Below are 112998 nucleotides of genomic sequence, written 5' to 3'. Positions count from 1 at the left end.
GCGTGGCGGCTGCCGCTGGGCGCGGCCGGGCCGGCGCTGCTGATCGCCCTGCTGACCTGGTTCGGCCGCCAGGTCTACCTGTATCCGCCGCCGGGGGCCGGGGCTCCCGAGCCGTGGCCCGACGCGGTCGGGGCGCTCGACCAGGAGGCCTTCTGGGCGACGTCACCGCGCGCGCCCATGCTGAGGGTGTTCCACACGACGGCCGCCACGGCCGTGGTGGTGATGCTGGTCGCGCATCTGACCATCCGTCCGGTGGCCGGGCTGAGGAAGTCGCAGGACTGGGCGGACAACGCCCTGTGGGTGCTCTTCCTCGCCGCCGCGGTCATCGCCCTGGTCTGCGCGGTCCTCACCCTGACCGGCCATCACCCCCGCGCGCCGCAGTGGGATCCGACCGGCCGCGACACCATCGCGATTCCGCCCTGGTGCCTGTGGCAGCGCCGCCTCGCCTGGGCGATGCTCCTGGCGACCGTCGTGATCGCCGCGGTGTTCGGGGCCCATGCCGACCCCCGGGGCGTATCGCGCCGGCCGGTCCATCTGAGCGGCTTCGACTGGGCCTTCGGCGTGCTGTACGCCGGCAGCGCCGTGCTGCTGCTGGTGCTGCTCGGGGCCACCGTTCTGCTGCGTACGACCCTCCCGCCCGCCGACGAGGTCCCGCGGCCCTTCCGCGCCCTGTGGGGAGGGCTGGCCTGTCCGGCGATCGCGGGCTTCGCGGTGCTGCTGGCGACCGGCTTCACCTCGGGCTTGGCGCTGCAGACGGCGCGGCTGCTGGGCCGTCTCGTGGAACCCGCGGAGAGCGCCGGCAGCACAAAGGACCACGCGGTCTCCCTCGTGCTGCCCGATCTCATCCATGTGACCGCGCTGCTGTGGGCCGCCGTGGTCGCGGCGGCGGTGCTGCTGGCCGCGGCCGTGACATGGCGCCGTTTCCGCCCGGAGCTGAGGCTCGACTACACCGCGCGCATCCACCAGGACTACGCCCCCGGGGAACCGGGCAACCGCACCACCGGGCGCATCGCGGGTTCCTGGAGCGGGGCGGCGCTGAAGTACCGGCTCCCGTCGAAGCTGGCCTGGCTGGGCACCGCCGGCTTCCTGGCCGCCGTCGTCCAGGGCGGCCTCGGCTGGTACGCGGTGCTGCCCGGCCCGGACCGGAGCTTCGACTGGATCCAGGACCACCTGTACAGATACCGCTTCTTCGGCGTGGCCGACGACATCGGCGCCTGGGCCCTGACCGGACTCGCCGCCGGGCTGGCGTTCCTGGGCGTCCGCGCCTTCCGCAGCCCGCAGTGGCGGCGCCGCACCGGCATCCTGTGGGACCTGCTGGCCTTCTGGCCGCGCCTGGCGCACCCGATCGTCCCGCCCCCGTACGGCGGCCGCGCGGTGCTGGCGCTCGCCCAGCGGGTCCGCGACAAGGCCCAGGACGGCGGCAAGGTCGTGCTGTCGGGGCACAGCCAGGGCAGCCTGATCTGTGCGGCCACCGCCATGCTGCTGGGGCGGGACACCCCCTCGCCCCTCCCCCGCCTCGCGCTGCTGACGCACGGCTCACAGCTGATGTGGGCGTATCCGAGACTCTTCCCGGCGTACGCAGGACATCGACGGCTCCGTGAGCTCTACGAAGCCGGGCTGGACGGCCGCTGGCGCAACCTGCACCGCTGGACCGACCCCCTCGGCGGCCCCGTCCTGGCCGCGCCCACGACCGGCCCCGTGGGCCCCGTACTGCCGGAGAGCGTCCCGTGGCAGGCCATCGACGGAGCCCAGGTCAACGCCTCCACCCCCGTCGCGGGCGACGGCCACTGGCTGCGCCGGCTCGGCCCGGAGATCCAGCTCCGCGACCCCGCCCAGGTCACCGCCGCCGCGGACACACCCGTGTCGCCGCTGCGCGGGCACAGCTCGTACTACGCGGATCCGGCCTATGACGTCGTGGTGACGGAGCTTCTCGGCCTCATCGCGGACGTGCCGTAGCGACCGCGTAGAAGGCCACGGCGGCCGCCGCGCCGACATTGAGCGAATCGACCCCGTGCGCCATCGGGATCCGTACCCATTCGTCGGCGGCCACCAGCGCCTGCGTGGACAGCCCGTCGCCCTCCGCGCCCAGCATGAGTGCCACCCGGTCCAGCCGGTGCGGGGCGGCCTCGTCGATGTCGGTGGCCTTGTCGTCGGGAGTGAGCGCGAGCAGTTTGAAGCCGGCCTCGCGCACCGTTTCGAGGCCGCGCGGCCAGGTGTCGAGCCGGGCGTAGGGGACGGAGAAGACGGCTCCCATCGAGACCTTCACCGAACGCCGGTAGAGGGGGTCGGCGCAGTCCGGGGAGAGCAGGACGGCGTCCATGCCCAGGGCCGCGGCGCTGCGGAAGATGGCGCCGATGTTGGTGTGGTCGTTGACGGCCTCCATGATCACCACGCGCCGCGCACCGCCCAGCAGTTCGTCGGCGGACGGCAGCGGCCGCCGCTGCATGGACGCCAGCGCGCCCCGGTGCACGTGATAGCCGGTGACGCGCTCGGCGAGCTCCGGGGTGACCGCGTAGACCGGCGCGGGTACCTCGTCGATGACATCGCGCATCAGATCGACCCACTTCGCCGACAGCAGCATCGAGCGCATGCGGTAACCGGCGTGACGGGCGCGCCGGATCACCTTCTCGCCCTCGGCGATGAACAGCCCTTCGGCCGGCTCGCGTCGGCGCCGCAGCTCCACATCGGTCAGCGAGGTGTAGTCGTGCAGACGCGGGTCGTCGGGATCGTCGATCGTGATGAGCTCAGCCACAGGGTGATACTGCCTTGTCCGAAGTACGGTGCCAATGCCGGGGACACCGGAAGTTACCGGCGGTTAGGCCCTGTCTTGTGGATCTCCGTGGGGAAGGAGCGGCCCGCCGCGCCAGCGGCTGATGTCTCTGCGGTGCCTGTGATCGCAAGGCGGAGGAGGGAGGCAACGCGGTGGGGGCACCTCCCAGCGTCTAGCTGGGGGACGTTGTCGACCGACGACAACGCCGCGAGCGCTGGTGCCAGGGCACGCGACGCCACGGAGATCCACAAGACAGGGCCTAAGCCCTAGGGGCCTTGCCCGCGCCGACGGCGACCACTTCGCCGATCACGATCACCGCGGGCGGCCGGATGCCCTCGTCCGCGACCACCTGGGCCACGGTGGCGAGCGTGCCGTCGACCCGGCGCTGGGCGGCGGTCGTACCCTCCTGGATGACCGCGACCGGGGTGCCGGGCGCACGGCCGTGCTCGATCAGGGCGGCCGCGATCGCGCCGATCCGCTCGACCGCCATCAGCAGCACCAGCGTGCCGCGCAGCTTGGCCAGGGCCGTCCAGTCCACCAGCGAACGCGGATCCTCCGGGGCCACGTGCCCGCTGACGACCGTGAACTCATGGGCCACGCCCCGATGGGTCACCGGGATGCCGGCAGCGCCCGGCACACTGATCGAGCTGGAGATACCGGGGACGACGGTGCACGGGATCCCGGCTTCCGCCAGCGCCTCGGCCTCCTCCATGCCACGACCGAACACGAACGGGTCGCCGCCCTTGAGCCGTACGACGGCCTTGCCCGCCTTCGCGTGCTCGATCAGCGCGTTGTTGATGGCCTCCTGCGCCATGGCCCGCCCGTACGGGATCTTGGCCGCGTCGATGACCTCCACGTGGGGGGCGAGCTCGTCCAGCAGGTCGCGGGGCCCGAGGCGGTCCGCGATCACCACGTCCGCCTCCGCCAGCAGCCTGCGGCCCCGCACCGTGATCAGGTCCGGGTCGCCCGGACCGCCCCCGACCAGGGCCACACCGGCGGTGCGGGTGCGGTGGTGGGGGGCGGCGAGCGTACCGTCGCGCAGGCCCTCCACGATCGCGTCCCGGACGGCGGCGGAACGGCGCGGATCCCGGCCGGTCAGCACGGCGACGGTGACGCCCTCGCTGCGGCCGGTCGCCGGGGTCCAGGCGGTGGCCGCGTCCGCGTCGTCGCTGCGCACACACCACACGCGCTGGGCCTCCGCCTCGGCGGAAGCGGCGGCGTTCGCCTGCGCGTCCTTCGTCGCGATCAGTACGTACCAGGCTTCCGCGAGGTCACCCTCGCGGTACGCCCGGCGCTCCCAGCGGAGCTCGCCCGCGTCCGCCATCGCCTCCACGGAGGGGGTGGCCGAGGGCGAGATCACCACGATGTCCGCCCCCGCCGCCACCAGCGGGGGAAGCCGCCGCTGGGCGACCTGGCCGCCGCCCAGGACGACGACGCGCCGTCCGGACAGGCGCAGTCCGACGGGGTACGCGGGCGCGTCGTTACGGTCCATGGCCATGGCTGTGCGGCTCCTTGCGTTCTGCTGGTACGGCAACCATAAGGCGGCCCGACATTGCCCGGGCGGGGTGCGGCCCGTGGCCGGGGTGCGGGTGGCTCTCAGGCCTTTTCGGTGACCCCGGCCGAGTCGAACGTCGCGACCTCGTGCATCGCGCGCGCAGCGCTCTGCACGAGCGGGAGTGCGAGCAACGCCCCCGTACCCTCTCCGAGGCGCAGGTCGAGGTCGACCAGGGGCCGCAGGCCCAGCTTGGTGAGGGCCGCCCGGTGTCCGGGCTCCGCGCTGCGGTGACCGGCGATGCAGGCGGCGAGCACCTCGGGGGCGATGGCCCGGGCCACGAGCGCGGCCGCGCCGGCGCTGACGCCGTCGAGGATGACCGGCGTACGGAGGGAGGCGGCGCCGAGCAGCAGCCCGACCATGGCGGCGTGCTCCAGGCCGCCGATGGCGGCGAGGACCTCGATGGGATCGGCGGGGTCGGGGCGGTGGAGTTCGAGGGCGCGGCGGACGACGTCGACCTTGCGGGCGTGCATCTCGTCATTGATGCCGGTGCCGCGGCCGGTGATCTCGGCCGGGTCGACGCCGGTGTAGACGGAGATCAGGGCAGCGGACACCGTGGTGTTGGCGACGCCCATCTCGCCGGTCAGGAGGGCACGGTTGCCCGCGGCGACGAGGTCGCGGGCGGTCTCGATGCCGACCTCGATGGCGCGCAGGGCGTCCTCGCGGGACATCGCGGGGCCGACGGTGAAGTCGGAGGTGCCGTACCGGACCTTGCGCGGGAGCAGCCCGGGCGTGTTGGGCAGCTCGGCGGCCACGCCGACGTCGACGACGCAGACCTCGGCGCCGACCTGGTTGGCGAAGGCGTTGCAGACCGCCCCACCGCCCAGGAAGTTGGCCACCATCTGGGCGGTGACCTCCTGCGGCCAGGCGGTGACGCCCTGGGCGTGGACACCGTGGTCGCCGGCGAAGATCGCGACGGCGGCGGGCTCGGGGATGGGCGGCGGGCACTGCCGGGACAGACCACTGAGCTGGGCGGAGATGATCTCCAGCATGCCCAGGGCACCGGCGGGCTTGGTCATGCGCTTCTGGCGCTCCCAGGCCTCGCCGAGCGCCTTGGCGTCGAGGGGGCGGATGCCGCGCAAGGTCTCTTCGAGGAGGTCGTGCGGAGCCTCGCCGGGCAGGGCGCGGTTGCCGTACTCCTCCTCGTGGACGACCCAGGCCAGCGGCCGGCGCTTGGACCAGCCCGCCTGGACCAGCTCGGGGTCCTCGGGGAACTCGTCGACGTATCCGACGCAGAGGTAGGCGACGACCTCCAGGTGCTCGGGAAGCCCGAGTTCGCGCACCATCTCGCGCTCGTCGAAGAAGCTCACCCAGCCCACGCCGAGGCCTTCGGCGCGGGCCGCGAGCCACAGGTTCTCGACGGCGAGGGCCGACGAATAGGGCGCCATCTGGGGCTGGGTGTAGCGGCCGAGGGTGTGGCGGCCGCCGCGGGTCGGGTCGGCGGTGACGACGATGTTGACCGGAGTGTCGAGGATGGCCTCGATCTTCAGCTCGCGGAACTGCTTGGCACGGCCCTTCGGGAGCGACTTGGCGTACGCCTCCCGCTGGTGCATGGCGAGTTCGTGCATGCGCTCGCGCGTCTTGGCGGAACGGATGACCACGAAATCCCAGGGCTGGGAATGGCCGACGCTGGGGGCGGTGTGGGCGGCCTCCAGGACCCGGATCAGCACCTCGTGCGGGATCGGGTCGCTGCGGAAGCCGTTGCGGATGTCGCGGCGCTCACGGATGACGCGGTGCACCGCGTCGCGCACGGCGGCGTCGTAGCCCTCGGCAGCGGGGGCCCCGGGGGCAGGGGCGGGGGCGGAAGCCTCCACGGCCTCCTCCACGGCTTCGGCCTCGGCCTCCTCCGCAGCGGCCTCGGCCACCGGCTCCTCGACGGCTTCCAGCTCCGGCTCCGGCTCTGCCACTACCGTCTCGACCTGGACCTGGGGTACTTCGGGGACCACCGCAGCGGGCTCTTCGACCGGCTCGGGTTCCGCTTCCGGTGCCGGTGCCGGCTCCGGCTCCGCCAGAACATCCGCAGCCCCGGACACAGCCACGACCACGGGCTCAGGCTCCGGCTCCGGAGCGGCCTCCACCACAAGCGCGGGCTCGGGCTCCACCACAGGCTCGGGCTCGGGCTCCGCGACGGACTCCTGCGGGGCGTCCGCCGGTTCGAGCCCGAAGGGCAGTGGCGGCACGTCATCCACCGGCGGCTCCACGGCCTCCGCCTCAAGGACCGGCTCCGGCTCCGGCTCCGGCGCCTCGACGGGAACCGGGGCGGGCCACGCGGTACCGGCGACCGGGGTCACCTGCGGGACGGGGTCCGCGGCGGGAACAGGAACGGGAGCGGGCGTGGGAGCAGGCGCCGGCGCGACGGTGGGCACGACGGCAGGTTCGTCACGCGGCACGTCGAGGTATTCGGGACCCGTGGTCGGCGGCCCGGGCTGCCGTAGCGGCACCGGGGTCGCGGGAGTCGCGGGGGTGGGCACCTGAACCGGCACCTGAACCTGCGTCGCGGGGCCGCGGTCGGCGAGCGAGCGCACCACGCCGCCCGTCGCGGGATCGGGCATCGGGGGGCCCATGTGCAGGGGCCGCCGCGCGGGGGCGGGCGTCGGCTGGACAGGCTCCGGGGCCAGGGCACGTACGGCCGCGAAGTCGACCGAACCGGAGTCACGGCCGTCCTCCTCGTGCGCCTCCGGCGCGGCCACGACCTGGACCGGCACCGGGTCCGCTATCGGCGCGGGCTCGACGGGCCGGGCGGCAGCCGGCTCGGCGGCAACGGGCTCGGCGGCGACCGGTTCCGGCGCCAGGGGCTCGGCCACCACCGGCTGGAACGCCACCGGTTCGGCAGGCTCCGGCGCAGCGAGCAGCGGCTGGACCGGCACAGGCTCAGGTACCGGCACATGCTCAGGTACCGGCGCGGCCACAGGCACCTGCACGGGTACCGGCGTCGGCACCGGAACGGACATGGTCGACTGCGTGGGCAGCGGCACCGGCTGCGGGTCGCCCCAGGAGGCCTGGGGGCCCGGCATGATCAGCAGATCCTCGTCCTCGTCGGCACCGATCGGCACCGGTACGGGGCCGCCCGGCTGCTCAAGGAAGGTGTACGCGGGCGGGACCGGCGCGGTCAGCGGATCGGAGTCCCAGGTCGGGGCGCCCATCGGCTGCTGCGGCGCGGCGATGCCCTGGAGTTCGGCGTTGCCTGGGAGGTCGGCGTGGTGCTGCGGGTGCAGAACCGCTTCTTCGCCTGCGTTCCCCGGCAGTCCCTCGCCCGGGACCTGGCCGGTGTCAGTCATGCGTGCCCCTCGCCCATCGGTTTCGCTCCTTCCAACGCCGCACCGCGCGCACTGCCGCCCACAGGAACAACGAGCGTTCCCCGTCAGCGGCACCGTCGGCGAAGGGTGAGAAGCACTGTCCGCACTGACAGCCGCTCAGACCATCCGTCAACACACAACGACCGGCACAACGAGCCGCCAGCCTACCGTGCGCACACGTCCGCGTACTCCCGAGGGGGTGCACCGCAATCCGGACACAACGCCCGGCCGCCACCGCCCCGCAGGGGTCCTACCGGGCTTTCACCTGCGATGACCGCACAGCGCGAAGACCACGGCACGCTCGCGCTCGGCCCAGTCGGAGCCGAGTTCGACGGCCTGCAACAGGACTCGCCCGACCGTGTAACCGCCGTCCTCCAGCGCCTGGCTGACGGCCTCCGCCTCGTCCCGGTTGACCGCGCTGGCCGCGATCCGCTCGGGGCGGCGGGAGACGCAGGCGGCGACCACGTCGGCGCCGCAGCCGCCGCCGAGCCGGACGACGTCCGGTTCCGGAAGGTCCTCCAGGGCCTGGGGGGCGGTGCCGTGCACGATGTGGACGGGGACGCCGAACTTCCGTGCGCTGGCCTCGATCCGGGCGCAGGCGTCCGCGTCCCGGTCGACCGCGATGACGGCGGCCCCGAAGCGCGCGGCCTCGACGGCGGCCGCTCCCCCGGCCGCGCCGGCCCCGACATCCCAGACGAGGTCGCCGGTGCGCGGGCCGAGGTGGGCGAGCTGGAGGGCCCGCAGGGACGCGGAGTCGCCGCCTTCCGGGGCGTCCCGTACGGGGCCCATCGCGTACTCCTCGACGGGCAGCGCCCAGCCGCGTACGGGACCGGGGAATCCGGGGTCGCGGCCGGCGATCCACCCGCTGCGCCCGGCGACGGCCGGTGCGGACGAGGTGATGCCGCCGACGACGAGCACCACGTTGGGGTCGCGCCAGGTGTGGTCGGCGACCTTGTCGGAGGTGAGGACGGTCACCTGCTCCTGCTCGGTGCCCAGCGCCTCGCAGATGACGAAGGTGCGGTGCACTCCGCCGAGCAGCAGGGCCAGTTCGGCCGGTCCGGCGCCGGGTGCGGTGAGGACGGCGACCTTGGGGTAGGCGCGGCAGACGTTGACCGCCCTGCGCAGGGTGCGTTCATGGGCGACGACGACGCGGGCGTCGTCCCAGGCCATTCCGGCGCGTGCGAAAGCCTGAGCGACGGATGAAACACCGGGCACGACCTCGACTTCCAGGCCGTATTCCGGCGCGCGCAGGGCGCGTACGACGCCGAAGAAGCCCGGGTCGCCGTCGGCGAGGACCACGGCGGTGCCCCGGTGGCCGGCGATGCGGCGGGCGGCCAGGTCGATGCTGCCCAGGACGATCCGTTCGGCGTCCTGCGGAACGAAGGGCAGGGCGAGGTGGTGGCGGGTGCCTGCCACGAGGGTGGCCGCGCTCAGGGCGGACCGCGCGGCCTCGGTCGGAGGCGAGCCGTCCCACCCGATCACCGTGACCCGGTCGGCCATCGTGGTCTGCCTCCTGGGCGCGTCGCGTGCGGGCTGTCACCGCACACTACCCCGGCGGGATCTTGGCCATGAGTCCGCCCGAGTACCGGTTCGGTGCCGGTTCCCGGTGCCGGTTCAGTGCCAGTCGGCGAAGGCCGCGTAGTCCGTGCCGTCGGAGGACTGCCCGTCGGGGCCGTCGAGGTCCTCCGGGAGCAGGCTCCACACGATGAGGTCGGTGCGGATCTCGGCCCAGCGTCCGTCCTCGGTCTGGCTGCGGACGATTCCCGCGTTGCGCAGGACGCCTTCGCTGATGCAGCCGATCTTCTGCGCGACCTGCTGCGACGCTGTGTTGTCGGCGGCCGTCCTCAGCTCCAGCCGCTCGAACTTCTGGTCGTCGAAGAGCCACTGGGCGGCGGCCGTCACCGCCTCGGCCGCATAGCCCTCGCCGCGCGCCCAGGGCGCGATCATGTAGCCGACCTCGCTGCTGCGCGTGCGCCAGTCGGTGTTGTCCAGGTGGCAGATGCCGACGAGGCGCTGGGTGAGGAACTCGGTGACGGCGAAGACGATGCCGCGCCCCTCGGTGCGCACGGCGTGCGAGCTCACCGTGGCCCAGTCCCGGGCGATCGCCTCGGAGTAGGGCCAGGGCACCGAGGTCCAGGCCGTCACGAGTTCGTCGTTCATCATCTCGGCGAGCGCGGGGATGTCCGTCTCCTCGAAGGAGCGCAGCACCAGCCGCTCCGTACTGATGGAGATGTCCGGAAAGGAGGTCATTCGCCGCTCCGTAGCCAGGGCACGTGTGCCGGATGGAAGAGCACAGCATGCAACATCGGCCGGGTCATGCGCAGGGCAGGGTCATGGGGGCTCGCCGTGGCCGTCGTTCAAGAGTACGGCCAACCGTTCCTTCACCGTGTGGAGTTGGCGCGCTGTTCCCCGGCTCTTTGCGCAGGTCCGGTACCACTCCTGTCATACGGTCCTGCTACCGTCAGCCCGCGTGACGGTGCACCACGCAGCAGGAGTCGGATATCAGCGGTCCGCGGGTGTGTACGAGCGGTCCCGCCCCTCGTACCCCATGGCGGCGCTCGCCGAACTGGCGGACGCGCTGCCCCTTCAGGCCGGACGCACGGTCGTCGACCTCGGGGCCGGCACGGGCAAGTTCACCCGGCTGCTGGCGCTGACCGGCGCCCACGTCCTCGCGGTGGAACCGGTCGCCGAGATGCGGGCCCGGCTGTCCGAGCTGCTGCCGGGCGTCACGGTCACCGCGGGCACCGCCGAGGCCACCGGGCTGCCGGCCGGCTGCGCGGACGCGGTGGTCGCCGCCCAGTCCTGGCACTGGTTCCAGGAGGCGGACGCGCTCGCCGAGGTCGAGCGGCTGCTGCGGCCCGGCGGCGCGCTGGCGCTGGTGTGGAACACGTACGACACCTCCGTGCCCTGGGTCCGCGACTTCCAGGACATCTACTTCCGGCTCGCCCCCCGCGATCTGCCCAGTCCGCTGGACGACGGCTGGCGCGGGGCCTTCGCGGGACGGCGGGGCTGGTCGCGGATACAGGAGCGGCACTGGGCGAACCCGCACACGACGACGGTCACGGACGTGGTGGAGCGGATGATGTCCTCCAGCCATGTCGCGGTGATGAGCCCGGCGGAGCAGGAGCGCGTGCGAGCCGAGGTCCTCGCGGTCCTCGGCTCGCACGACGCGACCCGGCAGCCGGGCAGCATCGAGATGCCGTACACGACGGACGTGTACTGGGTGCGGCGCGGCTGAGCGCGGTTCACGGTTGAATGGGGCCGTGGACCCCATCGAACTCAAGGCCGCCTGCCTCGGTCTCAACGGCGCCGCCGAGGAATTCCCCTTCGGCCCCGAGACCTCGGTCTTCAAGGTCGGCGGCAAGATCTTCGCGATCAGCGCGCTGGACGGCCTCCCGCTGAAGGTCAGCCTCAAGTGCGACCCCGATCTCGCCGTACGGCTGCGGGCCGAGCACCCGGCGATCGTGCCCGGCTACCACCTGAACAAGCGGCACTGGAACACGGTCACCCTCGACGGTTCGCTGCCCGGCAGCCTGGTCCGCGAGCTGATCGAGGACTCGTACGACCTGATCGTGGCGAGGCTGCCCCGGGCACAGCAGCTCAGGCTGGACTGGCCCGGCACCTCGGCCTCCGTCAGAACGACGGAATGACCGAGCCGTCGTAGGTGTCCTCGATGAACTTGCGCACCGCGTCCGAGGTGAGCAGCTTCTTGAGCTTCAGCACCCGCGGGTCCTTCTCGTTGCCCTTCTTCACGGCGAGGAAGTTGCCGTACGGGTTGTTCGTGGCGGACTCCAGGACCAGCGCGTCCTTGGCCGGCTTGAGGCCGGCGGATATGGCGTAGTTGCCGTTGATGACGGCGGCGTCCACGTCGTCGAGGGAGCGCGGCAGCTGGGCCGCCTCCAGCTCCTTGAACTTCAGGTTCTTGGGGTTGCCGGTGATGTCGGCCGGGGTGGCCTCGCTGCCGACGCCGTCCTTGAGCGTGATCAGGCCGTTGGCGGCGAGCAGCTTGAGGCCGCGGGCCTCGTTGACGGCGTCGTTGGCCAGCGCGATGGTGGCGCCCGTCGTGAGGGCGGCGGCCGTCTTGAGCTTGCTGGAGTACAGGCCGAGCGGCTCCAGGTGCACGGTGACGACGGGCACGATGTGGGTGCCCTTCTTCTTGTTGAAGTCGTCGAGGTAGGGCTGGTTCTGGAAGTAGTTGGCGTCGACGGAGCCGTCCTCGGTGGCGGTGTTCGGCGTGACGTAGTCGCTGAACTCCTTGACCTCCAGGTTCAGGCCGGCCTTCGCGGCCAGGTTCTTCTTGACGAAGTTCAGGATCTCGGCGTGCGGGGTGGGGCTCGCCGCGACGACGAGAGGATCGCTCGCGCTGTCCTTGGAGGAGCCGGAGTCCGAGCCGCAAGCGGTCAGGCCGAGGGTGAGGCCCGCGGCGGCGAGGACGGCAGTCGTGATCTTGACGGTGTTGCGCACGAAAAGTGCCTTTCTTTACGCCTGTACGGCTGTGTGCGGCTGCAGGGGACTACGCGGTGCGGGTGCGGTGGGAGACGGCTCGGGCGGCCAGGTCGCCGATCAGCTGGACGGCGGCGACCAGGACGACGAGCACCGCGATGGTGACGAGCATCAGACCGGTCTCGAAGCGCTGGTAGCCGTAGCGGACGGCCACATCGCCCAGGCCGCCGCCGCCGATCGTGCCGGCCATCGCGGAGTAGCCGATGAGCGCGATCACGGTGGTGGTGAGCCCGGAGATCAGCGAGGGCAGCGCCTCCGGCAGCAGGGCCTTGCGTACGACGGTCCAGGTGCTGCCGCCCATGGACTGGACCGCCTCGACGAGCCCGTGGTCGACCTCGCGGACCGAGGTCTCCACCAGGCGGGCGAAGAAGGGGATGGCGCCCACCGCGAGCGGGACGATCATCGCCTGCGCGCCGATGGTGGTGCCGATGACCCAGCGGGTGAAGGGCAGCAGGGCGATCAGCAGGATCAGGAAGGGCAGTGAGCGGCCGACGTTCACGACCGCGCCGATGACCTTGTTCACCATTGCGTTGCCCAGCAGCCCGCCCTTGTCGGTCAGGACGAGGAGCACACCCAGCGGGAGGCCGCCGAGCACGGCTATCAGCACCGCCCAGCCGACCATCGTCAGCGTGTCCTGACACGCCTGCGTGAGCAGCGGCTGCATCTCGGACCAGGTCACTTGACGGCCTCCTTGACCGGGGTGTCGCCGACGGGGGCCACATCGACCTGCAGGCCCTTTTCGCGCAGGAAGCCGATCGGCACCACGTTGTCCTCGAAGCGGCCGGGCAGTTCGATCCGCATCCGGCCGACCTGCCGGCCGCCGATGGTCTCCAGGGCGGCGCCCAGCACCGAGATGTCGATGTTGTACGTACGCGCCAGTTGAGAGATGACCGGCTCGGTGGCGGACTCCCCGTGGAAGGTGACGTCGACCACCGTGCTGCCCTCGCCCGAGGGGTGGCCGCCGACCGGGAACAGCTCGTGGGCGAGCTCGGAGCCGGGGGTGGCGAGCAGTTCGGTGACCCTGCCGGACTCCACGATGCGGCCGTCCTTCATCAGGGCCGCGGAGTCGCAGACCGCCTTGACGACCTCCATCTCGTGGGTGATGAGCAGGACGGTGAGCCCCAGCTGCTGATTGAGGTCGCGCAGCAGCTGCAGGATGGACCGGGTGGTCTCGGGGTCCAGGGCGGAGGTGGCCTCGTCGGACAGCAGCACCTTCGGGTCGCCCGCCAGCGCCCGGGCGATGCCCACACGCTGCTTCTGGCCGCCGGACAGCTGCGCCGGATAGGCCTTGCCCCGGTCGCTCAGGCCGACCAGGTCCAGCAGTTCCAGCGCCTTGCGGGAGCGCTCCTTGCCGGAGACGCCGAGGATCTCCAACGGCAGCTCGACATTGGCCTGGACGGTGCGCGCGGACAGCAGGTTGAAGTGCTGGAACACCATGCCGATCCGGCTGCGCGCGGCGCGCAGCGACGAGCCCGGCAGGCTGGTGAGCTCCTCGCCCGCCACCTCGACGGTTCCCGAGGTGGGGCGCTCCAGGAGGTTGACGCAGCGGATCAGCGTGCTCTTGCCGGCGCCGCTGCGCCCGACGACGCCGTACACCTCGCCCTCACGGACGTGCAGATCGACGCCGTCCAGGGCAGCCGTGTCGCGGCCACGCGAACGGTAGACCTTGGTCAGGCCCGTTGTGGTGATCACTGGAAATCAGTCCGTCACTGTCGAGTGCACGGCAGGCTTCAGCCGGGCACGAGGTCTTGTGGGCAACATGAGCAGCGCGGCATGACTCGGACCCGGCAATGGGGCGGGAAGGTCAGCGGCGGCGGGAGGCTCTACGGAGCCTCAGCGTGCGCACATTCGACACATACAACGAACACCGGGCGTCATCATCGCCTCGGTCGCGCGGTGGCGGCTGTTCGTCGTGGTCATGCAGACCAGTAAAGCAGACCGGACCCGGGCGTCCCATAATCCGGTCACCCGGTCCGCATTCCGGACGCCCTCCCGCGCGCTTCGGAGGCTCCCGCCCGTATTAGAGTCGCCGCATGCTCGACGCGCTCACCCTCACCGTCTCGGTAGCGGCGCTGCTGCTGGCCGCCTGGTGCGGTTTCGCCGCCTTCCGGGACCAGTCCACCAAGGACTGGCACTTCATCGGCATGGCGGTCGTGTCGGTTCTGGCCCTGGTCCAGCTGGTGGTCGGCGTGGTCAAGCTCGCGGGCGGCGAGAAGCCGGACGACGGGACTGTGATCTTCGTCGCGTATCTGCTAGGGGCGGTCTGCACGATCCCGGCGGCGGGCTTCATGTCGCTGACCGAGCGCACCCGCTGGGGCTCGGCGATCGTCGCGGCGGGCGGCGTGATCCTGGCCGTACTGGAAGTGCGGCTGTACGACATCTGGGGAGGCATCAGTGTCTGACACTCGCTCTGACACGGGCATCGGCCGGGGGCCCGGGCGGCTGCTGCTGTCGCTCTACGGGGTGTTCACGGTGGCGGCACTGTCGCGGGCGATCGTGCAGATCAGCATGCAGTTCGACGAGGCGCCGCTGGCGTACGTCCTGTCGCTGCTGGCGGGAATCCTCTACACCGTGATCACGGTCGCCCTGTGGCGCGGGGGCGAGACCGCGCGCAGGGTCGCGCTGGTGAGCTGCACGGTGGAGCTGATCGGCGTACTGGCCGTCGGGACGATGACCGTCCTGGACTCCGCCGCCTTCCCCGACCAGACGGTGTGGTCGGACTACGGGATCGGCTATCTGTTCCTGCCGGTGATCGTCCCGGTCACCGGCCTGCTGTGGCTGCGCCGGTCGGCGCAGCCACAGCAGGAGCCGCAGCAGAAGGAAGCGTGAACGTCACGCGCTGGCGGCGTAGGTCTCCGCTATCGCGGGCTTTTCCATGTGGACCAGGCTCAGCCGGCGGGTGACCTGCTCGGTGGCGCCGATCTGCGCGTAGCCGAGCTTGCGGTAGAGCCGCAGGTTGAACTCGCTGCGGTGGCCGGTGAAGAGCCGGTAGCGCTTGGCCTCGCAGCCCGCGGCGAGGCGCTCCTCGATCGCGCGCAGCAGACGGCCGCCGAGGCCGTGCCGCTGCATGCGCGGGTGGACGATGAGTTTCGCGATCCGCGCGGTGCCGTCTTCGTCGACGACGCCGCGTACGGAGCCGACGACCTCCGCGCCCAGCCTGGCCACCAGGACCGTGCCCTCGGCGAGCTCCGCACGCAGCGCGTCAAGGGTCTGGGTGAGCGGCTCAATGCTGTAGTCCCCGTACAGCTCCGCCTCGCTCTGGTAGGCGAGATACTGGAGTTTGAGGATGTTCTCGGCGTCGCCGTCGACCGCCGTAGAGATGGTCACGCTCATGCCCATGTGCGCAGGCCTCCCCTTCGAGTCCGCCCGGACGCGGGAGGGTGAGGGTTGCGCCCGGAACGTGTGCCCTGAATGAAGCCGGCGCGGGTGCGCGCCGCCTCCGTGGCGCCGGTTGTTTACGGTGCCTTACCCGTGCCCGCACTGCTTCGAACCCGGGTGTTCAGGATCGTACGCAGGCAGCCCAGGCAGCGGGAACGGAGCGGGCCCAGGCTTCCCTGTGAGATACCCAACTCGCGGGCGATCTCCGGATAGGTGGGATCGGCCCGGGAGATGAGGGCGGACACCAGCTCGGGGCAACGGCCCGGCAGCCGGGCCACGGCGGCGCGCAGAGCGCGGCGCTGCTCGGCGTCGATCAGCTGCTGCTCGGCGGTCGGCGCGGCATGCGCAGGAAGCGTATGCGTCTCGCGGCGCAGCCTGCGCAGGGCGGGCCGCGCCTCGGCCCGGACCGCGCTGCGCAGCCAGCGCGCGGGATCGGCCGGGGGCTCGGGCAGCTCCAGAAGCCGCAGCCAGACGCCCTGTTCGAGGTCGGCGGCATCGATGCCGCCGGGAACGGCTTCGGCGGCGGCCTCGGCGGCGAGGAGCGGGCGCAGGCGGGCGAGGGCGAGTTCGGGCGTCATGCCGTACGGGACACGGCCGCCGCGCCGGGTGGTTGCCCTGCGGCGCGGCAACCACCCGGACGCGGGGTGCCGTCATCCCCCGTTGACGAAGTCCTCGCGGGCGAGGAGGGCGGTGTCGGCGTTGTCGGAGAAGATGCCGTCGATGCCCTGCTCGAAGTAGACCTTGAAGGCCCCGAAGGCGTCGCCGTAGGCGTTGGGGTCGGTGCCGGTGCGGAAGTCCGCGGGCAGGAACTGGTTCTCATTGCGCATGGTGTACGGGTGCAGGACCAGCCCGGCGGCGTGCGCGTCGGCCACCAGGGTGGTGGGCGTGGTGAGCTTGCCATTCGCGTCGCGCGGGATGATCAGCAGCAGCGTCGGGCCGATGCCCTGGGCGAAGCCCGCGATCCACTTCAGGCCGGCCGGGGTGACGAGGTCGGCGACCGTGCGGGGATCGCCGGCCGCCACGAAGTCGTACGGACGGGTGGTCGCCGCGTCCAGCAGGGCGATCTTGGGCGCGGCCACGCCGAGCTTCCCCAGCCGCTGCAGGCTGCTGGGCTCGAAGGACTGCAGGAACTGCGGGGCGTGCGCGGTGTGGCGGCCGTACTTGCGCAGCAGCTTGTACAGCCGCTCCTCCAGGCCGAGGCCGAGGGAGCGGAAGTAGGTGGGGTGCTTGGTCTCGGTGTGCAGCCAGACGGCCTTGCCTCGCTTGCGGCCCTGCTCGTCGGCCCACTTGAGGACCTCTTCGAAGGTGGGGATCTCCCAGCGGCCGTCGTAGATCGTGTTGCGCTGCCGGACGGCGGGGAGCCGCTCCACCGCGCGCAGCGTCTTCAGCTCGGCGAGGGTGAAGTCCTCGGTGAACCAGCCGGTGGTGGCGATGCCGTCGATGGTCTTGGTGGTCCTGCGGCCCGCGAACTCCGGGTGACTCGCGACATCTGTCGTGCCGCCGATCTCCGGCTCGTGGCGGACGACCAGATGCCCGTCCTTCGTCGGGACGAGGTCCTGCTCGACGACATCCGCGCCGATGTCCAGCGCGTACTGGTATGAGCCAAACGTGTGCTCCGGGCGGTAGCCGCTGGAGCCCCGGTGGCCGATGACGGCCGGCACGGGAAGCTTGCGTACGGGCACGGAGCCGTGGCGGCTGTCGGCGCTCGCGGTGCCCGGCAGCGCGACCACGCCGAGGGCGGCCGCGCCCGCGACGAAGCTTCTGCGGCCCGGGCCCTGACGGCGGTCCTGCTGCTGATCCTGCGTCATGAAGCGGCTCCCTCGGTGTTCCCATGGCCCTGACAAGCGACGGGCGCATCGTAGGCTCGCGGCTCTTTCCTACGGGAGGCATCGGTTGGAACATGGCGGAAACGCACGTCAACAATGCGTACCGGTCGCGTGAACCCGGTGTGCGTTCAACCCCTCGGCGGAAGTATCGTCGACAAGGCAGCTCTACGTTTCACGACCGGAGGACCCGTTGTCCCGCATCATCCTCAAGGCGATTCTCGGGCTCGTCATGCGCGTCCTGTTCCGCCCACAGGTCGAGGGAGCGGAGCACATCCCCGGCGACGGCCCGGTGATCCTCGCCGGGAACCACGTCACCTTCATCGACTCGATGTTCCTCGGCCTCGTGGTGAAGCGGCAGGTCTACTTCATCGGCAAGGACGAGTACGTCACCACCCCCGGCATCAAGGGCTGGTTCATGGCCAAGTGGTTCACCGCCATGGGCATGATCCCCGTCGACCGCGACGGCGGCCACGGCGGCGTCGCCGCGCTCATGACCGGCCGCCGCCTCCTCGACGAGGGCAAGGTCTTCGGCATCTACCCCGAAGGCACCCGCTCCCCCGACGGCCGCCTCTACCGCGGCCGCACCGGCGTCTCCCGCCTCGCCCTCATGACCGGCGCACCCGTCGTCCCCTTCGCCATGGTCGGCACCGACAAGGTCCAGCCGGGCGGCGCGGGCGTGCCGCGCGTGCACCGCTTCACGGTGCGCTTCGGTGAGGCGCTGGAGTTCTCGCGCTACGAGGGCATGGACCGCGACCGCTATGTACTGCGCGCCGTGACCGACGAGATCATGAGCGACGTCATGCGGCTGTCCGGTCAGGAGTACGTCGACATGTACGCCACCAAGGCCAAGGCCGCCGGCGCCGGGCACGCGAAGGCCGCGTAGCAGCAGCCCGCCGGACAGCCCCTAGAGCCTCTGCCCGCGCAGGAATCGCCAGGCCACCGCCGCGCCGCAGAGCAGCACGACCGCACCGACCGCCGATGCCGCGCGCAGGCCGGCGGTGAAGTCGTGGCCGCCCATGATGATCGACCCCAGTACGGCGATGCCGAGCGCCGCGCCCAGCTCGTACGCGGTCTCGGAGACCGCAGAGGCCGCGCCGGCCCGGGCGCGCGGGACGCTGGAGAGGATGACGTCCGCGGTGACCGTGAAGGAGAAGCCCGCACCGGCGCCCACGACGAACAGCGAGGCGCCCAGCAGCGTGTAGCCGGAGTCGGGGCGCAGGGTGGCGAGGGCGCCGAGGGCGAGGGCGGTGGCGGCGAGGCCGCCGGAGACGACGGTGCGGACGGAGAGGCGGCGGGCGGTGGCGCCGGCTATGAGGCCGGTGCCGACGGCGCCGAGGGTGGCGGGGAGTTCGGCGAGGGCGGCCTCCAGCGGCGAGCGGTGCTGGACGAGCTGGAGGAACTGGGAGAGGAAGAAGACCATCCCGGCCAGGCCGAAGACCGTCATGAGGTCGGCCAGTACGGAGGCGGAGAAGCCGCGGTTGCGGAAGAGCCGCATGTCGAGCAGCGGCACGGGCAGCGTGAGCTGGCGGCGTACGAAACCGGCCAGGCACAGCGCGCCCGTCGCGCCGGCCGCCAGGGCCGCCGGGCGGAACCCGTGTGCGGCGAGGTCCTTGATCGCGTAGACGACACCGCCCATGCCGGCCAGGGAGAGCAGGACGCTGGCGGGATCCCACGGGCCGCGGGCCGGGTCGCGGGACTCGGGGAGCAGCCTGGCGCCGACGACGATCAGGACCGCCATCACGGGGAGGTTGATCAGAAAGACCGACCCCCACCAGAAATGCTCCAGAAGGATGCCGCCGACCACCGGGCCGAGGGCGGCGCCGGCTGTGGACACCGCGCCCCAGACGCCGATGGCGAAGCTGCGCTCGCGCGGGTCGGTGAAGAGATTGCGTATCAGGGCGAGCGTGGAGGGCATCAGGGTCGCGCCGGCGACGCCCATGAGTGCGCGGGCGGCGATGAGCATGCCGGGACTGGTGGCGTAGGCGGCGAGCAGCGAGAGCGCGCCGAAGGCGGCGGCGCCGGTGAGGAGGAGCTTCTTGCGGCCGACTCGGTCGCCGAGGCTGCCCATGGAGACGAGGAGACCGGCGATGACGAAGGAGTAGGCGTCGCCGATCCACAGCAGCTGGGTGGAGGAGGGGCGCAGGTCGGCGGTGAGGAAGGGGATCGCCAGGCCGAGCACGGTGGCGTCGACGGTGACCACGAGCAGGGCGAGGGTGAGCACGCCGAGCGCGAGCCAGCGGGCCGGGTGGCCGGAGGGCGTGACCGTGGGCGCGGGCGTGGTGGCCGTGGTGGTCGTGGCGGTGCCGCTGCTCATGACGTGCTCCGCAGCATCCCGCCGAGCAGCAGCTCGGACACCATCCGCCCGGCGTCGCGCGCGGCGATCCGGCCGTCCTGGACGGACCAGCCGGACGCGGCGATCAGCGCGTAGAGGGCCTCGCCGAGCCAGGCGGGGCTGAGGTCGTAGCGGAAGAGGCCCTGCTCCTGGCCCCGGGAGAAGAGCTCGTCGACGCGGGCGCCGATGCGGGTCCAGCCGACTTCGGTCTCGGGCAGGTCGTACAGCTGGTTCTCGCCGTAGAGGAAGCCGAGGAAGGCGGCCACGGGCATCGCCTCGTCGATCAGGCGGCGTACGGCGGCGACCGGGTCGCCCTCCTCGATTCGGGCGGCGTTCAGGCACTCCTCGACCTGCTCGATGCCGAGCGCGCCGAGCGCCCTGACCAGGACATCCCGCCCGGGGAAGTGCCGGTGCAGGGTGGCGCGGCTGACGCCGGCCGCTTTGGCGATCTCGTCCATGGACGCGGTGGCCCGCCGGGCGAGGAGGGCCGCCGCGTCCCGGAGCACCTGCTCACGATCGAAGCTCATGAGACAAGGCTAGCTCATGTGAGACATCATTGTCTCATTCTCAGGCCCAGGGGGCCACGGCGGCGAAGGAACTGTCGGCGCGGAACAGGTCGGTGTTGGCGTCGAGGTCCAGGCGCAGTGCGTAGTTGTAGTGCCGGAGGTAGTAGCCCGGGTAGTTGTAGGACTCCAGGCGGACCGCGCCGCTGGTGGGGCTGGTGCGGGCGACGAAGGTGGCGTCCTTGGCGAAGGTGGTCGTGCCGTCGTTGGCGTCGAAGCGGCCGACGTAGTTGTAGTGGCGCAGGTAGTTGCCGGCCGAGTCGCGGAAGGAGTAGCCGTTGGAATCCGCCAGGCCCGCCACGACGGTGAAGGTGGCGGCGGTTTTGGCGGCGCTGGTGCTGGAGGAGGTGATGACCGAGAGGTTGACCGCGCCGGTCGCCTCGCTCCAGTAGCGGGTCGGGTAGTTGGCCGACCGGAAGGAGCGGGTGATGCCGGTGGTGAGGCTCGCACCGCCGGAGACCGTCTCCTTGACCGCCGTGAAGTGGCGGGCGGTGCCGGAGATGCCGGGCAGTTCCTTGGGGGTGGTCCAGGTGGCGAAGGTGTCGTAGCTGTCGCTGAAGAGGTACGTCCCCGCGCCGTAACCGTCGAAGAACAGCCGCCAGCCGCCGTTGTCGAGCTGGACGAGTGCCGGGCCCTCGCGGTAGCTGCCCCAGCCGGCCCAGTCGCCGGTCTTCTGGATGGTCCAGGTGCCGGTGAGGCTGGAGGCAGTGGCGTACTCGATGTACTTCGTCGTCTCGTTCTTGGTGAACGCGTGGTACGTGCTGCCGATCTTGACGATGAAGGTGTCGATGTGGTTGCTGCCGATGCCGGAGAGCGCGGTGGGGGCGGTCCAGGCGGTCAGCGCGGTGTTGGTGGCGGTGAGGACGTACGGGGTGAAGATCCACTCGTCGTCGGTGGTCGAGCAGGAGACGATGACGTTGACGCTGCCGTTGCTGTCGATGAACCACTCCGGCGCCCAGGCGCGGGAGAGGTTGGAGATCGGGACCGTGTAGTCGTACAGGAAGGTCCAGTTGACGCGGTCGGAGCTGCGGGCGAAGCCGATGGTGGTGCTGGTGTCCTCCCAGGTGTGCGTGGTGTAGGTCAGGTAGTAGTAGCCGTTGGTGTGCTTGAAGACGCTCGCGTCCCGGATGCGATTGCTGGGCGGGGTGTACGCGGAGGCCTGGAGGAGGGTGAAGGCCGTCGCGTCCTCGGCCTGGTAGACGTTGACGGTGTAGTCGCTGCTGTTGGTGAACGCGACGATCGTGTACCGGTCGGCGTAACCGGTGGCCGGGGCGGCGGCCTCGGCGGAGCCGAGCAGGCCGGGCAGCCTGGTCAGCGCCAGGGCGGAGAGGGGGAGCGCGGCGGCGGCACGGAGGAGGCCGCGGCGCGAGAAGGCACGGGGGAAGGCATGGGGGAAGTCATGGGGGAACTGCTCGCTCATCAGAGACGCTCCGGCTGCTTTGGCGGATCGACGTTGGGGAGTGTTTGCGCGAACATGTCAGGCTGGGCGGAAGTGTCATGCCACCAACTCATCTGAGTCAAGAGGTTGTTACATATTCCGAAACAAAGGTGGGCCGTGCCGAAACGCGTTTGAAATGGTGATTGTTCGACCCGTCGCACGTTAGAGTGTTTGCGTCAACACGAGTGAGGGGGGCTCACCGCCATGACCACTGCCCGGATCCGGCCGCCGTCCCAGGCGGACGTGGCGGCCCTGGCCGGTGTCTCCACCCAGACGGTGTCGCGCGTGGCCAACGAACGGCCGAACGTCGACCGCGAGACCCGCGACCGGGTCATCTCCGCCATGCGCATCCTCGGCTACCAGCGCAACAGCGCCGCGCGCGCCCTGGCCACCGGCCACTTCCACATGCTCGGCGTCATCACCTTCGACCTCAGCGCCCACGGCAACGCGCGGACCCTCGAAGCCATCTCCCGGGCCGCCTCCGCCGCCGGCTACTCCGTCAACGTGGCCAGCGCCCAGGCACAGACCGAGGGCGCCGTCCGCCAGGCCTTCTCCCAGCTCACCGGCCAGGCCGTCGACGGCATCGTCCTCATCGAGGCCCAGATCCTCGACCGCCCCGGCCTCCACCCGCCGCCCGGCGTCCCCGTCGTGATCGCCGACGGCGACCCCGAGCAGCGCTTCGCCTCCGTCGACAACAACCAGGCGGCGGGCGCCCGAGCCGCGACCGAGCATCTGCTCGAGCTGGGCCATGGCACGGTCTGGCATGTCGCCGGCCCCCAGGACTCCTACTCCGCCCGGCGGCGCGCGATGGCCTGGCACGCCACGCTCAAGGAGGCCGGCGCCGTCGTCCCGCCGCTGCGGATCGGCGACTGGACGGCCACCTCCGGCTACCGGCTCGGGCAGGAACTGGCCCTGCGCGACGACGTGACGGCCGTTTTCGCCGCCAACGACCATATGGCGCTCGGGCTGTTGCGCGCCCTGCACGAGGCGGGCCGGTCCGTTCCCGGTGACGTGAGCGTCGTCGGCTTCGACGACGTCGCCGAAGCCGCCTGCTTCTGGCCGCCGCTCACCACGGTCCAGCAGGACTTCGAGGAGGTGGGGCGGCAGTGCGTCGCGCTGCTGCTCGACCAGATCGCCACCGGCCGCAGCGCGGCGGGCACGGCTTCGCTGGTCCCGCCGCGGCTCGTACGGCGGTCCAGCACGGGGCCGCTGCGCGGGGCCTCCGTCTGACGGGGTTGTGCCAGGGGGCAAGCCCCCTGGACCCCCCGAACGCCCTTCGGGTCCGTCCTCACACGCCGGACGGGCTGAAACCTCCAGCCGTGGCCCAGGCCAGCTGGACCGCGAGGTTGTCCTTGATCTCGGCGAGCTGGACGGCGACGGCCGAGGGGGCGGTGCCGCCGCGGCCGTTGCGCGAAGCGAGCGCGCCCTTGACGTTGAGGACGCCGCGGACGTCCGGCGTGAGGTCGGCGGAGATCTTGGCGAACTGGTCGTCGGTGAGCTGGTCGAGCTCGATGCCGTCGGCCTCGCAGACCTTGACGCACTCGCCGGCGACCTCGTGGGCGACGCGGAAGGGGACACCCTGCTTGACGAGCCACTCGGCGATGTCCGTGGCGAGGGAGAAGCCGGCCGGGGCCAGCTCTTCCATGCGCTCGCGGTTGACCGTCAGCGTGGCCATCATGCCGGTGAAGGCCGGCAGCAGGACTTCGAGGGTGTCGCAGGAGTCGAAGACCGGCTCCTTGTCCTCCTGGAGGTCGCGGTTGTACGCGAGCGGGAGGGCTTTGAGGGTCGCCAGCAGGCCGGTCAGATTGCCGATGAGGCGGCCGGACTTGCCCCGGGCGAGCTCGGCGATGTCGGGGTTCTTCTTCTGCGGCATGATCGACGAACCCGTCGAGAACGCGTCGTGGAGGGTGACGAAGGAGAACTCCTTCGTGTTCCAGATGATGATCTCCTCGGCGATACGGGAGAGGTCGATGCCGATCATCGCGGTGATGAAGGCGAACTCGGCGACGAAGTCCCGCGAGGCCGTGCCGTCGATGGAGTTGGCGACCGAGCCGTGCTCGAAGCCGAGGTCCTTGGCGACGGCCTCCGGGTCGAGCCCGAGCGAGGAACCGGCCAGCGCGCCGGAGCCGTACGGCGAGACGGCGGTGCGGGTGTCCCACTGACGAAGCCGCTCCGCGTCCCGGGACAGGGCCTGGACATGGGCGAGGACATGGTGGGCGAAGAGCACGGGCTGGGCGTGCTGGAGGTGCGTACGGCCGGGCATCGCCACGTCCGGGTGGGCTTCGGCGAGGCCGACGAGGGCCTGCTGGAGTTCGGCGACGAGGCCGCCGACGATGCGGGCGTGGTCGCGCAGGTACATACGGAAGAGCGTCGCGACCTGGTCGTTGCGGGACCGGCCGGCGCGCAGCTTGCCGCCGAGGTCGGGGCCCAGGCGCTCCAGGAGGCCGCGTTCGAGGGCCGTGTGGACGTCCTCGTCGGCGATGGTGCCCACGAAGGTGCCCGCCGTCACGTCCGCTTCGAGCTGGTCGAGGCCGGCCAGCATGCGGTCGAGCTCGTCGGCGGTGAGCAGGCCCGCGCCGTGCAGGACCCGGGCGTGGGCGCGGGAGCCGGCGATGTCATACGGGGCGAGGCGCCAGTCGAAGTGCACGGATGCGCTGAGCTTGGCGAGGGCCTCGGACGGGCCGTCGGCGAAGCGGCCGCCCCACAGGCGTACGTTGTTGCTGGTCACGGGGCCGGTCCTCCGGTGGTCGTTGCGGTTTCGTCGGCGGCTGTCCGCCGGTGGCCTGATTGCGGGCAGGCGGAAAGTGTCTCAGCCCTGCTGGAGGTCGCGCTTCGCGGCGATCTTGCTCGACATGCCGAAGATCTCGATGAAGCCCTTCGACAGGGACTGGTCGAAGGTGTCACCAGTGTCGTACGTCGCCAGGTTGAAGTCGTACAGCGACTCGTCCGAGCGGCGGCCGTTGACCACGGCGCGGCCGCCGTGCAGGACCATGCGGATGTCGCCGGAGACGTGCTCGTTGGCCTCGTTGATGAAGCCGTCGAGGGCTCGCTTGAGCGGGGAGAACCAGAGGCCGTCGTAGACGAGCTCGGCCCAGCGCTGCTCGACCTGCCGCTTGTAGCGGGCGAGTTCGCGCTCGACGGTGACGTTCTCCAGCTCCTGGTGGGCGGTGATCAGGGCGATCGCGCCGGGGGCTTCGTAGATCTCGCGGGACTTGATGCCGACGAGGCGGTCCTCGACCATGTCGAGCCGGCCGACACCCTGGGCGCCGGCGCGCTCGTTGAGCTGCTGGATGGCCTGGAGGACGGTGACGGGCTTGCCGTCGATGGCGACCGGGACGCCCTGCTTGAAGGTGATGATCAGCTCATCTGCCTCGCGCGGGGTGGCGGGGTTCTGGGTGTACTCGTAGACGTCCTCGATGGGAGCGTTCCAGATGTCCTCCAGGAAGCCGGTCTCCACGGCCCGCCCGAAGACGTTCTGGTCGATGGAGTACGGGGACTTCTTGGTGGTGGCGATCGGGAGGTTCTTCTCCTCGCAGAAGGCGATCGCCTTGTCGCGGGTCATCGCGTAGTCGCGGACCGGGGCGATGCACTTCAGGCCGGGCGCGAGGGAGGAGATGCCGGCCTCGAAGCGGACCTGGTCGTTGCCCTTGCCGGTGCAGCCGTGGGCGACGATGCCGGCGCCGTGCTTCTTGGCGGCGGCGACGAGGTGCTTGACGATGGCCGGCCGGGAGAGGGCGGAGACCAGCGGGTAGCGGTCCATGTAGAGGGCGTTGGCCTTGATGGCGGGAAGGCAGTACTCGTCCGCGAACTCGTCGCTCGCATCGGCGACCTCGGCCTCGACCGCGCCGCAGGCGAGCGCCCGCTTGCGGATGACGTCCAGGTCCTCGCCGCCCTGGCCCACGTCCACCGCGACCGCGATGACCTCGGCGCCGGTCTCCTCGGCGATCCAGCCGATGGCGACGGAGGTGTCAAGACCGCCGGAATAGGCGAGTACGACGCGCTCGGTCACGGGCCTCTCCTCTGGTGCGGTAACGCATACGCTGGTGAGCATAAGTATGCACTCCTTCGTATGTTTCGTCAATTTGCCCCGGCCGGGACCCCGGGATCCCCGGGTCCCCTGGCCTCCTGGCATGGATGGATCAACAGCACTGAACCTGCTGGCTCTCTTCGTGTCCGCCGGCGCCCTGGCGACGTCGTTCGGCGTATCGCTCAGGCAGCTGCGGCTGGCGGACAACTCCAATGTGCTGCCGGTCATCATCGACATGTTCAAGGAGACCCGCAGCCCCGAGTTCCTGCGGTCCGTCGAGTACATCCGCGCGGAGCTGCCGGAGGAGCCCAGGGAGCAGTCGCTGAGCCCCTACATCTACAACGAGCGCGCCGAGCACGACACCCTGACCATGCCCTACTTCGAGGATCTCGCCGCCCGGGCGAGGGCGACGTCCGGCGCGGCGATACACGCCCAGCTCGGGCTACGCCGGCTCCGACCACCTGCGTAGCCGCACCGTGAACGCGGTCGCCCCGGGGCGGCTGTCCAGCTCCACGGTGCCGCCGTGCGCGTCGATGACGGCGGCGACGATGGCCAGCCCGAGGCCGGCGCCGCTGCCGGCGCCGGGGCGGCGGCGGTCCGCGTGGGTGAAGCGTTCGAAGACGGTGGACCGTACGTCGTCGGGGACGCCGGGGCCGTCGTCGGCGACCCGCAGCGCGATCGTGCCGGGCTCTTCCTCGAGGCTTACGGAGACCTTGGTGCCGGCCGGGGTGTGCAGCCGGGCGTTGGCGAGCAGGTTGGCGACGACCTGCTGGAGGCGGTGGGCGTCGCCGGACACGGTGACCGGCTCCTCGGGCAGGTCGAGGGTCCAGCGATGACCGGGCCCGGCGGCGCGGGCGTCGTCGACCCCGTCCAGGACGAGCCGGGTGAGGTCGACGGGCTCGCTCTCCAGCGGGCGGCCCGCGTCCAGGCGGGCGAGCAGCAGCAGGTCGTCGACCATCTCGCCCATCCGCCCGGACTCGGCGGCGACCCGCTCCAGGGCCCGGGCGACCTCGGGCGGCACCGGGCCGGGGTGCCGCATGGCCAGTTCGGCGTGGCCCCGGATCGTGGCGACGGGCGTGCGCAGTTCGTGGCTGGCGTCGGCGGCGAAGCTGCGCAGGCGCTGCTCGCTGCGGTGGCGCTTGGACAGCGCGTCCTCGACGTGGCCGAGCATGAGGTTGAGCGCGGCGGCGACCTGGCCGACCTCGCCGCGTGGGTCGGTCGCCGGGGCACGGGCGGAAAGCGCCACCTCGCCGCTGTCGAGCGGCACCTCGGTGACGGCCACCGCGACGGCGGCCACCTCCCGCAGCGGCCGCAGCGACCAGCGCACCCACAGCGCCCCGGCCACACCCACCACGAGCAGGGCGCCGCCGAAGACGGCCACGAGGACGAGTTCCAGCTCGTGGACGGTCTGCTCGACCCCTTCCATCGGAAGGCCGGTGATCAGGACGTCGCCGTCCTTGCCCTTGCAGGACATGGCACGGTAGTCGCCGAGCGCAGACAGTTCGATGTCGCGCGGGCGGTTGTCGACCGGCAGCGCGGCCAGTGCCCGCCTGTCGGCAGCGGTCAGCACCACCGTCGTGTCGGTGCCCGAGCGCACCACGGCCTGGTCGGTGACCGTGCCGTTCTTCAGCCGCGCGCCGAAGGTGCCGGTGGCCTGGCTGCGGGTGTCGGCGTACTCGTCGCCGTCGTGGTCGTCATGGCCGTCGAACACGGCCGTGCCGCGCTCAAGGCTGATCGGGAAGCGGCTGCCGGCCTCGCCGATCTGCTGGTCGACGCGGTCGGTGAGGAAGCCGCGCAGTGCGATCACCGCCGCCACGCCGACCGCCGCGCAGCTCACCGCGAGCAGCACGACGAGCCCCAGGGTCAGCCGGGAACGCAGGGTGTGCGGGCGCAGCGTGTGCGGGCGCAGCCCGGCGGCGGCGCGGCGGATCACGGGACGGGCACCGGCTTGAGGATGTAGCCCGCGCCGCGCACGGTGTGGATCATCGGCTGTCGCCCGGCGTCGATCTTCTTGCGCAGGTAGCTGATGTAGAGCTCGACGACATGCGCCTGCCCGCCGAAGTCGTACGACCAGACGCGGTCGAGGATCTGCACCTTGCTGAGCACCCGGCGCGGATTGCGCATGAGGAAGCGCAGCAGCTCGAACTCGGTCGGCGACAGGTCGATGACATCGCCGCCCCGGGTGACCTCGCGGGCCTCCTCGTCCATGGCCAGGTCGCCGACGGTCAGCAGCGAGTCGTCGGAGACCTCCCGGCTCATACCCGCCCTGCGCAGGAGGCCCCGCAGCCGGGCGAGCACCTCCTCCAGGCTGAAGGGCTTGGTGACGTAGTCGTCACCGCCCGCCGTGATCCCGGCGATGCGGTCCTCGACGGAGTCGCGGGCGGTGAGAAAGAGCACACAGACGTGCGGGCGCTCGGCGCGCAGCTTGCGCAGGACGGTCAGGCCGTCGAAGTCCGGGAGCATGACATCGAGGATCACCGCGTCGGGCTCGAAGTCGCGGGCGGCGGCGACGGCGGACGCGCCGTCGGTCGCGCCGCAGACCAGCCAGCCCTCGTACCGGAGCGTGCCGCACAGCACCTCGGTGAGGTCCGGCTCGTCGTCCACGACAAGGATCCGGACGGGGGTGCCGTCCGGACGGGTGAGCGCGGGGAGGATGCGGGCGGAGGCCGCTCGTCGGATTTCCATGGTCAGTACAGGGTCTATCAGATTTCTCTGAGTTCGCTCTGAATGGGGTCGGATTATTTCGGTCTGAGAGCAACCTCAGAGGTTGCGTGTCCACAGTGGGGCGGAAGGAACACCGGAAGGACACACCTTGGCCACCGTCCACGAACCCCCTCGGACCCGGCACCGCGCCGCCCCCGCGCCGATGCGGCCCCGGCGCTCGCCCGCTCCCGTCGTGCTCGCCCTGATCTGGGCCGGGGCCGCCGCCGTGCTCGCCCTCTGGTGGCAGGGCACGCCCTCGGTCGTGACCCAGGCGGACTGGCTGACCGACGGCGGCCGGATCGCCGGGCTGCTCAGCGGCTACGCATGCGCGGTGCTGGTCGCCCTGATGGCCCGCGTGCCCGCCCTGGAGCGCGGGGTCGGCAGTGACCGGGTGGCGCGCTGGCATGCCATGGCCGGCCGCTGGACGGTCTGCCTGCTCGTCGCGCATGTCGTGCTCATCGTGTGGGGTTACGCGGTCCAGGGCCACGCCTCGGTGTGGGAGGAGACGGTGAGCATCGTCTTCGACTACCCGGACATGCTCAAGGCCACCATCGGCACCCTGATCCTCTTCGCCGTCGGCATCGTCTCCGCGCGCGCCGTGCGCAGGCGGGTTCGCCACGAGACCTGGTACTACCTGCATCTGCTCACGTACGCGGCGCTCTTCCTCGCCTTCTTCCACCAGCTCTCCCTGGGCAACGAGTTCATCGGAAACACGCTTGCGCAGGCCGCCTGGTACGCGCTGTATCTCGGCGTCGCCGCCCTGGTGCTGTGGTTCCGGGTGCTCGCTCCCGTACGTCTCAACCTCCGGCACCGCCTGCGCGTGGCGGCCGTGATCCCGGAGGCGCCCGGGGTCTTCTCGGTGGTCGTGCACGGTGAGCGGCTGGGCGAGCTGGCCGCCGAGCCGGGGCAGTTCCTGCGCTGGCGGTTCCTGGCCCCGGGGCTGTACTGGACCTCCTCGCCGTACTCCCTGTCGGCGGCGCCCCGGCCGGACTCCCTGCGCATCACGGTCAAGGCACTCGGCGGCCACAGCGCCGCCGTCTCCACGCTGCGCCCCGGCACGCGCGTGTGGGCCGAGGGGCCCTACGGCGCGCTGACCGCCGGGCGGCGCAGCAGGGCCAAGGTGCTGCTGCTGGCGGGCGGCGTCGGTATCACGCCGCTGCGCGCGCTGTTCGAGTCGCTGCCGGCCGCGCCCGGCGACCTGACGCTGCTGTACCGGGCCCGCACCGCACAGGACCTGGCCCTGCGCACCGAGCTGGAGACGATAGCGGCGGCGCGCGGCGCCCGGCTGTTCTACGCGGTCAACGGCCCGGGCGGCGCCCGGGTCCCGATCACGGCGGCCGGGCTGCGGGACGTACTGCCGGACATCGCCGCGCACGACGTGTATCTGTGCGGGCCGTCCGGGATGGCCGAGGCGGCGTACGACGCGCTGATCGCGGCCGGGGTACCGGCCCGTCACATCCACCACGAGTCCTTCGAGCTGTGAGCCGCCTGTCATGAAGCCCGCGATGAATCCCTTCCGTACCCGTCCGCTGCGCCGCGTCCTGCTCGGCACCGTCGCGACCGTGTCGGGTGTGTCGGCGCTGCTGGCGCTGAAGCCGCACACCCAGACGACGGTGACGACGCAGGCGGCCGCGCAGTCGGCGACGCCGTCGGCCACGCCCAGCGCGACCGAGCCGTCCTCCTCGGCCTCTTCCTCCGCCTCGGCTTCTGCTTCTGCTTCTGCTTCGTCCGGCGCGGCGTCCACCACGAAGAAGATCACCGGTGACGCGATCCAGACCCGCTACGGCCCGGTGCAGGTCCAGATCACCCTGACCGGGGGCAAGCTGACCGCCGTCGACGTGCTCCAGGTCCCCGAGGACAACCCCAAGGATCAGCAGATCAACGACTACGCGGTGCCCGTCCTGACGCAGGAGACGCTGACCGCGCAGAGCGCGAGCATCGACAGCGTCTCCGGTGCGACCTACACCAGCGAGGGCTATATCACGTCACTGCAGAGCGCATTGGATAAATCGGGGAATTGAGTCGCCCCGGCATCGCGCGCGTAAGCACGGGTGCCGGAGAGGCGCTCCGGGCAGCTGTGCGGGAAGGGGATCAGGCCGTTGACGATGATTCAGAACAGCCGGGCCGGCCGGCGGCTCGCGATGCGCCGGATCCGTCCGCAGCGCTCGCCCGCTGTGCCGCTGGTCGCGCTGGCCTGGGCCGGCGCGGCGGTGGTGCTGTGGATGTGGTGGGAGAACACTCCCAACGTCGTCGGCACCGCCAACCAGCTGATCGCCGCCGGCCGGATCACCGGGCTGCTCGGGGCGTACACGATCGCGCTGGTCGTCGCCCAGATGGCCCGCGTACCCGCCCTGGAGAAACGTGTCGGCTCCGACCGGGTCGCGCGCTGGCACGCGATGAGCGGCCGGTACGCGATCAGCCTGGTCGTCGCCCACGTCGTACTGACCATCTATGGCTACTCGGAGCTGGCGAACGCCGGTGTCGTGTCCGAGGCCGTGACCGTGGTCACCGACTACCCGGACATGATCAAGGCGTTCGCGGGCACCCTGATGCTGCTGCTGGTCGGCTTCGTCTCGGCGAACGCCGCGCGCAGAAGAATGCGCTACGAGACCTGGTACTACATCCATCTCCTCACCTACGCGGCGGTCTTCCTCACCTTCTGGCACCAGCTGTCCACCGGCGCGGAGTTCGCCGGTGGCACCGTCGCGCGCACCGCCTGGTACGCGCTCTACCTCACGGTCACGGCGCTGGTGGTCTGGTACCGCGTCCTCACCCCGGTCCGGCTGAACCTCCGGCACCGGATGAAGGTCGTCGTGACGGTCGAGGAGGCGCCCGGCATCGTGTCCGTACTCATCGGCGGCCGCAAACTGCACCGGCTCGGCGCCGAGGCCGGGCAGTTCTTCCGGTGGCGGTTCCTCACCCCGGGGCTGCGCTGGAGCGCGAATCCGTACTCCCTGTCGGCCCCGCCCCGGCCCGGTCTGATGCGGATCACGGTGAAGGCGGTCGGTGGGCACAGCGCGGCGCTGGCGAGCCTGAAGCCGGGCACCAGGGTGTGGGCGGAGGGCCCGTACGGCGCCCTGACCGCCGCCCGCCGCACCCGGGGCAAGGTGCTGCTGCTGGCCGCCGGCGCGGGCATCACCCCGATGCGGGCGCTGTTCGAGACGCTGCCGGCGGCCCCCGGCGACCTGACGCTGCTGTACCGGGCGAAGTCGACGGACGACCTGGCGCTGTGGGGCGAGCTGAAGGGCATCGCCAAGGACCGCGGGGCGCGGCTGATGTACGCCGTCAACGGCCCGGACGGCTCCCGGCCGGAGTTCACCGCGGAGGGGCTCAAGGCGCGGCTGCCGGACCTCGACCGGCACGACGTCTTCCTGTGCGGCCCTCCGGGGCTGACGACGGAGTGGTTCCACACGCTCCGCGAGGCCGGGGTCCCGGAACGCCGTATCCACCACGAGTCCTTCGAGTTCTGAAGCCGTGAACGCCCGTTGAAGCCGTCAAAGCTGTGAAAGCAACCTCACGAGGTGAGAGTCAGTGAAGAAGAAGCACCCGCTGCGCCGGATCCTGCTCAGCACAGCGGCCACCGTCTCCGGCGTCGTCCTGCTGCTGGCCCTCAAGCAGCCGGCCGACAGCTCGGCCACCGCCGCCGCGCAGGCCCCGGCGGGCACCGGGGCACCGTCGGCGACGGCCTCGCAGAACGCCCAGGACGCCCAGGGCAGCGAGGGCGCCCAGCAGGACGAGCCGTCCTCGGGTCCCCTGCCGACGAAGTCCGTCGCCGGGTCTTCCGGGTCCACCGCCGCCGCGAGTCCGGGCGGTGGCGCGGCCGCCACGAAGTCCGTCACCGGAGACTCCGTCGACGCCCAGTACGGCGCCGTCCAGGTGAAGCTCACGGTCAGCGGCGGCAAGATCACCAAGGCGGAAACCCTGCAGGCACCCACCACCGGTCCGGGCGGCGACGCCGTTCCCAAACTCAACCAGGAGGTGGTGACCGCGCAGAGCGCGAACGTCGACGCCGTCTCCGGGGCGAGCTACACCAGCGAGGCCTACAAGAAGTCCTTGCAGAGCGCGATCGACAAGGCGGGACTCTGACGTCATGGCTCAGAAATCCAGCACCTCCACCTCCACCTCCGCCCCCGAGGACACCCGGCTCCGCCACGTCGAGCACGCCATGGGCACGGTGTTCTCCTTCGACGTGCGCGGGGCCGGGTCCGGCGCCGGTGCGGCCAGGACCCGGGCGGCACTCGACGCCGCCGTGTGCTGGCTGCACCGGGTGGACGAGGTGTTCTCCACCTTCCTCCCCGACAGCCAGATCAGCCGGCTGGCCCGCGACGAGCTCGCGCTGTCACGCTGCGACCCGGACGTGTGGGAGGTGCTGCGGCTGTGCGAGGACGCCGAGCGGCTCAGCGACGGCTGGTTCAGCGCGCGCTACGACATGGAGAACGACGGCGGCAGCGCCTTCGACCCGACCGGCCTGGTGAAGGGCTGGGCGGTGGAGCGGGCGGCCCGGATGCTGGTGTCGGCGGGCGCGGAGTCGGTCTGCCTCAACGGCGGCGGCGACATCCAGCTGCACGGCGGCCCCTGGCGGATCGGCATCTCCGACCCGCACCACCCCGGCGGGCTGGCCGCCATCGTCCAGGCCCATGACGAGCTGGCCGTGGCCACCTCCGGCCCCGCCGAGCGCGGCTGCCACATCCTCGACCCCAACACCGGCGAGCCCCCGGTCACCGACCTGGCCTCGGTCACCGTCGTCTGCCCCGGCCTCACCGACGCGGACGCGTGGGCCACGGCCGCGTACGCGATGGGCGGCGACCGCGCCCGCGCCTGGCTGGAGCAACTGCCCGACGCGGAGGGCTTCGCGGTCACCTCGGACGGCGGCACCTGGCAGACGAGCGGATTCGGGCGGTATACGGCTTAGCGCGGCGTAGTTTGCAAAGCTTGACGTACGGCACCCGCTGACCGCGAGAATGCCGCTTATGGATCTGGAACTCAACGACAAGGTCGTTCTGGTCACCGGAGGCTCGGACGGCCTCGGCGCTGCCCTGGTGCGGCGGCTGGCCGCCGAGGGTGCCCGTGTCGCGCTGTGCGGACGCGACCCGGAGCGCGTCGGCCGGCTGGTCAAGGAACTGGGCGAGAACGGCGCCGACGTGCTCGGCGTCCCCGCGGATGTCACCCGCCAGGAGGACCTGGAGCGCTTCCTGTCGGCGGCGGAGGGCCGCTGGGGGCACGTGGACGCCGTGGTCAACAACGCCGGCCGCAGTGCGCCCGGTCTCTTCGAGGCGCACGACGACTCCGCCTGGGAGGAGGACCTGCAGCTCAAGCTGCACGCCGCAGTCCGCCTGACCCGCCTGGCACTCCCCCACCTGCGGGCCGCCGGCGGCGGCAGTGTCGTCAACACCCTCGCCATCGCCGCCAAGGCCCCCGGCGCCGGCTCCATGCCCAGCTCCGTCTCCCGCGCCGCCGGGCTGGCCCTGACCAAGGGCCTGTCCAAGGAACTGGGCCCCGACAACATCCGGGTCAACGCGGTCCTCGTCGGCCTGGTCGAGAGCGGCCAGTGGGTCCGCCAGTCCGCCGGACTCGGCGTCCCCGTCGAGGACTTCTACACCTCACTGGCCGCCAACTCCGACATCCCGCTCGGCCGGGTCGGCCTGGCGGAGGAGTTCGCCGACCTGGTGGTCTTCCTGCTGTCCGCCCGGGCCGCGTACATCACCGGCACCGGCATCAACTTCGACGGCGGGCTGAGCCCGGTGGTGTGAGCCCTGAGGTCAGCGCTCGCCCGCCGCCAGCCGCAGCAGGTGGTCGGCGAGGGCCTGGCCGCCGCTGGGGCTGCGGCTGATGAGCATGACGGTGTCGTCGCCGGCGATCGTGCCGAGGATGTCGTAGACCTCGGCCTGGTCGATCGCCGAGGCGAAGAACTGGGCGGCGCCGGGCGGGGTGCGTACGACGACCAGATTCGCCGAGGCCTCGGCGGAGATGAGCAGTTCGCCGGCCAGCCTGCTCATCCGCTCCTCCTTGACGGACTCGCCGAGCGGAGCCTGCGGGGTGCGGTAACCGCCCTCGCTGGGCACGGCGTAGATCAGCTCGCCGTTGTTGGTGCGGATCTTGACCGCGCCCAGCTCGTCGAGGTCGCGGGAGAGCGTCGCCTGGGTGACGCTCAGCCCGTCGTCGGCGAGCAGTCTGGCGAGCTGGCTCTGCGACCGCACGGCCTGCCGGTTGAGGATGTCCACGATCCGGCGGTGGCGGGCCGTGCGGGTCTGCGGTACGGACTGGCCGCCCCCGCCGCTTTGCTGCGCCTGGGCCTCGCTCATCGTCGTGTCATTCTCCGGCTCGCTCTTCACTGTGTACATCGTATACAGAATCCAGAATACCGGGCAGCGCCTGGAGGAACGCATCCGTCTCCGCGTCCCCGACGATCAGCGGAGGCGCGAGCCGCACCACGCTCGGCACGGCGGCGTTCACCAGAAGCCCGGCTTCCTGAGCCGCCTGCTGCACCTGGGGCGAGAGGGGCTCGGTGAGCACGATACCCAGCAACAGGCCCGCACCGCGCACATGATCGACCAACGGGTGGTCCAGCAGTTCGATCCCCTCGCGCAGCTTCTCGCCCTGGTGCTTGACGTTGTCCAGGATCCCGTCGGCCGCGATGGTGTCCAGGACCGCGAGCGCGGCTGCGCACGCGACCGGGTTGCCGCCGAAGGTCGTACCGTGCCTGCCCGGCGTCAGCAGCTCCGCCGCGTCGCCGAAGGCGAGGGCCGCGCCGATCGGCAGCCCGCCGCCCAGCCCCTTGGCCAGCGTGACGACGTCGGGCTCGACGCCCTGCGCCTGGTGCTCGAACCAGTGGCCGGTCCGGCCGATGCCGGTCTGCACCTCGTCCATCACCAGCAGGGTGCCGGTCGCCCGGGTGATCTCGCGGGCCTCCCGCAGATAGCCGGTGGGGGGCACGACCACGCCGTTCTCGCCCTGGATCGGCTCGATGATGACCATGGCCGTCTGCTCGGTGACCGCCGCCCGCAGCGCCTCGGCGTCCCCGAAGGGCACATGCGTGACATCGCCGGGCAGCGGGTGGAAGCCGTCCTGCTTGCCGGGCTGGCCGGTCAGGGCGAGGGAGCCCATGGTCCGACCGTGGAAGGCGCCGGTGGTGGCGACCATGTGCGTACGGCCGGTGAGCCGGCCGATCTTGAAGGCGGCCTCGTTGGCCTCGGCGCCGGAGTTGCAGAACAGTACGCGGCCGGGCCGGCCGGCGAGCTGGAGCAGCCGCTCGGCCACCGCGAGGGTGGGCTCGGCGATGAAGAAGTTGGAGACATGGCCCAGCGTCCCGATCTGCCGGGTGACCGCCTCCACGACCGCCGGGTGCCCGGTGCCCAGCGCGTTGACCGCGATGCCGCCCAGGAAGTCCAGGTACTCCTTGCCGTCGGCGTCCCAGAACCTGGCGCCTTCGCCGCGCACGAGGGGCAGCCGCGGGGTGCCGTAGTTGTTCATCAGCGAGCCCTGCCACCGCTGTGCGAACTCCTGGTTGGTCATGACCGTCCCCCTTCGGTTCCGTTCGGCTCGTCGTTCGGCTGGTCGGGCACGACCATCGTGCCGATGCCGTCATTCGTGAAGATCTCAAGAAGGATCGAGTGCGCGACCCGGCCGTCGATGACGCGGGCGGTGTTGACCCCGTTGCGCACGGCGTGGAGGCAGCCCTCCATCTTCGGGACCATGCCGCTGGACAGCTCGGGCAGCAGCTTCTCCAGCTCGGCGGCGGTGAGCCGGCTGATCACCTCGTCGCTGTTGGGCCAGTCCTCGTAGAGGCCCTCGACATCGGTGAGGACCATCAGCGTCTCGGCGCCCAGCGCGGCGGCCAGCGCGGCGGCGGCGGTGTCGGCGTTGACGTTGTAGACGTGGTTGTCCTCGGCGCTGCGGGCGATCGAGGAGACGACCGGGATCCGGCCGTTCTCCAGCAGCGCCTCGATCGCGCCGGTGTCGATCGCGGTGATCTCGCCGACCCGGCCGATGTCCACGGACTCCCCGTCGATCTGCGGGAAGTGCTGTGTCGCGGTGATCGTGTGGGCGTCCTCGCCGGTCATGCCGACCGCGAGCGGCCCGTGCTGGTTGAGCAGCCCGACCAGCTCGCGCTGCACCTGCCCGGCCAGCACCATCCTTACGACGTCCATCGCCTCGGGCGTGGTGACCCGCAGGCCGGCCTTGAACTCGCTGACCAGGCCGTGCCGGTCGAGCTGGGCGTTGATCTGCGGGCCGCCGCCATGGACGACGACCGGCTTGAGACCGGCCTGCCGCAGGAAGACCACGTCCTGCGCGAACGCGGCCTTCAGCTCCTCGTCGATCATGGCGTTGCCGCCGAACTTGATGACGACGATCTTGCCGTTGTGGCGGGTGAGCCAGGGCAGCGCTTCGATGAGGATCTCGGCCTTGGGCAGGGCGGTGTGCTTGCGAGTAGTGCTCATGACGAGTACGCGCTGTTCTCGTGGACGTACTCCGCCGTCAGGTCGTTGGTCCAGATGGTGGCGGTCTGATCGCCCGCCGCCAGGTCGGCGGTGATGTGCACCTCGCGGAAGCGCATGTCGACCAGGTCGCGGTCCTCGCCGACCGAGCCGTTCTTGCACACCCACACCCCGTTGATGGCCACGTTCAGCCGGTCGGGCTCGAAGGCGGCGGCGGTCGTGCCGATCGCGGACAGCACCCGGCCCCAGTTGGGGTCCTCGCCGTGGAGGGCGCACTTGAGGAGGTTGTTGCGGGCGATGGAACGGCCGACCTCGACCGCGTCGTCCTCGCTCGCCGCGCCCACGACCTCGATCTTGATGTCCTTGGACGCACCCTCGGCGTCGCCGATCAGCTGGCGGGCCAGGTCCGCGCAGACCTTCTCGACGGCGGCGGCGAAGTCGTCGTAGGCGGGGGTGACCTCGGACGCGCCGGAGGCGAGCAGCAGCACGGTGTCGTTGGTCGACATGCAGCCGTCGGAGTCGGCCCGGTCGAAGGTCGTACGGGTCGCGGCGCGCAGCGCCTTGTCCAGGGTGGCGGCGTCCAGGTCGGCGTCCGTGGTGAGGACGACCAGCATGGTGGCCAGGCCGGGGGCGAGCATGCCCGCGCCCTTGGCCATGCCGCCGACGGTCCAGCCCGCGCCCTCGGCGACGGCGGTCTTGTGGACGGAGTCGGTGGTCTTGATGGCGATGGCGGCCTTCTCACCGCCGTACGGGGAGAGTTCGGCGGCGGCCTTGTGGATCCCCGGCAGCAGCTTGTCCATCGGGAGCCGGATGCCGATCAGCCCGGTGGAGGCAACGGCGACCTCGGCGGCACTGCCGCCGGTCACCTCGGCGACCTCCTCGGCCGTGGCGTGGGTGTCCTGGAAGCCCAGCGGGCCGGTGCAGGCGTTGGCGCCGCCGGAGTTGAGGACGACCGCGCTCACGACGCCGCCCTTGACGACCTGCTCGGACCACACGACCGGCGCGGCCTTGACGCGGTTGGAGGTGAAGACACCGGCGGCGGCCAGGCGCGGCCCGTTGTTGACCACGAGGGCCAGGTCCGGGTTGCCGCCACTCCCACTGATGAAAGGGGCCTTGATCCCGGCGGCGATTCCTGCCGCCGTGAATCCCTTGGCTGCGGTGACGCTCACGCGCGTGTCTCCTTCTTCGTCTTCGCTGCGTTGGGGGTGTCGCAGGGCGTGGCCCTGACCAGAAGCGTGGCGATCGCCCGCCGCGCGCTCAGCCGTGGACGGGACCTCGGCCTCGGCCCCGGCGGCCGGACCAGCCGCAGCCCGCTCACGGCGCCACCCCGCTGGTGGTCAGCCCCAGCTCCTCCGGGAGCCCGAGGGCGATGTTCATGCTCTGGATCGCGCCGCCGGCCGTGCCCTTGGTGAGGTTGTCGATCGCGCTGATCGCGATGATCCGCCCGGCCGCCTCGTCGTACGCGACCTGGATCAGCGCCGCGTTCGAGCCGTACACCGCCGACGTGGCAGGCCACTGCCCCTCGGGCAGCAGATGCGTGAACGGCTCGTCGGACAGCGCCTTCTCGTACGCCGCCCGTACGGTCTCCGCCGTCACGCCCGGCTTCGCCTTGGCGCTGCACGTGGCGAGGATGCCGCGGGACATCGGGGCCAGCGTCGGCGTGAAGGACACCGAGACCCGCTCCCCCGCCGCCGCCGACAGGTTCTGGATCATCTCGGGCGTGTGCCGGTGCCCGCCGCCCACCCCGTACGGGCTCATGCTGCCCATGACCTCGCTGCCCAGCAGGTGCGTCTTGGCGGCCTTGCCCGCGCCCGACGTCCCGGACGCCGCCACCACGACCGCCTCCGGCTCCGCCAGCCCCGCCGCGTACGCCGGGAACAGCGCGAGCGAGACCGCCGTCGGATAGCAGCCGGGCACCGCGATGCGCTTGGACCCCTCCAGCGCGGCGCGGGCGCCCGGCAGTTCGGGGAGACCGTAGGGCCAGGTGCCGGCGTGCGGGGAGCCGTAGAAGGCCTCCCAGTCGGCGGCGTCCTTGAGCCGGAAGTCGGCCCCGCAGTCCACGATCAGCGCGGTGTCGCCGAGCTGCTCGGCCACGGCGGCCGACTGTCCGTGCGGCAGCGCGAGGAAGACCACGTCATGGCCCGAGAGCGCCTCGGTGGTGGTCGCCTCCAGCACCCGGCCGGCCAGCGGCAGCAGGTGCGGCTGGAGTCCGCCGAGGCGCTGACCGGCGTTGGAGTTGCCCGTCAGTGCGCCGATCTCGATCTCCGGGTGGTTCAGCAGCAGACGCAGGACCTCTCCGCCCGCGTATCCGCTCGCTCCCGCCACCGCTGCCCGCAACACCATGTCATCCTCCAGAACCCGATGGCATGACTATACGGTGCCCGGAAGCTTTATGCAAAGATCTGGCGTCCCGGATGTGCCGGCAGCCAGGGCATGACGCCCTACTGTCGTCGACATGACCGAGCCAGTGGCACAGGCGCACCCACAGGAGAACGACCCGGGCACATCGCGCCTGATCTTTCTGTCCGACGGCATCTACGCCATCGCGATGACGCTGCTCGTCATCAACGTCACGATCCCCGCGCACCTGGACGACGCCGCGTTCCACAAGGCCCTGGCCGACGCGCTTCCCAACGTGGGCGCCTTCGCCCTCAGCTTCGCCCTCATCGCCGGATTCTGGCGTGACCACCGCCGCATCCTCACCGCATTGCCCACCGAGACAGCCATAGTCACCCGCCTGATCCTCCTCGGCCTCGGCCTGGTCGCCCTGCTGCCCTTCCCCACCACGCTCCTGGCCGAGTACGCCTCTCAGCCCGAGACCGTCGCCCTCTACGCGGGCGCCATGGCCGCGATCCATGCGGTGCACGCAACCCTGCTGCTGCTCACGCAACGCCAGGTGCACCCCTCGCCCGCATCGTCCGCCGCCGCGGCCCGCCGCCGCTTCACCGCCCAACTCGGTGCCAGCGTGCTGATCTTCGGCCTCTCCGTTCCCCTGGCCTTCGTCAACACGGCAGCAGCCATGTGGTTCTGGCTCACGCTCATCCCCGCCCAGTACTTCCTCGGCCGCCACCCCCGGTAGCCCAGGAGCACCTCGCGCAGTGCGGGCGTACTCCCTCCAGCGGACACACCGCACCGGGAGCGAGTGTTATGCCGTATTTCTTCGCATTGATCCATACATAGTGCAGCATGACCCGTACTCGTACAGTGCTGCTCTGTGCCGCCGCCCTGATCGCCGCCGTCCTGCCGACCGGCGCTGCCGCCGTTCCGGCCGACGGCCCCGGCAGGGCGCACGGCTGTGTCAACTCCCCGGGGCCGGTGCAGGGCCAGGCCCGCCGGATCCTCGACATCGCGCGGCAGGCCAAGCGGGAGCTCGACCTGAACTCGGTGATCCTGCGAGTGAACTCCGGCAGCCGGGTGGTCGTGACCCGCGCCCTCGGCCAGTCCATGACCGGGGTGCCCGCCGAGCCCGACATGCACTTCCGCTCCGGTTCCGTGGGCATCGTCTACATGGCCACGGTGCTGCTCCAGCTCGCCGAGGAGGGCAAGGTCCGGCTCGACGACCCGGTCTCGCGCTGGCTGCCGAAACTGCCGCACGCCGACCGGATCACGCTGCGCATGCTCGGCAGCACGACCTCGGGCCTCCACGACTACGTCACCGACCCGAAGTTCCTCAGCGCCCTCGAAGCCGCCCCCTTCCGCCACTGGACCGCGAAGGAGGTCATCGGCATCTCAACCGCCCACCCGCTCTGGTACGCGCCGGGCACCGACTGGAGCTACTCGCACGCGAACTTCCAGATCCTCGGCGCCGCCCTGGAGAAGATCACCGGCATGCGGCTCGACCGGCTCCTGGAGGAGCGCGTCATGAGCCCCCTCGGGCTGCGGGAGACCAGCAACAGCTACACCCCCGCAATTCCGGCGCCCGCCCTGCACGCCTTCACGTCCGAACGCGGCCACTACGAGGAATCCACCTACTGGAACCCCTCCTGGACCACCGCTCCCGGCGCCGTCCTCACCAGCGACATCTGCGACCTGGCCCGGTCGGCCCAGGCCATCGGTACCGGCGAGCTGCTCTCCCGCCGCTCCTTCCGTACCCAGCTCGACCCGGGGACGGTGGGTCTGGGCGGAGGGACGGCCGGCTGCCCGGCGACGGTCTGCCTGAAGAACACCGAGGCTCATCACTTCGGATTCGGCGTGATCGTCGTCAACGGCTGGATCCTGTCGAACCCGTCGTTCTCCGGCTACGCCGCCATCCAGGCCTATCTCCCCGCTCAGCGGCTGTCCATCGCCGTGGCCACCACCAAGGGCCACCACACCCCCGACGGGAACACCGCCCAGACCGTGGCCGAACACATCGCGGCCGCCCTCGCCCCCGGCCACCCGCTGGCCGCCGGCTGAAGGCCCGGTTACGACCGGCGGCGGGGCTTGCCGCGCTTGCCGCCCTTGGATCCGCCGGAACCCTTGGATCCGCCGGAGCTACCGGAGCCCCCGGAGCCGGTCCGGGGGTTCCGGGCGGCGGCCGACTTGTCGGCTGCGGGGCGCTTGCTCTTGGGCTGGGGCGGCGTCGGGGGGCGGCCGCGTGTGCTGTTGACGGTGCGCCCGCGCACGATGCCGATGAACTCCTCCACCAGCTCGGTGGTCGCGTCCTCCGGCCAGGACAGCGCGACGCGCGACTCGGGGGCGTCGGAGACCGGCCGGTAGGTGAGGTCCCTGCGGTGGTGCAGGCGGGCGAGTGACTGCGGGACGACGAGCAGCCCCACTCCCGCCGCGACCAGTTCGACGGCGTCCTCGGTCGTGGCGGGGCGCTCGTTGGCGGGCCGTCCCGGCGGGCGCTCCCAGTCGAGGGTGTCGTCGAGGGGATGCAGGAGGATGTCGTCGGCCAGATCGGCGGCGGAGACCTCGTCGACCGCCGTCACGATGTGGTCCTTGGGGACCACGACCACCGTCGTCTCCGTGTAGAGCGGGATCGCGCTCAGGCCCGTCCGGTCGATCGGCAGCCGTACGAACGCCGCGTCGACGGCGCCGCTGCGCAGCAGGTCGACGGCCTCATCGGCGGACACCGGGACGAGCATCAGCGTGACCCCAGGAAGCCGCTCGTGCCAGATCCGTGCCCACTTGCTGGGCGTCACCCCCCGGACGTACGCGAGCCGGAACGACGGGGGTGCTTCCGAGACTGTCACGGGCCCAGGCTACCGGCCGTGGTCAGCGGTAGCGCACGCGCTCGATACCCTTGACACCATGACGTCGCAGCAGACCACCCAGACAATGAAGCCCGCGACAGCGGCGAAGAAGCTGGGTGTGTACCTTGAGGCCACCCCCGCCGAGTTCCAGGAGGGTGTCGTCTCGCGCACCGAGCTGAGTGCCCTACAGGCCGATCCGCCCGAGTGGCTGCAGGAACTGCGACGCAACGGCCCGCACCCGCGGCCGGTGGTCGCGGCGAAGCTCGGCGTCTCCATCGCGGGCCTCGCGCGCGGCGGAGTCGCGGACGCCCTCACCACCGAGCAGATCGACGCGCTGAAGCAGGACCTCCCCGAGTGGCTCCAGAAGGAACGCGCCACCCAGGCCGAGGTCCGCAAGGAAGCACTGCGCATCAAGGAGAAGAACGCCAGCCGGGACGACCGGTCCCGCTGACGCCGTGTTCCGAGCACGAAATCGCCCCGGCCGGTGGAATCCGGCCGGGGCGGTCGCGTACGCGGGTCAGCCCAGGGTCGCGATGGCCTGGTTGAAGGTCTCGGACGGACGCATGACGGCCGAGGCCTTGGCCGGGTCGGGCTGGTAGTAGCCGCCGATGTCGGCCGGGGAGCCCTGGACGGCGATCAGCTCGGCGACGATGGTCTGCTCCTGCTCGCCGAGCGTCTTGGCGAGGGCGGCGAAGGCTCCGGCGAGCTGGGCGTCGTCGGTCTGCGCGGCCAGCTCCTGGGCCCAGTACAGGGACAGGTAGAAGTGGCTGCCGCGGTTGTCGATGCCGCCGAGGCGGCGGCTGGGCGACTTGTCCTCGGTGAGGAAGGTGGCGGTGGCGCGGTCCAGGGTGTCGGCGAGGACCTGGGCGCGGGCGTTGCCGGTGGTCTGCGCGAGGTGCTCGAAGCTCACGGCGAGGGCGAGGAACTCGCCCAGGCTGTCCCAGCGCAGGTAGTTCTCCTTGACGAGCTGCTGCACGTGCTTGGGGGCCGAGCCGCCCGCGCCGGTCTCGAAGAGGCCGCCGCCGTTCATGAGCGGGACGACGGAGAGCATCTTGGCGCTCGTGCCCAGCTCAAGGATCGGGAAGAGGTCGGTGAGGTAGTCGCGCAGCACGTTGCCGGTGACGGAGATGGTGTCCTCGCCGCGGCGGATGCGCTCCAGGGAGAAGGCGGTGGCCTCGACCGGGGACAGGATCTTGATGTCCAGGCCCTCGGTGTCGTGCTCGGCCAGGTACGTCCTGACCTTGGCGATGAGCGTGGCGTCGTGCGCGCGGCCCTCGTCGAGCCAGAAGACCGCCGGGTTGCCGGTCGCGCGGGCGCGGGAGACGGCGAGCTTGACCCAGTCCTGGATGGGCAGGTCCTTGGTCTGGCACATACGGAAGATGTCGCCGGCGGCCACGGCCTGCTCAAGGACGACGTTGCCCGCGGTGTCCACGACCCGGACCGTGCCGGGGGCGGCGATCTCGAAGGTCTTGTCGTGGCTGCCGTACTCCTCGGCCTTCTGCGCCATCAGGCCGACGTTGGGCACCGAGCCCATCGTGGCCGGGTCGAAGGCGCCGTTGGCGCGGCAGTCGTCGATGACCACCTGGTAGACGCCGGAGTAGCTGCTGTCCGGGAGGACGGCGAGGGTGTCGGCCTCCTGGCCGTCCGGGCCCCACATGTGGCCGGAGGTGCGGATCATGGCCGGCATGGAGGCGTCGACGATGACATCGCTCGGCACGTGCAGGTTGGTGATGCCCTTGTCGGAGTCCACCATCGCCAGCGCCGGGCCCTCGGCGACCTCGGCCTCGAAGGACGCCTTGATGGCGTCACCGTCGGGCAGGGCCTCCAGGCCCTTGAGAATGCCGCCGAGGCCGTCGTTCGGGGTCAGGCCGGCGGCGGCGAGGGTCTCGCCGTACGTGGCGAAGGTCTTCGGGAAGAAGGTCCGCACGACGTGGCCGAAGATGATCGGGTCGGAGACCTTCATCATCGTGGCCTTCAGGTGGACCGAGAACAGCACGCCCTCGGCCTTGGCGCGCGCGACCTGCGCGGCGAGGAACTCGTTCAGCGCGGCGACGCGCAGCACGGACGCGTCCACGACCTCGTCCTTCAGGACGGGTACGGACTCGCGCAGGACGGTGGTGGTGCCGTCCGCCCCGGCGAGCTCGATGCGCAGGGAGCCGGGCTCGGCGATGACGGCGGACTTCTCGGTGGAGCGGAAGTCGTCGGCGCCCATGGTGGCGACGTTCGTCTTCGACTCGGACGTCCAGGCGCCCATGCGGTGCGGGTTCGTCTTGGCGTAGTTCTTGACCGAGGCCGGCGCGCGGCGGTCGGAGTTGCCCTCGCGCAGGACCGGGTTGACCGCGCTGCCCTTGATCTTGTCGTAGCGCGCGCGGACGTCCTTGTCCTCGTCGGACTTCGGGTCGTCCGGGTAGTCCGGCAGCGCGTAGCCCTGGCCCTGGAGCTCGGCGATCGCGGCCTTCAGCTGCGGGATCGAGGCCGAGACGTTGGGCAGCTTGATGATGTTGGCCCCGGGGGTCTTGGCCAGCTCACCGAGCTCGTGCAGCGCGTCCTCGATGCGCTGCCCCTCCTCGAGGAACTCGGGGAAGACGGCGATGATCCGGCCCGCCAGGGAGATGTCACGGCTCTCCACGGTGACCCCGGCCGTCGAGGCGTACGCCTGGATGACCGGCAGGAACGAGTACGTCGCCAGGGCAGGCGCCTCGTCGGTGTGCGTATAGATGATGGTCGAGTCAGTCACCGGGTGCTCCGCTCCACGTCTGCAACATTGCTCGACATCAAGATATCTCCTGCCCGGCCCGGTCGAACAACGCGCCCGCCGAAAGCGTTGACAGGATCGGGCGGCGGGCGAAGACTCCTCCCTAGTCAAATATTCAATGAACGATAGTTCACTATGCGAACGCGAACGCGCGGGACCGCGAGCACGAGCAAAGGACTGCCGGACATGACCATCAACCGTGACCTCTTCATCGCCGGTAAGGACGTGCCCGCCGTGTCGGGCCGCACCACCGAGGACGTCAACCCCTACACCGGCGAGGTGTACGCCACCCTCGCCGCGGGCGGGGCCGAGGACGTCACCCTCGCCGTGGACGCCGCCCAGGCCGCTTTCGAGGACTGGGCCGCCGTCAGCCCCTTCGCGCGCCGGGCGATCTTCCTCAAGGCCGCCGACATCCTGGAGTCGCGCGGCGAGCAGGCCGCCGACCTCATGGCCGGCGAGGCGGGCGGCACCCGGCCGTGGGCGTACTTCAACGTCGCCCTGGCCGCCAACATGCTCCGCGAGGCCGCCGCCGCGATCACCGCGCCCAGGGGCGAGGTGCTCACCTCGCAGGAGGAGGGCGCGCTGGGCCTGGCGGTGCGCGAGCCGGTCGGGGTCGTGGCGGCCTTCGCGCCGTGGAACGCGCCGGTGATCCTGGGCGTACGGGCCGTGGCCGCGCCGCTCGCGGCCGGCAACACGGTCGTCGTCAAGCCGAGCGAGGACGCGCCCCTGGCATGCGGGCTGTTCGTCGCGGATGTCCTCAGGGAAGCCGGGCTGCCGGACGGCGTGCTCAATGTCGTCACCAATGCCCCGGAGGACGCGGCCGAGGTCGCCGAGGCACTGGTCAGCGACTCGCGAGTGCGGGCCGTCAACTTCACCGGCTCCACGAACATCGGCCGGATCATCGGCACCCACGCGGCCAGGCACCTCAAGCCGGCCGTCCTCGAACTCGGCGGCAAGAACGCCATCCTGGTGCTGGCCGACGCCGACGTGGACTACGCCGTCGACGCCGTCACCTTCGGCGTCTTCATGAACGCCGGCCAGATCTGCATGTCCGGCGACCGGATCCTGGTCCACGAGTCGCTGGCCGAGGAGTTCACCGCCAAGTTCACGGCCAAGGTCGCCGGGCTGCCCTCCGGTAACCCCGCCGAGCCCACCACCGTCATCGGCCCGCTGGTCAGCGCCGCCGCCGCGCAACGGGTCGCCCGCCTGGTCGCCGACGCCACCGCCAAGGGCGCCACGCTGCTGCTCGGCGGCGGCGAGCCCGAGGGTGCGGTGCACCCCGCGACCGTGCTGAGCGGGGTCCCCAAGGACGCCGAGCTCTTCCACGGCGAGGCCTTCGGCCCGGTCTGCGTCGTCGAGACCTTCGCGACCGACGACGAGGCGATCGCGCTGGCCAACGACACGGAGAACGGCCTCACCGCCGGCATCATCACCGAGAACGGCACCCACGGCCTCGCCGTCGCCCGGCGCCTGAAGACCGGCATCGTCCACATCGGCGACCAGTCGGTGGCGGACGAGCCGCAGGCCCCCTTCGGCGGCTTCAAGGCCTCGGGCTACGGACGCTTCGGCGGCCGCTGGGGCATCGACGCCTTCAGCAACACCCGCTGGGTGACGCTGGCGACCCAGCACGCGCACTTCCCGTTCTAGACGGCTAGGCCCTGTCCGGCTTCTACGCCGCCTGCAGAGGGTTTCCGTCCAGCTGCCACGCCGGGTCGACGGCGATCCCGAGGCGGTGCAGCACGGTGGGCGCGATGTCCACCAGCCGTGGTTCCTGCAGAGGCTCGCCGAGCTGCCGGTCCAGCTCGGCGAGCACCACGAACACCTCACGCTCGGCATGCGTGACGCCGCCGTGGCCGCCCTCGTCCAGATGCCCGTGGTCCGTCGTGACCAGGACCGTCCACCGCTCCCCCGGAAAGGTGCGCCGCGCCCGGATCGCGTCGAGCAGCCGTCCGAGGTAGCCGTCCTGGCGCAGCAGCGCCTCGTCGTAGTCGGCGCCGAGCGGCCCGGCCTCGTGGGCGGCCTCGTCGGTGCCCCCGAAGTACACGAACAGCGCGTCAGGGTCGTGTTCCGCCAGCCACCGCTCGGCGGTCTCCGCGACGGCGCGGTCGCAGCCGTCGTATCCGTCGCCGTCCCCGTCGAAGTGCGCCCGCAGGTCGATGTCCGGGCCGATCGTGCCGTGCGTCGCCAGGTGCCCCCAGGACACCACGGCGGCGGTGACCAGGTTCGGACGGGCCGCCTTGGCCCGGGTGAGGAAGTCCGGGTAGCGGCCGTAGTCGGGCGCGGCGAAGCCGTTGTCCATCACGCCGTGCTTGTCGGGCCACACCCCGGTCACGACCGTCGACCAGCCCGGACCCGAGTCGGTGTAGGCGATGCCCTCCACCCCGTCGGCGTCGCCCGGCACGCCGTACGGCAGCAGGCTCGTGCCGTACGAGCCGCTCGCCATCAGGCCGTGCAGCACGGGCGCGCCCGACTCCGACCTGGTCAGCCGGTCGAAGCGGAGCCCGTCCATGCCGACGACCAGCATCTTCGGCTCTGTCATGTCAGTCCTGCTCTGCCGGCACCGCGACGACGGCGTCGACCTCGATGAGCAGCTCCGGCAGATAGAGCCCGGCCACCCGCACCAGCGAGCTCGCCGGGTTCGGACGGTCGCCGAGCGCGGGCCGGATCAGCTCGTCCCGTACGTCCCGCACCGCCTGGATGTCGGTCACATCCGTCACGTACCAGTTGAAGCGGACGACATCCGGCCAGTCAGCACCGAGCGAGCGCACCACCCGGTGCAGATTGCCCAGCGCCTGCCGTGTCTGGGCCGCCATGTCGCCGCCGACGGGCCTGCCCCCGCTGTCGACCGCCACCTGGCCGGAGACGAAGGCCAGCCGTCCGGATGCGGTCACCGCGTGGGCGTAGCCGGGGTTGCCGGCGAGGTCGGCGACGGCGGTGAGGTGATCGTGGATCGGCACGGGGCATCCTCCTGCGGACGGACTTCGCGGAAACGGAAACGTACCTCGCACCGCAGCCGCCCCCGGAGGCGGGACCGGCCGGGCTCGCGCGTCAGCGGGCGAGCCGATCGGAAAGCCCCGGCAATTCCCGTGCCACGGAGGCCTGTTGACGCGTACGGTCTCCGATCATGGACGATCCGATCCGCGCCGCGCGCACCCTGGTCGGGGAGCTGTTCCCCGATGCCCTCGCCGCCATCCTCGGCGGTTCCACGGCCCACGGGAAGGGCACCCCGACCTCGGACCTGGACATCGTGGTGGTGCTGGACGGGCCTGCCGAGATTCGGGCCGAGTCGCTGCTCTGGCGGTCCTGGCCGGTCGAGGTCTTCGTCCAGACGTACGAGTCGGCGCTGGCCTTCATGAAATGGGACCGGGGGCGCGGGACGGCCACGCTCGCCTTCATGTGCGGGCGGGGCGTCATCCTGCTCGACCGCGACGGCAGCGCCGCGCGGCTGCGCTCCACGGCGGAGCGGATCATCGGCGAGGGCCGCCCGGCCGCCTCCGGGGCGGACCTGGACCGGCTGCGCTACACGGTCACCGATCTGCGGGACGACCTCACCGGCGCCCCGGACGGCGAGGAGACCGCGGACGAGCTGCTGGCCATTGCCGCCGCCCTGCTCAACGACACGGCCGCGCTGCTGTTCGCCGCGCTCCCGCACTGGGGCGGCGGCGGCAAGTGGCTGCCGCGCCGGCTGCGCGAGGCCGACCCCGAGCTGGCGGAGCCACTGCTGGCGGGCTACCGCACGCTGGTGCGCGGCGGCCCCCGCGAGCCCTTCGCGGAAGCGGTCGGCGCCGTGCTCGACCGGTGCGGCGGGCCGCTGTGGGCGGGTTTCACGCGCACCCTGGACGCCCGGATGCGGGCCGAGCTGGGGCTGGTGGACTGACTCCGGTCCCGGCCCCGGGCCGACAGGGTGCGGACCTGGCCGCCGACCCTAGACTGGAGGCGCAGGATTCAGACCGCGCCGGATGCAGGAGGTCGGATCGGATGCACGCGAATGTTGGTGACACGCTGAAGCAGCACGGCCGGGTCGTCGGGCAGCACGACCGGGACGCGCAGATCGTCGAGGTCATGGGACAGGGCGGAGAGCCGCCGTACCGGGTGCGCTACGAGGACGGCCACGAGTGCGTGCTGTCCCCGGGCCCGGACTCGGTCGTGGTGCACAAGCCCGGGCTCTAGTGGACGGGCTGAATTCAGCCCGTCCGGCGATCGAGGACGGAACCGGGACCCGGACAGACCCGCTGGACCATTCCGGTCACCGCGCTAGCGAGGAGGCTCGGCCCTGGTGCGGTAGTGGTCGGCGACGACCTGGCTCATCGCGCCGATCGGATCGTCCGCGACATCGCGCGCGGCGAAGAAGACATTGCCGCTCACCTGCGGATAGTCCGCGACGAAATCGAGATGGCGGGACAGCTCGGCGGGGTCCTGCCACGCGGCGGGCTGGCCGGACGCGCTCGCCTTGTACAGGGCCTCGCCGATGTAGAGGCGTACGCGGGTACCGGTGACGGCCTCGGCCCACCAGGGCACGATCTTGGCGTAGTCGGCGGCGGCGAAGCCGAGGTTCCAGTACACCTGCGGAACGATGTAGTCGACCCACTCCTTGCGCACCCAGCCCCGGGTGTCCGCGTGCAGGTCGTCATAGGTCTGAACGCCCGCCCGGGTGTCGGAGCCGCGCGAGTCGGTGGTCGCGTTGCGCCAGACCGCGAAGGGACTGACGCCGAGGCGCGTGCCGGGGCGGATCTGCTTGATGCGGGCGGCCGTCTCGAGCACGAGGGAGTCGATGTTGTCGCGGCGCCAGGCCGCGCGGTCGAGGAAGTCCGCGCCGTAGCGGACGTACGCCTCGTCGTCGTCGAAGGACTGGCCGGCCACCGGATACGGGTAGAAGTAGTCGTCCCAGTGGACGGCGTCCACTGGGTAGCGCTCGACCGCGTCCAGCATCGCGTCCTGCACGAAGCGCCGGACCTGCGGGAGCCCGGGGTTGTAGTAGAGCTTGCCGCCGTAGGGGACCACCCAGTCCGGGTGCACGCGGGCGGGGTGGCGGGCGGCCAGCCGCGAGGGGTCCGTGTGGGTGGCGATCCGGTAGGGGTTGAACCACGCGTGCAGCTCCAGCCCGCGCCGGTGCGCCTCGCTGACGGCGGTGCCCAGCGGGTCCCAGCCGGGGTCGCGGCCCTGGGTCCCGGTGAGGTACTCGGACCAGGGCTCGTAGTCGGACGGCCACATCGCGTCGGCGGTCGGCCGGACCTGGAACATCACCGCGTTCAGGCGGCGGTCGACCGCGACGTCGAGCAGGTCGAGCAGTTCCTGCCGCTGCTGTTCCGCGGACAGCCCGCGCGCGGAAGGCCAGTCGCGGTTGGCGACGCTCGCGATCCACATGCCGCGCAGCTCCGCACGCGGCGCGCCGGCGGCCGCGGCGGCAGCCCCGTCGCCGGTCGCCAGCGCCAGTGAGACCGCCCCGGCCGCGCCCGCCGCGAACGCCCTGCGGGTGATGCGGTTACCCATTCCTACCCCCTGATAGTCCGTCACGTCCCGCTCGATGATCCGTCGCCCGGGTCCCCCGGGCAACGCACCGCGCCGTTCAGAAAGCCCTTTCGCACCCTCTTCTCGCCCGACCTGTCCACCGCTACCATCGGCATGCCATCCGGCATGGGAGCGCTCCCAAACAAGGTTCCGTTCACACACCGCCCGCACCGCGGCTGTACGGAGAGGGGATCCCCCCATGCCACGAAGAGCGCTCGGATCACTGCTGGCCGCACTGGCCCTCATCGGCGGATTACTGACCGCCATGGCGGTGGCCGCCCGCACGGCCACCGCTGCCGCCACCGCCGAGACGTACACCTGGAAGAACGCCCGCATAGACGGCGGCGGATTCGTCCCCGGCATCATCTTCAACCGCTCCGAGAAGAACCTCGCGTACGCCCGAACCGACATCGGCGGGGCCTACCGCTGGGTGCAGAGCAGCAAGTCGTGGACCCCGCTGCTCGATTCCGTGGACTGGGACCACTGGGGCTACACCGGCGTGGTGAGCCTCGCCAGCGACGCCGTGAACCCGGACAAGGTCTACGCGGCCGTGGGCACGTACACCAACTCCTGGGACCCGAACAACGGCGCCGTGCTCCGCTCGTCCGACCGGGGCGCGACCTGGACCGCCTCCGCCCTCCCCTTCAAGCTGGGCGGCAACATGCCGGGCCGGGGCATGGGCGAGCGGCTCGCGATCGACCCGAACAAGAACAGCGTGCTGTACCTGGGCGCGCCGAGCGGCAACGGCCTGTGGCGGAGCACCGATTCGGGCGTGACATGGGCGAAGGTGACGGCCTTCCCTAATGTCGGCAACTACGCGCCGGACCCGACGGACACGAGCGGCTACCAGAGCGACAACGAGGGCGTCGTCTGGGTCACCTTCGACGAGCGCACCGGCAGCTCCGGCAGCGCGACGCAGACCATCTACGTCGGCGTGGCCGACAAGGACAACACCGTCTACCGCTCCACGGACGGCGGTTCGACCTGGGCGCGCATCGCCGGCCAGCCGACCGGCTACATCGCGCACAAGGGCGTCCTGGACTCCACCAACGGCTACCTCTACATCGCCACCAGCGACACCGGCGGCCCGTACGACGGCGTCAAGGGCCAGGTCTGGCGCTACGCGACGGCGACCGGCACCTGGACCAATGTCAGCCCGCTCTCGGACGCCGACACCTACTTCGGCTACGCGGGCCTCACCGTCGACCGCCAGCACCCCGGCACCGTCATGGTGACCGGCTACAGCTCCTGGTGGCCCGACACCCAGATCTACCGCTCCACCGACAGCGGGGCCACCTGGACGCACGCGTACGACTGGAGCGGCTATCCGAGCCGCACCTTCCGCTACACCCAGGACGTGTCCACCGTCCCCTGGCTGACCTTCGGCACCAATCCGTCGCCGCCCGAGGTCACGCCCAAGCTCGGCTGGATGACCGAGGCCCTGGAAATCGACCCCTTCGACTCCGACCGCATGATGTACGGCACCGGCGCGACCGTCTACGGCTCCGAGAACCTCACCACCTGGGACACCTCCGGCGGCCAGATCAAGATCACCCCCATGGTCAGGGGTATCGAGGAGACCGCCGTCAACGACCTCATCAGCCCGCCCTCCGGCGCCCCGCTGCTCAGCGCCCTCGGCGACATCGGCGGCTTCCGCCACACCGATCTCACCACCGTGCCCGCCATGATGTACACCTCCCCCAGCTTCACCACGACCACCAGCCTCGACTACGCCGAGTCCTCCCCCAACACCGTCGCCCGGGTGGGCAACAACGACACCGCACCGCATATCGCCTTTTCAACGGACAACGGCGCCAACTGGTTCCAGGGCGCCGAACCCTCCGGCGTCACCGGCGGCGGCACGGTCGCGGCGGCGGCCGACGCCAGCGGCTTCGTGTGGAGCCCCGACGGCACGGGCGTCAACTACACCACCGGCTACGGCAGTTCCTGGACCGCCTCCACCGGCGTCCCGGCCGGTGCGGTCGTCGAGTCCGACCGCGTGAACGCCAAGAAGTTCTACGCCTTCAAGGCCGGCACCTTCTACGTCAGCACGAACGGCGGAGCCACCTTCACCGCCACGGCCGCCTCGGGGCTCCCCGCCGACGGCCCCGTACGCTTCAAGGCCGTCCCCGGCACCGATGGCGACATCTGGCTGGCCGGCGGCACCTCCACCGGCACGTACGGCCTGTGGCACTCCACCAACTCCGGCGCCTCCTTCACCAAGCTCTCCAACGTCGAGCAGGCCGACAACATCGGCTTCGGCAAGGCCGCCACGGGCGCCTCCTACCCGGCCCTCTACACCAGCGCCAAGATCGGCGGCGTCCGCGGCATCTTCCGCTCCACCGACGCCGGGGCGACCTGGACCCGGATCAACGACGCCGCCCACCAGTACGGGTGGACCGGCGCCGCCATCACGGGCGACCCGCGGGTCTACGGGCGGGTGTACGTGAGCACGAACGGCCGGGGCGTCGTCTACGCCGACACGTCGGACACGTCGGGCGGTGGCACGGCTTCGCCTACGGCGACGCCCACGGCGACGCCGACTGTTACTCCGACGGTGACGCCGACCGTGACCCCGACCACCTCACCGACCACCTCGCCGGCGGCCTGTGCGGTGACCTACACCATCACCAACCAGTGGAACACCGGCTTCCAGGGCGACGTGTCCATCAAGAACACCGGCTCCTCGGCCGTCAACGGCTGGACCCTCGCCTGGACCTTCGCCAACGGCCAGACGATCACCCAGCTCTGGAACGCCTCCTACACCCAGACCGGCTCCACGGTCACCGCGGCCTCCCTCAGCTGGAACGCCGCGATTGCGGCCGGCTCGTCCGTCTCCTTCGGCTTCACGGCGGGATGGTCCGGCGCGAACGCCAAGCCGGCCGCGTTCACGCTCAACGGGGCGGCGTGCACGGTCACGTAGATCCTGCCTGCCGTCGGTCGGGGTCGTGGGCACCGCCCGCGCCCCGGCTGGGGCCGACGGACCGTGGGGATCCCCCACCCCGCCCCTTCCCGAAACCGGGCTCCGCCCGGACCCGCCTGGGGCTTCGCCCCCGGACCCCCGAACGCCCTGCGGGCGTGTCCTCAAACGCCGGACGGGCTGAACTTCCCGTCCGGCCGGGAGGGGACACGCCGGGGTTCTCCCGCAGCGCGACGAGCGAGAATCCCGGTTACAAACAAGGCCGACCAGAGTCGCGAGCGCCGAGGAGAGATCCCCGGTGGTGGCACCGACCCCACGCCACACCCAGCCCGTCCGGCGCTTGAGGACGGAACCGGCACCCCGACCGGGGGCACCGAAACCGCACCGGTGCAGGCGGCACCGTCCGCGCGGCCCGTCCGGCGCTTGAGGACGGAACCCCCAACCCCGACCGCTGGCACCACAACCGCACCGCCAGCCATGGCAAACCGCACCGCAACGACACCGGCGCAGGCGGCCCCGACGCGACGTGTAATGTCGATCGATGGGATCCGGCCCGTACAACGGTCCGGATCCCGTCTCGCGGACCAGGGAGAGGGCAGGGCGTCTTGAACGACATCCAGAACGTCGGGGTAGTGGGCTGCGGCCAGATGGGCGCGGGGATCGCGGAGGTGTGCGCCCGGGCCGGGCTGGATGTCCGGGTCGCGGAGACCACGGGCGAGGCGCTGGAGCTGGGCCGTACGCGGCTGACCAACTCGCTGATGAAGGCCGCGGAGCGCGGCAAGATCACCGAGGAGGAGCGGGACGCGACGCTGGGGCGGTTGTCGTTCACGACCGACCTCGGCGAATTCGCGGACCGCGACCTCGTGGTCGAGGCGGTCGTCGAGAACGAGCAGGTGAAGACGGAGATCTTCCAGGTGCTCGACCAGGTCGTGACCCGCCGGGACGCCATCCTGGCCTCGAACACCTCCTCCATACCCCTGGTGAAGCTGGCCGTCGCCACCTCGCGCCCCGACCAGGTGCTGGGCATCCACTTCTTCAACCCCGCGCCGGTTCAGAAACTCGTTGAGCTGATTCCCGCGCTCACGACCGGCGAGCAGACCCTGCTGCGCGCCGAGAAGCTCGTCACCGACATCCTCGGCAAGCACGCGATCCGCGCTCAGGACCGCTCCGGGTTTGTCGTCAACGCCCTGCTCATCCCCTATCTCCTCTCCGCGATCCGCATGTTCGAGTCCGGGATTGCCAGCCGCGAGGACATCGACAACGGGATGGAGCTCGGCTGCGCCCACCCCATGGGCCCCCTCAAGCTCTCCGACCTGATCGGCCTGGACACGGTCGCGTCGGTCGCCGACTCCATGTACGACGAGTACAAGGAACCGCTGTACGCCGCTCCCCCGCTGCTCCAGCGCATGGTCGCCGCGGGGCGGCTGGGCCGCAAGACGGCACACGGCTTCTACGACTACGCGTAGGCCCTAGGGACGAGGCCGGGCCGCCGGGTCGACGGTGACGGTGATCGCGGGGCGGTCGCTCGCGTCGAGGTCGAGGTCGGCGGGGGCCAGGCCGGCGCCGGAGGCGATGACGGCTGCGGCCATCGCGTGGGCGAGCGCCGTGCGGGAGCGTACGCCGAACTTGCGGTAGATCCGCGACAGCGTGCCCTCGACGGTCTTGACGCTGATGAAGAGCTCGGCCGCGACCTCGCGGTTGGTCGCGCCGCCGCCGACGAGGGCGGCGACGCGCTGCTCGGTGGCGGTGAGCTGCGGGCCGCCTCCGCCGCCGCGTTCCATGGCGTCGAGGCGGGCCAGCTCCTCGCGGGCGCGGGCGGCGAGCGGGGCGGCGCCGCAGGCCTCGCAGGCGGCCAGGGCCTCGGCGAGGGCGGAGCGGGCGACGGTGCGGCGCCGGGAGCGGCGTTCGACGTTGCCGAGCGCGATGAGGGTGCGGGCGAGGTCGACGGGGAGCGGCAGGCGGCGGAGCCGGTCGGCGGCGGACTGTATGCGGGCGACGCCCCGCTTGGGGCGGCCGGCGGCCACCTCGCGCAGGCCTTCGGCGCGGTCGAGGGCGGCGAGGACACTGCCGGGGGTCTGCCGGTTGGTACGGGAGCGGGCGGCCAGGATCGCGTCGGCGGCGGCATCGGTCTCGCCGAGCAGGACGAGGGCCTCGGCGAGTTCGGCGTACCAGCGCAGGAAGGCCGGGTCGGCCAGGCCCATGGCCTCGCCGAGCCGCCGGGTGCGCTGGAGGGCCTCGACGGCGGCCGAGGCACCGTGGGTGTTGCCGAGCAGCATGCGTGCCTGGCCCAGAACGGCCAGGGCGCGGAGCAGGAAGAGCTGGTCGCCGTCGGCCTCGGCGGCGGCGACGGCCCGCTCGGCCAGTTCCTGGGCACGGTCGGCGCTGCCGCCGGCGGTCTCCGCGAGTGCGGCCGCGTACAGCGCGGGCGGTGAGGCGCCTTCGGCGGGGAGGCGGGCGGCGCTGGCCAGCGCCTCGCGGCAGCGGCCGGCCCGGACCTGGATGCGGGTGAGTGCGACGAGGGTCGCCTTGGTCTCCTCGGATCCGGCGAACTCGCCGATTCTGGCGAGGAGTTCGGCGACCTCCTCGTGTGCGTCGGACACCCGGTCGGCGTCGGCGGCCAGCAGCGCCCCGGTGCGGATGAGGCCCCAGCCCTCGGGGCCGTCGGCCGCTCCGGCGGGCAGTGCCAGGGCTTCCTGGAGGGAGCGGTCGGCAGCGGCCAGGTCGCCGTGCAGGGCCTGGAGGCGGGCGAGCAGGGCAAGGGCGGCGATCCGGGTGCCGTCGGAGGGGGCGTCGGCGGCGCGCCGCGCGTGCTCGGCAGCCTCGGTCAGCTGCCCGCCGAGCAGGCCGCGGATCGCGGCCCAGTGGTGCAGTCGTGCCTGGAGTTCCGGTGTCCCGGCGGCGTCGCGCAGCCCGGCCTCGATCAGCTGGCGGGTGCCGCCGAGTGCCTGTCCGGCGTTGCCGAGCAGGATGAGGCGGGCGCGTACGCGGTGCGGGGCGGAGGCGGATCCGTTGAGGACGGTCTCGGCGGCGTGGGCGGCCTCGTCGCGCAGCCCGGCGTCGCAGGCGTACTCGGCGGCGGCCAGCAGCCGGTCGGCGTGGTCGCCGGGCCGGTCCTGCGGGGTGCGGCGGGCGGCGAGTCCGGCCAGTTCGGCGGCGGTCCCGGGGGCTCCGGCGCGGCGGGCGGACGCGGCGGCGGCGATGAGGGTGCGGGCGGTGGCCTCGTCCTCGTGGGGGTGGGCGAGGGCGAGATGCCGGGCCTGCTCGACGGGCTCGGTGACGGCCGCGGCCAGCAGTTCGTGGGCGGCGCGGCGGCTGTGCTCGGGCGCGTCCGCGTGGACGGCGGCCCGGATCAGCGGGTGCAGGAAGCGTACGGCGCCCTCGGCGTCGGCCACCGCGATGCCGAGGTGTGCCGCGGAGCCGAGGTCACGGTCGGCGTCGGGCACCCCGGCGGCGCGCAGCAGGGTGAGAGTCGGGCGGGTGGCGGCGCTGGCGACCAGCAGGGTGTGCCGGGTCTGCGGCGGCAGGCGGCGGGCCCGCTCCAGCAGCATGCCGCGCAGCCGCTGCGGGACGGGCAGCGGGCTGCCGGGTTCGGCGGGCATACCGTCGCGTGCGATGGCCCGGCCGAGTTCGAGCGCGTACAGCGGATTGCCGGCGGCGGCATGGCCGATGGCCTGCAGCGCGGCGGCCGGCAGGGCGTCACCGGTGTCCGCGCGCAGCAGCCGCTCCAGCTCGAAGTCCGGCAGCGGCGGTACGCGGATCTCCGCCGTGCCCGGCGGGCAGCAGCGCAGCCGGACGGGCTGCTCGCCCTCCCGTACACGCTCGGCGGCGATGACCCGGACGGTGGCGTGGTCGAGGCGGCGCAGCGCGAAGCCGAGGACTTCGCCGCTGGGCTCGTCGAGCCACTGCAGGTCGTCGATGACCAGGTGCAGCGGCGGCCCGGCGGCCGCCAGTGCCGTGAGCGCTTCGAGTACGGCCACCCGCACCGCGAGCCTGCTTCGCTCCCCCATGGGTGCGCGGCCGCGCAGCAGCGCCGCGTTGAGGGCCGCCCGGGGCGCGGGCGGCAGGTCGTCCACGTAGGAGGCGGGCACCTTGGCGAAGAGGTCGACCAGGCCGACGAAGGGCAGCCGCGTGTCCTCCTCGGCCGGTGTGCAGCGCAGCACTGTGCCGCCGGGCGGCACGAGCGCTTCCAGGACGGTGGTCCTGCCGATGCCGGCCGGCCCGTACAGCAGCACGCCCGCGGTGGCGGTGAGCTGTGTCCGGGCCAGGTCGAGGAGCCCCCGACGCCCGATCATGGACGGCATCTGGACATGACAAGCTACCGATAAGTGGCTTGTCAATGGCCGAAGTCACAGGCAGCGGCCCCGCGATGCGGCAGCAGCACCATCCGGTGGGCGTACGGTCCCGCGTCCTCCGCGCGTTCGCAGGCCGCGATGACCGTGGTGCCCGCGTCGGCGACCCGGCGCAGCTCGGCCCAGGCGGCATGCCCGCCCGGGGTGTCCATCAGCACGGCCGGGCCCGCCGCCCAGGCCCGGCCGAGCCCGAGCAGCAGTTCGGCGCGTTCGGCGCTGTCGGGCCCTACGACTGCGATCAGCTCCATGCCGGCCCGTCCTCCCTCTCCTCGATGAACCTTTGGGCAATTGATGCACAATTGCCCTTAGATGTACCAAGGATGTGCCGCGATCAGCGGCGCGGCGCTCCGGGCGGCCCAGGGCTGTCCGGCGGATCTCCGTGGGAGAAGGAGCAGCCCGCCGCGCCAGCGGCTGATGTCGCAGTCGGCAACGCCGCGAGCGCTGGTGCCAGGGCACGCGACGCCACGGCCGCGCCGCGCCAGCGGCTAAAGGAGAACAGCCGCCGGACAGGCCCTAGCGACGAGGGCACGCCCGCCGACAGCGGACGTGCCCTCAGATGCCGGACGGGCCGGATTACGCGCCGCGCAGGGCGGCCCCCGTACGTTCACCGGCGGCCGCGACCGCCGCGTCCCGCGCGGCGGAGGCTTCCTCGGCCGTCAGGGTCCGGTCCGGCGCGCGGAAGCGCAGTGCGTAGGCCAGCGACTTCTTCCCGTCGCCGATCTGCTCACCGGTGAAGACGTCGAACAGCCGCAGCGATTCGAGGAGTTCACCGGCGCCGGACCGCAGGGCGGATTCGACGTCGGCGGCCGGGACGGAGTCGTCGACGACCAGGGCGACGTCCTGCGTGGCGACGGGGAAGGCCGAGACGCTCGGGGCGACGACGGGGCCGGAGGCGAGGCGCTCCAGTCCGTCGAGGTCGAGCTCCATGGCGGAGGTGCGCTCGGGGAGGTGCAGGGCCTTGATGACGCGGGGGTGGAGCTCACCGGCATGGCCGATGAGAACGTCACCGTCGGCACCGGCGTAGAGCGCGGCGCAGCGGCCCGGGTGCCAGGGGGCGTGCTGGTCCTTGCGGACGGTCAGCTCGACCCCGGCCTCGCGGGCGACGGCGCGGCCGGCCTCGACGGCGTCGGCCCAGGTGGCCGGGTGGCCGTTGCCCCACCAGCCGGCCTGCTCCCGCGCGCCGGTGAGGACGACGGCGACCCGGCGCGGCTGCCGGGGCAGCGCGGCGTCGAGCGCGGCGAGCTCGGCGTCGGTCGGGCGGCGGTCGACGGGCAGCCGGGGCGGCACCGACTCGTCGCCGGTGGGCCGGAAGACCAGGCCCGTCTCGAAGAGCGCGAGGTCGTGGCTGCCCCGGCCGTCGTTGCGGCGCAGCGCGCCGAGCAGGCCCGGCAGCAGCGTCGTGCGGAGGGCGGGCTCCGCGTCGGACAGCGGGTTGGCCAGCTTGACCGTGGTGCGGCGCGGGTCGTCCGCGTCGAGGCCGAGCTGGTCCAGGGCCGCGTCGCCGATGAAGGGGTAGGCCTGGACCTCGACGAAACCGGCTCCGGCGAGCGCCCTGCCGACCCGGCGGCGCAGCTTCTGCGACTCGGTGAGGCCGCGCCCGGAGGGGAGCTTGGGCAGGGTGGAGGGCAGGTTCTCGTAGCCCTCCAGCCGGATGACCTCTTCGGCGAGGTCGTTGGGGTCGGTGAGGTCGGGCCGCCAGCTCGGCACGGTGACGACGAGGTCGTCGGAGCCGTCGACGTGGCAGCCGACCTGCTGGAGGCGGCGGACCACGGTCTCGCGGCCGTACTCCATGCCCGCGACGCGGTCGGGGTGGTCGGCGGGGATGGAGATGGTGTGCGGCGCGGAGGGCGCGACGATCTCCGTGACGCCGGCCTCGGCGGTGCCGCCGGCGAGCAGCACCAGCAGGTCGACGGTCCGCTGGGCGGCGGCGCTGGCCGCCTGCGGGTCGACGCCGCGCTCGAAGCGCCTGGACGCCTCGGAGGACAGCTTGTGGCGGCGGGCGGTGCGCGCGATGGCGACCGGGTCGAAGTGCGCGGCCTCGATCACGACGTCCGTCGTGCCCTCGGCCTCCTCGTGGTCGGCGATCTCGGTGTTGGCGCCGCCCATGACCCCGGCCAGGCCGATCGGGCCCCGGTCGTCGGTGATGACCAGGTCCTCGGCGTCCAGGACGCGCTTGACCCCGTCCAGGGTGATGAGCTTCTCGCCGGCCTGGGCCCGGCGCACCCCGATCGTGCCCTCGACCCGGCTGCGGTCGTACGCGTGCAGCGGCTGGCCGAGCTCCAGCATCACGTAGTTCGTGACGTCCACGGCGAGCGAGATCGGCCGCATGCCGGCCTTCTGCAGCCGCCGCTGGAGCCAGATCGGCGAGCGGGCCTCCTGGTCGAGACCGGTGACGGTGCGGGCGGTGAAGCGGTCGCAGCCGGCCGGGTCGGAGACCTTGACCGGGTAGCCGTAGGAGTTCGGGCCGGGCACGTCGAGCAGCGCCGGGTCGCGCAGCGGCAGGCCGTACGCGATGGCGGCCTCGCGGGCGACGCCGCGCATCGACAGGCAGTAGCCGCGGTCGGCGCTCACCGCGATGTCCAGGACCTCGTCGACGAGTTCGAGCAGCTCTATGGCGTCGCTGCCGACCTCGTGCTCGGGCGGCAGCACGATGATGCCGTGCGAGCCGTCGTCGCCCATGCCCAGCTCGGCGCCCGAGCAGATCATGCCGTGCGACTTGCGGCCGTAGGTCTTGCGCGCGGAGATCTCGAAGTTCCCGGGCAGGACACCGCCGGGGAGGATGACGACGACCTTGTCGCCCACGGCGAAGTTGGTGGCGCCGCAGACGATCTCCTGGGGCGCGCCGGTGCCGTTGGCGGAACCGACGTCGACCGTGCAGAAGCGGATGGGCTTCTTGAAGCCCTCCAGCTGCTCGATGGTGAGCACCTTGCCGACGACGAGCGGGCCCTTGAGCCCGGCACCGAGCTGATCGACGGTCTCGACCTCGAGACCGACGGAGATGAGCTTGGCCTGGACGTCGCGGCCGGACTCACCGGCGGGCAGGTCGACGTACTCCCGCAGCCAAGAAAGCGGGACCCGCATCAGATCTCCATCCCGAACGGAAGGGTGAAGCGCACGTCACCCTCGACGATGTCTCGCATGTCCTCGACCTTGTGACGGAACATCAGCATCCGCTCCAGGCCGAAGCCGAAGGCGAAACCGCTGTACTTCTCCGGGTCGACGCCGCAGGCGGTGAGCACCCGGGGGTTGACCATGCCGCAGCCGCCCAGCTCGATCCAGCCCTCGGAGGAGCAGGTCCGGCAGGGGCGGTCGGGGTTGCCGACCGAGTCGCCGCGGCAGACGTAGCAGACCATGTCCATCTCGGCGGACGGCTCGGTGAACGGGAAGTAGTTCGGCCGCAGGCGGGTGACGATGTCCTCGCCGAAGAGCGACTGGACCATGTGGTCCAGGGTGCCCTTGAGGTCGGCCATGGTCAGGCCCTCGTCGATGGCGAGGAGCTCGATCTGGCCGAAGACCGGGGTGTGCGTGGCGTCCAGCTCGTCGGCGCGGTAGACCCGGCCCGGGCAGATGACGTAGACCGGCGGCTCGCGGTCGAGCAGCGAGCGGATCTGGACCGGGGAGGTGTGCGTGCGCAGCACGACACCGCTCTCCTCGCCCTCCTTCGCGCCCTGCACGAACAGCGTGTCCTGGGTGGTGCGCGCGGGGTGGTCCGGCCCGATGTTGAGCGCGTCGAAGTTGAACCACTCGGCCTCGACCTCGGGGCCCTCGGCGACCTCGTAGCCCATGGCCACGAAGATGTCGGCGAGCCGGTCGGAGAGCGTGGTCAGCGGGTGCCGGGCGCCGGCGGGGCGGCGGTCGTAGGGCAGCGTGACATCCACCGCCTCCTCGACCAGGACGCGGTCGTCGCGCTCGGCCTCCAGCACCTCCTGCCGGGCCTTGAGCGCCTGGTTGACCGCGCCGCGCGCCTGGCCGACACGCTTGCCGGCCTCGGCCTTCGCGTGCGGCGGCAGCGCGCCGATCTCGCGGTTGGCGAGCGCCAGCGGCGAGCGGTCGCCGGTGTGGGCGACCTTGACCTCGCGCAGCTCGTCGAGGTCGGCGGCCGACGCGATCGCGGCGAGCGCCTCGTCGCGCATGCGCTCGATCTCTTCCGGTTTCAGTGCCTCGACCTCGACAGGGTCGTACGACTTATTGGGTGCCGACATTTCTTCCCGTTCCGATGTGGGTGCTGGCGCGGCCCTGACTGCCCGACCGACAGAAATGGGTGCCAAAGGCCGAGTCTACTGGGGTCGCGGTGATCTGCTGGTCACGCCCATCGGGGCCTGTGGACAACTCAACGGTCGTCCCGGCGATTGCTCAGGCCATGAAGGCCGGCGCCCCGACGGGCAGAATAAATCGGAACTGTGCGCCGCTGCCGGGCGCGCGGCCGACCGTGATCGTCCCGCCGTGGGCCTCGACGATGCCCTTGACGATGTACAGGCCCAGCCCCGTGCCGCCGCGCTTGCTGCCCCGCCAGAAGCGGGTGAAGACGCGGCTCACCGACTCCTCGGGGATGCCGGGCCCTTCATCGCTCACGGTGACTGCGGTTCCCTCGGTCTGGTCCTTGGACGGCGCTGGTGCCACCTCAATGGTGACAGTCCCCTCGCCGTGCCGCACCGCGTTTTCCAGCAGATTCCCGAGAATCTGGTCGATCTTGTCGGGGTCCGCCCACAGCGCGGGCAGCGGCCCGCCGACCCGCACCGCGAAGCGGTCGGCCCGCTGCCCCGCCGCGACCATCGCGTCCACGTGCCGCTGCACGGCGGCGGCGATGTCGACCGGCTGGCGGCGCACCTCCAGGCGGCCGGAGTCGATCCGGGAGATGTCGAGCAGCTCGGCGATCAGCCGGGTGATGCGGTTGGCGTCGGCGTCGACCGTCTCCAGCATCAGCTTCTTCTGGTCCTCGGTGAACCGCTCCCACTTGGCCAGCAGCGTCGCGGTGAAGCCCTTGACGCTGGTCAGCGGCGAGCGCAGCTCGTGCGCGACGGTTGCGATCAGCTCCGCGTGGCTGCGCTCCGTACGCCGCCGGGCCTCGGTGCCGCGCAGGGCGACGACCAGCCGGTGGACCGGACCGCCGGGGTGGGTGCGCACGTACTTCGCCGAGACCAGCACCTCGCGCCCGCCGGGGAGGAGCAGATTGCGCTCGGGCTGGCCGGTGCGGGTGGCCAGACCACGGTAGGGATCGGTGATCGTCCACCAGCGGCGCCCGTCGAGGTCCTCCAGGGGCAGCGCCTGCTCGATCGGCAGGCCGATGACGGCGGGCGGGCGCAGGGCGGTGATGCGGGCGGCGGCGGTGTTGAAGCAGATCACCCGGCCGCTCTCGTCGGCCACCACGAGCCCGTCGGGGAGGTCGTCGGCCGTCAGGCCGTACTCGGTGAGGATCTGCGACCAGCCCGGCAGGGCGTGATCGGCGGATCCGCCGGTCGTCCTGACATCCATCCCCGCACCCCCTTCCAGGGCCCCCGGGGCGCCACCCTACTAGCTCATTGTTACGGAGCGGCACCCTGCGGGAGCACGCTGCGCCCGGGCGGAGGCATACAGGCATACCGCGGCGGCCGTCGCGAGGTTGAGGCTCTCGGCCCGCCCGTGGATGGGCACCCGTACCACCGCGTCCGCGAGTGCGCGGGTCTCCTCCGGCAGCCCCCACGCCTCGTTGCCGAAGATCCAGGCCGTCGGCCCGCCCATCGTCCCCTCGTCCAACTCCTCGTCCAGGTCCCGCTCCCCCGCGCCATCGGCTGCCAGCAGCCGTACGCCGGCCGCGCGCAGGCCGTCCACGACGGTCTCCACGGGGACGCCGACGGCGACCGGGAGGTGGAACAGGCTGCCGGCGGAGGCCCGGACGGCCTTGGGGTTGTACAGGTCCACCGAGGCGTCGGTGAGGACCACCGCGTCCGCCCCCGCGGCGTCCGCGCAGCGCAGCACGGTGCCGGCGTTGCCGGGGTCGCGGACATTGGCCAGTACGGCCACCAGCCTGGGGCGGGTGGCGAGGATGTCCTCGAACGGGGTGTCCAGGAAGCGGCACAGCCCGACGATGCCCTGCGGGGTGACGGTGTCGGACATCTCCGCGATGACCTCGGCCGTCGCCGTCAGGATCGGTACGCCCGCGGTGTGGGCCGCCGCCACGATGTCCGCGTGCCGCTCGGCCGCCTCCGGCGTCACGTACACCTCGATGAGGTGCGGGACCGCTTCGCGGACGGCCTGCGGGCCCTCGGCGATGAAGCGGCGCTCCTTGCCGCGGAAGCTGCGCTTGGCCAGGCGGTGGGCGGCCACGACGCGTGGCGAGCGGAGGGAGGTCAGCTCAGGGAGAGGCATGGCGCGGGGGTCATTTCCTGGGGGTGGGTGGCCGGGGTTCGTCGGCGGCCTGAGGCCGGTGGCCAGGTTGTGCCCACCCGTTCCGCCACTGCGGAACGCCTGCCCACAACCAGTCCGGACGCAATCGGGCCCGCAGGCGGCCATCCGCCTGCGGGCCCTTACGGCTCAAGCCGAGCGCAGCGCGAGGCGTCAGGCAGCCTTGGGCGCGTTGACGTCGGCCGGGAGGGCCTTCTGGGCGACCTCGACGAGGGCGGCGAAGGCGGGGGCGTCGTTGACGGCCAGCTCGGCGAGGATCTTGCGGTCGACCTCGACCTGGGCGGCCTTGAGGCCCTGGATGAAGCGGTTGTAGGTGATGCCGTTGGCGCGGGCAGCGGCGTTGATGCGCTGGATCCACAGCTGACGGAAGTCGCCCTTGCGCTTCTTGCGGTCGTTGTAGTTGTAGACCAGGGAGTGGGTGACCTGCTCCTTGGCCTTGCGGTACAGGCGCGACCGCTGGCCGCGGTAACCGCTGGCCGCTTCGAGGATTGCCCGGCGCTTCTTCTGGGCGTTGACTGCCCGCTTGACGCGTGCCACTTGATAACTCCTAGTGAGGGACCGCGGTGGGACTCACGCGGTCCGAAATCGATTGGGTCCCGGATCAGTAAGACGCGCCCCGGTCAGCGGGGCGCGGCCGTCACTTGCCGAGAAGCTTCTTGATCTTCTTGGCGTCGGCCGGGGCCAGCTCGACGGTGCCGCTGAGGGCACGGGTCTTGCTCGACGGCTTGTGCTCAAGCAGGTGGCGCTTGCCGGCGCGCTCGCGCATCACCTTGCCGGAGCCGGTGAGCTTGAATCGCTTGCTCGCACCGCTGTGCGTCTTGTTCTTCGGCATGGCGCCGTAGTCTCCTCGTCGCTGGCCCTCCCGTCCGCCCGGGAGCGGACGGAGAGCGTCAGTACTTCATTGCAACCCGGAGCGGCGCCCCGGGGTCTCGCGTTGTCCGTCAGTTCTCGTCGGCGGCCTTGGCCTCGGCGGCCTCAGCTTCGGCGGCCTCAGCGGCCTCCTCGGCGACAGCAGCGTCGTACGCCTGCTGCTCGACCTCCGACGGGTTCTCGGGCAGTCGACCGGCCTTGCGGGCGGCCTGCGCCTCACGGGCTTCGGCCATCGCCTCGGTCTTCTTCTTGTGCGGACCGAGAACCATGATCATGTTTCGGCCGTCCTGCTTGGGCGCGGACTCCACGAAGCCCAGCTCCTGGACGTCGCCCGCGAGCCGCTGCAGCAGCCGGTGACCCAGCTCGGGCCGGGACTGCTCACGGCCACGGAACATGATCGTGATCTTGACCTTGTCGCCCTGCTTGAGGAACCGGACGACGTGACCCTTTTTGGTGTCGTAGTCGTGCGGGTCGATCTTCGGCCGGAGCTTCATCTCCTTGATGACCGTGTGCGCCTGGTTCTTGCGCGCCTCACGGGCCTTCATGGCCGACTCGTACTTGAACTTCCCGTAGTCCATGAGCTTGCAGACCGGCGGACGTGCGTTCGCCGCGACCTCGACCAGGTCCAGGTCGTACTCCTGCGCAAGCTCCAGGGCCTTGGCAAGCGGCACGATGCCGACCTGCTCGCCGCTGGGACCGACAAGTCGCACTTCGGGGACGCGAATCCGGTCGTTGATGCGGGGCTCGGCGCTGATGGGGCCTCCTCGGTAGCACCACGCGGCTGACTGGCCGACAGCCGCGTTTTCCGTCACTTGTTATCCGTCCGACCCCGAGCGAAGACGCAAAAAACGCCTCGAACGGGACACAGGCGGGGGCTCCTCACAACCGGGAGCACCGCCGCGGTATTCCCACGAGGCGCATCGGGCAGTGACTCGCACCGGGACGCGGATGCTTCCCGGCACACACTGCCTGACCGGAGACCCGCCAACCTTTCGGTCGGCCAGGTGGGAGATCGGAGCCTCCACTTGTGGGCGGAACACTCAGTTCGCATAGGGCGCACATCGTGTCCAGCCGGTCAATCGTCAAGCATACCAGCGTTCGACCGCAGTCCGTAATCGGTCGTACGGGGGCCTATCGTGTCAGGCATGAGCGAGCAAGAGCGTCCTGACTTCGACACCATCACGCGCGACATCGCGGACGTCCCCGCGGTCGAGGTGATCACCACCGTTGCCGTCCACCTCATGAGCGCCGCAGCGGTCAACCTCGGCCTCGCCGAGGAGGGCGCCGACCACAAGGATCTGGACGAGGCGCGCAAGCTCATCACCGCCCTCGCCGGCCTCATCACCGCCGGCGCGCCCGAGATCGGCTCCTATCACGCGGGCCCGCTCCGCGACGGGCTCAAGTCCCTGCAGCTCGCCTTCCGCGAGGCGTCGGTCATCGCCGACGAGCCCGGCCAGGGCCCGGGCGAGAAGTTCACGGGGCCGGTGTACGGCTGAACAGCGGCTCCCCCGGAAGCCTCGCCCCGGCCGGCAGCAGGGCCAGCTCCAGGCCCTTCACCAGCGCGCCGCGCAACACGTCGTCTCCCGCGAGGGCGGTGGCGACGCGCTGCGCGACCTCCTGCACGGCCGCGTCCGGCGCGAGCACCAGCCCGAGTGTGCCGTCGGAGGTATCGGCGGGAACCAGGTGGGCCCGTACGACACCCGGCTCGGCCGCGACCGCGGCCCGTACCGCCTCCCGTACCGCCGGGTCCGCGAGCGGGTCACCGAAGTCGCGGCCCTCGGCAACGGCCCGCAGGGCGGGGCCCGACAGGGCGTAGGGCACCGGCCCGGCCATGTCGATGAGCAGGGTGTCGGCCCGCTCATGGGCGAGAGCCTGAAGGGCCTGGGTCAGGGGCACCGCGACCGGGCGGGCGTCGGGGCGCCAGCGCGCCAGGGCGTCGGTGGAGGTGAAGGCGGGGAGAGCGCGGCGGCCGTCGGCGGCCTGGATGGTGGGGACGGCCATGTCGCTGGTCTTCTCGCGGCGCAGGCCGTCGGGCCCGGTCTCCACCTCGCCCAGCAGGGCCACGACCGGCACGAGCAGCCGTGCGCCGCGCAGCGCGGTGAGCACTTCCCCCTCGCCCGCACCGCCCGCGTACGCGCTGAGCGCCGCGGAGAGCCGGGGGTCGGCAGTGCCGTCGTCGTCGGAGAAGCCGGGTTCGGGGATGTTCTTGAGCGCCACGGGTCGAGGGTAGCCCGACAGCACAGGTGTGAATTTCTTACGGGGTTTTAACCGAACTCCTATACGGCACGCAGGTTCGAAACCTAGCGTGACGGGTCATGGCACACGAGACTTCCGACAACGCGGACCGTCCTGCCCCAATACCGCGGCAGGCGGACCGCCATTTCCGCTCCCGCGCCCACAGAACCCGCCCCGCCGTGATCACGGCGGTCGCGGCCACGGTTCTGCTCGGTACCGGGCTGGGTACGACCGTCATCGTGAAAGCACATGCGGGCAGCCTGGGCACAACCGCCGCGTCGGCGTCGCCCTCACCCACCGAGGCACTGGCGAACGCGGTGGCGGTGCTGGCCACCACGAAGCCGCTGGTGGACTGGGACGAGGTGCTGAGCAAGGCCATGGCGAGTGTGTCGGGGGGCTCCGACGCCAAGTACTCGGTGGCGGTGCTGGACATGAAGTCCGGGAAGAGCGCCGTATACGGAAGCGGCTCGTTCGACACCGCGAGCATCGTGAAAGTGGACATCCTCGCGACGCTGCTGCTGCAGGCGCAGGACAAGGGCCGTCAGCTGACGACCCAGGAGAAGGCCTACGCCAAGGTCATGATCGAGAACAGCGACAACACGGCCGCCAGCGCGCTCTGGAAGGACATCGGCAGGGCGAGCGGCCTCAACGCGGCCAACAGGCGCCTCGGGCTGACCGAGACCACCGGCGGCAGCGGGGCCCTGTGGGGCCTCACCCAGACCACGGCGGCCGACCAACTGCGGCTTCTGCGGGTCGTGTTCGGGACGGACTCGGTGCTCGACGACGCGTCGCAGGCGTACATCCGGAACCTGATGGGCCAGGTCAGCAGTTACCAGGACTGGGGCGTGCCGAGCGCGTCGACCGGGGACTTCGACGTGAAGAACGGCTGGCTGCAGCGCAGCCAGACCGCCCTGTGGGACATCAACAGCATCGGCCGGGTGACCTACGGCGGCCGCACCTACCTGGTCGCCGTGACGTCCAAGGGCAGCACCACGATGAACAAGGGCATCGCGCTGGTGGAGGAGGCGGCGCAGACGGCCGTCACCTCGTTCAGTAGGGCTGCGGCCGAGTACGGCTTCTGACCGGCCGGCGCCGGCGGTTCCGCAGTCCGACCGCCATCGCGGTCAGCACGCAGCCCGCGACCGCGAAGGAGATCGCGATCCCGTCGCCCAGCCCGCCGCGGGTCTCCTGCCCCGAGGAGAGCCGCGCTACGGTGGGCCCGGTGCCGAAGTACCGGTCCGCGTAAGCCGACGGGGCGGGCGTGGGCCCCTCGGGCTTGAGCCGGGCGGCTGCCGCGAGGGCGGCGGCCGGGTCGATCAGGCCGGTGCCGACGGAGTCGCTGCGGCCGCCGGAGGGGTTGTCGCGGGTGGTGTCCTCCAGCAGCTCCTTGATCTGGGCCGGGCTGAGCCGGGGGTACTTGGAGCGGATCAGGGCGGCGGTCCCGGAGACGTACGCGGAGGCGGTGCTGGTGCCCCAGCCCTCGTAGTAGTGCCGGTCCGGGTCGGCGATGACGACATCGACCCCGGGCGCGGAGACGGCGGCGTACCAGCGGCTGGTGGAGAAGTCGGCGCGGTTGCCGTAGCGGTCCACGGCGGCGACCGCGATCACGCCGGGGTAGGCGGCCGGGTAGGAGGCGCGGTTGCCCTCCTTGCCGCCGTTGCCGGCCGAGGCGACCACGACGACGCCCTTGGCGAGGGCGTACTGGATCGCCTCGTCCTCCTGGGGCTCGGGGTGGGCGGTCTTGCTGTCGTCGCCGAGCGAGAGGTTGATGACGTCGGCGCCGTTGTCGGCGGCCCAGCGGATGCCCTCGGCCAGCGCTCCGCCACGGGTGGTGCGGGCCTTCTTCCGCTGCGGGTCCTTGTCCTCCAGGATCACCCGTACGGGTAGGATCTTCGCCTCCGGCGCAATGCCCATGACCCCGTCGGCGTCACCGTAGCCGTGACCGTGCCCGGCGATGATCCCGGCCATGCCGGTGCCGTGCTTGGCCCAGGAACTGTCGCCACGCTTGGCGCCGAAGCCGACCATGTCCTTGCCGGCCAGCACCTGCCCGGTGAGGTCGGGGTGGGTGCCGTCGACGCCGGTGTCCAGGACTGCGACCGTGATGCCCTTGCCCTTGCTGGTCTGCCAGGCCTGCTGGGCGTGCAGGGCGCTCAGCGCCCAGTCGGCGTCCCGTACGGCGTCCGCGTGCGCGGGGGCGGCGGGCAGCACGGCCAGCGCGGCCGCGGCCAGGCTGAGCACCATGCCTTGCAGACGGCTCGCTCGTACCCTGCCGGCTCGTACCCTGCTCACTGCGGCGGCTCCGTCGAGGGGTTGCTGAGCTTCTGGGCCGCCTCGCGCACGTCGGCGTAGACCTTGTCGGACAGCGCCTGCGCGGTGTCGCCCAGGCCGGCCTCGGCGGCGGCGGAGGTCGCGCCGTCGGCGGTGGCGGCGTCGGCGGGCTCGGGGTCGGTGATCTCGCGGCCGTCGGCAAAGCCGGTGACGGCGTAGACGACGACCGGGAGGTCGGCGGAGGGCGCGACCGTCCAGCTCGCGCGCTGCTTGTCACCGAAGCCGGAGGCGGCGGTGCCCGCGAAGGCCACCGAACGGGGCATCAGGTCGCTGCGGGAGCCGAGGTGTTCGTCGTTCCAGCGGTCGTGCAGGGCTCGCATCGTGGCGGCGTCGGCCTTGGTGACCAGGATGCCGACGGTCGTGACATCGGTGGACGTCGCGTCGGTGTACGTCGCGCGCAGGAGGCGTACGCAGCCGATAGGGGCCAGCAGCTTGGCGAGCAGCGGGTCGAAGGCGTCCGCGCAGTCGCTCTCCGGGGCGATCCCGATACGGGTCCAGGTTCGGTCGGAGCCGCCGGGCCCGGCCGCGCGGCCCTTGACGGTGGGCGGGAAGAGCGTGTTGACCGGGGTGCTGTGCCACAGGTCCCGGGTGGCGCCGTAGGCGCTGGCCGAGGCCTCGGCGGCGGTGGGCGCCGGGACCAGCGGGTCGTGGTTGATCAGGGCACCCACGGCCGCGCCGCCGAGCAGGCCGAGGCCGAGCACCATGCACGCAGCGGCCAGCACGGGGCGGTGCCGGCGCGGGGCGGCGTGCGGGGCGGGGGCGTAGGGCGGCTGGGGCTCCGGTGAGGGCGGGTGCGGCGGCTGCCGCTCGGCGTACGAGGCGTACGGATTCGGCGAGTGCGGCGCATACGGCGAATGCGGCGGATATCCCGGGGCGGGGGGCGGAGGCGGAGTCGGGGGTATCGGCCCGGTGCGCGGGCGCGGTGGCGGTGGCGGAAAGCCCGGGTGTGACGGCGCCGGACGCGGCCCGGCTCCCCCACGGTCGACTCCGGTGCTCACCCGGCGCCCCCTCGTCAGATGCGTAGCCATGCGTAGCCATGCGCAGTTGTGCGTGGTTACAGCGTTTGCGTCACTCTACGGGTTGGGCGGCCGGAATTCTCAGCTGCCCGGGATCCGTTGCCCCTACCGCCGAGTAGGGGCATTCTGGCAAGCTGCGCCCATGTCAGATCGCGCAGCCGACCGCGCCCGCTACGACCGGGCCACCGCACACCTCGACGCGCCTTTGGCCATCGTCGACCTCGAAGCCTTCGACGCCAACGCCGCGGACCTCGTCCGGCGGGCGGGCGGCAAGCCGATCCGTGTCGCGTCCAAGTCCGTACGCTGCCGGGCGCTGCTGGAGCGGGTGCTGGCCCGTGAGGGCTTCGCCGGGATCATGTCCTTCACCCTGGAGGAGTCGCTGTGGCTGGCCCGGGCCGGTTTCGACGACATCCTGCTGGCGTACCCCTCGGCGGACCGCTCCGCCTTCGCCGAACTGGCCGGGGACCCCAAGCTCGCGGCCGCGGTCACCGTGATGATCGACGACGTGGCCCAGCTCGACCTGATCGACGCCTCGCGCGGCGGCGGCTCGGAGATCGTCCGCGTATGCCTTGAGCTGGACACCTCGCTGCGCATGCTGCGCGGGCGGGTACGCATCGGCGCCCTGCGCTCCCCGCTGCGCGAGCCCGCCCAACTCGCCGAGGTGGCCCGCGAGGTGGCCCGCCGGCCCGGCTTCCGGCTGGTCGGCATCATGGCCTACGAGGGCCACATCGCCGGGGTCGGCGACTCGGTGGCGGGCCGCCCGCTGCGGTCCCGGGCCATCCGGCTGATGCAGGCCACGGCGAGGAAGGAACTGGCGGTGCGCCGCGCCGAGGTCGTACGGGCGGTGCGCGCGGTCGCCCCCGACCTGGAGTACGTCAACGGCGGCGGCACCGGCAGCGTCCAGACCACCGCCGCCGAGGACTCCGTCACCGAGATCGCCGCCGGCTCCGGGCTCTTCGTGCCCCGGCTCTTCGACAACTACACCTCCTTCCGCGGCCGCCCCGCCGCCCTCTTCGCCCACCCCGTCGTCCGCCGCCCCGGCGTCGGCATCGTCACCGTCCTCGGCGGCGGCTACCCCGCCTCCGGCGCGGCCGGCCCCGACCGGCTCCCGGTCCCGTACCTGCCCGAAGGGCTGCGCTACGACCCCCAGGAGGGGCCCGGCGAGGTCCAGACACCGCTGATCGGTGCGGTGGCGGACGACCTGCTGATCGGCGATAAGGTCTGGTTCCGGCATGCCAAGGCGGGCGAGCTGTGCGAGCGGTTCGACTCGCTCCAGCTGGTGGAGGGCGACCAGGTGATGGGGGTCGTGCCGACGTACCGGGGCGAGGGCAAGACGTTCCTCTAGCCGGTCCTCCAGCCCGTCCTCACCGGCCGCCCGACCGGAAGCGCTGCCCGACCTGGCCCTGGTCCGTCTCCCACCAGGGCCGCACCCGGTCCGGCTCGGATCCCGCCGGTGAGGTCTGCGCGGAGCCCTGCGCAGTGGCCGGTACCAGCTCGGCGTCCAGTCGCCGGTCCAGTTCGGCAGTCCGGGACCTCTCCGCGCGAACCCACTCCGCGAACACCGCGATGAGGAAGACCAGGCCGACCAGCTCGGCGATGGCGATCATCGCGCCCCCGCCGATCTGCTGGTCCAGGTCCACGCCCGGGCCCCAGCCACGGGCGTGTGCCGCGTACCAGTGCCCGGCGACGAGCGTGCCGCTGGTCATGACGACGAGGCCGGGAACGGCGTCGAAGACGCCGTCGAGGAAGACCAGGGCCGCCCGCACCGGGTGGGTGCACCACGCCGGCAGCAGCTCTTCGCGGGTCAGCATGGGCAGGACGAACAGGCACCCCACGAGGAGGAGGTGGAGGTACATCACCTCATGGACCGCGCGCACGCGCAGCGCCGTCTCGAAGTAGGGGGTGAAGTAGACACCCAGCTCGGTGGCGACCACCAGCACAGAACTGACCAGCGGAAAGGTCAGCAGGCGTACGGTCCGGCCGGTCACGGCACCGCGCAGGCGCCCGGCGAGCGGGGGCTGCAGCGCGCGGTACGCCAGCGACAGCGGATCGCCCAGCGCGAGCCCGATGGGCGCGATCAGGTCGAGGAGGATGTTCTGGACCGCCGCCGGCCAGAACAGCACCCGGTCGTAGACGGCCAGCGCCGACATCGTCGCGAACACGATCGTGCCCAGGCCCAGCAGCGCGAACGCGGCCGTCCGCGCCACCGGCCAGCGCTCCCCGCGACGGCGCAGCCGCACTACGCCCCAGGCGTACGCCCCGCCGAGCAGCAGTACGGCAGCGATCGCCACCGGGTCCGCGACCCAGGAGCCGAGGAAGCGGCCGCCGGTCAGTTCCGGCAAGGCGTCAGCGTTCACGCTGTGGCACGCTACAGGGCCGCCGCGTCCCCGCCGGGCCCGGCCCCGCCGGCCGACCCTAGGCTGATCGCATGAGTGATCTTCTCTTCCGCCCCGCCACCGCCGACGACATACCCGCCATCGTCGCCATGTTCGCCGACGACGGCCGGGGCCGGGGCCGGGAGACCCCGGACGATCTGGCGCCGTACTACGAGGCGTACGAGCGAGTGGCCGCCGACCCGAACCAGCACCTCACGGTCGCGGAACGGGACGGGCGACCGGTCGGGGTGCTGCAACTGTCCGTCATCCCGGGCCTGTCCCGGCGCGGCACAACCCGGTCGATCGTCGAAGCCGTCCGCGTGCACCGGGACGCGCGCGGCACCGGCCTGGGCACCCGGCTCATGGAGTGGGCTATCGAGGAATCCCGCCGCCTCGGCTGCACACTCGTCCAGCTGACCTCCGACAACGCCCGCACCGACGCCCACCGCTTCTACGAGAAGCTGGGCTTCACCGGCTCACACGTGGGCTTCAAGCTGCAGCTGTGACGGCCGCGACCAGCCCCCGCATCACCCGTTCGTCCTCGCCCATCTCCGGGTGCCACTGGACGCCGACCACCCACTGCTCCCCGGGCAGTTCGACGGCCTCCACGGTGCCGTCCTCGGCATGTGCGCCGACGACCAGGTCCCGGCCGAGGCGGTCCATCGCCTGGTGGTGGAAGGTCGGTACGGACATGGCCTCGGGCACCAGCGCGGCGTAGCGGGTGCCGGGCACGGGTTCGACCACGTGCTCGCCGAAGACGCCGACGGGGCCGCGGTGGCCGTCGAGGTGCTGGATGAGGGTGCCGCCGAGGGCGATGTTGAGGAGCTGCATGCCGCGGCAGATGCCGAGCAGGGGGAGGCCGGCCGTGAGGGCGGCGTCGATGAGGGCGAGCTCCCAGGCGTCGCGGTCGGCCGCCGGGGGGCCGGTGCGGGGGTGCCGCGAGGCGCCGTAGTGGACGGGGTCGACGTCGGGGCCACCGGCGATGACGAGGGCGTCGAGGCGGGCCACGGCACCGGCGGCGTGGGCGGGGTCGTCAGGGGGGAGGAGGGCGGCGAGGCCGCCGGAGCGCTGGACGAGGCGGGGGTAGCCGACGGGGAGGAGGGCGGCGGGCAGCTCCCAGGTGCCCCAGCGGGCGGAGGGCTCCAGGTAGGTGCTGACGCCGATGAGCGGACGGGACAAGGACGGCCTCCCTGCAGGCGACGCGGCGGGGCGACGCGCGGAGCGCGGATTTCTGTTCGCACCGTATCCAACCCGATGCCCAGCCCGTAGTTTTGGATCACCTGACGGCCGGTAGGAGAGGTGGTCCCCCGTGGTGCACCGCAAAGCCCCGCTCAGCACCGACGATCTGCGGCGACTTGTCGACACCGGTGAGACCGACACGGTCGTCGTCGCCTTCACCGACATGCAGGGACGCCTCCAGGGCAAGAGATTCGCCGCCCGCCACTTCCTCGACGACGTCCTGGAGCACGGCACCGAGGGCTGCAACTACCTGCTCGCCGTGGACGCGGACATGAACACCGTCGAGGGCTACGCGATGTCCTCCTGGGAGCAGGGCTACGGCGACTTCGCCATGCTCCCCGACCTCGCCACCCTGCGCCGCACCCCCTGGGACGCGGGCACCACCCTCGTGATCGCCGACCTGACCTGGCTGGACGAGGCCGCCGCGCCCGTCGTCGCCTCGCCGCGCCAGATCCTCCGCCGCCAGCTGGACCGGCTGGCGGAGCGCGGCTGGGCGGCGTACGTCGGCACGGAGCTGGAGTTCATCGTCTTCAAGGACACCTACGAGCAGGCCTGGTCCGGCGGCTACCGGGACCTGACCCCCGCGAACCAGTACAACGTGGACTACTCCCTGCTCGGCACCGGCCGTGTGGAGCCGCTGCTGCGCAGGATCCGCAACGAGATGGGCGCGGCCGGCATGCGCGTGGAGTCCGCGAAGGGCGAGTGCAATCTCGGGCAGCACGAGATCGCCTTCCGCTACGACGAGGCGCTGACCACCTGCGACCAGCACAGCGTGTACAAGACCGGCGCCAAAACCATCGCTGCGCAGGAGGGCTTCGCGCTCACCTTCATGGCGAAGTACGACATGCGCGAGGGGAATTCCTGTCACATCCATCTCTCGCTGCGCGACGAGGACGGCGGGGCGGTCTTCGCGGACGAAGAAGGCCACATGTCGGAGACCATGCGGCACTTCCTCGCCGGACAGCTCGCGGCGCTGCGCGACTTCTCCCTCCTCTACGCGCCCAACATCAACTCCTACAAGCGCTTCCGCCCCGGCTCCTTCGCCCCGACCGCCGTCGCCTGGGGCCCGGACAACCGCACCTGCGCCCTGCGCGTCGTGGGCCACAGCCCGGCCGCCCTGCGCCTGGAGAACCGCGTCCCGGGCGGCGACGTCAACCCGTACCTCGCCGTCGCGGGCATGATCGCGGCCGGGCTGTACGGGATCGAGCACAAGCTCGCCCTCCCCGAGCCGGTCACCGGCAACGCGTACACCGCCGAGGCCGTCCAGCACGTGCCGACGACGCTGCGCGAGGCGGCGCAGCTGTGGGAGGCCAGCCCGATCGCGGCGGCGGCCTTCGGCGAGGAGGTCGTCGGCCACTACCTGAACATGGCCCGCGTCGAGCAGGATGCGTACGACACCGCAGTGACCGACTGGGAGCGCTACCGCTCCTTCGAACGCATGTGATGAGGTCCCCCGTGCTCGAAGTGCTCAACCCGGCCACCGAAGAGGTGATCGCCACCGTCCCCGCCGCCGGGCCGCGGGACGTGGACGCCGCCGTCGCCCGCGCCGCCCGCGCGCAGGAGGGCTGGGCGGCGCTGGCCCCCGCCGACCGGGCGCGGCTGCTGCGCCGCTTCGCGGCCGTGGTGGACGGCCGCACCGACGAGCTGGCCGCCCTGGAGGTGCGCGAGGCGGGCCACACGGCCGGCGACGCCCGCTGGGAGGCCGGCAATGTCCGGGACCTACTGGACTACGCGGCCGGGGGCGTCGAACGCCTCAACGGCCGCCAGATCCCGGTCGCGGGCGGCATCGACATCACCTTCCTCGAACCGCTCGGGGTCGTCGGGGTGATCGCGCCCTGGAACTTCCCGATGCCGATCGCGGCCTGGGGCTTCGCCCCGGCCCTGGCCGCGGGCAACGCGGTGATCCTCAAGCCCGCCGAGACCACCCCGCTGACCGCCCTGCGGCTCGCTGAGCTCGCGCTGGAGGCCGGGCTGCCCGAGCACCTCTTCCAGGTCCTGCCGGGCGCCGGGCCGGTAGCGGGCGCGGCGCTGGTGGAGCACCCCGGCGTGGCGAAGATCGTCTTCACCGGCTCGACGGCCGTCGGCAAGCAGATCATGGCCAAGTGCGCGGACAGCCTCAAGCGCGTCACCCTCGAACTCGGCGGCAAGTCCCCGAACATCGTCTTCGCCGACGCCGACCTGGAGAAGGCCGCCGCCACCGCGCCCGGCTCCTTCCTGGACAACGCCGGGCAGGACTGCTGCGCCCGCACCCGCATCCTCGTCCAGCGCCCCGCATACGACCGCTTCCTGGAGCTGCTCGAACCCGCCGTCCACGCTGTCACCGTCGGCGATCCGGCCGACCCGGCCACCGGCATGGGCCCGCTGATCTCCGCCGCGCAGCGCGACCGCGTCTCGGCGTACGTGGGCACCTGCGAGGACGTCGCCATTCGCGGCAGTGCCCCGCAGGGCAAGGGCTTCTGGTTCCCGCCGACCGTCCTGACTCCGCGGGACCCGGCCGCCCGGGTCGCCGTCGAGGAGATCTTCGGGCCCGTGGCGGTCGTGCTCCCCTTCGACGACGAGGCGGACGCCCTGCGGCTGGCCAACGCCACCGCGTACGGCCTGTCCGGCTCCATCTGGACCCGTGACATCGGCCGCGCCCTGCGCCTGGCCCGCGGCACCCGGGCCGGCAACCTGTCGGTGAACTCCCACAGCTCGGTGCGCTACTGGACCCCCTTCGGCGGCTTCAAGCAGTCCGGGCTCGGCCGCGAGCTGGGCCCGGACGCGCTGGCGGCATTCACCGAGACCAAGAACGTATTCATCAGCACGGAGGACTGATCCAGTGACCCAAGCAGAGCAAGCACCGGTTTGCCGCCGTCTCGTGGGCCGCACCGCGGTGATCACCGGCGCCGGCAGCGGCATCGGGCTCGCCACCGCCCGCCGGCTGGCCTCCGAGGGCGCGAACGTCGTCTGCGCCGACATCGACGAGACCGCCGGCAAGGCGGCCGCCGCCGAGGTCGGCGGCATCTTCGTCAAGGTGGACGTCACCGACGCCGAGCAGGTGGACGCGCTGTTCAGGACGGCGTACGACACCTACGGATCCGTCGACATCGCCTTCAACAACGCGGGCATCTCACCGCCCGACGACGACTCGATCCTCACCACCGGCATCGAGGCCTGGAAGCGCGTCCAGGACGTCAACCTGACCTCCGTCTACCTGTGCTGCAAGGCCGTCCTGCCCTACATGCAGCGCCAGGGCCGGGGCTCGATCATCAACACCGCGAGCTTCGTCGCCGTCATGGCCTCCGCCACCTCGCAGATCTCGTACACCGCCTCCAAGGGCGGCGTCCTGGCCATGTCCCGCGAGCTGGGCGTGCAGTTCGCCCGCGAGGGCATCCGGGTCAACGCGCTGTGCCCTGGCCCGGTCAACACGCCCCTGCTGCAGGAGCTGTTCGCCAAGGACCCGGAGCGGGCCGCGCGCCGGCTGGTGCACATTCCGCTGGGCCGGTTCGCCGAGGCGCCCGAGATCGCGGCGGCCGTCGCCTTCCTCGCCAGCGACGACTCCTCGTTCATCACCGGGTCGGAATTCCTGGTGGACGGCGGGATCGCGAGCGCGTACGTGACCCCCTTGTAATCGGGACAGGCCGTCATCTCACGGGATTCTTAGCCTGAGGGACTTAAATTTGGCCCGTGACGATGACGACCCCGCCCGGCTGGTACCCCGAGCCCGGGCACACAGGTAACGACGCCCCTGCCCTCGAACGCTGGTGGGACGGGACCGAGTGGACCGAGTACACCCGCAACGCCCAGGACCCGGCCTCGGCCACCGCTCCCCTGCCCGGCTACCCGCCCTATCCCCCGGGTGATGTGGTGGCCGGAGGTGCCCCGGCGGTGCGGAGCCGCGGCCGGATAGCCATCGCCGTGGTGGCCGCGGTCGTCGTGGTCGCGGCGGTCGTGGGCGGTGTCGTCGCTCTCACCTCGAACGGCAACGACAGCAGTAACGACACTTCGGCCGGCCGGCCGAACCCCTCCGCCAGCGCCCCCTTCGGCGGCGGCCCCAGCGGCTCGCCCGGTGACCAGGGCCAGGGCGGCCCTGGCGGCCCCGGCGGCGGGCAGAGCGGCGCGCCGTCCACGGCCCCGTCGGCCGTGCCGAGCGCGGAGGCGGGCTTCCTGCCGGATGTGCTGGACGGCGTCAGCATCCCGCTGCCGGACGGCTGGAGCGGGGGCTACGACTCGTCCGGCAAGGCGGTGATGGTGGTCGGGGAGTACGCCTGCCCCGCCGACGCCACCCTGTCCTGCGCCCGGGGCGGGCTCAACGCCCTCCCGGCCAAGACCGCCGGGCTCAAGGCCACGACCGCCGAGGCCGCCGCCAAGGAGGACATCTCCAAGGCGGCCACCGAGGCGTACGGCACGAAGGCCTACGGCGCGATCACCTCCCACACCCAGCTCAAGTCGGAGGCCGTCACCGTCGCCGGGCAGAAGGGCTACCTGGTCCGCTGGAAGGTCGTGACGACGAAGGGCGACGACGGCTACGTCCAGTCGGTCGTCTTCCCCTCGCCCAGCGACAGCTCCAAGCTGGTCGTGCTGCGCTTCGGCTTCGACGTCAGCTCCAAGGCCCCGACGCTGTCCGTGATGGACACCATCACCAAGGGTGTCAAGGAAACGGGATCCTCCTCCGGCACCGGGGTATGACCGAAGCCCCCCCGGGGCGGCCTGAGCCGCTCCGGGGGGTGACGATCAGGCCGTGGCCTCGCGGGCTGCCGCCCAGGGCCAGGCCGCGAGGCCGTCGCCGCTGAGCAGGCCGACCATCGTGAACAGCTTGTCGCTGAAGCCGCCGATCTCGTAGCGGTTCGGCCGGCCGGCGTCGAGGACGGCCGGTGCGTAGCCGGTCGTGTTGACCCCGAACACCGGTACCTGGGCCGGGACCGCCGTGGACACCGAGCCGCCGCCCCAGGGGGCGAAGGCCTGCATGTCCGAGATGATCACGACCCGGTCGTGCCCCCGGTAGGTGGCCCGGATCGCGTCGACGGTCTGCGTACCGTGTCCGACCTCGCCGATGCGCGCGCAGAAGGCCTCGATGTCGCGCAGCAGCGAGCCCCCCGGCTTGAGCTTGTGCCGGAAGTGGCCGTCGGCGAAGCCGACCAGGTCGACGTCCGAGCCACGGTGGGCGAGGACGGCTCCGAAGAGGGCGCCGATGTCCACGTGCCGGACCTGGGAGCGGGCCGAGACGGGGTTCCCCATGGAGGCGGAGGTGTCGACGAGGACCAGGGTGCGGCCCGGCAGCCGCGGCACGTTGGCCGTGGCCGCCGTGAGCGCCTTGTCCAGGGCGTGGCCCCAGCGCAGCGAGGGCGCGGCGCGGTAGGCGGACAGGAAGCGGTACGGGAACTGGCGGGACCGCGCGACCTGCTCCGGGTCGGCGAGGCGCGCCGCGAGCTGCTCGGCGATCTCGTCGGGCACGGCGGCCTCGTCCAGGTTGCGCAGGTTGCGGATGGCGGCCATGAGGCCCATGGAGGGCAGCACGGCGCTCCACGCGCCCGCGTCCATCGGCCCCTGCAGCCAGCCCGCGAGCGCCTCCCAGGTCATCCCGGCACGCGCAAGCGTCTCCGGGCCGTCCGGCCGGTCCAGGACCGCCCGGCGCTCCTCCACCGGCAGGGCCATCAGCTCGGCCCGGGCACGCAGCATGCGCAGCGCGTCCGGGACGGCCTCGTCCCGGTTGTGACGGCGGTCGATGGCGTGCTTGAACAGGGGACCCTGCCAGGCCGCCTTGTCCGGGTCGGGCGCCGCGTGGACGAGCTCCAGGACGTCCGCGAAGCGGTAGCCGCGGGTGTCGGTGTCGTACTTCAGCAGCGACCGCTCGTTGTACAGCCGGCGTACGGCGTCCGCGAGCCCGCGCTTGACGGGCTTGGGGACGGCGCGGCCGTAGGAGGCGGTCCAGTACACGAGGAACTCGCCGGGCTCGTCGGCGCGCAGGCACGCGGCGTCGACCAGGCGGCGGTTGTCGCCGTGCAGACCGGCGTCCAGGCGGGCCCTGACCGCCTCGGCGGCGGCGACCAGCGAGGCGGAGCGCATGTTGGCCTCGCCGCGCAGCCAGCCGACGAAGCGGGCGGTCCAGTCGGCGTCCTCGACGGCGACGGCGCGCACGAGGGTGCGGAAGCGGTCGTCGCGGTCGCCGGCCTTCTCGTAGAAGGTGTCCTCGCCGACCATGTTGACGACGGCGAGGAGCACGAGGTCGTGCTTGGTGTCGCGGGTGAAGGCCGCGCCGCCCTCATAGGTGAGGGCGGCGGCCGCCTTGCGCACACGGAAATTGAACTTGCTCATGAGATTCCCCCGTTGGTGCAGCGCCCGAGATCAGAAATCGGCTGCGGACTTGTGCCAATGCTCTTCCGGTTGAGCTACGCCACCCCATGCGACGGCGGGACTTGAACCCGCAACCCTTGGATCCGAAGAAGTAACCGCGACCTGCGCACCGGGCGCTCCGGTGCCGTGCGCGCGCCTCCCGAGGTCGGAGCCGGCGACGGTACAGCCATTCCGCGTGAACGGAACGGCTTTCAGGAATCGAACCCAAATCAACCGAAGTAACCGTCGTCTTCGCACCGGGAGGTGCGTTCACACCGCAAACTCTAAGGATTCACGGATGGGGCGTCATGTGGTTTTCGCCGCTGTCAGTGATGTACGGCATCATCGGGAAGGTGACGACGCGACGCCTGATGCTCCTGGACACGGCCAGCCTCTACTTCCGTGCGTACTTCGGCGTGCCCGATTCGGTCCGGGCACCCGACGGCACCCCGGTGAACGCCGTGCGCGGGCTCCTCGACTTCATCGCGCGCCTGGTCGCCGACCACTCCCCCGACGATCTGGTCGCCTGCATGGACGCCGACTGGCGGCCCCAGTGGCGGGTGGACCTCATCCCCTCCTACAAGGCCCACCGGGTGGCGGAGGAGGTGCCCGAGGGCTCGGACGTGGAGGAGATCCCCGACACCCTGTCCCCGCAGGTGCCGGTCATCGAGGCGGTCCTGGACGCGCTGGGCATCGCCCGGATCGGCGTCCCGGGCTACGAGGCCGACGACGTGATCGGCACCCTCACCGGGCTGGCCCCCGGGCCCGTCGACATCGTCACCGGCGACCGCGACCTGTTCCAGCTGGTGGACGACGCGCGCGGCGTGCGCGTCCTGTATCCCCTCAAGGGCGTCGGCAACCTCGACCTCGTCGACGCGGCCTGGCTGCGCGCCAAGTACGGCGTCGACGGCTCCGGCTACGCCGACCTCGCCCTGCTGCGCGGCGACCCGAGCGACGGCCTGCCGGGCGTGCCCGGCGTCGGCGAGAAGACGGCGGCCAAGCTGCTCGACGCGTACGGAAACCTGGCCGGGATCATGGCGGCCGCCGCCGACCCGCTGTCGAAGATCACCCCGGCGCAGCGCAAGCGGCTGGTCGAGTCCCGGGAGTATGTCGCCGTGGCCCCGAACGTGGTGCGGGTGGCGGGCGATGTTCCGCTGCCCGCGTTCGACCCTGCGCTGCCGAAGGAGCCGGCGGATCCCGAGGTGCTCGAGGCGCTGGCGGAGCGGTGGGGCTTGGGCGGATCTTTGCAGCGCCTGCTGAGCGTATTGGGTTAGGCTTACCTAAGTAATCACATCATATGGAGGTCCGCATGGCAGACCGTCCGGCGCGCAAGCCGCGGCAGTTGCACCGAGGGCGCGTCGAACGCGTCGAGCGGCTCACCCCGCACATGATCCGTGTCGTGCTCGGCGGCGACGGGCTCGCGAACTTCGACACGGGCGACTACACCGACCACTACATCAAGATCCTCTTCCCCGTCGACGGCGTCGACTACGGCCCTGGCCCCTTCGACCCGGAGCGCGTCCGGGCCGAGTTCCCGCGCGAACAGTGGCCCGTGCAGCGTACGTACACCGTCCGCGGCTGGGACGCCGGGACCCGCGAGCTGTCGGTCGACTTCGTCCACCACGGCGACGAGGGCGTGGCCGGCCCCTGGGCCGCCAACGCCCAGCCGGGTGACGAGCTGGTCTTCGGCGGCCCCGGCGGCGCCTACGCACCGGCCGAGGACGCCGACTGGCACCTGCTGGCCGGCGACGAGAGTGCCCTGCCCGCCATCGCGACGGCCCTGGAGCGGCTGCCCGCGGGCGCGCGGGCGTACGCCTTCATCGAGGTGGACGGCGAGGCGGACGAGCAGAAGATCGAGACGGCCGCGGACGCGGAGATCGTCTGGCTGCACCGCGACGGCGCACCGGTCGGCAGCGAGCTGGTGCGTGCCGTGTCCGGGCTCGAATTCCCGGCGGGCGAGGTGGACGCCTTCGTGCACGGCGAGGCGGGCTTCGTGAAGGAACTGCGGCGCGTCCTGCGGGTGGAGCGGGGCGTGGCGCGCGAGCGGCTGTCGATTTCGGGCTACTGGCGTCTCGGGCACGACGAGGACGGCTGGCAGTCGTCCAAGCGGGTCTGGAACGAGCAGGTCGAGGCCGAGCAGGAGTCGGCTTCCGCCTCCTGAAGACGTGCCGAAAGGCGTACCGAAAGACCTGCCGAGGGCCGCGCCGCCGCAGGGGCGGCGCGGCCCTCGGCACGTTCAGACCGACTTCTGGTACGTGCGGAAGGTCCGCGTCGACAGCCACACCGCCGCGACCGCCACCGCGAGCAGCGCGCCGCCGCGGCTGAGCACGACACCCCAGTCGGGGCTGTCGGACATCGCCGAACGACCGGACACCATCGCCCAGTTGACCGGGTTGTAGTCCGCGACGTGCCGCATCCAGGACGGCATCAGGGCCGGGGCCATGAAGGCGGAGGACAGGAAGGTCAGCGGCAGCAGCAGGAAGGTGTTGATGCCGATGATGCTCTCGCGCTGCCGCACCAGCATGCCGATGGCGTTCGACAGGGCGCCGAAGACCGTGCCCAGCAGGATCGAGGCGGCGATCAGGATGAGGATGCCGCCGATGCCGCCCGGGTAGTGCGCGCCACTGGCCTTCCCCAGCAGGACGATGCACACCGACTGGAAGGCGGTGGACAGGCCGAGCTGCACGACATTGCCGTTGATGATGGCGCTGCGGCTGACCGGGGTGACGAGGAAGCGGTTCAGCGTCCCGCGCTCGATCTCCTCCAGGGTGCCCATGCCGGCCCACATGCTGGAGCCCAGTGCGCTCATCACGACGATGCCGGGGACGAGGTAGTCCAGGTAGGACGTGGCGCCGAAGCCGGGCAGTTCGACGACCTTGCGGAAGAGGGCGCCGAACAGGAACAGCCAGATGATCGGCTGGATGAGGGTGATGACCAGGAAGACCGGCTGCCGCAGTATCGCCATGAGCTGACGCTGGGTCATGTACCAGGTGTGGGTCAGGGTGTCGGTGCTCATCGCGCGCCTCCGGCGGTGATCAGGTTGTCGTCCGCCTCGGCGAACCGGCGGCCCGCGTACCGCAGATACACATCGTCCAGCGACGGCCTGGCGACGGTCACGGACGCGACCGCCGCGCCCTCCCGCTCCAGTACGGCCAGCACGCGCGGCACCGCCGCCGCCCCGTCGTCGGCCCGGGCGCTGAGCCGCCGCCCGTCGAGCACGGCTTCGCGTACGCCCGCGAACTCGCCCAGCGCGGTCTCCAGCAGCTGTGCGTCGACCGGGCGGACGCCGTCGCGCAGCTCGATCTGGACGGCGTCGCCGCGCAGTTCGCCCTTGAGCTCGTCGGGGCTGCCCTCGACGACGACGCGGCCGCGGTCGACGATGGCGATGCGCTCGGCGAGCCGGTCCGCCTCCTCCAGGTAGTGCGTGGTGAGCAGGATCGTCAGTCCCTCGTCGCCGGCGAGCCGGGAGATCTCCTCCCACATCGCGGTGCGGGCCTCCGGGTCCAGCCCGGTGGTCGGCTCGTCCAGGAAGAGCACCTCGGGCCGGTGGACCAGGCCGAGCGCCACATCGAGCCGGCGCTGCATGCCGCCGGAGTACGTACGGACCATGCGCTTGGCGGCGTCGGCCAGGTCGAAGCGCTCCAGCAGCTCGTCGACCCGGCGGACGAGGGCCGCGCCCCGGACCCCGTACAGCCGGCCCTGCAGCAGCAGGTTGTCACGGCCGGTGGCGACCGGATCGGCTCCGGACTTCTGGGCCACGACGCCGATGGCGCGGCGTACGCGGTCGGGGTGGCGCAGGGCGTCGTGCCCGGCGACGACGGCGGTGCCGGAGTCGGGGCGGGCAAGGGTGGTGAGGATCTTGACGGTGGTGGACTTGCCGGCGCCGTTGGGGCCGAGCAGTCCGAAGACGGTGCCCGCCTCGACGGTGACGCCCATGCCGTTCAGGGCCTTCACATCGCCGGGGTAGGTCTTGACCAGGTCGCGCGCCTCGATGGCGGGCGCACGCATGCCTGGGTTCGCGCTTGAGCTCGCGCTCATGACGGAGTCCTCCATGGTGATCGGTGAACCGATCCACGGGAGGGAGCCGGGCTATCCTGGGTGTGCTGGCACCTCGATCGCCTGGCCTGTTCCCGCAGGTCCGGTCCGGGGTCTTGTCCCCGGTGTCCGCTGTTCCCGCAGCAGGCACCGGGGTTTTCTCTTGTCTACTCAGCAGCCGGCGGATTCAGCTTCGCCAGTTCCTCCTTGATGCGCTCAGCGGCGGACGTGTCCTTCACCTGCTCCTCGATGTCGGCCCACTCCTGCGGTACTTCACGGGTCTCGTGCCACTGCCGCCACTCGGCGGTGCCGGAGAGCGTGCCCTCCTTGAGCTCATCGAGAAGGCCGCGCACCCACTGGACCTCGGCGTCCATCATGTGGAGCTGGTACTCGGTCTCGATCGTGAACACCCGTGGCAGGTCGTCCCGCAGCTTCTCCAGCACCGCCCGGGTACTGGCGGCCTGCAGCTCGATCTTGCGGGCGCGCTCCCCGAGCAGATCGACGGCCTCGTCCACCGGCAGGATCAGCATCAGCGAGAGCGCCGACTCGAAAGCCGGGTACTCCTCCTGCGGCACCGCGACCAGGTCGGCGAGCCAGTCGTGCATCTCGACCGCCCCGGCCTGCGTGAGCCCGTACAGCGTGCGCTCGGGGCGGTTGCCCTGCCGCTGGACGCCGGCGACCTCGACGAAGCCGTGCTTCTCCAGATTCTGGACGACGGTGTAGAGCGAGCCGTAATTGATCTTGATGCTCTGCTCCTTGCCGCGCTGGCGGAGCACCTGGGCGATCTCGTACGGATGCATGGGCCGCCCCTCGCCGAGCGTCGCCATCACGGCCAACGCCAGGGGGTTGCTGAGCTTTCGCCGCTTCGCCACGACCCACCACACCTCGCTCCCGTATATCCGTAGCCGAACATATCGCGAATGGGCCGACCTTGACAACCGCGATACATCGCGAGTTTGCCAGGCGTGGGCAGTGAGGAGTTAGGAGCGCGGGCGATACGGCCGTGTCACGCGGGCGAAACGCCTCGCCTCTAATTTCTGTCAACCGACAGGAATCAGCAGGCATCAGCGACAGGGGTCCTCCGACATGACCGCCACCGCCCCCACCGACGCCACCACCGCCCACTCCGACGCCGACTCGCAGGAACTCGCCGGTTTCGGCTACCGCCAGGAACTGCACCGCAGCATGGGCCGTTACGCCTCCTTCGCCGCGGGCTTCTCCTTCATCTCCGTACTGACGACGGTCTTCCAGTTCTTCGCCTTCGGCTACTCCTTCGGCGGCGCCGCCTTCTTCTGGACCTGGCCCGCCGTCCTCCTCGGCCAGCTCCTGGTCGCCGCCTGCTTCGCCGAACTCGCCGCCCGCTACCCGATCTCCGGCGCGATCTACCAGTGGTCGACGCGGCTGAGCACCCCCGCCTTCGGCTGGTTCGCGGGCTGGATCATGGTCATCGGCCAGGTCGTCGTGGTCGCGGCCGCGGCGCTCGCCCTGCAGGTCGTGCTGCCCGCCATCTGGTCCGGCTTCCAGATCGTCGGCGGCGACCCGTCACCCGTCACGTCCACCGGAGCCGCGAACGCCGCGCTGCTCGGCGTCGTCCTGCTGGTCCTCACCACGATCGTGAACATGCTGGACAACCGCATCATGTCCGCGATCAACCGGATCGGCGTCACCGCCGAGATCATCGGCGCCGCCCTGATCATCGTGCTGCTCTTCACCCACGTCGAACACGGCCCCGGCATCACCTTCCACACCGGCGGTCAGGGCGGCGCGATCGGCGCGCTCCTCGTCGGCTCCTTCAGCGCCGCGTACGTCCTCATCGGCTTCGACAGCGCCGGCGAGCTCAGCGAGGAGACCCACGCCCCGCGCCGCACCGCCCCCCGCACCATCCTCACCGCCCTCGCCGCGGCGGGCGTGCTGGGCGGCCTGCTGCTCCTCGCCGGCCTGCTCGCCGCGCCCAGCCTCACCGACGGCCGCCTCGCGACCGAGGGCCTGAGCTACGTCCTGACCAGCAGCCTCGGCGACGGCGTGGGCAAGGCCCTGCTCGCCGACGTCACCGTCGCCATCGCGGTGGCCACCCTCGCCATCCAGACCGCCGGCTCCCGCATGCTCTTCTCCATGGCCCGCGACGGCGTCCTCCCCTTCTCCGCCCGCCTCGCCAAGGTCTCCCCCCGCACCGGCATGCCCAGCGCCACCGCCCTCGTAGTCGGCGTCGGCGCGGCCGCCCTCTGCCTCCTCAACCTCCTCTCCCCCGACGCCTTCCTCGCCATCGGCACCACCTGCATCGCCATGCTCTACCTCGCCTACGCCATGGTCACCGGCCCCCTCCTCCTCCGCCGCCTCCGCGGCGGCCTCCCCACCCCCGAGGGCCTCCCGGCCACCGACGAATCCGGCCACCCCCTCTTCTCCCTCGGCCGCTGGGGCATCCCCGTCAACGCCCTCGCGCTGGCCTACGGCCTCGTGATGACGGTCAACCTCGCCTGGCCGCGCGCCGCCGTCTACGACCCGACGGGCGGGCACTGGTACTTCCAGTGGTTCACCGTGCTGTTCCTGCTGGTCACCGTTGGCGCCGGGGCCCTGTACCGGTGGCGGAGCGCACAGCGCGTGCACTCGGCTGAAGAACCCGCTCCGGCTCTCCCGGAACCGATTCGATAGCCGCCGCGGTCGTGTCCTCCTCGGTCGACCAGAAGCCGACGTATCTGTCGAGAGTGATCGACGGCTTGGAGTGCCCGATGCGGACCTGAACCAACTTCACGTTCTCCCGCTTCGTGATCAACGTCGTAGCGTAAAAGTCCCGAAGACTGTGAACCGTGCACTTCTTCGGGACACGCACTTCTGTCCCGCTCGCCACGAGAAGCTTGTCGGCGTCCGCACGGATGCGCCCCCAGATACGGGACCATGTCGACCGCCGCATGGGATTCCCGTGATCGCCCGTGAAGAGCAGACGTGCGGGCGGCACATGTGGGTTGAGCGGGTCGGTCCGGTCCTCGATCTTGACCGCGACGGGCGAGAACTCAGTGACGTGCATCGAGACCGCCGTGACCGCCGACTGAGCCAAGGGAACTTCGCGGTAGCTCTCGGGCGTCTTGAGCGGCCCGAGGTACTGCGGGCCCTTGTCCGGCGTGCACAACTGTTGGGACGCTTCGACCTTCCGCCGCAGGAAGTCGGACCCGTCCTCCAAGCCGATCAACTCGCCCTGGCGAAGGCCGCTGGATGCAGCGAGCCGTATGAGGGCCTTGTACCGGCCCGGCGCCGCCTCGATGAGCGCCCGGACGGCGAGCGCCTCCGGCACGATGACCGTCCGGCGCACCTCCGGCAACTTCACGCCATCGCACGGGTTGGCCCTGAGCCCGAGCCCCATGCATCCACGAACGCAGAGTGCGCTGGTGGTTGACGGGGGTGGCCACTATGGCGTGCATGGGCGCGGTTCCGTTCGCTGACCTGCGGTTTTCTCCGGGGTCCGTACATTGACATGGTTGGCGAAGGGTGTTCCACTCGTTAGCCGCTGTTAGGCGTCTGCCGTAGGCGAACTTCCGCCATCGCGGCTGCCGCCAGCGCTCACGGCGACGACATCAGTAGCCGACCGAGCAGCACCATGCTTGCCGGGTCGCGCGGTGCCTCCCAGCAGCTCGCACTTACCTCATCACCCGCCACCAGGCCCGCCCCTGGATGACCTCGATGGTCTCCGACCGCAGCGCCTCGAGGTGCGCCGGTCGCTGACGATGGTTGGGCCAGAGGTACGCCTCGTCCACCTGCAGGTGCTTGGCCGCGGCGAAACGATGGCGGCGGTGTGGCATGCGTTCTTTGGTAAGCCAGCGGTCGACGGTCTTCGGGTCGACCGAGCAGAGCTCGGCGAGCATTTCGACAGTGATCCCCCGCTGGACGAGTGCGGAGCGCAATCGTCCATTCACGCTGGTCATCCAACCGGACTTGTCGTCCCGCTCGCAAGGACGTCCGCCCGGGGGAGAGTCTGCACTTTGTTTACCCTGGCAGGGTGCCACTCATCGTGCTCTGGGACATCGACCACACCCTCATCGACAATGCGGGCGTCAGTAAGGAGATCTACGCCGCCGCGTTCACGGCTCTTGCCGGCCGGTCGCCGGTGCGCCCCGCGCGTACGGAGGGGCGGACGGATCGGTTGATCATCTCCGACATGTTCGCTGACCACGGCCTGGAACCACCCCGCTGGGAGGACGCCCTTCCTGCGCTGGAGGCGGCCGGAGCCGGGCGGGAGAGCAGCCTCGGCAAGCGGGGCCGGGTCCTGCCGGGGGTGTATCAAGCCCTCAAGGCGGTGGCCGAGGAGGACGGCATGGTCTCTTCCGTTCTCACGGGAAACATCGCGGCCAACGCACGGGTAAAGCTCAGCGCCTTCGGTCTGGACGCTCTCCTCGACCTCGGAGTCGGTGCCTACGGTGCCGACTCCGCTGACAGGTCGGAGTTGGTGGATCTGGCGCGGAGCAGGGTCCGAGCGGTCTACGGGACGCCGGACGACACCCCCGTGGTCCTCATCGGCGACACTCCCCGAGACGTCGATGCCGCCCTCACCTCAGGTGCCCACATCGTGGCGGTGGCCTCCGGAGTCGACAGCGCCGACGCGCTTCGACGGGCCGGTGCCGATCTCGTACTCCCTGACCTGAGCGACGTGAATGCCCTGATGGACCACTTGCGGATGCTCGCGCTCAGCTAAAACGTCCCAAGACGTCCTCAGGTCGTCCCCGGAGGCGGTTCTGCCGTCCCATCCTTCTCCAGCACGCTCTTGTCTCGTCGGCGCCGAAGTGCAGTTGGCCGCCGGCGTAGCACAAGGACTTCTCGGCCTTCTGGGACGGAGCGTGCAACATGCCGGTACTGCTTGGCGAACCATCCGCATCGATCGCTTCACTCGCGCACGTCGAGCGCCTTGCCACCCGGTACGCCGTTCCCGTCGAGGACGCGCTGCTCATCTCGATCAACCTCCACGGGATCTCGTCGGACGTCCCGCGACACCGGGCACGCGTTCTTGTACGTCTCGCCACCGCTCCCTCAGTGCCCTGGCAGGTCATCGTCCCTCTGAATGCCGCCCGTTCGCCGTTCCACCTCGAAGACGGACAGCTGACGCTCGGTGGCGAGTCGATCGGCAGTGTCGAGCGCATTGACGCCGACGAAGCCGTTGGCGGCTACTTCCGGGACGGTGGCCGTGCGGCGACGCTCAATCCCAACGCCCGGAGTCGCTGCGTGGGGTGTGCCTTCTGCCCGAACACCCTGGAGTCCGCAGCCGATCCGCGGCTCTCGGAGGAGCGGGAACTGAGCGAGCTGCTGGCCGCGATGTCGGAGCAACACCCCCGCGGAGACCTGACCGAACTCCGCGAGATCACCGTCTCGACCGGCTGCTTCGAACGCGAGCAAGCGGCGGTGGACCACCTCACGGCCCTCCGCATTGTCCTCAACGAGCACAGCATCGAGGCGCGGATCGGATTCCTTACCTCGGTGCTGCGCACTCAGGAAGCATTCGAAGAGCTCGCCGCCCGCGTCTCCCCGTTCGTGCTGCGCCTGACCGCGGAGTGTTTCACGCGTCGCGACCTGCTCCTCAAGGCCAGCAAAGCCACCCTCGCAACGTCTGAGATGGCGCAGGTGCTCAGGCGTGCGCTGGGCGCCGGCCACGGCACCTCGTTCACGTACGTCGTCGGTCTCGACGACCTGGACTGTCTCCGACCAGGGCAGCCGAGTGCCTGCAGTCGTTCCAAGTTGTCGGCGAGCCGCTGCGCGTTTGCGGCGTCCGCCCACTGCAGCGCTCCGCTGGGAAAGTATGACGGTGCGCCGCGCAGTTGCCCGGCGAGCCTGGCGTGCTCCTCCATCCCCGCGAGGTTCAGCCGGTGGTAGTTGGGGTCGGGCTTGCGGCTGGAGTTGGTCCAGGCGTAGGTGGTCGCGGTCGTGCCGGTGCCGGCTCCCCGCTGATCGAGCAGGAGAACGTCCTCCGGCGACGGCAAGCTGCCTCGCGACGCTCACGCCCAGCACGCCGGCACCGACGATGATGACCTTCATTGTGTGCGCATCCTTTCTGGTAGCCGCAGGGCCGCCGGAGAGGACCGGGACGACAGTCCGCGTCACGTGGCGCGGGTCAGCAGCGGCATGGCAACTCCGTCGACCAGATACTCGACGAACTCCGCATCCAGAGGCAGACCGAGCAGAGCGTGGCGCATGAACAGGGCCGGCGCACAGAGCTCATCGATGAACCGCACGTCCTGGTCCAGAGCGAGTTCTCCACGCCGTTCTGCCCGCTCGCAGACAGCCCGGACGGGCGGTACGGCGGGGATCAGCAAGGGGCGCAGCAGCGCCGCGAGCTCAGCATCATTGCGCATGGTGACGAAAAGACCGCTGATCACGGCGCCTGGCTCGCCACTCATCCATTCGGCGAGCAACTGGAGGTATGCCAGGAGGTCGCCGCGCAGCGTGCCGGTGTCCGGCACCTGCAGGTCTTCGGCGGGGCGGAAGCTGATGGCCGTGGTCACCAGTTCCGCCTTGGTGGGCCAGTGCCGGTACAGCGTGGCCTTGCTCGTCCTGGCGCGGGTCGCCACTGCCTCGTAGTGCAGTCCCTGGTAACCGGACTCAGCGAGTATCTCGTAGGCGGCTCGCAGGATGGTCCGCTCACGGCTTGCCGAGAGCCGCATCTTGGCAGACCGGGCGACCGCCGTGGTCGGTGCCGCCTGCTCGGACATGGCGCCCCCTCGCTCTACATCGTGGACGATCTCGGCGCGTGCCCGAACGCTCATCCCGCAACGGTTGAGTCGGGCAGTTGCCTCGACAAAGTCGGAGCCTTGGACGGCTCCTTGATCCTTTACAGGATACGCGGCATTCGACGCGGCCACCGAACGGTTTCCGAGGTCGGGTCACCCCTGCTGACCAGTGAAGATGCCAGTTCTGGCGGCCACGGGACCGGAATCACGCTCTGACCCCGCCGTGCGGAACAGCTCCGGTGCCGCACCCGGCACCGGAGCTGTTCGCGCGGTCAGCCGAGTCCGTCGGCGCCGACTTGGACGGCGGACTCGTCCAGCAGGGAGCTGCTCACCGGCTGCTGCCGTCCGTCGAGGTCGAGAACCGGGGTCGCCTCCTTGTACCAGGACTCGATCACCGCGTTGCCCCAGAAGTCGCGGCGGCGGTCGTCGTTGACGTTCCACCGGTATGTCTCGTGGTCCGGGTCGCCGGTGTAGTAGTCGGAGGTGTAGATCTCCACCCGGTGGCCGTCGGGATCGCGCAGGTAGACATAGAAAGCGTTGGAGACACCGTGTCGGCCGGGCCCGCGCTCGATGTGCTTCTCCTCGTGCAGCGCGCCGAAGATGTCGGCGGTGCGCAGCACCTGGTGGGACTCGTGGGTGGCGACGCCCAGGTGGTGCAGGCGGGGGCCGGCCCCGCCGGTGAAGGCGACGTCGTGGACGGTCTGCTTGCGGTACATCCAGGCGGCGTACAGCTCGTGTTCGTCACCCTCGATGGTCTCCGAGCAGCCGAAGCCTAGGGACTGGTAGTGGGCGTAGGCGGCCGGGATGTCGGGGGTGCAGATGTTGAAGTGGTCCAGGCGGGCGATCTGGGCGCCGCGGTGGAGGTCGTAACGCTGGATGAGGCGCTCACCACGCTCGATCTCGTGGAAGAACTCGACCGGGAAGCCGAGCGGGTCGACGACGCGTACGGCGTCCCCGACTCCGACCGTGCCCTCGCCCTTCTTCAACCGCTTGACGGGGCGGCCGAGTTGGCGGAAGAACTTCTCCGCCTTGTCGACGTCCTCCGGGGTGCGGACTCGGTAGGAGATGTGGTCGAGAGCGGCGATCTCACCCTTGCGCAGCACGAGCGAGTGATGGGTGAGCTCATCGGTCCCGCGTAGGTAGAGGGAGTCGGCGTCCTCGTACTGGACGTGGAATCCGAGCATGTCCACCCAGAACCAGCGGGCCCTGGCCAGGTCGGTGACGGCGAGCTGGGCGTAGGCGGAGCGCACGACGTCGGGTGCGGCTGTTCCAGTCATCAGACGGCTCCGAATCGTGGCGTGTGGACGTCACCGAGGGCGACGTGGACGATCTTGGACTCGGTGTAGAAGTCGATGCTGTGGGCGCCGCCCTCCCGGCCGACGCCGGAAGCCTTGACACCGCCGAAGGGGGTGCGCAGGTCACGGACGTTGTGCGAGTTGATCCAGACCATGCCGGACTCGACGGCGTGCGCGATGCGGTGGCCGCGCTTGAGGTCCGAGGTCCAGATGTACGCGGCCAGGCCGAACTGGGTGGCGTTGGCCAGCTCGATCGCCTCGGCCTCGGCGTCGAAGGGCGCGACGGCCACGACGGGGCCGAAGATCTCCTCCTGGAAGATACGGGCGTCACGGGACACGTCGGCGAACACGGTCGGCTGGAGGTAGTTGCCCTCGGTGAGGTGGTCCGGGCGGGCGCCGCCCGCCACCAGCCGGGCCTCCTTCTTGCCGATCTCGACGTAGTTCAGGACACGCTCGTAGTGCTCCGTGTGGACCAGCGCCCCCACCTCGGTGGCGGGGTCGGATGGCAGGCCGACCCTGACCCGGTCGGCTCGCTCGGCGAGGCGGCGGGTGAACTCCTCGTACAGCGGGCGCTCGACGAGCACCCGGGAACCCGCCGTGCAGCGTTCGCCGTTGAGTGAGAACACACCGAAGACCACGGAGTCCAGGGCCGCCTCGATGTCGGCGTCGGCGAAGACGACGACCGGGGACTTGCCGCCCAGCTCCATCGACGTGGTCTTGAGGTGCTCGGCCGAGGAACGGATGATGTGGCGGCCCGTGTCGGTCGAGCCCGTGAAGGAGATCAGCGGCACGTCCGGGTGGTCGACGAGGGCCTGCCCTGCCTCCTCGCCAATGCCGTGGACGATGTTCACGACTCCGGCCGGCACGCCCGCCTCGGCGAAGATCTCCGGCCAGAGCGAAGCCGACAGGGGCGTCCACTCGGCGGGCTTGAGGATGAGCGTGCAGCCGGAGGCGAGGGCAGGCGCGAGCTTCCAGCTCTCCAGCATGAACGGGGTGTTCCACGGGGTGATCAGGCCGGCGACCCCGACCGCGGTGCGGACGACGTAGCTGAACTGCTCACCGCCCTGCCGGAAGGCCTCCTCGCCGAGCGCGACGATGACGTCGGCGAAGTAGCGGAAGTTCTCCGCGGCGCGCCGCGCCTGGCCCTTGGCCTGGGTGATCGGCAGGCCCGAGTCGTACGACTCGAACCGGGCGAGGCGGTCGTGGCGGGCCTCGACGGCGTCGGCGATGCGGTACAGGACGCGAGCGCGTTCGCGATTGGATATCGACGACCAGCCGGGGAAGGCGGCCCGCGCTGCCTCGACGGCCCGCTGGACGTCGTCCTGCGCACCCCGTGCGGCCTGTGTGTAGGCGGTGTTGGACACCGGGTCGGTGACGTCGAAGGTGCGGCCGTCGGCCGCGTCGACGAGTTCGCCACCGATCCAGTGCCGGATGGTCGAGGGCAGGCCCTCGGGGGCGGTGCTCACTTGTCGGCTCCGTTCTGCTGCGCTGCGAGCTGTTGCGTCAGGTCCCCGCCCTCGGCGAGGAGGGTGCGGATGCGGGCCAGACCCGGGGCGGTGGGCGTGATGAGCGGCGGCCGTACGTGAGGCGAGGCGATCCGTCCCTGCTGGGCGAGGACCCACTTCGCCGGGGCCGGGTTGGTCTCCACGAACAGCAGGTCCACCAGCGGGTGCAGCCGGTAGTGCAGGTCCCGTGCGCCCTCGAAGTCCCCCGACTCCCACAGCTCGTACATCCTTGCCACGGCGGTCGGCGCCAGGTTGGCCACTGCGCTGACGAAGCCGGCACCACCCAGCGCGAGCAGCGGCAGGCAGAGGAGCTCGATACCGGACCACACCAGCAGCGAGCGGCCGCAGGCGTGCAGCACGCGGGAGAAGTGTTCGAAGTCCTTGGTGGTCTCCTTGACTCCGACGAAGTTGTCGAAGTCGGTGAACAGCCGCCTCACCGTCTCGGGGGCGATGTCGACCGCCGTGCGGGAGGGCACGTTGTACGCGACGATCGGCAGGTCCGGGAACTCCCGGGCGACCGTGGCATACCACTGGTACAGCGCCTCCTGGGTGGGGCGCGCGTAGTAGGGGGTGATCACCAGGGCCGCGTCCGCTCCCAGGTCCTGGGCGGCGGCCGTCAGCTCCAGGGTCTCGTTCAGCTTGTGCGAGCCGGTTCCGGGAAGGAAGGGCACCCGGTCGCCGGTCTCCTCGACGGCCGTACGCATGGCGGCGATCCGCTCGGCGACGGTCTGTGCGCTGGGCTCGCCGGTGGAGCCGCCGAGCGAGATGCCGTGCGAACCGGACTCCAGCTGGAAGCGGATCAGGGAGCGCAGGCTGTCGTGGTCGACGGCGCCCTCGTCGGTGAACGGGGTGACGACCGGGGCGATGGATCCGCGGATGGTGGCGGGATCGCTGCGGAACTTCATGCGGTTTCTCCTTGCGACTCTTGCGAAGGGGCGTGGCTGCGGCGCCACTGCTCGAACGGTTCGCGCCAGTCGGGACCGAGGGGATACAGCCCGTCGACGCTGTGCCCGGCACGTACCTGCTCGGTGATGAAGCGCTCTCGCAGCTCCTGCTCCCGGCAGTCGGCGATCAGCTCCTCGGCCAGCTCGGGTGGCACGACCACGACACCGTCCGCGTCACCGACGATCAGGTCGCCCGGCTGCACCAGCGCGCCACCGCACGCGATGGGCACGCCCGAGTCCCACGGGACGTGGCGGCGGCCCAGGACGGAGGGGTGCTCCCCGCCGTGGTAGACGGGCAGGCCGAGTTCGGTGACCGCGGCGCTGTCGCGCAGGCCGCCGTCGGTGACGACTCCGGCCGCACCACGCGTCTGGGCACGCAGCGCGAGGATGTCGCCGAGCGTCCCGGCGGAGGTGTCGCGGCGGGCGTCCATGACGAGCACGTGGCCCGGCCTCAGCTCCTCGATCGCCCGCTTCTGGGCGTTCATGCCGTTGCCGTACTTCTTGAAGAGGTCCTCGCGCAGAGGCAGATAGCGCAGGGTGTGCGCGACGCCGACCATGGTCCGGTCCGGCAGCGTGGGGCGGACGCCGTCGATGGACATGTGCGGCAGGCCGCGGGCACGGAGCTGTGCGCTGAGGGTGGCCACGGCGACCGAGCGCAGCCCCTCCTCGAACCGCTTGTCCAGCAGGGGCGCGGGAGTGTAGGCCGTCCCGTACGCGGCCTCCCGCTCCGCCGGATCGGCCTTGGGCATCGCCCCGTACGGGTCCAGCGGGGGCCCGGCGGCGACGGGATTGCGGAGGCGGCCGGTGGACAGCCCGTTTCCGGTCACCTCGACCTCGACCACGTCACCGGGGGCGACCACGGAGGCACCGGCCGGCGTGCCGGTGAGGATGACGTCCCCCGGCTCCAGGGTGACCTGCCTCGACAGGTCCGCGATCAGCTCGCCGAACGGGAACAGCAGGGTGTCCGTGGTGTCGTCCTGGACCAGTTCTCCGTTGACCCAGGTCTGCAACCGCAGGGCGGCCGGGTCGAGTTGGCGTGCGTCCAGCAGCCGCGGCCCGATCGGCGTGAAGCCGTCTCCGCCCTTGGAGCGGAGGTTGGAGCCGCGATCGGCGTAGCGCAGGTCGTACACACCGGCGTCGTTGGCGGCGGTCACCCATCGCACGTACTGCCAGCCGGCCTCGGGCCGCACCCGCTGCGCGCGCGAGCCGATGACGAGGGCGATCTCGCCTTCGAAGCCGAGGAGTTCGCATCCCTCGGGGCGGACGAGTGCCTCCTTGGTGCCCGCCAACGACGAGGGCGGCTTGAGGAAGTACGACGGATGGGCGGGGATCCGGCCGCGCTCCTTGGCGCGGCTGGGGTAGTTGAGATGCAGAGCGATGATCTTCGACGGGGAGTTCCCGAGCGGGTGCGTCATGTCGTCCGTCCGGGATCAGGCGCGGTCGAGGAAGCTCTGGACCCTGGCCCTGTACGGCTCACGGTCGTAGCTCTTCACGTACGCGCCGGCCATGCGGACGGGGTCGCCGAAGAAGTAGTACTCGTACAGCGCCTGGCGGCTGGAGAACGCCGAGATGCAGGTGTCCCACACCAGGCGGAAGAGCTTCACGCGCTCGGGGCCGGACAGGGTGGCCGACTGCAGGTACGCCTCTATGTCGGCGGCAGCGGGCCCCTGGATGTCGAGTTCGGTCGGGGTCGCCATCAGGCCGGAGGCGCCGAGCTTGCGCAGGATCTGAGGGAAGCGCTGGTAGAGCTTGGGGTAGAGGTTGCGGGCGGCGTTCAGCGGGGCGAAGGCCGGGGTGAGGACCCCGTACTCGTTGACCTCGGCGTCCGCCTCGGCGGCGCGCAGGAAGGCCCGCAGCATCTCCAGGGTGGTGATGATCTCGGCGACGTCCTCCTGGACGTGCTGGAACTGCTCGATGCCGATGGCCTCGGTCAGGAGGGACACCAGGCCGAGGACGTACTCGGTCTTGGCGGTGGTGCGGGTGACGACCTGGTGGGTCATGTGCACCACCGACGCCGTCTGTGAATAGAAGCCGTTGCACAGTTCCGCGTCGCCGAGGGCGAAGCAGCGCTCGTACGGCACGTGCACGTCGTCGAAGACGACGACGCAGTCCGACTCCTCGAAGCGGGAGGCGAGGGGGTGGTCGTGCCGGGGGCGGTCGTAGTCCAGCGGTTCGCGGGCGATGTAGCGCAGGCCGGGGGTGTCGTTCGGGATGGCGAAGGCGTAGGAGTACGGCTTGTCCTCGGGGGTGCCACGCAGCACGGTCGAGGGGAAGACGAGCATCTCGTCAGCGAACGGGGCGATCGTGGCGAGCATGCGCGCACCGCTGATGACGACGCCGTTGTCGTCCTCCTTCACGATGCGTGCCGCGAGCTTGCCACCGGCCTGCTGGGTACCGGCCACGGACCGGTTGACCTGCGGCGGGATCAGCGTGTGCGTGCACAGCAGGTCCTCTTCGCGGACCTTCTCGTAGTAGCGGCGGATGTTCTCGCCGAAGGCGGGGTTGGCCTGGGCGAACCAGTCGGCGGCCGAGGCGAGCGCCATCAGGGAGCTGTTCATGTAGTCGCCGGTGCGGCCCAGCATGCCGTTGCTGTGGTCGGCCCACACCTTGAACGCCTTGCGGCGCTTGACCAGGTCGTCCGGGGTCTGCGGGGTGAGGAAGGACGTGCCGACCGGCTCGCCGGAGGTGGGCGAGGCGTAGGTGAGGACGTCCTTGTGTTCGTCGCTGTGCTGGAGGTCGTACAGCTCGGCGTAGGTCTGAACGACGTTGCGGAAAGCGGGGTGTTCCTGGATGCCTCCGGTGACGGTCTCGCCCTGGATGTGGACGGTGGGGCGGGACTGGGAGAGGCGCTCGAGGTATTCCTTGCCGGTGCGTGCGGCCATGGTGGCTCCTGTGGAGGTGATCAGCGGGGGTCAGATGAGGTGTTCGATGCCGTCGGTGGACTCGGCCGCGGTGCCGAAGCGGCTCCAGGCGTAGGTGAGGGCGTCGCCGTCGCGGTGGCCGAGGTCGGTGACGCGGCCGACGAGGAGGGTGTGGTCTCCGCCGTCGTACGCCTGCCACGGCTCGCACTCCACCCATGCCAGGGGGTTCGTGAGGCGGGGCACCCGGGCCGCGTTCGCCCAGCGGGGCTCGGTGGCGCCCTGTACCCCGGCGAACAGCCGGGCCAGCGGCTCCTGTTCGGCGCCGAGGATGTTGACGCAGAAGGAGCTGTCGATCAACTGGTCGTGGCAGCGGGCGCGTCGGGCGACGCTGACGAGCACCAGCGCGGGATCGGCGGAGACGGACGTGAAGGAGTTCATGGTCGCGCCCCGGGGACCGTCCTCGCCCGCGTACGTCACGACGGTGACGCCGGTGGCGAACCGGGACATGCAGGCGCGCAGGGCGCCAGGGCTGGGAGGGGCGAGGGCTCGGGACATGAGGAGGACTCCTTGAATCGATCGTCGGCTGTGCCCTCTGGCGAAGGGCCGGGGAGGGGCGGCGGCCCAGCAGGGCCGGGGACGAAGCGGGCAAGTTCCTGATCAAAGCATGTAATCAAAGCTTTGACTATTTGGACGGTACCTGTGCCGACCGCCCCTGGGAAGACCGGCGCGGGGAATTCAGTGCCCGCGGACGATCCACTCCTCCAGATGCGGAGCCTCGGCCCCGATGGTCGTGGTCGCTCCGTGCCCGGTGAGCACCTGGGTGTCCGGCGGCAGGGGCAGGAGTTCGCCGCGGATCGAACGGATGATGGTGGGGAAGTCCGAGAACGACCGCCCGGTGGCTCCCGGGCCGCCGGCGAAGAGCGTGTCGCCGGTGAAGACGGTGCCGAGGTCCGGCGTGTACAGACAGATGGCCCCGGGGCTGTGGCCGGGAGTGTGCAGCACGATGAGTTCCGTGCCGGCGACCGTGAGCCGACGCCGGTCGGAAAGGTAACCGTCCGGGGATCTGTCCGGGTGGACGTTCCGCCACAGGAGGCGGTCGTCCAGGTGGAGAAGGATGGGTGCACCGGTGCGGGCGGCGAGCGCCGGGGCGGCATTGATGTGGTCGTTGTGGGCATGCGTGCACACGATCGCGGTCAGTCGACGCTCGCCGACGGCTGCGGCGATCGCGTCCGCGTCGTGAGAGGCGTCGATGACAAGGGCCTCCTCGTCGTTCCCGACGATCCAGACGTTGTTGTCCACTTCCCACGTACCGCCGTCGAGGGTGAACTCCCCGGTGGTGACGACGTGTTCGACTCGTGCGGCCACTCAGAACACCACCACGGACCGCAGCACCTCACCTGAGTGCATCTTCTCGAAGGCCTTCTCCACCTCGTCGAGGGCGATCGTTTCCGTGACGAAGGCGTCCAGGTCCAGTCGCCCTTGCCGGTACAGGTCGACCAGCATCGGAAAGTCCCTCGAGGGCAGGCAGTCGCCGTACCAGGAGGACTTCAGCGCCCCACCGCGGCCGAAGACGTCCAGCAGCGGCAGCTCCAGCTTCATGTCCGGCGTCGGGACCCCCACCAGCACGACGGTCCCCGCAAGGTCGCGTGCGTGGAAGGCCTGCTGGTACGTCTCCGGACGGCCGACGGCATCGATCACCACGTCCGCTCCGTGCCCGCCGGTGAGCTCGCGGATCGCCGTCACGGGGTCGGTGTCGCGGGAGTTGACGGTGTGCGTGGCGCCGAAGGTCCCGGCCAAGGCCAGCTTCCGGTCGTCAATGTCCACCGCGATGATCCTGGCCGCTCCGGCGAGGCGCGCACCGGCGATCGCCGCGTCGCCGACGCCGCCGCAGCCGATCACCGCGACGCTCTGTCCCCTGCTGACGGGTGCGGTGTTGAGCGCGGCTCCCAGCCCGGCCATGAGCCCGCAGCCGAGAAGGCCGGCCGCTTCGGGCCGGACCTGGGGGACTTTCGTGCACTGGCCGGCGGCCACGAGGGTCTTCTCCGCGAAGGCCCCGATACCGAGGGCGGGCGCCAGCTCCGTGCCGTCCTTCAGCGTCATCTTCTGCCGCGCGTTGTGCGTGTCGAAGCAGTACCAGGGCTGGCCGCGCCGACAGGCACGGCACCGCCCGCACACCGCCCGCCAGTTGAGGATGACGAAATCACCGGGGACGACGTCGGTGACGCCTTCACCGACCGCTTCGACGACTCCCGCGGCCTCGTGGCCGAGCAGGAAGGGGAAGTCGTCCCCGATGGCGCCCTCCCGATAGTGCAGGTCGGTGTGGCACACCCCGCAGGCCTGCACCCGCACCAGGGCCTCCCCCGGTCCGGGGTCGGGCACCAGGATGGTCTCCACCGAGACAGGGGCGCCTTTGCTGCGGGCCACGACAGCGCGGACTTCATGAGACATGTCTGTGTTCCTCTGGAAAGTTGAGTGGGTCGGCGACGCGTCGACCGGGCTACCGGATGCTCCAGGCGCTGCGGAGATCCCGCCGCAGCCGTCCGAACTCCTTAGGGCTGTCGACCGCGAGGACGCCGGAGATCTCGCCGTCGCGCCGGTACACGGCGGCGAAGCTGTCGTCGAACGAGCCCGAGACGAGTTCGAGCACGTCGTCGACGCCAGGTCTGCCGGCGATCTGGAGGTGGACTCCGTACTGGTCCGACCACACATAGGGCAGCGGGTCGTGGACCGGTTGTGCCATGGGGTCCTGCCCTCGCAGCGTGGCCAGCAGCGATCCGGCTGCGATGACCGGCATGTCCCGCGCGTTGGTCCAGTGCTCGATGCGCAGCCGCCCCCCGCGGCAGCGGTACGCGGCCACGTCGCCCGCCGCCACGACCCTAGGCACGGTGGTCCGGCACCGCTCGTCCGTGAGGACGCCGTTGTCGCAGGCGACGCCGGAACCTGTCAGCCACTCGGTGTTGGGCACGGCTCCCACGCCGACGACCACCACGTCCGCGGGCAGGAGGCGGCCGTCGGACAACTCCACCGCTCGCACCCCGTCCTCGCCGACGAGGCCCGTGACACCCACGCCGGTCACCAAAGCGACGCCGTGATCCGTGTGCAGGCGACCCAGGATGCCAGCGGCGTCGGGCCCCAACTGACGCAGCAACGGCTTCCGTTCGTACTCGACGATGGTCACCTCGTGTCCGAGGGCACGCGCCGAGGAGGCGACCTCCGCGCCGATGAACCCGCCTCCCACTACGACGACCCGGCCGGGCCGAGACAGGTCCTCGCGCAATCGGTGTGCGTCATCGAGCGTGCGGAGGGTGTGCAACCCACGCAGCCGCGGCATTCCGGGGAGTGTGCGAGCGCGGGCTCCCGTCGCGATGACCACACCGTCCGCGTGCAGGCTTCGCCCGTCGGCGAGGGTGAGCGTCCGTGAGGCCGGATCGAGAGCGGTGGCGCGGGTACCAAGCAGCCATTGGGCGTCGAGCACGGCACGCAGGTCTTCGTCCGTCAGTGCGATGTCCTGGCTGTCGCACTTGCCCAGCAGCACCTGCTTGGACAACGGAGGCCGGTCATAGGGCTGCGCGGCCTCCTCACCGACCAGCACGAGACGCCCGTCGTAGCCCTCGGTGCGGAGGGCTTCGGCGGCTCTGACACCGGCCAGTCCGGTGCCGACGACGGCGATCGTGGTCATCGCGCGGTCTCCGCGGTCGGCGCCAACGACGTCGCGTCGACGCACACCATGCCGTCGACGACCTGCACGACGTGGGTACGGATGGGCCGCCGCGCGGGCGGGCAGTCGGGCTTGCCGGTGCGCAGGTCGAAACGTGACTCGTGCAGCGGGCATTCGATCTCATGGCCGTCGAGCCAGCCATCGGACAACGAGGCGGTCTCGTGGGAGCAGGTGTCGTCGACGCAGAAGACACGTTCGCCGACCTTGACGAGTGCCAGGGGAACCGGCACGTCGGGCCTGGCGATCCGGGTGACCACACCGGGGGTGAGGTCCGCGATGGGACAGAGCTGTATCACTGTGCGGCTCCGTTCACGCCCTGGGTGTCGTGACGCATGAGGACCGATTCCGGTCCGCGGAACATCCAGCCGACGAGGTTCGGAGTGCTGGTGACGCGCAGCCCGGTGAGCGAGTCGAACAGCGCGGGCACCGCGGTGCGGAGTTGCTCCCGCGCCAGATAGGTGCCGAGGCAGTAGTGGGCGCCGAGCGAGAAGGCGAGGTGGTCCGACAGTCCGGGACGGTCGATGTCGAAGGCGTCGGGGGTGGCGAACTTCCGGTCGTCCCGGTTGGCCGACGCAGCGAGCGCGAGCAGCTTGTCCCCGGCCCGCAAGGTCACGCCCCCCACCGTGTGGTCGACGGCGAGCTGACGCGGAAAGGCTCCGACGGGGGTGAGCCAGCGCATCGTCTCCTCGATGGCCGCGTCGAGGGCCTCGGAGTCGGCCAGCACACGGTCACGCAGCTGAGGCTGTTCACACAGCTGCCAGACCAGGGTGGCCAGCGCGTGCCAGGGCTCGTTGAAGCCGCCGGAGATCATCAGACGCACCTGAGTGGCGATCTCCTCGGTGGTCAGCGGTTCGGCGAGCTCGGCGTGCACCATCGCGGAGATCACGGTGTGGTCCGGTGCGGCCGTCACGCGGGCGACGGCCTCGCGGACCAACTCCCCCACCTCGGCCCTGGCACGTCCGGCCCGTTCCCAGACGGCGGGGTCGTCGTCGTGGTTGGCCAGACCCGCGATGAAGGCGCGTGACCACTCGACCACCTGCTCGGTGGTCACGTCGGGCAGCCCCGCCGTCCGCATCAGCGCCTGAGCGGCGAACGGCGCCGCGAAGTCCGTCACCAGGTCGAACTCCGGCTTCTCGGCCAACCGCCCGGCGAGTTCCGTGGCGTGCGAGGTGAGCCCCGCCGACCACTGCTGACGCACGTTGCGGCGCTTCAGCGGGCCGTCCACCGCCGAGCGCAGCCTGCGGTGGGCGTCGCCGTCGGTTCGGATCATGACCAGACCCATGGTGCGTTCGGCGAGGGAGTTCTCCTGGTGCGCGGTGAAGATCTCGGGGTGCTCGTCGACGAAGACGACGTCCTCGTAGCGGCTGACGAGCCACATGCCGAGCCCGTCCGACCAGGCCCAGGGCTCGTCGTCCCTGAGTTCGCGGTAGACGGGATACGGGTCGGCGTAGAGGTCCTTGCTGGTGACATTGCGTGTGATGGACATGGCGGCTCCTCACGTGTCGGCCACATCCGACAGGGGATGTCGGCCGCATCGGGCTGCAACGACTGTGCGGTACACCGCCTGAGCACGGAATACCCTGGAATCCAGCAATGCACCGACAACAACCACAGGAATCCTGAGGTATGGACCATGACGCTCTCACTGCGCCAGCTCCGGTTCTTCGTGGCGGCGGCCGAGGCCGGAACCATCGCGGGCGCCGCGGCACGCCAGCACATCTCCCAGTCGACGATCGCCCTGGCCGTCAGCGAGCTCGAGCGCACCCTCGGCGTCCAGCTGTTCCTGCGCCGCCAGGCCAAAGGGCTGACGATCACCCAGGCCGGCCTGGCCGTGCTCGCGGACGCGCGCCCGCTGCTCGCCCACGCGGACGAACTGGTCTCCAGTGCGCGCAACCTGGGCGGGGAGCTCTCCGGGAACCTGACGGTCGGCTGCTACACGACCCTGGCCCCGTTCCTGATGCCCGGCGTCCTGGAGGGTTTCGCCACCGAGCATCCGACGGTGCGGCTGAGCTTCGCGGAGGGCACTCAGGTGGAACTGCAGGAGAAACTTCTCGACGGCAGCTGCGAGATGGCCCTGCTGTACGACCTCGACCTGCAGCCGGGCATTCAGCAGGAGACGCTGTACATCACCCGGCCGCATCTGCTCCTGCCCCGCGCGCACCCCCTGGCCGGACAGGCGCCGGTGAGCCTGCACGACCTCGCGGACGAACCGATGGTCATGCTCGACAACCCGCCGAGCCTGCACTACTTCACGGAGCTGCTCGCCTCACTCGGCATACGGCCGGTGATCCGGCATACGACGAGCAGCTTCGAGACGGTGCGTTCCCTGGTGGCGCGGGGTCTCGGCTACTCACTTCTGATCCAGCGGCCGGCCTCCGGCATCAGCCACGAGGGCGTACCGCTGGCCGAATGCGCGATCCGGGAGGAGGTGCCGGACATGCCCGTACTGCTCGCCTGGCCCGCCCGCGCCAACCTCACCAGGCGAGCCAGGGCGTTCGCCGACTTCTGCCGCCGGGCCCTCGCGGACGGACCGGTACGGCCGGCGGCCGGGGATCACACGTGATCGGCTTCGGGGAGATCTCGGCGTAGCCGGTTTCCGGGGCGCGTACGCACGGGGTTTGGAGGTGCGCACGGGATTGCGGACAGTGCGGCCGCCACTTAAAGTGAGCGTGAATCGAAACGATACGTACCGCACCGAACGGAGTAGGCGGGTCGCCCGGCTCGTGCCCCACCGGATCCTCTGCGATCTGCACGGCCCTGCCGTCAACGAGCCAATGTGTGCCAGGAGTTGGCGGGCCCCAGCACCTCTCGGTTCCCACTCGCCACGATCTTCGTAGCCGGCGTCTTCCGGCCTGTCACGCGCACCCACCTCCTCCGGTCGACCGGCTCACCCGCAAGGAGCTTCCGCATGGCCGTGTATCTCACCGACGACGACGTCCGTTCCCTGCTCGACTGGGAGTCCGCGCTGAAGGCTCTGCACGAGGCCTACGCCGCTCCGGTGTCCGAAGCGCACTTTCCCCCGCGGACGATGGCCAGGGGCGAGGCGGAGTGGATGCGCACCCTCAGCGGGATACTCCCGAGCAGCGGTGTGATGGGAGCCAAGCTCATAGCCGTGTCGAACGGCAAGCGCAGGGGCGCCTACCTCGTGGCGCTGTTCGACCTCGAGACCACGGAGCTCGTCGCCCTGCTGGACGGCCGGTCGATCACGGGCTTCCGTACCGCGGCGACCTCGGCCCTCGCCGTGCGGTTCCTGGCACCGCAAAGGCCGCTCTCGGTCGCCGTCATCGGCTCGGGGTTCGAGGCGACGAATCACCTTCGGGCCCTGGCCGCGTCGCGGGAGCTCACCTCCGTGCGGGTCTACAGCCCGAGCCCGGCGAGCCGAGCCCGGTTCGCGGGGTCGTTCAGCGACCTGGCGGCCGAGGTGGTCCCCGCCGAGGCGCCCGAGGACGCGGTCGACGGCGTGGATCTGGTGCTGTGCGCCGCCCGGTCCCGGGACGAGACGCCCACCGTTCGCGGCACCTGGCTCAAGCCGGGTACGACAGTGGTGTCCATCGGGTCGACGCTGCCCGAGCAGCGTGAACTCGACCCTGTCGCCATCGACCGCGCGGATGTCGTGGTGTGCGACCTTGTCGATGAAGTCGCCCACGAGACCGGCGACTTCATCGCCGCACGGGCCGAGGGCGTGGAGTTCACCGACAAGCTCGTTTCTCTCGCCGACGTGGTCTCCGGTCACGCACCGGGCCGGACCGGAACCGATGACATCGTGCTCTACAAGTCGGTCGGGTCCGCTCTGCAGGATCTGACCGTGGCGGCACTGTGCGCGCGTCTCGCGGGCGAACGGGGCGCTGGCGTGTCTCTGGACGCCCGTATCAGCCGGGCCTTCCAAGAACACTGAACGGTCATCAGCCCCTTGAGTCGGACAACTACGGCCCCGGGGGCGGCCGCTCTGCGGCTGCCGCCCCAGGGGCCGGTCCGGGGTCCTGATTGTCAGGCCGGGTGGCGTCCGGTGAAGAACTCACGGATGGGATCCATGCTCGGCTCCAGGCCTGCGTCCACGAGTCCCTTGCGCAGGGCGGCCATCTGGCTGTCCTGGAGGCGCATCGTCGGCTGGCGGAGCGGTCCGCCGTTGTACCCCTGCAGCCAACCCTGGAACTTCCAGGCCTGGCGGTTGAGGACCGACCCACCGTGCAGGGTCCCGAACAGTGCGGCCTTGGTCTTGCGGGCGGGATGCAGCTGCCAGTAGATCGCCGTCGCCTCATCGTGTTTCCCGTCGCGCAGCAACTGCATGACGCGCGGGATCATCGGGCCGAAGTACTCGTGGTCGCTGGTCGCCGACAACTGAATGGGCATCACCTGCGACAGAGGGATCAGATCGCCCTCGATCGGCACCGATATGACCACCTCGTCGCCAAAGAGCCGGCTGCACTCGACGGCGCTCTGGATGTTGGGGTATCCGCCTTCGGCCTTGATGACCGCGATGTTGGGGATGTCGTCGATCAGACGGCGGATCAGCCGGGTCGGGAGATCGGAGGGGTGGATGCGAACGCCGAAGTTCCAGATGGTCATAGGGAACAGGATGATCCCGAGGTTCGTGGCCTCGCAGACCGCCTTGGTGTAGTCGTAGATCTCCTGCTCGGACTCCGGGTAGAAGTTGGGCGGGTAGGCCAGCAGTACCAGGTCCGCTCCCGCCGCTTCGGCACCACGGACCGCTTCGAGGTTCTGCTCGAGGTCGTTCCAGCTCGCGTGGTGGACAACGTAGAAGCCGTCGCCCGCCTCGTCCTTGGAGATGCGGAGGAACTCCAGGTACTCGTCGAGGGTGATGCTGATCTCGGAGACACCGAGGGTGCCGATGAAACCATGCTCCTTGGCGAGGCGGATGTCGTGGCGGACGGCTCGCTCATTGACGGCCCGCAGGTCGCCGGTGAACGAGGGGATGGTGCAGTTGACCGCGCCGACAAGCTTCTCGCGGGCCCAGTCACGTGCCTCGGCACGGGTGTATGCGGACATGGCTGTCCCTTTCGTTCGTCGTGTGCGTTGAGTCCGTGGAGGTCTACCGGGCACCCGCGCCTTCCCAGGAGAGGTACTTCATCTCCAGGTACTCGTCGATGCCGTGGACCGAGCCTTCACGCCCGAGGCCGGACTGCTTGATGCCGCCGAACGGTGCGACCTCGTTGGAGATCAGCCCCGAGTTGATGCCGACCATGCCCGCCTCGATCGCGGCGGAGACCCGCCAGATCCGCTCGGCGTCGCGGCTGTAGAGGTAGGCCGCGAGCCCGTACTCGGTGTCATTGGCCATGCGGATCGCCTCCGCCTCGTCGACGAACCGGATGAGCGGGGTGACCGGCCCGAACGTCTCCTCCCGCGTGATCTTCATACCGGGGGCCACGTCGGCGAGCACGGTCGGCTGGAAGAAGAACCCGCCACGTTCGTGGCCCGATCCGCCGCACAGGACGCGTGCGCCGTGGCCGGTGGCATCGGTGATGTGTTCCTGGACCTTGTCGACGGCGGCGGCATCGATGAGGGGCCCCTGCTCCGCGCCGGGTTCGAACCCGTCGCCGACAGTCAACTCGCTGACCCGCTTGGCGAGTTCCTCGGCGAAGCGGTCGTAGATGCCGGACTGGACGTAGACCCGGTTCGCGCTGATGCAGGCCTGGCCGGTGTTGCGGTACTTGCTCGCGAGGACGCCCTCGACAGCCGCCTTGAGGTCGGCGTCGTCGAAGACCAGGACCGGCGCGTTGCCCCCGAGCTCCATCGAGACCTTCTTCACCGTCTGCGCGCACTCGGTGAGCAGGGCGCGTCCCACCTCGGTCGAGCCGGTGAAACTCACCTTGCGCACCACTGGGTTGCCGGTCAGCTCCGGACCGATCTCACGGGCCTTGCCCAGGACGACGTTGAGGACGCCCGCCGGGACGCCGGCGCGTTCGGCGAGCTCAGCGAGCGCGAGCGCGGTCAGCGGCGTCTGGGCGGCCGGCTTGACGACCATCGTGCATCCGGCGGCGAGCGCCGGCGCGGCCTTGCGCGTGATCATGGCCGCCGGGAAGTTCCAGGGTGTGATGGCGACACACACGCCGACCGGCTCCTTGAGTACGAGGACGCGGCGTGACGGGTCGGGGGCCGGGAAGATGTCGCCGCGCACGCGCTTCGCCTCCTCGGCGAACCACTCGATGAACGACGCCGCGTACGCCACCTCGCCACGTGCTTCCGCGAGGGGCTTGCCCTCCTCCAGGGTGATCAGGCGAGCGAGATCCTCCGTGTGTTCCGTCACGAGCTCGAACCAACGGCGCAGGACCTGGGCCCGCTGCTTGCCGGACCGGGCGCGCCAGTCCGGGAGCGCGCGGCCGGCCGCCGTGATGGCATCAGCCACCTGGGCCCGGCTCATGGACGGCAGATCCGCGATCGTCGCGCCCGTGGAAGGGTTGTCGACGGAGAACCGCCCGGACTCCCCGTGGCTGACCCAGCGTCCGTCGACGTAGGCCGACTCCTGGAAGAGAGACTTCTCGCTGAGGACATCTGCGGGAGCGGTCTTGGTGCTCATAAGGCTTTCCTCTTGTCCCTGGGGCATTCGATGCGTTTCGGAAACGGGGACGCTACTCGGCAGAGTCCGGCCGTGAAGGCGGGCCGGAGGGTGAGCGGCCGTCCGGCCTACACTCCTGGTGTGAACCACGAGCACCCGGACAACGAGGACCTGCACTTCTGGTCGTTCATCGACCATGCGGTCAGCCGCGCGAGCCGTGAGCTCCCAGGCGTCGATCCGCTGGCGATGCGGTTGGTGCTCACCCTCCACCGGGCCGCGAACATGCTGGTCTACGACCTGGAATCAACCGTTCACCGGCCCCGCGGATGGTCGTGGCCCGGCTTCCGCGTCCTTTTCGCGATCTGGCTGTCGAGCCCCGTCGAAGCGAAGAAGGTCGCGGAGCTGTCCGGCATGAGTCGCGCGGCCGTGTCGGCGCTGGTGAACACGCTGGAGCGGGACGGTCTCGTCACCAAGAGACGCGCCCCGCACGACGGACGCGCGGTCAACCTCAGCCTCACCGAGAGCGGTCTGCACGCGATCACCACGGCTTTCCAAGCGCACAACGAACGTGAACAGGACTGGGCCGGCTCGCTCAGCGCGGACGAACAGCGGACGCTGATCGCACTGCTGGAGAAGCTCACCACCCGCTCGCTGCAATTCGAGGTCAGACAACGGACGTGACGGCTGCTACCTGCAGAGGTTTCGCTGCGCGCCGAGTCCGGTGATCCCGCTCTCCATCACGTCGCCCGCCTGCAGGAACCGGCCGTAGTGCGAACCGTTGCCCTGCGGAGAACCAGTGATGATCATGTCGCCCGGCTGCAGTGTCACCCGGTGCGAGATGTACGAGATGAGGGCCGCGATTCCGAAGATCATGTCGTTGGTGTTGCCCTTCTGCATGACCTTGCCGTTGAGCCGGAGCGTGATGTCCAGGTCCTGCGGGTCGGGCACGAAGCGCGCCGGCACGAGGTAGGGGCCCGTGGGGTAGAACGTGGGCTGGTTCTTCGCCCGCATCCAGTCGGTGCCCATCATCGGGATCTCCGGGCGGGGCACCAGGCTGCGCGTCGTCAGGTCGTTGCAGATGGTGTACCCGGCGACGTGGTCCAGTGCCTCGTCACGGCTCACCTCGCGTGTCTCGCGCCCGATGACCACGCCCAGCTCGAGTTCCCAGTCATGGTTCTCACCGAGGGAGGGCAGGATCACGTCGTCGTACGGGCCACTGATCGCGGACGGGACGCCCACCCACACGTACGGCTCGCCGTGCGCGGCACGCTCGTCCATCTCCCGGGCGGCCTGCTCGCGCAGCTCCTCCTCGGTGGCGTCCGCCTTGCCCAGGCGGTGCGCCACCGTGATCTGGATGACGTGCTCGCGATAGTTGGCTCCGGCGCCGAAGATCTGGCCCGGTGGCTGGACCGGGGCGAGCACCGTGAGCTCCCCGACCGGCCGCCCGTCGCGCTCGGGCGCGTCGGCCAGGGACTGGAGCGCCTCCAGCGATGCGTCCCAGTCGGCCAGCAGGCCCGATGTGGTCGTGGCCGCGGGCAGGACGGTCCGGGTGTCGTACACCCTGTCGTTCACGACGATGCCGGGGAACGGACCGGACTGTCCGTCGGCGAACGTTCCCAGTGAGAAGGGGGTCTGGCTCATGGTTTCCTCATGCTTTCCGGCGGGTGTGGGCGAACTCCGCGTACTCCTGGAGCAGTGCGCTGTCGTCCACCGCGCCCAGGTCCACGACGTCGTTCAGGGAAGCTCCCTGCAGCAAGCGCTTGACCGGCACCTCGATCTTCTTTCCCGTGCGGGTGTGCGGGATCCCGCGCATGGGCACGATCTCGTCGGGCACGTGCCGCGGTGACAGCTCGTCCCGGAGCACCTGGTTGATGCGCTGCGCCACCGCATCGAAGTCGGCGTTCTCCTGGAGGGCGACGAACAGCGGCATGTAGTAGGCGTCTTCGCCCAGTTCGGCGCCCACGACGAGGGCTTCGCGCACCTCGGGCAGCGCCTCGACGACCCGGTAGATGTCCGCGGGCCCCATGCGCACGCCCTGCCGGTTCAGGGTGGAGTCCGAGCGGCCGTGGATCACACTGCTGCCGTCGGGCTCGAACTCGATGAAGTCCCCGTGCCGCCAGGCTCCGGCGTACACGGAGAAGTAGCTCTGCCGATAGCGCCGGCCGTCGGAGTCGTTCCAGAAACGGAGCGGCATCGAGGGCATCGGCTGCGTGATCACCAGCTCGCCCCGCTTGCCGACCACGGGGTTGCCGTCCTCGTCCCATGCTGCGACGGAAACGCCCAGGGCGGGTGCCTGGATGCGGCCCACGCGGACGGGGAGGGTGGGGGCTCCGCCGACGAAGATCGAGCACACGTCGGTGCCGCCGCTCATGGAAGTCAGCCACACGTTGCCGAGCCGGTCGTAGACCCAACGGAAACCGTCGGTGGACAGCGGCGATCCGGTCACCTGCACCGTCCGCAGTGCCCCGGTTTCAGGGGCGAGACCGGTCTTGAGGCAGGCGTGCAGGTATCCGGCGCTGACACCGAGCGTGTCGACGTCGTGTTCGTCGGCGACGCGGAAGACGCGCCCCAGGTCGGGGCGGACCGGGTTCCCGTCCAGCAGAACGATCGTGGCGCCGACCGCGAGCCCGGCGACCAGCATGTTCCACACCACCCAGCTGGTGCTGGCGACGGTGAGATAGCGGTCGCCGGCCCGTAGGTCCGAGTGCAGCCGCAGGACCTTGAGGTGTTCCAGGAGGACACCTCCGTGGCCGTGCACGATGCCCTTGGGTGCCCCGGTGGTACCGGATGAGAACAGCACCCACAGCGGGTGGTCGAAGGGCAGCTCGTCGAACTCCGGCTCGCCTCCTCCCGCGGCGACCGTGCCCCAGAGCGACACGGGGCGGTCCGCCGTAGGCAGGCTTCCGGGGTGGAGGTGATCGACCCAGAGCACGTGCTCCACCGACGGCAGTCGGTCGAGCAGGGTGCGCATCTCGTCGGTGCGCTCGTGCGTCCGTCCGCCGTAGTGGTAGCCGTCCGTGAGCAGCAGCACCTTGGGCTCCAGCTGGGCGAACCGGGAGGTCACCCCATCCGCGCCGAACTCCGGGGAGCACACCGACCAGACGGCCCCCACCGCCGCACAGGCGAGGAGTCCTACGACGGCCTCCGCGCGGTTGGGCAGGACGGCGGCCACCCGGTCGCCGTGGGCCACACCCATCCGGCGCAGCGCGGCGGAGACGGCGGCGACCTGGCTGCGGAGTTCGGCTCGCGAGAGCTTGTGGGACGTGCCGTCGTCGTCCACGACGACGAGCGCCTCGCCCGGGCAGCGGCGCAGCACATGCTCGGCATAGTTCACGGTACGGCCGGGAAACCACGTGCCTCCGGGCATCTCCCGCGGAGCCACCGGACCGGTCGGGGTACCACCGAGTCGTACGTCCTCGAACTCGGCGACGGACTCCCAGAACCGGCCCAGGTCTTGCGTCGACCAGCGCCAGAGATCAAGGTAGTCGGCACCGCCGTCGTAGTCCTTCAGCCCACGGCGGTAGCGAGCCAGTTCGCTGCCGTCCTGCCGGGCGCTGCTGGGCATCCACAGAATGTCCTGCGCGGTGCTCATGAGACAGCGGTGTCGACGGGGAGGGCACCGATGAGGACGAAGGCCACGCGGCAGGTCGTGTCACTGCGGTTGGACCAGGAGTGGCTGGTGCCTCGCTGGATGATCACGTCACCGGCCCTGGCGAGGGTCTCTCCCTCGTCCGTCAGCAGCCATATCTCACCCTCCAGGACAAGGGCGTAGTCCAGGCTGTCGGTGCGGTGGAACCAGAAGTGGCGGCCGCCGACGGTGTGTTGGGCGGCGTCGCGGGCGTGTTCGCCGTCGATGTCGTCGAAGAGGGAGTCGGCGGCGGCGTCGGTGTAGGCGGTGTCGGGCGGGAAGCTCGCGATCCGGAAGACCGTTCCGCCGGGCTTGGGGTGCATCGGCACCTGGACGTCGGCGGAGGCCGCGTCCTGGTTGCCGTCGTTGCTGACATCGCCCGGTTCGGTCTGCCAGGGGACGATCGCGCCGAACCCTTTGACGGAGTCGGACACGAAGACGTTGGGAGCCGGGCCGTCGCTGATGACGGTGGAGCGGCCGTCGGCGGTGTGGCCGGTGACGATGCGCCGTATCGGCTTGATGGCGTGCGGGGTGGTCATCTTCGTCGGTCCCGTCGTCAGTTCGCCGGCGTACCGAAGGGGTACGGGCGGGGCTCGGGCCACCAGGGGGCCTTGTCCGGCTCGGCGCTCAGTCGGTTGCGCAGGACACCGACGCCTTCCAGTTCGAGTTCGATGACGTCTCCGAGCGACAGCCGCCGGTCGATCTCCAGGCCGGAGCCGTTGGGCAGGGTGCCGGAGCCGATCAGGTCGCCGGGCTGAAGCCTGTCGTTGATGGAGACGTAGGCGAGCATTTCTTCCGGCGTGTAGATCATTCCCTCGGCAGCGGTCTCACTCCAGACCTCACCGTTGACGCGGACGACGCCCTTGAGTCCGTCGACGGAGGGCAGTTCGTCGACGGTCGTGATCCAGGGACCGATGCCGTACGCATAGTCCTTGCACTTCTGCGGGCCCATGCTCATGGCCATCTCGTAGCCCTGGACGTCGCGCGCGCTGAAGTCGTTGAAGATCGTGACGCCGAACAGGTGGGCGCGGGCGCCGTCGGGGGTCAGGTTGCTGCCTGCGGCTCCGACGATGAGGCCAATCTCCAGTTCGTAGTCGACGTATTCGGAGTAGCTCGGGTAGGGGATCTCCTCGTCGTGGCCGTAGACCACTCCGGTGGATCCCTTGAAGTAGCCGGGCGTCTTGAACAGCTGAGGGTTGGGCAGTCCGCCGCCCACCCTCTCGTGGAACCCCTTCATGTGCGCCGGGAAGGTCAGTCCGTCACGGATGACCGGTGGGTCGACGGCCGCCACCCAGGACAGGCCCTCGATGGGCAGCGAGGCGTCATCGGCGGCCCCGTCCACGGCCCGGTGGGCGGCGTCGAGGAAGGCCGGCCCGGCGGCGATGGCGGCGGCCATGCTCGACGGGAAGTGGGCCGCGGCCAGTCGGCGGGCCGCGTCCGGCGTCGCGCCCTCGGCATGCCTGCCCAGGGCGTAGGCCCTGGCCAGGTCGATGACCCTGCCCTCGT

General features: G+C 71.1%; 104 protein-coding genes (2 of these 104 only partly in view). 38 read left to right on the top strand and 66 right to left on the bottom strand.

The features are described 5' to 3' along the window. On the top strand, positions 1 to 1956 hold the 3' portion of the coding sequence (locus tag OG607_RS38815) for a hypothetical protein (RefSeq protein WP_405733987.1). It extends 456 nt beyond the left edge of the window; 1956 of the gene's 2412 nt are visible here — the last part of the coding sequence; its start codon lies off the left edge, out of view; its stop codon occupies positions 1954 to 1956. On the opposite strand, the gene OG607_RS38810 is transcribed toward OG607_RS38815, so the two are convergent. The 5 genes from OG607_RS38810 to OG607_RS38790 all read right to left on the bottom strand — a co-directional run bounded on the left by OG607_RS38810 (position 1937) and on the right by OG607_RS38790 (position 9868). After that, the gene (locus tag OG607_RS38810; RefSeq protein ID WP_405733985.1) at positions 1937 to 2752 is read right to left on the bottom strand and encodes a TrmH family RNA methyltransferase; all 816 of its coding nucleotides are present in this window, start codon (positions 2750 to 2752) and stop codon (positions 1937 to 1939) included. The genes OG607_RS38815 and OG607_RS38810 overlap by 20 nt on opposite strands. A 277-nt stretch (positions 2753 to 3029) precedes the next feature. Continuing rightward, entirely contained in the window at positions 3030 to 4262 is a 1233-nt protein-coding gene (cobA, locus tag OG607_RS38805; RefSeq protein ID WP_405737342.1) for a uroporphyrinogen-III C-methyltransferase, read from the bottom strand. 104 nt (positions 4263 to 4366) lie between these two features. After that, on the bottom strand, positions 4367 to 7600 hold the full coding sequence (cobT, locus tag OG607_RS38800) for a nicotinate-nucleotide--dimethylbenzimidazole phosphoribosyltransferase (protein ID WP_405733983.1): 3234 nt from the start codon (positions 7598 to 7600) through the stop codon (positions 4367 to 4369). A 279-nt stretch (positions 7601 to 7879) separates the two neighbouring features. After that, on the bottom strand, positions 7880 to 9118 hold the full coding sequence (gene cbiE / locus OG607_RS38795; protein WP_405733981.1) for a precorrin-6y C5,15-methyltransferase (decarboxylating) subunit CbiE: 1239 nt from the start codon (positions 9116 to 9118) through the stop codon (positions 7880 to 7882). A gap of 114 nt (positions 9119 to 9232) precedes the next feature. Beyond that, complete coding sequence (locus OG607_RS38790; protein ID WP_405733979.1) at positions 9233 to 9868, bottom strand: GNAT family N-acetyltransferase; 636 nt, start codon at positions 9866 to 9868, stop codon at positions 9233 to 9235. Between the two features lie 220 nt (positions 9869 to 10088). On the opposite strand from OG607_RS38790, the gene OG607_RS38785 reads away from it, so the two are divergent. Next, the gene (locus OG607_RS38785) at positions 10089 to 10856 is read left to right on the top strand and encodes a class I SAM-dependent methyltransferase (protein WP_405733977.1); all 768 of its coding nucleotides are present in this window, start codon (positions 10089 to 10091) and stop codon (positions 10854 to 10856) included. A 25-nt stretch (positions 10857 to 10881) separates the two neighbouring features. Then, positions 10882 to 11268 carry an MmcQ/YjbR family DNA-binding protein gene (locus tag OG607_RS38780; RefSeq protein WP_405733975.1) on the top strand — a complete coding sequence of 129 codons (387 nt, stop codon included), beginning with the start codon at positions 10882 to 10884 and terminating at the stop codon, positions 11266 to 11268. Here OG607_RS38780 and OG607_RS38775 read toward each other — a convergent pair. The 3 genes from OG607_RS38775 to OG607_RS38765 are packed head-to-tail and all read right to left on the bottom strand — an operon-like array spanning position 11252 to position 13813. After that, positions 11252 to 12082, bottom strand: a complete 831-nt coding sequence (locus OG607_RS38775) for a MetQ/NlpA family ABC transporter substrate-binding protein (RefSeq protein WP_405733973.1) — start codon at positions 12080 to 12082, stop codon at positions 11252 to 11254. The genes OG607_RS38780 and OG607_RS38775 overlap by 17 nt on opposite strands. A gap of 49 nt (positions 12083 to 12131) precedes the next feature. Beyond that, entirely contained in the window at positions 12132 to 12800 is a 669-nt protein-coding gene (locus OG607_RS38770; protein WP_405733971.1) for a methionine ABC transporter permease, read from the bottom strand. Next, positions 12797 to 13813, bottom strand: coding sequence for a methionine ABC transporter ATP-binding protein (locus tag OG607_RS38765; RefSeq protein WP_405733969.1), 1017 nt, complete (start codon positions 13811 to 13813; stop codon positions 12797 to 12799). The genes OG607_RS38770 and OG607_RS38765 overlap by 4 nt, the downstream gene beginning before the upstream one ends. Before the next feature lie 341 nt (positions 13814 to 14154). Between OG607_RS38765 and OG607_RS38760 the strand changes: the two genes are divergently transcribed. Together OG607_RS38760 and OG607_RS38755 are read left to right on the top strand one after the other, a co-directional pair. Beyond that, positions 14155 to 14523 carry a hypothetical protein gene (locus OG607_RS38760; protein WP_405733967.1) on the top strand — a complete coding sequence of 123 codons (369 nt, stop codon included), beginning with the start codon at positions 14155 to 14157 and terminating at the stop codon, positions 14521 to 14523. Beyond that, the gene (locus tag OG607_RS38755) at positions 14516 to 14950 is read left to right on the top strand and encodes a hypothetical protein (protein ID WP_405733965.1); all 435 of its coding nucleotides are present in this window, start codon (positions 14516 to 14518) and stop codon (positions 14948 to 14950) included. The genes OG607_RS38760 and OG607_RS38755 overlap by 8 nt, the downstream gene beginning before the upstream one ends. A gap of 3 nt (positions 14951 to 14953) precedes the next feature. Here the strand turns inward: OG607_RS38755 and OG607_RS38750 are convergent, their stop codons facing one another. From OG607_RS38750 to OG607_RS38740, 3 genes are all read right to left on the bottom strand, one after another. Next, positions 14954 to 15460, bottom strand: coding sequence for a GNAT family N-acetyltransferase (locus OG607_RS38750; protein WP_405733963.1), 507 nt, complete (start codon positions 15458 to 15460; stop codon positions 14954 to 14956). Positions 15461 to 15576: 116 nt separating this feature from the next. Next, positions 15577 to 16077, bottom strand: coding sequence for a sigma-70 family RNA polymerase sigma factor (locus OG607_RS38745; RefSeq protein ID WP_405733961.1), 501 nt, complete (start codon positions 16075 to 16077; stop codon positions 15577 to 15579). A gap of 72 nt (positions 16078 to 16149) precedes the next feature. Continuing rightward, on the bottom strand, positions 16150 to 17307 hold the full coding sequence (locus OG607_RS38740) for a glycerophosphodiester phosphodiesterase (protein WP_405733959.1): 1158 nt from the start codon (positions 17305 to 17307) through the stop codon (positions 16150 to 16152). 208 nt (positions 17308 to 17515) lie between these two features. Between OG607_RS38740 and OG607_RS38735 the strand changes: the two genes are divergently transcribed. Then, a complete protein-coding gene (locus OG607_RS38735; RefSeq protein WP_405733957.1) occupies positions 17516 to 18208 on the top strand; it encodes a lysophospholipid acyltransferase family protein in 693 nt (230 codons plus the stop codon). Positions 18209 to 18229: 21 nt separating this feature from the next. On the opposite strand, the gene OG607_RS38730 is transcribed toward OG607_RS38735, so the two are convergent. Genes OG607_RS38730 through OG607_RS38720 form a run of 3 tightly spaced genes read right to left on the bottom strand, consistent with a single transcriptional unit; the run spans position 18230 to position 21640 of the window. After that, positions 18230 to 19639, bottom strand: a complete 1410-nt coding sequence (locus OG607_RS38730; protein ID WP_405733955.1) for an MFS transporter — start codon at positions 19637 to 19639, stop codon at positions 18230 to 18232. Further along, complete coding sequence (locus OG607_RS38725) at positions 19636 to 20184, bottom strand: TetR/AcrR family transcriptional regulator (protein ID WP_405733953.1); 549 nt, start codon at positions 20182 to 20184, stop codon at positions 19636 to 19638. Before OG607_RS38725 ends, OG607_RS38730 begins: the two co-directional genes overlap by 4 nt. Before the next feature lie 40 nt (positions 20185 to 20224). Further along, positions 20225 to 21640 carry a glycoside hydrolase family 43 protein gene (locus OG607_RS38720; RefSeq protein ID WP_405733951.1) on the bottom strand — a complete coding sequence of 472 codons (1416 nt, stop codon included), beginning with the start codon at positions 21638 to 21640 and terminating at the stop codon, positions 20225 to 20227. 222 nt (positions 21641 to 21862) lie between these two features. Between OG607_RS38720 and OG607_RS38715 the strand changes: the two genes are divergently transcribed. Further along, a complete protein-coding gene (locus OG607_RS38715) occupies positions 21863 to 22888 on the top strand; it encodes a LacI family DNA-binding transcriptional regulator (RefSeq protein ID WP_405733949.1) in 1026 nt (341 codons plus the stop codon). Between the two features lie 58 nt (positions 22889 to 22946). Here the strand turns inward: OG607_RS38715 and argH are convergent, their stop codons facing one another. Then, the gene (gene argH, locus OG607_RS38710; RefSeq protein ID WP_405733947.1) at positions 22947 to 24386 is read right to left on the bottom strand and encodes an argininosuccinate lyase; all 1440 of its coding nucleotides are present in this window, start codon (positions 24384 to 24386) and stop codon (positions 22947 to 22949) included. An 81-nt stretch (positions 24387 to 24467) separates the two neighbouring features. Next, positions 24468 to 25667, bottom strand: coding sequence for an argininosuccinate synthase (locus OG607_RS38705; RefSeq protein ID WP_405733946.1), 1200 nt, complete (start codon positions 25665 to 25667; stop codon positions 24468 to 24470). Between the two features lie 121 nt (positions 25668 to 25788). On the opposite strand from OG607_RS38705, the gene OG607_RS38700 reads away from it, so the two are divergent. Further along, positions 25789 to 26154 (top strand): hypothetical protein, encoded by a 366-nt coding sequence (locus OG607_RS38700; RefSeq protein WP_405733944.1) that lies wholly within the window; start codon positions 25789 to 25791, stop codon positions 26152 to 26154. Here the strand turns inward: OG607_RS38700 and OG607_RS38695 are convergent. After that, on the bottom strand, positions 26128 to 27615 hold the full coding sequence (locus OG607_RS38695) for a sensor histidine kinase (protein ID WP_405737339.1): 1488 nt from the start codon (positions 27613 to 27615) through the stop codon (positions 26128 to 26130). The genes OG607_RS38700 and OG607_RS38695 overlap by 27 nt on opposite strands. Beyond that, entirely contained in the window at positions 27615 to 28370 is a 756-nt protein-coding gene (locus OG607_RS38690; protein ID WP_405733942.1) for a response regulator transcription factor, read from the bottom strand. The genes OG607_RS38695 and OG607_RS38690 overlap by 1 nt, the downstream gene beginning before the upstream one ends. 127 nt (positions 28371 to 28497) lie before the next feature. Between OG607_RS38690 and OG607_RS38685 the strand changes: the two genes are divergently transcribed. The 6 genes from OG607_RS38685 (at position 28498) to OG607_RS38660 (ending at position 34138) form a co-directional block, all read left to right on the top strand. After that, a complete protein-coding gene (locus OG607_RS38685) occupies positions 28498 to 29871 on the top strand; it encodes a ferric reductase-like transmembrane domain-containing protein (RefSeq protein ID WP_405733940.1) in 1374 nt (457 codons plus the stop codon). A 22-nt stretch (positions 29872 to 29893) separates the two neighbouring features. Then, positions 29894 to 30409 (top strand): FMN-binding protein, encoded by a 516-nt coding sequence (locus tag OG607_RS38680; RefSeq protein ID WP_405733938.1) that lies wholly within the window; start codon positions 29894 to 29896, stop codon positions 30407 to 30409. Positions 30410 to 30493: 84 nt separating this feature from the next. Continuing rightward, positions 30494 to 31858 (top strand): ferric reductase-like transmembrane domain-containing protein, encoded by a 1365-nt coding sequence (locus tag OG607_RS38675; RefSeq protein WP_405737336.1) that lies wholly within the window; start codon positions 30494 to 30496, stop codon positions 31856 to 31858. Between the two features lie 61 nt (positions 31859 to 31919). Then, on the top strand, positions 31920 to 32474 hold the full coding sequence (locus tag OG607_RS38670) for an FMN-binding protein (protein ID WP_405733936.1): 555 nt from the start codon (positions 31920 to 31922) through the stop codon (positions 32472 to 32474). Between the two features lie 79 nt (positions 32475 to 32553). Then, a complete protein-coding gene (locus tag OG607_RS38665) occupies positions 32554 to 33300 on the top strand; it encodes an FAD:protein FMN transferase (protein ID WP_405737333.1) in 747 nt (248 codons plus the stop codon). A gap of 58 nt (positions 33301 to 33358) precedes the next feature. Next, a complete protein-coding gene (locus tag OG607_RS38660; protein WP_405733934.1) occupies positions 33359 to 34138 on the top strand; it encodes an SDR family NAD(P)-dependent oxidoreductase in 780 nt (259 codons plus the stop codon). A 9-nt stretch (positions 34139 to 34147) separates the two neighbouring features. On the opposite strand, the gene OG607_RS38655 is transcribed toward OG607_RS38660, so the two are convergent. The 5 genes from OG607_RS38655 to argC form a co-directional block, all read right to left on the bottom strand. Beyond that, on the bottom strand, positions 34148 to 34690 hold the full coding sequence (locus OG607_RS38655; protein ID WP_405737331.1) for an arginine repressor: 543 nt from the start codon (positions 34688 to 34690) through the stop codon (positions 34148 to 34150). 7 nt (positions 34691 to 34697) lie between these two features. Continuing rightward, a complete protein-coding gene (locus tag OG607_RS38650) occupies positions 34698 to 35900 on the bottom strand; it encodes an acetylornithine transaminase (protein WP_405733932.1) in 1203 nt (400 codons plus the stop codon). Further along, positions 35897 to 36826 (bottom strand): acetylglutamate kinase, encoded by a 930-nt coding sequence (gene argB, locus OG607_RS38645; protein WP_405733930.1) that lies wholly within the window; start codon positions 36824 to 36826, stop codon positions 35897 to 35899. Before argB ends, OG607_RS38650 begins: the two co-directional genes overlap by 4 nt. Continuing rightward, positions 36823 to 37992 (bottom strand): bifunctional glutamate N-acetyltransferase/amino-acid acetyltransferase ArgJ, encoded by a 1170-nt coding sequence (gene argJ, locus OG607_RS38640; RefSeq protein WP_405733928.1) that lies wholly within the window; start codon positions 37990 to 37992, stop codon positions 36823 to 36825. The genes argB and argJ overlap by 4 nt, the downstream gene beginning before the upstream one ends. 145 nt (positions 37993 to 38137) lie before the next feature. Further along, complete coding sequence (argC, locus tag OG607_RS38635) at positions 38138 to 39166, bottom strand: N-acetyl-gamma-glutamyl-phosphate reductase (protein ID WP_405733926.1); 1029 nt, start codon at positions 39164 to 39166, stop codon at positions 38138 to 38140. 112 nt (positions 39167 to 39278) lie between these two features. Between argC and OG607_RS38630 the strand changes: the two genes are divergently transcribed. Together OG607_RS38630 and OG607_RS38625 are read left to right on the top strand one after the other, a co-directional pair. Beyond that, entirely contained in the window at positions 39279 to 39902 is a 624-nt protein-coding gene (locus OG607_RS38630; RefSeq protein WP_405733924.1) for a TMEM175 family protein, read from the top strand. Between the two features lie 107 nt (positions 39903 to 40009). Beyond that, a complete protein-coding gene (locus OG607_RS38625) occupies positions 40010 to 41218 on the top strand; it encodes a serine hydrolase domain-containing protein (RefSeq protein WP_405733922.1) in 1209 nt (402 codons plus the stop codon). Between the two features lie 8 nt (positions 41219 to 41226). On the opposite strand, the gene OG607_RS38620 is transcribed toward OG607_RS38625, so the two are convergent. After that, the gene (locus OG607_RS38620; protein WP_405733920.1) at positions 41227 to 42000 is read right to left on the bottom strand and encodes a LysR family substrate-binding domain-containing protein; all 774 of its coding nucleotides are present in this window, start codon (positions 41998 to 42000) and stop codon (positions 41227 to 41229) included. Between the two features lie 58 nt (positions 42001 to 42058). Here OG607_RS38620 and OG607_RS38615 point away from each other — a divergent pair, with 58 nt between their 5' ends. Further along, entirely contained in the window at positions 42059 to 42451 is a 393-nt protein-coding gene (locus OG607_RS38615) for a DUF5997 family protein (protein WP_405733919.1), read from the top strand. A gap of 66 nt (positions 42452 to 42517) precedes the next feature. On the opposite strand, the gene OG607_RS38610 is transcribed toward OG607_RS38615, so the two are convergent. Then, on the bottom strand, positions 42518 to 44737 hold the full coding sequence (locus tag OG607_RS38610) for an NADP-dependent isocitrate dehydrogenase (RefSeq protein ID WP_405733917.1): 2220 nt from the start codon (positions 44735 to 44737) through the stop codon (positions 42518 to 42520). A 204-nt stretch (positions 44738 to 44941) separates the two neighbouring features. On the opposite strand from OG607_RS38610, the gene OG607_RS38605 reads away from it, so the two are divergent. Further along, positions 44942 to 46402, top strand: coding sequence for an aldehyde dehydrogenase family protein (locus OG607_RS38605; RefSeq protein WP_405733915.1), 1461 nt, complete (start codon positions 44942 to 44944; stop codon positions 46400 to 46402). 22 nt (positions 46403 to 46424) lie between these two features. On the opposite strand, the gene OG607_RS38600 is transcribed toward OG607_RS38605, so the two are convergent. Together OG607_RS38600 and OG607_RS38595 are read right to left on the bottom strand one after the other, a co-directional pair. Continuing rightward, positions 46425 to 47294, bottom strand: coding sequence for an alkaline phosphatase family protein (locus OG607_RS38600; RefSeq protein WP_405733913.1), 870 nt, complete (start codon positions 47292 to 47294; stop codon positions 46425 to 46427). 1 nt (position 47295) lies between these two features. After that, the gene (locus OG607_RS38595; protein ID WP_405733911.1) at positions 47296 to 47712 is read right to left on the bottom strand and encodes a RidA family protein; all 417 of its coding nucleotides are present in this window, start codon (positions 47710 to 47712) and stop codon (positions 47296 to 47298) included. A 167-nt stretch (positions 47713 to 47879) separates the two neighbouring features. Between OG607_RS38595 and OG607_RS38590 the strand changes: the two genes are divergently transcribed. Both OG607_RS38590 and OG607_RS38585 read left to right on the top strand, forming a co-directional pair. Then, positions 47880 to 48632, top strand: a complete 753-nt coding sequence (locus OG607_RS38590) for a nucleotidyltransferase domain-containing protein (RefSeq protein ID WP_405733909.1) — start codon at positions 47880 to 47882, stop codon at positions 48630 to 48632. A 101-nt stretch (positions 48633 to 48733) separates the two neighbouring features. Next, on the top strand, positions 48734 to 48925 hold the full coding sequence (locus tag OG607_RS38585; protein ID WP_405733907.1) for a DUF1918 domain-containing protein: 192 nt from the start codon (positions 48734 to 48736) through the stop codon (positions 48923 to 48925). 84 nt (positions 48926 to 49009) lie between these two features. Here OG607_RS38585 and OG607_RS38580 read toward each other — a convergent pair whose 3' ends face one another. After that, positions 49010 to 50245, bottom strand: coding sequence for a glycoside hydrolase family 10 protein (locus tag OG607_RS38580; protein WP_405733905.1), 1236 nt, complete (start codon positions 50243 to 50245; stop codon positions 49010 to 49012). Between the two features lie 217 nt (positions 50246 to 50462). Here OG607_RS38580 and OG607_RS38575 point away from each other — a divergent pair, with 217 nt between their 5' ends. Then, positions 50463 to 53186: a cellulose binding domain-containing protein gene (locus OG607_RS38575; protein ID WP_405733903.1), complete on the top strand. Its 2724-nt coding sequence runs from the start codon at positions 50463 to 50465 to the stop codon at positions 53184 to 53186. 602 nt (positions 53187 to 53788) lie between these two features. Continuing rightward, positions 53789 to 54649 (top strand): 3-hydroxybutyryl-CoA dehydrogenase, encoded by an 861-nt coding sequence (locus OG607_RS38570; RefSeq protein WP_405733901.1) that lies wholly within the window; start codon positions 53789 to 53791, stop codon positions 54647 to 54649. A gap of 3 nt (positions 54650 to 54652) precedes the next feature. Here the strand turns inward: OG607_RS38570 and OG607_RS38565 are convergent, their stop codons facing one another. The 9 genes from OG607_RS38565 to infC form a co-directional block, all read right to left on the bottom strand. Then, the gene (locus tag OG607_RS38565; RefSeq protein WP_405733899.1) at positions 54653 to 57484 is read right to left on the bottom strand and encodes an AAA family ATPase; all 2832 of its coding nucleotides are present in this window, start codon (positions 57482 to 57484) and stop codon (positions 54653 to 54655) included. Between the two features lie 32 nt (positions 57485 to 57516). Further along, positions 57517 to 57780, bottom strand: a complete 264-nt coding sequence (locus tag OG607_RS38560; RefSeq protein WP_405733897.1) for a hypothetical protein — start codon at positions 57778 to 57780, stop codon at positions 57517 to 57519. Between the two features lie 325 nt (positions 57781 to 58105). Then, positions 58106 to 60613 (bottom strand): phenylalanine--tRNA ligase subunit beta, encoded by a 2508-nt coding sequence (gene pheT / locus OG607_RS38555; protein ID WP_405733895.1) that lies wholly within the window; start codon positions 60611 to 60613, stop codon positions 58106 to 58108. Further along, complete coding sequence (pheS, locus tag OG607_RS38550; protein WP_405733893.1) at positions 60613 to 61734, bottom strand: phenylalanine--tRNA ligase subunit alpha; 1122 nt, start codon at positions 61732 to 61734, stop codon at positions 60613 to 60615. Before pheS ends, pheT begins: the two co-directional genes overlap by 1 nt. A 151-nt stretch (positions 61735 to 61885) precedes the next feature. Next, complete coding sequence (locus OG607_RS38545) at positions 61886 to 63004, bottom strand: ATP-binding protein (RefSeq protein ID WP_405733891.1); 1119 nt, start codon at positions 63002 to 63004, stop codon at positions 61886 to 61888. Positions 63005 to 63043: 39 nt separating this feature from the next. Continuing rightward, positions 63044 to 63877, bottom strand: a complete 834-nt coding sequence (locus OG607_RS38540; RefSeq protein WP_405733889.1) for a TrmH family RNA methyltransferase — start codon at positions 63875 to 63877, stop codon at positions 63044 to 63046. Between the two features lie 189 nt (positions 63878 to 64066). Continuing rightward, positions 64067 to 64450, bottom strand: a complete 384-nt coding sequence (gene rplT / locus OG607_RS38535) for a 50S ribosomal protein L20 (RefSeq protein ID WP_329320123.1) — start codon at positions 64448 to 64450, stop codon at positions 64067 to 64069. 100 nt (positions 64451 to 64550) lie between these two features. After that, the gene (gene rpmI, locus OG607_RS38530) at positions 64551 to 64745 is read right to left on the bottom strand and encodes a 50S ribosomal protein L35 (RefSeq protein WP_329320122.1); all 195 of its coding nucleotides are present in this window, start codon (positions 64743 to 64745) and stop codon (positions 64551 to 64553) included. Between the two features lie 109 nt (positions 64746 to 64854). Next, a complete protein-coding gene (gene infC / locus OG607_RS38525; RefSeq protein ID WP_329320121.1) occupies positions 64855 to 65595 on the bottom strand; it encodes a translation initiation factor IF-3 in 741 nt (246 codons plus the stop codon). 333 nt (positions 65596 to 65928) lie between these two features. On the opposite strand from infC, the gene OG607_RS38520 reads away from it, so the two are divergent. After that, on the top strand, positions 65929 to 66279 hold the full coding sequence (locus OG607_RS38520) for a DUF1844 domain-containing protein (RefSeq protein ID WP_405733886.1): 351 nt from the start codon (positions 65929 to 65931) through the stop codon (positions 66277 to 66279). Here the strand turns inward: OG607_RS38520 and OG607_RS38515 are convergent. Continuing rightward, the gene (locus tag OG607_RS38515; protein ID WP_405733884.1) at positions 66257 to 67000 is read right to left on the bottom strand and encodes an SseB family protein; all 744 of its coding nucleotides are present in this window, start codon (positions 66998 to 67000) and stop codon (positions 66257 to 66259) included. The two genes, OG607_RS38520 and OG607_RS38515, sit on opposite strands and share 23 nt — an antisense overlap. A 197-nt stretch (positions 67001 to 67197) precedes the next feature. On the opposite strand from OG607_RS38515, the gene OG607_RS38510 reads away from it, so the two are divergent. Continuing rightward, complete coding sequence (locus OG607_RS38510; RefSeq protein WP_405733882.1) at positions 67198 to 68100, top strand: serine hydrolase; 903 nt, start codon at positions 67198 to 67200, stop codon at positions 68098 to 68100. Here OG607_RS38510 and mycP read toward each other — a convergent pair. Next, positions 68069 to 69259 (bottom strand): type VII secretion-associated serine protease mycosin, encoded by a 1191-nt coding sequence (mycP, locus tag OG607_RS38505; protein WP_405733880.1) that lies wholly within the window; start codon positions 69257 to 69259, stop codon positions 68069 to 68071. The two genes, OG607_RS38510 and mycP, sit on opposite strands and share 32 nt — an antisense overlap. Before the next feature lie 44 nt (positions 69260 to 69303). Beyond that, complete coding sequence (locus tag OG607_RS38500; protein WP_405733878.1) at positions 69304 to 70050, bottom strand: hypothetical protein; 747 nt, start codon at positions 70048 to 70050, stop codon at positions 69304 to 69306. A 454-nt stretch (positions 70051 to 70504) separates the two neighbouring features. Here OG607_RS38500 and OG607_RS38495 point away from each other — a divergent pair, with 454 nt between their 5' ends. Continuing rightward, entirely contained in the window at positions 70505 to 71707 is a 1203-nt protein-coding gene (locus tag OG607_RS38495; RefSeq protein ID WP_405733876.1) for an amino acid deaminase/aldolase, read from the top strand. A 19-nt stretch (positions 71708 to 71726) separates the two neighbouring features. Here OG607_RS38495 and OG607_RS38490 read toward each other — a convergent pair whose 3' ends face one another. After that, a complete protein-coding gene (locus OG607_RS38490) occupies positions 71727 to 72719 on the bottom strand; it encodes a cytochrome c oxidase assembly protein (protein ID WP_405733874.1) in 993 nt (330 codons plus the stop codon). Positions 72720 to 72790: 71 nt separating this feature from the next. Here OG607_RS38490 and OG607_RS38485 point away from each other — a divergent pair, with 71 nt between their 5' ends. Then, complete coding sequence (locus OG607_RS38485) at positions 72791 to 73243, top strand: GNAT family N-acetyltransferase (protein WP_405733872.1); 453 nt, start codon at positions 72791 to 72793, stop codon at positions 73241 to 73243. On the opposite strand, the gene OG607_RS38480 is transcribed toward OG607_RS38485, so the two are convergent. Continuing rightward, positions 73227 to 73916, bottom strand: a complete 690-nt coding sequence (locus OG607_RS38480; RefSeq protein WP_405733870.1) for a gamma-glutamyl-gamma-aminobutyrate hydrolase family protein — start codon at positions 73914 to 73916, stop codon at positions 73227 to 73229. The genes OG607_RS38485 and OG607_RS38480 overlap by 17 nt on opposite strands. A 130-nt stretch (positions 73917 to 74046) precedes the next feature. Here OG607_RS38480 and OG607_RS38475 point away from each other — a divergent pair, with 130 nt between their 5' ends. The 4 genes from OG607_RS38475 (at position 74047) to OG607_RS38460 (ending at position 78644) form a co-directional block, all read left to right on the top strand. Next, the gene (locus OG607_RS38475) at positions 74047 to 75420 is read left to right on the top strand and encodes a glutamine synthetase family protein (RefSeq protein ID WP_405733868.1); all 1374 of its coding nucleotides are present in this window, start codon (positions 74047 to 74049) and stop codon (positions 75418 to 75420) included. Then, the gene (locus tag OG607_RS38470) at positions 75420 to 76790 is read left to right on the top strand and encodes an aldehyde dehydrogenase family protein (protein ID WP_405733866.1); all 1371 of its coding nucleotides are present in this window, start codon (positions 75420 to 75422) and stop codon (positions 76788 to 76790) included. The genes OG607_RS38475 and OG607_RS38470 overlap by 1 nt, the downstream gene beginning before the upstream one ends. Positions 76791 to 76794: 4 nt before the next feature. After that, positions 76795 to 77586: a 3-oxoacyl-ACP reductase gene (locus OG607_RS38465; RefSeq protein ID WP_405733864.1), complete on the top strand. Its 792-nt coding sequence runs from the start codon at positions 76795 to 76797 to the stop codon at positions 77584 to 77586. Between the two features lie 62 nt (positions 77587 to 77648). Beyond that, positions 77649 to 78644 (top strand): DUF2510 domain-containing protein, encoded by a 996-nt coding sequence (locus tag OG607_RS38460; protein WP_405737328.1) that lies wholly within the window; start codon positions 77649 to 77651, stop codon positions 78642 to 78644. Between the two features lie 45 nt (positions 78645 to 78689). Here OG607_RS38460 and OG607_RS38455 read toward each other — a convergent pair whose 3' ends face one another. Next, a complete protein-coding gene (locus tag OG607_RS38455; RefSeq protein WP_405733862.1) occupies positions 78690 to 80270 on the bottom strand; it encodes a TROVE domain-containing protein in 1581 nt (526 codons plus the stop codon). Positions 80271 to 80659: 389 nt separating this feature from the next. Between OG607_RS38455 and OG607_RS38450 the strand changes: the two genes are divergently transcribed. Both OG607_RS38450 and OG607_RS38445 read left to right on the top strand, forming a co-directional pair. Then, a complete protein-coding gene (locus tag OG607_RS38450) occupies positions 80660 to 81562 on the top strand; it encodes a 5'-3' exonuclease H3TH domain-containing protein (protein WP_405737326.1) in 903 nt (300 codons plus the stop codon). A gap of 35 nt (positions 81563 to 81597) precedes the next feature. After that, complete coding sequence (locus OG607_RS38445; protein WP_405733860.1) at positions 81598 to 82449, top strand: siderophore-interacting protein; 852 nt, start codon at positions 81598 to 81600, stop codon at positions 82447 to 82449. A 75-nt stretch (positions 82450 to 82524) separates the two neighbouring features. On the opposite strand, the gene OG607_RS38440 is transcribed toward OG607_RS38445, so the two are convergent. The 3 genes from OG607_RS38440 to OG607_RS38430 all read right to left on the bottom strand — a co-directional run bounded on the left by OG607_RS38440 (position 82525) and on the right by OG607_RS38430 (position 85195). Beyond that, complete coding sequence (locus OG607_RS38440; RefSeq protein WP_405733858.1) at positions 82525 to 83304, bottom strand: ABC transporter permease; 780 nt, start codon at positions 83302 to 83304, stop codon at positions 82525 to 82527. Beyond that, complete coding sequence (locus OG607_RS38435) at positions 83301 to 84326, bottom strand: ATP-binding cassette domain-containing protein (RefSeq protein WP_405733855.1); 1026 nt, start codon at positions 84324 to 84326, stop codon at positions 83301 to 83303. The genes OG607_RS38440 and OG607_RS38435 overlap by 4 nt, the downstream gene beginning before the upstream one ends. 164 nt (positions 84327 to 84490) lie before the next feature. Further along, positions 84491 to 85195, bottom strand: coding sequence for a PadR family transcriptional regulator (locus tag OG607_RS38430; protein WP_405733852.1), 705 nt, complete (start codon positions 85193 to 85195; stop codon positions 84491 to 84493). 214 nt (positions 85196 to 85409) lie between these two features. On the opposite strand from OG607_RS38430, the gene OG607_RS38425 reads away from it, so the two are divergent. Continuing rightward, complete coding sequence (locus OG607_RS38425) at positions 85410 to 86972, top strand: amino acid permease (protein WP_405733849.1); 1563 nt, start codon at positions 85410 to 85412, stop codon at positions 86970 to 86972. Here OG607_RS38425 and OG607_RS38420 read toward each other — a convergent pair. Both OG607_RS38420 and OG607_RS38415 read right to left on the bottom strand, forming a co-directional pair. Next, positions 86875 to 87678 carry a tyrosine-type recombinase/integrase gene (locus tag OG607_RS38420; protein WP_405733846.1) on the bottom strand — a complete coding sequence of 268 codons (804 nt, stop codon included), beginning with the start codon at positions 87676 to 87678 and terminating at the stop codon, positions 86875 to 86877. The two genes, OG607_RS38425 and OG607_RS38420, sit on opposite strands and share 98 nt — an antisense overlap. Positions 87679 to 87952: 274 nt before the next feature. Beyond that, complete coding sequence (locus OG607_RS38415; RefSeq protein WP_405733843.1) at positions 87953 to 88228, bottom strand: helix-turn-helix domain-containing protein; 276 nt, start codon at positions 88226 to 88228, stop codon at positions 87953 to 87955. An 83-nt stretch (positions 88229 to 88311) separates the two neighbouring features. Between OG607_RS38415 and OG607_RS38410 the strand changes: the two genes are divergently transcribed. Together OG607_RS38410 and OG607_RS38405 are read left to right on the top strand one after the other, a co-directional pair. Then, a complete protein-coding gene (locus OG607_RS38410; protein ID WP_405733840.1) occupies positions 88312 to 89004 on the top strand; it encodes an HAD family hydrolase in 693 nt (230 codons plus the stop codon). A gap of 149 nt (positions 89005 to 89153) precedes the next feature. After that, positions 89154 to 90173, top strand: coding sequence for a hypothetical protein (locus OG607_RS38405; protein WP_405733837.1), 1020 nt, complete (start codon positions 89154 to 89156; stop codon positions 90171 to 90173). Between the two features lie 224 nt (positions 90174 to 90397). Here OG607_RS38405 and OG607_RS38400 read toward each other — a convergent pair whose 3' ends face one another. The 12 genes from OG607_RS38400 to OG607_RS38345 form a co-directional block, all read right to left on the bottom strand. Then, the gene (locus OG607_RS38400) at positions 90398 to 91063 is read right to left on the bottom strand and encodes a TetR/AcrR family transcriptional regulator (protein WP_405733834.1); all 666 of its coding nucleotides are present in this window, start codon (positions 91061 to 91063) and stop codon (positions 90398 to 90400) included. Between the two features lie 236 nt (positions 91064 to 91299). Then, positions 91300 to 92304, bottom strand: coding sequence for a 3,4-dihydroxyphenylacetate 2,3-dioxygenase (hpaD, locus tag OG607_RS38395; RefSeq protein ID WP_062039154.1), 1005 nt, complete (start codon positions 92302 to 92304; stop codon positions 91300 to 91302). Beyond that, entirely contained in the window at positions 92304 to 93788 is a 1485-nt protein-coding gene (gene hpaE / locus OG607_RS38390) for a 5-carboxymethyl-2-hydroxymuconate semialdehyde dehydrogenase (RefSeq protein WP_405733830.1), read from the bottom strand. The genes hpaD and hpaE overlap by 1 nt, the downstream gene beginning before the upstream one ends. Continuing rightward, entirely contained in the window at positions 93785 to 94732 is a 948-nt protein-coding gene (gene dapA, locus OG607_RS38385) for a 4-hydroxy-tetrahydrodipicolinate synthase (RefSeq protein WP_405733827.1), read from the bottom strand. Before dapA ends, hpaE begins: the two co-directional genes overlap by 4 nt. Continuing rightward, positions 94729 to 96186 (bottom strand): fumarylacetoacetate hydrolase family protein, encoded by a 1458-nt coding sequence (locus OG607_RS38380; RefSeq protein ID WP_405733824.1) that lies wholly within the window; start codon positions 96184 to 96186, stop codon positions 94729 to 94731. The genes dapA and OG607_RS38380 overlap by 4 nt, the downstream gene beginning before the upstream one ends. 15 nt (positions 96187 to 96201) lie before the next feature. Beyond that, positions 96202 to 97653, bottom strand: coding sequence for a 4-hydroxyphenylacetate 3-monooxygenase, oxygenase component (gene hpaB / locus OG607_RS38375; RefSeq protein WP_405733822.1), 1452 nt, complete (start codon positions 97651 to 97653; stop codon positions 96202 to 96204). Between the two features lie 30 nt (positions 97654 to 97683). After that, positions 97684 to 98187, bottom strand: coding sequence for a flavin reductase family protein (locus OG607_RS38370; protein WP_405733819.1), 504 nt, complete (start codon positions 98185 to 98187; stop codon positions 97684 to 97686). 180 nt (positions 98188 to 98367) lie between these two features. Next, on the bottom strand, positions 98368 to 98997 hold the full coding sequence (locus OG607_RS38365) for an MBL fold metallo-hydrolase (protein WP_405733816.1): 630 nt from the start codon (positions 98995 to 98997) through the stop codon (positions 98368 to 98370). Further along, positions 98998 to 100080 carry an S-(hydroxymethyl)mycothiol dehydrogenase gene (locus OG607_RS38360; protein ID WP_405733813.1) on the bottom strand — a complete coding sequence of 361 codons (1083 nt, stop codon included), beginning with the start codon at positions 100078 to 100080 and terminating at the stop codon, positions 98998 to 99000. It lies immediately after the preceding gene. A 49-nt stretch (positions 100081 to 100129) separates the two neighbouring features. Then, complete coding sequence (locus OG607_RS38355; protein WP_405733810.1) at positions 100130 to 101311, bottom strand: NAD(P)/FAD-dependent oxidoreductase; 1182 nt, start codon at positions 101309 to 101311, stop codon at positions 100130 to 100132. After that, positions 101308 to 101646, bottom strand: coding sequence for a bifunctional 3-phenylpropionate/cinnamic acid dioxygenase ferredoxin subunit (locus OG607_RS38350; protein WP_405733808.1), 339 nt, complete (start codon positions 101644 to 101646; stop codon positions 101308 to 101310). The genes OG607_RS38355 and OG607_RS38350 overlap by 4 nt, the downstream gene beginning before the upstream one ends. After that, entirely contained in the window at positions 101643 to 102836 is a 1194-nt protein-coding gene (locus OG607_RS38345; RefSeq protein ID WP_405733805.1) for a cytochrome P450, read from the bottom strand. Before OG607_RS38345 ends, OG607_RS38350 begins: the two co-directional genes overlap by 4 nt. Positions 102837 to 102983: 147 nt before the next feature. On the opposite strand from OG607_RS38345, the gene OG607_RS38340 reads away from it, so the two are divergent. Together OG607_RS38340 and OG607_RS38335 are read left to right on the top strand one after the other, a co-directional pair. Further along, the gene (locus OG607_RS38340; protein WP_405733802.1) at positions 102984 to 103913 is read left to right on the top strand and encodes a LysR family transcriptional regulator; all 930 of its coding nucleotides are present in this window, start codon (positions 102984 to 102986) and stop codon (positions 103911 to 103913) included. A gap of 345 nt (positions 103914 to 104258) precedes the next feature. Then, on the top strand, positions 104259 to 105245 hold the full coding sequence (locus tag OG607_RS38335) for an ornithine cyclodeaminase family protein (RefSeq protein WP_405733799.1): 987 nt from the start codon (positions 104259 to 104261) through the stop codon (positions 105243 to 105245). A gap of 92 nt (positions 105246 to 105337) precedes the next feature. Here the strand turns inward: OG607_RS38335 and OG607_RS38330 are convergent, their stop codons facing one another. Continuing rightward, positions 105338 to 106357: a dihydrodipicolinate synthase family protein gene (locus tag OG607_RS38330; RefSeq protein WP_405733796.1), complete on the bottom strand. Its 1020-nt coding sequence runs from the start codon at positions 106355 to 106357 to the stop codon at positions 105338 to 105340. A 43-nt stretch (positions 106358 to 106400) separates the two neighbouring features. After that, positions 106401 to 107885 (bottom strand): NAD-dependent succinate-semialdehyde dehydrogenase, encoded by a 1485-nt coding sequence (locus OG607_RS38325; protein WP_405733793.1) that lies wholly within the window; start codon positions 107883 to 107885, stop codon positions 106401 to 106403. Positions 107886 to 108005: 120 nt separating this feature from the next. On the opposite strand from OG607_RS38325, the gene OG607_RS38320 reads away from it, so the two are divergent. Then, positions 108006 to 108545 carry a MarR family winged helix-turn-helix transcriptional regulator gene (locus OG607_RS38320; RefSeq protein WP_405733791.1) on the top strand — a complete coding sequence of 180 codons (540 nt, stop codon included), beginning with the start codon at positions 108006 to 108008 and terminating at the stop codon, positions 108543 to 108545. Between the two features lie 6 nt (positions 108546 to 108551). Here OG607_RS38320 and OG607_RS38315 read toward each other — a convergent pair whose 3' ends face one another. The 4 genes in view from OG607_RS38315 to OG607_RS38300 are tightly spaced (at most 17 nt apart) and all read right to left on the bottom strand, a layout consistent with a single transcriptional unit that may run on beyond the window. Continuing rightward, positions 108552 to 109505 (bottom strand): fumarylacetoacetate hydrolase family protein, encoded by a 954-nt coding sequence (locus OG607_RS38315; RefSeq protein ID WP_405733788.1) that lies wholly within the window; start codon positions 109503 to 109505, stop codon positions 108552 to 108554. Between the two features lie 7 nt (positions 109506 to 109512). Further along, positions 109513 to 111456: an acetoacetate--CoA ligase gene (locus tag OG607_RS38310; RefSeq protein ID WP_405733785.1), complete on the bottom strand. Its 1944-nt coding sequence runs from the start codon at positions 111454 to 111456 to the stop codon at positions 109513 to 109515. Then, entirely contained in the window at positions 111453 to 112031 is a 579-nt protein-coding gene (locus tag OG607_RS38305; RefSeq protein WP_405733782.1) for a cupin domain-containing protein, read from the bottom strand. Before OG607_RS38305 ends, OG607_RS38310 begins: the two co-directional genes overlap by 4 nt. 17 nt (positions 112032 to 112048) lie before the next feature. Beyond that, positions 112049 to 112998: the 3' portion of a fumarylacetoacetate hydrolase family protein gene (locus tag OG607_RS38300; RefSeq protein WP_405733779.1), read on the bottom strand. The gene runs 70 nt beyond the window's last position; only the last 950 of its 1020 coding nucleotides appear in the window; its start codon lies beyond the right edge, outside the window — the gene reads right to left on this strand; it ends in the stop codon at positions 112049 to 112051.

The organism is Streptomyces sp. NBC_01537 (assembly GCF_045040445.1).
Lineage (GTDB): Bacteria > Actinomycetota > Actinomycetes > Streptomycetales > Streptomycetaceae > Actinacidiphila.
This window is presented reverse-complemented; position numbering and strand designations above follow the sequence as displayed.

Coding starts and splice junctions, on each gene's coding strand:
- OG607_RS38355 (WP_405733810.1), bottom strand. CDS start 101,311: ATGACCACGATCGCCGTCGTCGGCACCGGACTGGCCGGTGTCAGAGCC.
- OG607_RS38405 (WP_405733837.1), top strand. CDS start 89,154: ATGCCGGTACTGCTTGGCGAACCATCCGCATCGATCGCTTCACTCGCG.
- OG607_RS38325 (WP_405733793.1), bottom strand. CDS start 107,885: ATGAGCACCAAGACCGCTCCCGCAGATGTCCTCAGCGAGAAGTCTCTC.
- OG607_RS38600 (WP_405733913.1), bottom strand. CDS start 47,294: ATGACAGAGCCGAAGATGCTGGTCGTCGGCATGGACGGGCTCCGCTTC.
- OG607_RS38585 (WP_405733907.1), top strand. CDS start 48,734: ATGCACGCGAATGTTGGTGACACGCTGAAGCAGCACGGCCGGGTCGTC.
- OG607_RS38445 (WP_405733860.1), top strand. CDS start 81,598: ATGGCAGACCGTCCGGCGCGCAAGCCGCGGCAGTTGCACCGAGGGCGC.
- OG607_RS38520 (WP_405733886.1), top strand. CDS start 65,929: ATGAGCGAGCAAGAGCGTCCTGACTTCGACACCATCACGCGCGACATC.
- mycP (WP_405733880.1), bottom strand. CDS start 69,259: ATGGTGCTCAGCCTGGCCGCGGCCGCGCTGGCCGTGCTGCCCGCCGCC.
- OG607_RS38425 (WP_405733849.1), top strand. CDS start 85,410: ATGACCGCCACCGCCCCCACCGACGCCACCACCGCCCACTCCGACGCC.
- OG607_RS38615 (WP_405733919.1), top strand. CDS start 42,059: ATGACGTCGCAGCAGACCACCCAGACAATGAAGCCCGCGACAGCGGCG.
- cobT (WP_405733983.1), bottom strand. CDS start 7,600: ATGACTGACACCGGCCAGGTCCCGGGCGAGGGACTGCCGGGGAACGCA.
- cobA (WP_405737342.1), bottom strand. CDS start 4,262: ATGGACCGTAACGACGCGCCCGCGTACCCCGTCGGACTGCGCCTGTCC.
- OG607_RS38680 (WP_405733938.1), top strand. CDS start 29,894: ATGAATCCCTTCCGTACCCGTCCGCTGCGCCGCGTCCTGCTCGGCACC.
- OG607_RS38675 (WP_405737336.1), top strand. CDS start 30,494: ATGATTCAGAACAGCCGGGCCGGCCGGCGGCTCGCGATGCGCCGGATC.
- OG607_RS38420 (WP_405733846.1), bottom strand. CDS start 87,678: ATGGGGCTCGGGCTCAGGGCCAACCCGTGCGATGGCGTGAAGTTGCCG.
- rpmI (WP_329320122.1), bottom strand. CDS start 64,745: ATGCCGAAGAACAAGACGCACAGCGGTGCGAGCAAGCGATTCAAGCTC.
- OG607_RS38500 (WP_405733878.1), bottom strand. CDS start 70,050: ATGGTGCTCGGCCTCGGCCTGCTCGGCGGCGCGGCCGTGGGTGCCCTG.
- pheS (WP_405733893.1), bottom strand. CDS start 61,734: ATGTCGGCACCCAATAAGTCGTACGACCCTGTCGAGGTCGAGGCACTG.
- OG607_RS38470 (WP_405733866.1), top strand. CDS start 75,420: ATGAGGTCCCCCGTGCTCGAAGTGCTCAACCCGGCCACCGAAGAGGTG.
- OG607_RS38655 (WP_405737331.1), bottom strand. CDS start 34,690: ATGAGCGAGGCCCAGGCGCAGCAAAGCGGCGGGGGCGGCCAGTCCGTA.
- OG607_RS38690 (WP_405733942.1), bottom strand. CDS start 28,370: ATGGAAATCCGACGAGCGGCCTCCGCCCGCATCCTCCCCGCGCTCACC.
- OG607_RS38380 (WP_405733824.1), bottom strand. CDS start 96,186: ATGACGCACCCGCTCGGGAACTCCCCGTCGAAGATCATCGCTCTGCAT.
- OG607_RS38715 (WP_405733949.1), top strand. CDS start 21,863: ATGACCACTGCCCGGATCCGGCCGCCGTCCCAGGCGGACGTGGCGGCC.
- OG607_RS38605 (WP_405733915.1), top strand. CDS start 44,942: ATGACCATCAACCGTGACCTCTTCATCGCCGGTAAGGACGTGCCCGCC.
- OG607_RS38440 (WP_405733858.1), bottom strand. CDS start 83,304: ATGAGCACCGACACCCTGACCCACACCTGGTACATGACCCAGCGTCAG.
- OG607_RS38450 (WP_405737326.1), top strand. CDS start 80,660: ATGCTCCTGGACACGGCCAGCCTCTACTTCCGTGCGTACTTCGGCGTG.
- OG607_RS38460 (WP_405737328.1), top strand. CDS start 77,649: ATGACGACCCCGCCCGGCTGGTACCCCGAGCCCGGGCACACAGGTAAC.
- OG607_RS38370 (WP_405733819.1), bottom strand. CDS start 98,187: ATGTCCCGAGCCCTCGCCCCTCCCAGCCCTGGCGCCCTGCGCGCCTGC.
- dapA (WP_405733827.1), bottom strand. CDS start 94,732: ATGAAGTTCCGCAGCGATCCCGCCACCATCCGCGGATCCATCGCCCCG.
- cbiE (WP_405733981.1), bottom strand. CDS start 9,118: ATGGCCGACCGGGTCACGGTGATCGGGTGGGACGGCTCGCCTCCGACC.
- hpaB (WP_405733822.1), bottom strand. CDS start 97,653: ATGGCCGCACGCACCGGCAAGGAATACCTCGAGCGCCTCTCCCAGTCC.
- OG607_RS38790 (WP_405733979.1), bottom strand. CDS start 9,868: ATGACCTCCTTTCCGGACATCTCCATCAGTACGGAGCGGCTGGTGCTG.
- OG607_RS38435 (WP_405733855.1), bottom strand. CDS start 84,326: ATGAGCGCGAGCTCAAGCGCGAACCCAGGCATGCGTGCGCCCGCCATC.
- OG607_RS38540 (WP_405733889.1), bottom strand. CDS start 63,877: ATGCCTCTCCCTGAGCTGACCTCCCTCCGCTCGCCACGCGTCGTGGCC.
- OG607_RS38745 (WP_405733961.1), bottom strand. CDS start 16,077: ATGACGCCCGAACTCGCCCTCGCCCGCCTGCGCCCGCTCCTCGCCGCC.
- OG607_RS38495 (WP_405733876.1), top strand. CDS start 70,505: ATGTCAGATCGCGCAGCCGACCGCGCCCGCTACGACCGGGCCACCGCA.
- OG607_RS38310 (WP_405733785.1), bottom strand. CDS start 111,456: ATGAGCACCGCGCAGGACATTCTGTGGATGCCCAGCAGCGCCCGGCAG.
- OG607_RS38545 (WP_405733891.1), bottom strand. CDS start 63,004: ATGGATGTCAGGACGACCGGCGGATCCGCCGATCACGCCCTGCCGGGC.
- OG607_RS38665 (WP_405737333.1), top strand. CDS start 32,554: ATGGGCACGGTGTTCTCCTTCGACGTGCGCGGGGCCGGGTCCGGCGCC.
- OG607_RS38560 (WP_405733897.1), bottom strand. CDS start 57,780: ATGGAGCTGATCGCAGTCGTAGGGCCCGACAGCGCCGAACGCGCCGAA.
- OG607_RS38650 (WP_405733932.1), bottom strand. CDS start 35,900: ATGACCAACCAGGAGTTCGCACAGCGGTGGCAGGGCTCGCTGATGAAC.
- OG607_RS38485 (WP_405733872.1), top strand. CDS start 72,791: ATGAGTGATCTTCTCTTCCGCCCCGCCACCGCCGACGACATACCCGCC.
- argC (WP_405733926.1), bottom strand. CDS start 39,166: ATGGTGTTGCGGGCAGCGGTGGCGGGAGCGAGCGGATACGCGGGCGGA.
- OG607_RS38400 (WP_405733834.1), bottom strand. CDS start 91,063: ATGAGCGTTCGGGCACGCGCCGAGATCGTCCACGATGTAGAGCGAGGG.
- pheT (WP_405733895.1), bottom strand. CDS start 60,613: ATGCGGGTCCCGCTTTCTTGGCTGCGGGAGTACGTCGACCTGCCCGCC.
- argB (WP_405733930.1), bottom strand. CDS start 36,826: ATGAGCACTACTCGCAAGCACACCGCCCTGCCCAAGGCCGAGATCCTC.
- OG607_RS38340 (WP_405733802.1), top strand. CDS start 102,984: ATGACGCTCTCACTGCGCCAGCTCCGGTTCTTCGTGGCGGCGGCCGAG.
- OG607_RS38565 (WP_405733899.1), bottom strand. CDS start 57,484: ATGCCGTCCATGATCGGGCGTCGGGGGCTCCTCGACCTGGCCCGGACA.
- OG607_RS38720 (WP_405733951.1), bottom strand. CDS start 21,640: ATGAGCGAGCAGTTCCCCCATGACTTCCCCCATGCCTTCCCCCGTGCC.
- OG607_RS38305 (WP_405733782.1), bottom strand. CDS start 112,031: ATGACCACCCCGCACGCCATCAAGCCGATACGGCGCATCGTCACCGGC.
- OG607_RS38700 (WP_405733944.1), top strand. CDS start 25,789: ATGGATGGATCAACAGCACTGAACCTGCTGGCTCTCTTCGTGTCCGCC.
- OG607_RS38630 (WP_405733924.1), top strand. CDS start 39,279: ATGACCGAGCCAGTGGCACAGGCGCACCCACAGGAGAACGACCCGGGC.
- OG607_RS38750 (WP_405733963.1), bottom strand. CDS start 15,460: ATGGGCATGAGCGTGACCATCTCTACGGCGGTCGACGGCGACGCCGAG.
- OG607_RS38590 (WP_405733909.1), top strand. CDS start 47,880: ATGGACGATCCGATCCGCGCCGCGCGCACCCTGGTCGGGGAGCTGTTC.
- OG607_RS38625 (WP_405733922.1), top strand. CDS start 40,010: ATGACCCGTACTCGTACAGTGCTGCTCTGTGCCGCCGCCCTGATCGCC.
- OG607_RS38740 (WP_405733959.1), bottom strand. CDS start 17,307: ATGACGCAGGATCAGCAGCAGGACCGCCGTCAGGGCCCGGGCCGCAGA.
- OG607_RS38335 (WP_405733799.1), top strand. CDS start 104,259: ATGGCCGTGTATCTCACCGACGACGACGTCCGTTCCCTGCTCGACTGG.
- OG607_RS38315 (WP_405733788.1), bottom strand. CDS start 109,505: ATGAGCCAGACCCCCTTCTCACTGGGAACGTTCGCCGACGGACAGTCC.
- OG607_RS38730 (WP_405733955.1), bottom strand. CDS start 19,639: ATGAGCAGCGGCACCGCCACGACCACCACGGCCACCACGCCCGCGCCC.
- hpaD (WP_062039154.1), bottom strand. CDS start 92,304: ATGACTGGAACAGCCGCACCCGACGTCGTGCGCTCCGCCTACGCCCAG.
- OG607_RS38575 (WP_405733903.1), top strand. CDS start 50,463: ATGCCACGAAGAGCGCTCGGATCACTGCTGGCCGCACTGGCCCTCATC.
- OG607_RS38360 (WP_405733813.1), bottom strand. CDS start 100,080: ATGTCTCATGAAGTCCGCGCTGTCGTGGCCCGCAGCAAAGGCGCCCCT.
- OG607_RS38725 (WP_405733953.1), bottom strand. CDS start 20,184: ATGAGCTTCGATCGTGAGCAGGTGCTCCGGGACGCGGCGGCCCTCCTC.
- OG607_RS38760 (WP_405733967.1), top strand. CDS start 14,155: ATGCTCGACGCGCTCACCCTCACCGTCTCGGTAGCGGCGCTGCTGCTG.
- OG607_RS38580 (WP_405733905.1), bottom strand. CDS start 50,245: ATGGGTAACCGCATCACCCGCAGGGCGTTCGCGGCGGGCGCGGCCGGG.
- OG607_RS38345 (WP_405733805.1), bottom strand. CDS start 102,836: ATGTCCATCACACGCAATGTCACCAGCAAGGACCTCTACGCCGACCCG.
- OG607_RS38660 (WP_405733934.1), top strand. CDS start 33,359: ATGGATCTGGAACTCAACGACAAGGTCGTTCTGGTCACCGGAGGCTCG.
- OG607_RS38455 (WP_405733862.1), bottom strand. CDS start 80,270: ATGAGCAAGTTCAATTTCCGTGTGCGCAAGGCGGCCGCCGCCCTCACC.
- OG607_RS38330 (WP_405733796.1), bottom strand. CDS start 106,357: ATGTCCGCATACACCCGTGCCGAGGCACGTGACTGGGCCCGCGAGAAG.